General features: G+C 57.0%; 108 protein-coding genes, 2 tRNA genes and 3 pseudogenes (1 of these 113 cut by a window edge). 61 read left to right on the top strand and 52 right to left on the bottom strand.

The genetic code is table 11. The annotated features are described in order from the left end of the window. Both ACOI7D_RS17245 and ACOI7D_RS17240 read right to left on the bottom strand, forming a co-directional pair. Positions 1-955: the 5' portion of a multidrug efflux MFS transporter gene (locus tag ACOI7D_RS17245; protein ID WP_023288571.1), read on the bottom strand. 245 nt of this gene lie to the left of the window's left edge; only the first 955 of its 1,200 coding nucleotides appear in the window; its start codon is at positions 953-955; its stop codon lies off the left edge, out of view. A gap of 169 nt (positions 956-1,124) precedes the next feature. Further along, on the bottom strand, positions 1,125-1,808 hold the full coding sequence (locus tag ACOI7D_RS17240; RefSeq protein WP_048296824.1) for an extensin family protein: 684 nt from the start codon (positions 1,806-1,808) through the stop codon (positions 1,125-1,127). A gap of 99 nt (positions 1,809-1,907) precedes the next feature. Here ACOI7D_RS17240 and ddlA point away from each other — a divergent pair, with 99 nt between their 5' ends. Next, complete coding sequence (ddlA, locus tag ACOI7D_RS17235) at positions 1,908-3,005, top strand: D-alanine--D-alanine ligase (RefSeq protein WP_023288569.1); 1,098 nt, start codon at positions 1,908-1,910, stop codon at positions 3,003-3,005. Between the two features lie 31 nt (positions 3,006-3,036). On the opposite strand, the gene ACOI7D_RS17230 is transcribed toward ddlA, so the two are convergent. Continuing rightward, positions 3,037-3,240, bottom strand: coding sequence for a DUF2754 family protein (locus tag ACOI7D_RS17230; RefSeq protein ID WP_004204881.1), 204 nt, complete (start codon positions 3,238-3,240; stop codon positions 3,037-3,039). Positions 3,241-3,492: 252 nt separating this feature from the next. Here ACOI7D_RS17230 and ACOI7D_RS17225 point away from each other — a divergent pair, with 252 nt between their 5' ends. After that, complete coding sequence (locus ACOI7D_RS17225) at positions 3,493-3,795, top strand: YaiY family protein (protein WP_023288568.1); 303 nt, start codon at positions 3,493-3,495, stop codon at positions 3,793-3,795. Here ACOI7D_RS17225 and ACOI7D_RS17220 read toward each other — a convergent pair. The 3 genes from ACOI7D_RS17220 to ACOI7D_RS17210 all read right to left on the bottom strand — a co-directional run bounded on the left by ACOI7D_RS17220 (position 3,792) and on the right by ACOI7D_RS17210 (position 6,767). Then, positions 3,792-4,898, bottom strand: coding sequence for a DUF1615 domain-containing protein (locus ACOI7D_RS17220; protein ID WP_017898945.1), 1,107 nt, complete (start codon positions 4,896-4,898; stop codon positions 3,792-3,794). The two genes, ACOI7D_RS17225 and ACOI7D_RS17220, sit on opposite strands and share 4 nt — an antisense overlap. A gap of 18 nt (positions 4,899-4,916) precedes the next feature. Next, positions 4,917-6,137 (bottom strand): peptide antibiotic transporter SbmA, encoded by a 1,221-nt coding sequence (gene sbmA / locus ACOI7D_RS17215; RefSeq protein ID WP_032453450.1) that lies wholly within the window; start codon positions 6,135-6,137, stop codon positions 4,917-4,919. A 117-nt stretch (positions 6,138-6,254) separates the two neighbouring features. Next, the gene (locus ACOI7D_RS17210; RefSeq protein ID WP_072096510.1) at positions 6,255-6,767 is read right to left on the bottom strand and encodes an isochorismatase family protein; all 513 of its coding nucleotides are present in this window, start codon (positions 6,765-6,767) and stop codon (positions 6,255-6,257) included. 219 nt (positions 6,768-6,986) lie between these two features. Here ACOI7D_RS17210 and ampH point away from each other — a divergent pair, with 219 nt between their 5' ends. From ampH to ACOI7D_RS17190, 4 genes are all read left to right on the top strand, one after another. Next, positions 6,987-8,147 carry a D-alanyl-D-alanine-carboxypeptidase/endopeptidase AmpH gene (ampH, locus tag ACOI7D_RS17205; RefSeq protein ID WP_044521218.1) on the top strand — a complete coding sequence of 387 codons (1,161 nt, stop codon included), beginning with the start codon at positions 6,987-6,989 and terminating at the stop codon, positions 8,145-8,147. A 106-nt stretch (positions 8,148-8,253) separates the two neighbouring features. After that, on the top strand, positions 8,254-9,228 hold the full coding sequence (gene hemB, locus ACOI7D_RS17200; protein WP_002890201.1) for a porphobilinogen synthase: 975 nt from the start codon (positions 8,254-8,256) through the stop codon (positions 9,226-9,228). A gap of 255 nt (positions 9,229-9,483) precedes the next feature. Then, positions 9,484-9,975 carry an REP-associated tyrosine transposase gene (locus ACOI7D_RS17195; protein WP_420667978.1) on the top strand — a complete coding sequence of 164 codons (492 nt, stop codon included), beginning with the start codon at positions 9,484-9,486 and terminating at the stop codon, positions 9,973-9,975. A gap of 178 nt (positions 9,976-10,153) precedes the next feature. After that, entirely contained in the window at positions 10,154-11,872 is a 1,719-nt protein-coding gene (locus ACOI7D_RS17190) for a lysophospholipid acyltransferase family protein (RefSeq protein ID WP_060591725.1), read from the top strand. A 161-nt stretch (positions 11,873-12,033) separates the two neighbouring features. Here ACOI7D_RS17190 and tauD read toward each other — a convergent pair whose 3' ends face one another. From tauD to ACOI7D_RS17155, 7 genes are all read right to left on the bottom strand, one after another. Continuing rightward, on the bottom strand, positions 12,034-12,885 hold the full coding sequence (gene tauD, locus ACOI7D_RS17185) for a taurine dioxygenase (protein ID WP_023288563.1): 852 nt from the start codon (positions 12,883-12,885) through the stop codon (positions 12,034-12,036). Further along, a complete protein-coding gene (tauC, locus tag ACOI7D_RS17180; RefSeq protein ID WP_032453385.1) occupies positions 12,882-13,709 on the bottom strand; it encodes a taurine ABC transporter permease TauC in 828 nt (275 codons plus the stop codon). Before tauC ends, tauD begins: the two co-directional genes overlap by 4 nt. Next, positions 13,706-14,473, bottom strand: coding sequence for a taurine ABC transporter ATP-binding subunit (tauB, locus tag ACOI7D_RS17175; protein ID WP_023288561.1), 768 nt, complete (start codon positions 14,471-14,473; stop codon positions 13,706-13,708). The genes tauC and tauB overlap by 4 nt, the downstream gene beginning before the upstream one ends. 11 nt (positions 14,474-14,484) lie before the next feature. Next, positions 14,485-15,447, bottom strand: a complete 963-nt coding sequence (gene tauA, locus ACOI7D_RS17170) for a taurine ABC transporter substrate-binding protein (protein WP_004204897.1) — start codon at positions 15,445-15,447, stop codon at positions 14,485-14,487. A gap of 240 nt (positions 15,448-15,687) precedes the next feature. Continuing rightward, entirely contained in the window at positions 15,688-16,620 is a 933-nt protein-coding gene (gene mmuM / locus ACOI7D_RS17165) for a homocysteine S-methyltransferase (RefSeq protein WP_109546617.1), read from the bottom strand. Then, positions 16,607-18,016, bottom strand: coding sequence for an S-methylmethionine permease (gene mmuP, locus ACOI7D_RS17160; protein WP_109546618.1), 1,410 nt, complete (start codon positions 18,014-18,016; stop codon positions 16,607-16,609). Before mmuP ends, mmuM begins: the two co-directional genes overlap by 14 nt. Before the next feature lie 82 nt (positions 18,017-18,098). Next, positions 18,099-18,227 (bottom strand): hypothetical protein, encoded by a 129-nt coding sequence (locus ACOI7D_RS17155; protein WP_072199122.1) that lies wholly within the window; start codon positions 18,225-18,227, stop codon positions 18,099-18,101. Positions 18,228-18,289: 62 nt separating this feature from the next. On the opposite strand from ACOI7D_RS17155, the gene eat reads away from it, so the two are divergent. Genes eat through eutC form a run of 3 tightly spaced genes read left to right on the top strand, consistent with a single transcriptional unit; the run spans position 18,290 to position 21,840 of the window. After that, a complete protein-coding gene (gene eat / locus ACOI7D_RS17150; protein ID WP_032453381.1) occupies positions 18,290-19,669 on the top strand; it encodes an ethanolamine permease in 1,380 nt (459 codons plus the stop codon). Between the two features lie 9 nt (positions 19,670-19,678). Then, the gene (locus tag ACOI7D_RS17145) at positions 19,679-21,067 is read left to right on the top strand and encodes an ethanolamine ammonia-lyase subunit EutB (RefSeq protein ID WP_023288556.1); all 1,389 of its coding nucleotides are present in this window, start codon (positions 19,679-19,681) and stop codon (positions 21,065-21,067) included. Next, positions 21,064-21,840 carry an ethanolamine ammonia-lyase subunit EutC gene (gene eutC, locus ACOI7D_RS17140; RefSeq protein WP_080820532.1) on the top strand — a complete coding sequence of 259 codons (777 nt, stop codon included), beginning with the start codon at positions 21,064-21,066 and terminating at the stop codon, positions 21,838-21,840. Before ACOI7D_RS17145 ends, eutC begins: the two co-directional genes overlap by 4 nt. Positions 21,841-22,279: 439 nt before the next feature. Here the strand turns inward: eutC and ACOI7D_RS17135 are convergent, their stop codons facing one another. Further along, positions 22,280-22,423 carry a hypothetical protein gene (locus tag ACOI7D_RS17135; RefSeq protein WP_032428606.1) on the bottom strand — a complete coding sequence of 48 codons (144 nt, stop codon included), beginning with the start codon at positions 22,421-22,423 and terminating at the stop codon, positions 22,280-22,282. Here ACOI7D_RS17135 and ACOI7D_RS17130 point away from each other — a divergent pair. The 5 genes from ACOI7D_RS17130 to ACOI7D_RS17110 are packed head-to-tail and all read left to right on the top strand — an operon-like array spanning position 22,416 to position 26,947. After that, positions 22,416-23,522, top strand: a complete 1,107-nt coding sequence (locus tag ACOI7D_RS17130) for an ABC transporter substrate-binding protein (protein ID WP_072096492.1) — start codon at positions 22,416-22,418, stop codon at positions 23,520-23,522. The genes ACOI7D_RS17135 and ACOI7D_RS17130 overlap by 8 nt on opposite strands. 19 nt (positions 23,523-23,541) lie before the next feature. Continuing rightward, entirely contained in the window at positions 23,542-24,441 is a 900-nt protein-coding gene (locus ACOI7D_RS17125) for a branched-chain amino acid ABC transporter permease (RefSeq protein WP_002890128.1), read from the top strand. Next, positions 24,441-25,490 (top strand): branched-chain amino acid ABC transporter permease, encoded by a 1,050-nt coding sequence (locus ACOI7D_RS17120; RefSeq protein WP_008805324.1) that lies wholly within the window; start codon positions 24,441-24,443, stop codon positions 25,488-25,490. The genes ACOI7D_RS17125 and ACOI7D_RS17120 overlap by 1 nt, the downstream gene beginning before the upstream one ends. Then, positions 25,477-26,259, top strand: coding sequence for an ABC transporter ATP-binding protein (locus ACOI7D_RS17115; protein WP_023288553.1), 783 nt, complete (start codon positions 25,477-25,479; stop codon positions 26,257-26,259). Before ACOI7D_RS17120 ends, ACOI7D_RS17115 begins: the two co-directional genes overlap by 14 nt. Beyond that, the gene (locus ACOI7D_RS17110) at positions 26,252-26,947 is read left to right on the top strand and encodes an ABC transporter ATP-binding protein (protein WP_004204908.1); all 696 of its coding nucleotides are present in this window, start codon (positions 26,252-26,254) and stop codon (positions 26,945-26,947) included. The genes ACOI7D_RS17115 and ACOI7D_RS17110 overlap by 8 nt, the downstream gene beginning before the upstream one ends. A 116-nt stretch (positions 26,948-27,063) precedes the next feature. Here ACOI7D_RS17110 and ACOI7D_RS17105 read toward each other — a convergent pair whose 3' ends face one another. Next, positions 27,064-27,234 carry a hypothetical protein gene (locus tag ACOI7D_RS17105; RefSeq protein ID WP_002890108.1) on the bottom strand — a complete coding sequence of 57 codons (171 nt, stop codon included), beginning with the start codon at positions 27,232-27,234 and terminating at the stop codon, positions 27,064-27,066. Positions 27,235-27,568: 334 nt separating this feature from the next. Here ACOI7D_RS17105 and ACOI7D_RS17100 point away from each other — a divergent pair, with 334 nt between their 5' ends. The 4 genes from ACOI7D_RS17100 to ACOI7D_RS17085 are packed head-to-tail and all read left to right on the top strand — an operon-like array spanning position 27,569 to position 30,626. Further along, the gene (locus tag ACOI7D_RS17100) at positions 27,569-28,378 is read left to right on the top strand and encodes an ABC transporter substrate-binding protein (protein ID WP_002890106.1); all 810 of its coding nucleotides are present in this window, start codon (positions 27,569-27,571) and stop codon (positions 28,376-28,378) included. 1 nt (position 28,379) lies between these two features. Then, positions 28,380-29,198, top strand: coding sequence for an amino acid ABC transporter ATP-binding protein (locus tag ACOI7D_RS17095; protein WP_023288551.1), 819 nt, complete (start codon positions 28,380-28,382; stop codon positions 29,196-29,198). Continuing rightward, entirely contained in the window at positions 29,195-29,947 is a 753-nt protein-coding gene (locus tag ACOI7D_RS17090; RefSeq protein WP_044521207.1) for an amino acid ABC transporter permease, read from the top strand. Before ACOI7D_RS17095 ends, ACOI7D_RS17090 begins: the two co-directional genes overlap by 4 nt. Next, positions 29,937-30,626: an amino acid ABC transporter permease gene (locus ACOI7D_RS17085; RefSeq protein ID WP_044521205.1), complete on the top strand. Its 690-nt coding sequence runs from the start codon at positions 29,937-29,939 to the stop codon at positions 30,624-30,626. Before ACOI7D_RS17090 ends, ACOI7D_RS17085 begins: the two co-directional genes overlap by 11 nt. Positions 30,627-30,629: 3 nt before the next feature. On the opposite strand, the gene ACOI7D_RS17080 is transcribed toward ACOI7D_RS17085, so the two are convergent. From ACOI7D_RS17080 to ecpR, 6 genes are all read right to left on the bottom strand, one after another. Further along, the gene (locus ACOI7D_RS17080) at positions 30,630-31,340 is read right to left on the bottom strand and encodes a fimbria/pilus periplasmic chaperone (RefSeq protein ID WP_044521203.1); all 711 of its coding nucleotides are present in this window, start codon (positions 31,338-31,340) and stop codon (positions 30,630-30,632) included. After that, on the bottom strand, positions 31,309-32,952 hold the full coding sequence (ecpD, locus tag ACOI7D_RS17075) for a fimbrial adhesin EcpD (protein WP_109546619.1): 1,644 nt from the start codon (positions 32,950-32,952) through the stop codon (positions 31,309-31,311). The genes ACOI7D_RS17080 and ecpD overlap by 32 nt, the downstream gene beginning before the upstream one ends. Continuing rightward, positions 32,942-35,467: a fimbrial biogenesis outer membrane usher protein gene (locus ACOI7D_RS17070; protein ID WP_023288547.1), complete on the bottom strand. Its 2,526-nt coding sequence runs from the start codon at positions 35,465-35,467 to the stop codon at positions 32,942-32,944. The genes ecpD and ACOI7D_RS17070 overlap by 11 nt, the downstream gene beginning before the upstream one ends. Before the next feature lie 25 nt (positions 35,468-35,492). Continuing rightward, positions 35,493-36,161 (bottom strand): hypothetical protein, encoded by a 669-nt coding sequence (locus ACOI7D_RS17065; protein ID WP_109546620.1) that lies wholly within the window; start codon positions 36,159-36,161, stop codon positions 35,493-35,495. 58 nt (positions 36,162-36,219) lie between these two features. Beyond that, positions 36,220-36,807: a common pilus major fimbrillin subunit EcpA gene (gene ecpA, locus ACOI7D_RS17060; protein WP_023288545.1), complete on the bottom strand. Its 588-nt coding sequence runs from the start codon at positions 36,805-36,807 to the stop codon at positions 36,220-36,222. Between the two features lie 73 nt (positions 36,808-36,880). After that, on the bottom strand, positions 36,881-37,423 hold the full coding sequence (gene ecpR / locus ACOI7D_RS17055; RefSeq protein WP_023288544.1) for an ECP biosynthesis operon DNA-binding transcriptional regulator EcpR: 543 nt from the start codon (positions 37,421-37,423) through the stop codon (positions 36,881-36,883). A gap of 901 nt (positions 37,424-38,324) precedes the next feature. Between ecpR and phnC the strand changes: the two genes are divergently transcribed. From phnC to phnE (ACOI7D_RS17035), 4 genes are all read left to right on the top strand, one after another. Next, a complete protein-coding gene (phnC, locus tag ACOI7D_RS17050; protein ID WP_023288543.1) occupies positions 38,325-39,167 on the top strand; it encodes a phosphonate ABC transporter ATP-binding protein in 843 nt (280 codons plus the stop codon). A gap of 22 nt (positions 39,168-39,189) precedes the next feature. After that, a complete protein-coding gene (gene phnD / locus ACOI7D_RS17045; protein ID WP_032428601.1) occupies positions 39,190-40,128 on the top strand; it encodes a phosphonate ABC transporter substrate-binding protein in 939 nt (312 codons plus the stop codon). A 66-nt stretch (positions 40,129-40,194) separates the two neighbouring features. Beyond that, entirely contained in the window at positions 40,195-41,067 is an 873-nt protein-coding gene (gene phnE, locus ACOI7D_RS17040; protein ID WP_023288541.1) for a phosphonate ABC transporter, permease protein PhnE, read from the top strand. After that, on the top strand, positions 41,064-41,948 hold the full coding sequence (gene phnE, locus ACOI7D_RS17035; protein ID WP_109546621.1) for a phosphonate ABC transporter, permease protein PhnE: 885 nt from the start codon (positions 41,064-41,066) through the stop codon (positions 41,946-41,948). Before phnE (ACOI7D_RS17040) ends, phnE (ACOI7D_RS17035) begins: the two co-directional genes overlap by 4 nt. 841 nt (positions 41,949-42,789) lie before the next feature. Here the strand turns inward: phnE (ACOI7D_RS17035) and ACOI7D_RS17030 are convergent. Both ACOI7D_RS17030 and ACOI7D_RS17025 read right to left on the bottom strand, forming a co-directional pair. Continuing rightward, positions 42,790-43,455, bottom strand: coding sequence for an HAD family hydrolase (locus ACOI7D_RS17030; protein ID WP_023288539.1), 666 nt, complete (start codon positions 43,453-43,455; stop codon positions 42,790-42,792). A gap of 95 nt (positions 43,456-43,550) precedes the next feature. After that, positions 43,551-44,420, bottom strand: coding sequence for a DMT family transporter (locus tag ACOI7D_RS17025; RefSeq protein WP_044521175.1), 870 nt, complete (start codon positions 44,418-44,420; stop codon positions 43,551-43,553). A 411-nt stretch (positions 44,421-44,831) separates the two neighbouring features. Here ACOI7D_RS17025 and ACOI7D_RS17020 point away from each other — a divergent pair, with 411 nt between their 5' ends. Then, the gene (locus ACOI7D_RS17020; RefSeq protein WP_032426068.1) at positions 44,832-45,398 is read left to right on the top strand and encodes a C40 family peptidase; all 567 of its coding nucleotides are present in this window, start codon (positions 44,832-44,834) and stop codon (positions 45,396-45,398) included. A gap of 44 nt (positions 45,399-45,442) precedes the next feature. On the opposite strand, the gene phoE is transcribed toward ACOI7D_RS17020, so the two are convergent. After that, positions 45,443-46,495 carry a phosphoporin PhoE gene (gene phoE / locus ACOI7D_RS17015; RefSeq protein WP_023288537.1) on the bottom strand — a complete coding sequence of 351 codons (1,053 nt, stop codon included), beginning with the start codon at positions 46,493-46,495 and terminating at the stop codon, positions 45,443-45,445. A 289-nt stretch (positions 46,496-46,784) separates the two neighbouring features. Here phoE and proB point away from each other — a divergent pair, with 289 nt between their 5' ends. The 3 genes from proB to ACOI7D_RS17000 all read left to right on the top strand — a co-directional run bounded on the left by proB (position 46,785) and on the right by ACOI7D_RS17000 (position 49,338). Beyond that, the gene (gene proB, locus ACOI7D_RS17010; RefSeq protein ID WP_008805306.1) at positions 46,785-47,888 is read left to right on the top strand and encodes a glutamate 5-kinase; all 1,104 of its coding nucleotides are present in this window, start codon (positions 46,785-46,787) and stop codon (positions 47,886-47,888) included. 10 nt (positions 47,889-47,898) lie between these two features. After that, positions 47,899-49,152: a glutamate-5-semialdehyde dehydrogenase gene (proA, locus tag ACOI7D_RS17005; protein ID WP_109546622.1), complete on the top strand. Its 1,254-nt coding sequence runs from the start codon at positions 47,899-47,901 to the stop codon at positions 49,150-49,152. A gap of 113 nt (positions 49,153-49,265) precedes the next feature. Then, positions 49,266-49,338: transfer RNA gene (locus ACOI7D_RS17000), tRNA-Thr, on the top strand. A 775-nt stretch (positions 49,339-50,113) separates the two neighbouring features. Here the strand turns inward: ACOI7D_RS17000 and ACOI7D_RS16995 are convergent. Further along, a complete protein-coding gene (locus ACOI7D_RS16995) occupies positions 50,114-51,259 on the bottom strand; it encodes a TIR domain-containing protein (protein ID WP_109546624.1) in 1,146 nt (381 codons plus the stop codon). A gap of 224 nt (positions 51,260-51,483) precedes the next feature. Beyond that, positions 51,484-51,684, bottom strand: a complete 201-nt coding sequence (locus tag ACOI7D_RS16990; RefSeq protein WP_109546625.1) for a hypothetical protein — start codon at positions 51,682-51,684, stop codon at positions 51,484-51,486. Positions 51,685-51,930: 246 nt separating this feature from the next. Here ACOI7D_RS16990 and ACOI7D_RS16985 point away from each other — a divergent pair, with 246 nt between their 5' ends. The 6 genes and pseudogenes from ACOI7D_RS16985 to ACOI7D_RS16960 form a co-directional block, all read left to right on the top strand. Continuing rightward, complete coding sequence (locus tag ACOI7D_RS16985) at positions 51,931-52,500, top strand: recombinase family protein (RefSeq protein ID WP_102024332.1); 570 nt, start codon at positions 51,931-51,933, stop codon at positions 52,498-52,500. 204 nt (positions 52,501-52,704) lie between these two features. Continuing rightward, positions 52,705-52,870: pseudogene (locus ACOI7D_RS16980) on the top strand (integrase core domain-containing protein); the annotation flags it as partial. Positions 52,871-53,131: 261 nt separating this feature from the next. Next, positions 53,132-53,785, top strand: coding sequence for a hypothetical protein (locus tag ACOI7D_RS16975; RefSeq protein WP_109546626.1), 654 nt, complete (start codon positions 53,132-53,134; stop codon positions 53,783-53,785). 171 nt (positions 53,786-53,956) lie between these two features. Further along, positions 53,957-54,212, top strand: a pseudogene (locus ACOI7D_RS16970) (hypothetical protein). Beyond that, entirely contained in the window at positions 54,209-54,379 is a 171-nt protein-coding gene (locus ACOI7D_RS16965; protein ID WP_226453092.1) for a hypothetical protein, read from the top strand. Before ACOI7D_RS16970 ends, ACOI7D_RS16965 begins: the two are co-directional and overlap by 4 nt. A gap of 422 nt (positions 54,380-54,801) precedes the next feature. After that, positions 54,802-55,340: pseudogene (locus ACOI7D_RS16960) on the top strand (shufflon system plasmid conjugative transfer pilus tip adhesin PilV); the annotation flags it as partial. Between the two features lie 117 nt (positions 55,341-55,457). On the opposite strand, the gene ACOI7D_RS16955 reads toward ACOI7D_RS16960, so the two are convergent. Beyond that, on the bottom strand, positions 55,458-56,744 hold the full coding sequence (locus ACOI7D_RS16955; RefSeq protein WP_109546627.1) for a hypothetical protein: 1,287 nt from the start codon (positions 56,742-56,744) through the stop codon (positions 55,458-55,460). A 645-nt stretch (positions 56,745-57,389) separates the two neighbouring features. Then, positions 57,390-60,155 carry a LuxR C-terminal-related transcriptional regulator gene (locus tag ACOI7D_RS16950; protein WP_109546628.1) on the bottom strand — a complete coding sequence of 922 codons (2,766 nt, stop codon included), beginning with the start codon at positions 60,153-60,155 and terminating at the stop codon, positions 57,390-57,392. A 254-nt stretch (positions 60,156-60,409) separates the two neighbouring features. Between ACOI7D_RS16950 and ACOI7D_RS16945 the strand changes: the two genes are divergently transcribed. From ACOI7D_RS16945 to ACOI7D_RS16890, 12 genes are all read left to right on the top strand, one after another. After that, positions 60,410-61,369 (top strand): thiamine pyrophosphate-dependent dehydrogenase E1 component subunit alpha, encoded by a 960-nt coding sequence (locus ACOI7D_RS16945; protein ID WP_002889884.1) that lies wholly within the window; start codon positions 60,410-60,412, stop codon positions 61,367-61,369. 11 nt (positions 61,370-61,380) lie between these two features. Next, positions 61,381-62,400 (top strand): alpha-ketoacid dehydrogenase subunit beta, encoded by a 1,020-nt coding sequence (locus tag ACOI7D_RS16940; protein ID WP_044521157.1) that lies wholly within the window; start codon positions 61,381-61,383, stop codon positions 62,398-62,400. 3 nt (positions 62,401-62,403) lie between these two features. Then, positions 62,404-63,939: a 2-oxo acid dehydrogenase subunit E2 gene (locus ACOI7D_RS16935; protein WP_101996875.1), complete on the top strand. Its 1,536-nt coding sequence runs from the start codon at positions 62,404-62,406 to the stop codon at positions 63,937-63,939. Next, on the top strand, positions 63,929-65,326 hold the full coding sequence (lpdA, locus tag ACOI7D_RS16930) for a dihydrolipoyl dehydrogenase (RefSeq protein ID WP_109546629.1): 1,398 nt from the start codon (positions 63,929-63,931) through the stop codon (positions 65,324-65,326). Before ACOI7D_RS16935 ends, lpdA begins: the two co-directional genes overlap by 11 nt. A gap of 177 nt (positions 65,327-65,503) precedes the next feature. After that, positions 65,504-65,755: a zinc ribbon domain-containing protein gene (locus ACOI7D_RS16925; RefSeq protein ID WP_023288528.1), complete on the top strand. Its 252-nt coding sequence runs from the start codon at positions 65,504-65,506 to the stop codon at positions 65,753-65,755. 517 nt (positions 65,756-66,272) lie between these two features. Further along, positions 66,273-67,064, top strand: coding sequence for a class I fructose-bisphosphate aldolase (locus ACOI7D_RS16920; RefSeq protein ID WP_002889868.1), 792 nt, complete (start codon positions 66,273-66,275; stop codon positions 67,062-67,064). Between the two features lie 14 nt (positions 67,065-67,078). Beyond that, a complete protein-coding gene (locus ACOI7D_RS16915; protein WP_109546630.1) occupies positions 67,079-67,630 on the top strand; it encodes a glycerol-3-phosphate responsive antiterminator in 552 nt (183 codons plus the stop codon). A 20-nt stretch (positions 67,631-67,650) separates the two neighbouring features. Continuing rightward, the gene (locus ACOI7D_RS16910) at positions 67,651-69,189 is read left to right on the top strand and encodes an FGGY-family carbohydrate kinase (protein WP_109546631.1); all 1,539 of its coding nucleotides are present in this window, start codon (positions 67,651-67,653) and stop codon (positions 69,187-69,189) included. An 11-nt stretch (positions 69,190-69,200) separates the two neighbouring features. Further along, positions 69,201-69,962 (top strand): SDR family NAD(P)-dependent oxidoreductase, encoded by a 762-nt coding sequence (locus ACOI7D_RS16905; RefSeq protein WP_023288524.1) that lies wholly within the window; start codon positions 69,201-69,203, stop codon positions 69,960-69,962. Positions 69,963-69,978: 16 nt separating this feature from the next. Further along, entirely contained in the window at positions 69,979-70,974 is a 996-nt protein-coding gene (locus ACOI7D_RS16900; protein ID WP_109546632.1) for a 2-hydroxyacid dehydrogenase, read from the top strand. Positions 70,975-71,062: 88 nt separating this feature from the next. Then, positions 71,063-72,325, top strand: a complete 1,263-nt coding sequence (locus ACOI7D_RS16895; RefSeq protein ID WP_023288522.1) for a PTS galactitol transporter subunit IIC — start codon at positions 71,063-71,065, stop codon at positions 72,323-72,325. A gap of 216 nt (positions 72,326-72,541) precedes the next feature. Further along, positions 72,542-73,180, top strand: a complete 639-nt coding sequence (locus ACOI7D_RS16890; protein ID WP_109546633.1) for a glutathione S-transferase family protein — start codon at positions 72,542-72,544, stop codon at positions 73,178-73,180. Between the two features lie 40 nt (positions 73,181-73,220). Here ACOI7D_RS16890 and ACOI7D_RS16885 read toward each other — a convergent pair whose 3' ends face one another. Together ACOI7D_RS16885 and ACOI7D_RS16880 are read right to left on the bottom strand one after the other, a co-directional pair. Then, positions 73,221-73,970, bottom strand: coding sequence for an SAM-dependent methyltransferase (locus ACOI7D_RS16885; RefSeq protein WP_032453047.1), 750 nt, complete (start codon positions 73,968-73,970; stop codon positions 73,221-73,223). Positions 73,971-74,027: 57 nt separating this feature from the next. Next, positions 74,028-74,285: a YjhX family toxin gene (locus ACOI7D_RS16880; protein ID WP_032453046.1), complete on the bottom strand. Its 258-nt coding sequence runs from the start codon at positions 74,283-74,285 to the stop codon at positions 74,028-74,030. Positions 74,286-74,751: 466 nt separating this feature from the next. Between ACOI7D_RS16880 and glaH the strand changes: the two genes are divergently transcribed. The 6 genes from glaH (at position 74,752) to csiR (ending at position 82,067) form a co-directional block, all read left to right on the top strand. Beyond that, positions 74,752-75,729: a glutarate dioxygenase GlaH gene (glaH, locus tag ACOI7D_RS16875; protein WP_048334107.1), complete on the top strand. Its 978-nt coding sequence runs from the start codon at positions 74,752-74,754 to the stop codon at positions 75,727-75,729. Between the two features lie 27 nt (positions 75,730-75,756). Beyond that, positions 75,757-77,025: an L-2-hydroxyglutarate oxidase gene (gene lhgO / locus ACOI7D_RS16870; RefSeq protein WP_032453044.1), complete on the top strand. Its 1,269-nt coding sequence runs from the start codon at positions 75,757-75,759 to the stop codon at positions 77,023-77,025. A 23-nt stretch (positions 77,026-77,048) separates the two neighbouring features. Further along, positions 77,049-78,497: an NADP-dependent succinate-semialdehyde dehydrogenase gene (gene gabD / locus ACOI7D_RS16865; RefSeq protein ID WP_023288516.1), complete on the top strand. Its 1,449-nt coding sequence runs from the start codon at positions 77,049-77,051 to the stop codon at positions 78,495-78,497. A 12-nt stretch (positions 78,498-78,509) separates the two neighbouring features. Further along, the gene (gene gabT / locus ACOI7D_RS16860) at positions 78,510-79,793 is read left to right on the top strand and encodes a 4-aminobutyrate--2-oxoglutarate transaminase (protein ID WP_109546634.1); all 1,284 of its coding nucleotides are present in this window, start codon (positions 78,510-78,512) and stop codon (positions 79,791-79,793) included. A gap of 135 nt (positions 79,794-79,928) precedes the next feature. Further along, complete coding sequence (gabP, locus tag ACOI7D_RS16855; protein WP_050533149.1) at positions 79,929-81,329, top strand: GABA permease; 1,401 nt, start codon at positions 79,929-79,931, stop codon at positions 81,327-81,329. A gap of 45 nt (positions 81,330-81,374) precedes the next feature. Then, the gene (gene csiR / locus ACOI7D_RS16850; RefSeq protein ID WP_023288513.1) at positions 81,375-82,067 is read left to right on the top strand and encodes a DNA-binding transcriptional regulator CsiR; all 693 of its coding nucleotides are present in this window, start codon (positions 81,375-81,377) and stop codon (positions 82,065-82,067) included. 96 nt (positions 82,068-82,163) lie between these two features. Here the strand turns inward: csiR and crl are convergent, their stop codons facing one another. From crl to gpt, 3 genes are all read right to left on the bottom strand, one after another. Then, positions 82,164-82,562 carry a sigma factor-binding protein Crl gene (crl, locus tag ACOI7D_RS16845; protein ID WP_060591687.1) on the bottom strand — a complete coding sequence of 133 codons (399 nt, stop codon included), beginning with the start codon at positions 82,560-82,562 and terminating at the stop codon, positions 82,164-82,166. A gap of 57 nt (positions 82,563-82,619) precedes the next feature. Further along, positions 82,620-83,864 (bottom strand): esterase FrsA, encoded by a 1,245-nt coding sequence (gene frsA, locus ACOI7D_RS16840; protein ID WP_023288512.1) that lies wholly within the window; start codon positions 83,862-83,864, stop codon positions 82,620-82,622. 105 nt (positions 83,865-83,969) lie between these two features. Further along, the gene (gene gpt / locus ACOI7D_RS16835; RefSeq protein ID WP_002889733.1) at positions 83,970-84,428 is read right to left on the bottom strand and encodes a xanthine phosphoribosyltransferase; all 459 of its coding nucleotides are present in this window, start codon (positions 84,426-84,428) and stop codon (positions 83,970-83,972) included. A 257-nt stretch (positions 84,429-84,685) separates the two neighbouring features. Here gpt and pepD point away from each other — a divergent pair, with 257 nt between their 5' ends. Beyond that, positions 84,686-86,143 (top strand): cytosol nonspecific dipeptidase, encoded by a 1,458-nt coding sequence (pepD, locus tag ACOI7D_RS16830; protein ID WP_023288511.1) that lies wholly within the window; start codon positions 84,686-84,688, stop codon positions 86,141-86,143. Between the two features lie 45 nt (positions 86,144-86,188). Here pepD and ACOI7D_RS16825 read toward each other — a convergent pair whose 3' ends face one another. Both ACOI7D_RS16825 and dinB read right to left on the bottom strand, forming a co-directional pair. Next, positions 86,189-86,635 (bottom strand): GNAT family N-acetyltransferase, encoded by a 447-nt coding sequence (locus tag ACOI7D_RS16825; protein WP_060591685.1) that lies wholly within the window; start codon positions 86,633-86,635, stop codon positions 86,189-86,191. 2 nt (positions 86,636-86,637) lie between these two features. Next, positions 86,638-87,693, bottom strand: coding sequence for a DNA polymerase IV (gene dinB, locus ACOI7D_RS16820; protein WP_109546635.1), 1,056 nt, complete (start codon positions 87,691-87,693; stop codon positions 86,638-86,640). A gap of 159 nt (positions 87,694-87,852) precedes the next feature. Here dinB and ACOI7D_RS16815 point away from each other — a divergent pair, with 159 nt between their 5' ends. Then, a complete protein-coding gene (locus ACOI7D_RS16815) occupies positions 87,853-88,713 on the top strand; it encodes a glycerophosphodiester phosphodiesterase family protein (RefSeq protein ID WP_109546636.1) in 861 nt (286 codons plus the stop codon). A 262-nt stretch (positions 88,714-88,975) separates the two neighbouring features. On the opposite strand, the gene nqrM is transcribed toward ACOI7D_RS16815, so the two are convergent. From nqrM to ACOI7D_RS16780, 7 genes are read right to left on the bottom strand one after another with little or no spacing between them, the layout of a single operon-like run. Then, the gene (gene nqrM / locus ACOI7D_RS16810) at positions 88,976-89,191 is read right to left on the bottom strand and encodes a (Na+)-NQR maturation NqrM (protein WP_004204638.1); all 216 of its coding nucleotides are present in this window, start codon (positions 89,189-89,191) and stop codon (positions 88,976-88,978) included. A gap of 2 nt (positions 89,192-89,193) precedes the next feature. Then, complete coding sequence (gene nqrF / locus ACOI7D_RS16805) at positions 89,194-90,417, bottom strand: NADH:ubiquinone reductase (Na(+)-transporting) subunit F (protein WP_004204637.1); 1,224 nt, start codon at positions 90,415-90,417, stop codon at positions 89,194-89,196. A gap of 12 nt (positions 90,418-90,429) precedes the next feature. Further along, positions 90,430-91,026 (bottom strand): NADH:ubiquinone reductase (Na(+)-transporting) subunit E, encoded by a 597-nt coding sequence (gene nqrE / locus ACOI7D_RS16800; protein ID WP_004177335.1) that lies wholly within the window; start codon positions 91,024-91,026, stop codon positions 90,430-90,432. Positions 91,027-91,032: 6 nt separating this feature from the next. Continuing rightward, positions 91,033-91,671 (bottom strand): NADH:ubiquinone reductase (Na(+)-transporting) subunit D, encoded by a 639-nt coding sequence (locus tag ACOI7D_RS16795; protein WP_023288507.1) that lies wholly within the window; start codon positions 91,669-91,671, stop codon positions 91,033-91,035. Beyond that, positions 91,664-92,458, bottom strand: a complete 795-nt coding sequence (locus tag ACOI7D_RS16790; RefSeq protein ID WP_032453038.1) for a Na(+)-translocating NADH-quinone reductase subunit C — start codon at positions 92,456-92,458, stop codon at positions 91,664-91,666. Before ACOI7D_RS16790 ends, ACOI7D_RS16795 begins: the two co-directional genes overlap by 8 nt. Then, positions 92,451-93,689, bottom strand: coding sequence for an NADH:ubiquinone reductase (Na(+)-transporting) subunit B (locus tag ACOI7D_RS16785; protein ID WP_023288505.1), 1,239 nt, complete (start codon positions 93,687-93,689; stop codon positions 92,451-92,453). Before ACOI7D_RS16785 ends, ACOI7D_RS16790 begins: the two co-directional genes overlap by 8 nt. 3 nt (positions 93,690-93,692) lie before the next feature. Next, positions 93,693-95,036 carry a Na(+)-translocating NADH-quinone reductase subunit A gene (locus tag ACOI7D_RS16780; RefSeq protein ID WP_032453036.1) on the bottom strand — a complete coding sequence of 448 codons (1,344 nt, stop codon included), beginning with the start codon at positions 95,034-95,036 and terminating at the stop codon, positions 93,693-93,695. 411 nt (positions 95,037-95,447) lie between these two features. On the opposite strand from ACOI7D_RS16780, the gene dpaA reads away from it, so the two are divergent. Then, a complete protein-coding gene (gene dpaA / locus ACOI7D_RS16775) occupies positions 95,448-96,188 on the top strand; it encodes a peptidoglycan meso-diaminopimelic acid protein amidase (protein WP_023288503.1) in 741 nt (246 codons plus the stop codon). On the opposite strand, the gene ACOI7D_RS16770 is transcribed toward dpaA, so the two are convergent. After that, positions 96,159-96,926, bottom strand: coding sequence for a class II glutamine amidotransferase (locus tag ACOI7D_RS16770; RefSeq protein ID WP_004204630.1), 768 nt, complete (start codon positions 96,924-96,926; stop codon positions 96,159-96,161). The genes dpaA and ACOI7D_RS16770 overlap by 30 nt on opposite strands. Positions 96,927-97,000: 74 nt before the next feature. Beyond that, positions 97,001-97,582: a D-sedoheptulose 7-phosphate isomerase gene (gene lpcA / locus ACOI7D_RS16765; protein ID WP_004145825.1), complete on the bottom strand. Its 582-nt coding sequence runs from the start codon at positions 97,580-97,582 to the stop codon at positions 97,001-97,003. A 239-nt stretch (positions 97,583-97,821) separates the two neighbouring features. Between lpcA and fadE the strand changes: the two genes are divergently transcribed. The 3 genes from fadE (at position 97,822) to ACOI7D_RS16750 (ending at position 102,563) form a co-directional block, all read left to right on the top strand. Beyond that, positions 97,822-100,266: an acyl-CoA dehydrogenase FadE gene (gene fadE, locus ACOI7D_RS16760; RefSeq protein WP_109546637.1), complete on the top strand. Its 2,445-nt coding sequence runs from the start codon at positions 97,822-97,824 to the stop codon at positions 100,264-100,266. Positions 100,267-100,444: 178 nt separating this feature from the next. Further along, a complete protein-coding gene (locus tag ACOI7D_RS16755) occupies positions 100,445-101,215 on the top strand; it encodes an amidohydrolase (protein ID WP_109547567.1) in 771 nt (256 codons plus the stop codon). Positions 101,216-101,462: 247 nt separating this feature from the next. Then, positions 101,463-102,563: an AI-2E family transporter gene (locus tag ACOI7D_RS16750; protein WP_109546638.1), complete on the top strand. Its 1,101-nt coding sequence runs from the start codon at positions 101,463-101,465 to the stop codon at positions 102,561-102,563. A gap of 28 nt (positions 102,564-102,591) precedes the next feature. Here ACOI7D_RS16750 and eamB read toward each other — a convergent pair whose 3' ends face one another. Further along, positions 102,592-103,182, bottom strand: coding sequence for a cysteine/O-acetylserine transporter (eamB, locus tag ACOI7D_RS16745; protein WP_109546639.1), 591 nt, complete (start codon positions 103,180-103,182; stop codon positions 102,592-102,594). A 103-nt stretch (positions 103,183-103,285) separates the two neighbouring features. Between eamB and ACOI7D_RS16740 the strand changes: the two genes are divergently transcribed. Further along, a complete protein-coding gene (locus ACOI7D_RS16740) occupies positions 103,286-104,167 on the top strand; it encodes a LysR family transcriptional regulator (RefSeq protein WP_012968890.1) in 882 nt (293 codons plus the stop codon). A 59-nt stretch (positions 104,168-104,226) separates the two neighbouring features. On the opposite strand, the gene ACOI7D_RS16735 is transcribed toward ACOI7D_RS16740, so the two are convergent. After that, positions 104,227-104,303, bottom strand: a tRNA-Asp gene (locus ACOI7D_RS16735). A 133-nt stretch (positions 104,304-104,436) separates the two neighbouring features. Further along, positions 104,437-105,168, bottom strand: a complete 732-nt coding sequence (gene dnaQ / locus ACOI7D_RS16730; RefSeq protein ID WP_004204621.1) for a DNA polymerase III subunit epsilon — start codon at positions 105,166-105,168, stop codon at positions 104,437-104,439. 64 nt (positions 105,169-105,232) lie between these two features. Between dnaQ and rnhA the strand changes: the two genes are divergently transcribed. Continuing rightward, positions 105,233-105,700, top strand: coding sequence for a ribonuclease HI (gene rnhA / locus ACOI7D_RS16725; RefSeq protein ID WP_004204620.1), 468 nt, complete (start codon positions 105,233-105,235; stop codon positions 105,698-105,700). Here rnhA and ACOI7D_RS16720 read toward each other — a convergent pair. Then, a complete protein-coding gene (locus ACOI7D_RS16720) occupies positions 105,697-106,419 on the bottom strand; it encodes a class I SAM-dependent methyltransferase (protein WP_004204619.1) in 723 nt (240 codons plus the stop codon). The two genes, rnhA and ACOI7D_RS16720, sit on opposite strands and share 4 nt — an antisense overlap. 32 nt (positions 106,420-106,451) lie before the next feature. Between ACOI7D_RS16720 and gloB the strand changes: the two genes are divergently transcribed. Continuing rightward, a complete protein-coding gene (gene gloB, locus ACOI7D_RS16715; RefSeq protein ID WP_086076313.1) occupies positions 106,452-107,207 on the top strand; it encodes a hydroxyacylglutathione hydrolase in 756 nt (251 codons plus the stop codon). Positions 107,208-107,278: 71 nt separating this feature from the next. After that, on the top strand, positions 107,279-108,646 hold the full coding sequence (gene mltD / locus ACOI7D_RS16710) for a murein transglycosylase D (RefSeq protein WP_032453033.1): 1,368 nt from the start codon (positions 107,279-107,281) through the stop codon (positions 108,644-108,646). A 59-nt stretch (positions 108,647-108,705) separates the two neighbouring features. Here mltD and ACOI7D_RS16705 read toward each other — a convergent pair whose 3' ends face one another. The 3 genes from ACOI7D_RS16705 to ACOI7D_RS16695 form a co-directional block, all read right to left on the bottom strand. Then, positions 108,706-109,476, bottom strand: coding sequence for a class I SAM-dependent methyltransferase (locus ACOI7D_RS16705; RefSeq protein ID WP_050533133.1), 771 nt, complete (start codon positions 109,474-109,476; stop codon positions 108,706-108,708). 89 nt (positions 109,477-109,565) lie between these two features. Further along, positions 109,566-110,363, bottom strand: a complete 798-nt coding sequence (locus tag ACOI7D_RS16700) for an endonuclease/exonuclease/phosphatase family protein (RefSeq protein WP_072096514.1) — start codon at positions 110,361-110,363, stop codon at positions 109,566-109,568. A 102-nt stretch (positions 110,364-110,465) separates the two neighbouring features. Beyond that, complete coding sequence (locus ACOI7D_RS16695; protein ID WP_023288495.1) at positions 110,466-111,656, bottom strand: MFS transporter; 1,191 nt, start codon at positions 111,654-111,656, stop codon at positions 110,466-110,468. Positions 111,657-111,760: 104 nt separating this feature from the next. Here ACOI7D_RS16695 and yafC point away from each other — a divergent pair, with 104 nt between their 5' ends. Beyond that, complete coding sequence (yafC, locus tag ACOI7D_RS16690; RefSeq protein ID WP_032453031.1) at positions 111,761-112,666, top strand: DNA-binding transcriptional regulator YafC; 906 nt, start codon at positions 111,761-111,763, stop codon at positions 112,664-112,666. A gap of 32 nt (positions 112,667-112,698) precedes the next feature. Here the strand turns inward: yafC and dkgB are convergent, their stop codons facing one another. Continuing rightward, on the bottom strand, positions 112,699-113,502 hold the full coding sequence (gene dkgB / locus ACOI7D_RS16685) for a 2,5-didehydrogluconate reductase DkgB (RefSeq protein ID WP_060591669.1): 804 nt from the start codon (positions 113,500-113,502) through the stop codon (positions 112,699-112,701). Positions 113,503-113,662: the final 160 nt, after the last annotated feature.

The following is a 113,662-nucleotide window of genomic DNA, read 5'->3' as shown; positions in this document are numbered from 1 at the left end:
CATCGGCAAAGCCGAGCAGAAAACGTAGCGTCCCCAGCTGCAGCGGGGTGGTGACAAAGGACATGGCGAAGAACATCACCACCGCGCAACAGAGCGTCGCCAGCAGGATCCGCGAAGTGCCGATGCGGTCGCCAAGCTTACCCAGCCGTGGGGCAGAGATCAGCGCCGACACCCCGGGCACCGCGGCGATCATCCCGGCCAGAAAAGCGATATTGTTGCTGTCCGGCGCCATCGACTTGATAAACAGCGCCAGGATCGGGCCAATTGAGCCGTTGCACAACTGGATCACCAGGGTGGTGAAAAAGAGGCTGATCACCAGCCCCGGATAGGGCAAGGAGGCAAAGACCTGTTTCCCGGTGAGACGATCGGTTTTGCTGACCGGCGGGCGGCCCCCCTCTTTGATCAGAAACAGGGTGACCAGAAAACTGATGGTCAGCAGGATCGCCGTAATAAAAAAGACCATCCGCAGCCCGACGTGGTCCGCCAGGAAACCGCCCAGCAGCGGGCCGCCGATCACCCCGCTGATTTGCGCCGTCGACAGGGTGCTCAGCGCCCAGCCGCTACGCTCGCGCGGCACCTGGGAGGCCACCAGCGCCATGGCGTTGGGGATATAACCGGAGGTTAAGCCCATGATCGCCCGCAGGATAAACAACTGCCAGACGTTGGTGGCGAAGGCCTGAAGTAAAATGGCGATCGCCATTCCCAGCGAGGCGCGCAGCAGCATCAGCTTGCGGCCTTTGCGGTCCGCGAGGCTCCCCCACATCGGCGAGACGATCGCCGAGACCAGAAAGGTGACGCTGAAGGTCAGCCCCGACCACATCGACAGCGCTTCATGCGAGGTGACGCCCAGCTGGGAGACGTAGAGGGGTAAAAAGGGGAGAATTTGACTGATCGCCAGGCCGGTAAAAAAGCACCCAAACCAGACGGAGATGAGATTAACCTTCCAGGATTCCATAACTACGCGTATTCATTAATGATTTGCCAATTATTACCTAGCTTAGCAATTTCATTCCACTGGTGTACTACCATAGATGCGCTGGCGGTGAGTTTGGTGTTTTATGAATGCGCATGAGAGGCGGACGAAGCATTTTCTGGTCATTCAGGCTGCTCACAGGGCTTTATGCTCAAAAGCAGAAGCCCTGCCCGCGCATGCCAAAGTGAAAATGGTTGGCGTGCGCCGCGTTGTACTCCGGCCCCAGCGCGTTGCCGAAGTAAGGGCAGCTGTTGCTCAACAGCGCCGCCAGCCAGGGGTGAGAGCGCTCGCTGCGCCAGCCCTGCAGGATGCTGATGCGTCTGCCGTCCGTCAGGCGGAAGCCGCTGACATCAAGGGCATCCGCCGTCGCGTGTTCACTGCGCCGCGCCTGTTCCCGATGGTAGATATTACGGCAGGCGAAGCTGCCGAGATGATCGATCTGGCGCAGATCGCTAGCCATCAGCTGACGGGTCAGCGGCTTCGCCTGCTGTTCGACGTACAGCGCGCTGCTGAGCGCCAGCGGGCAGCTGGCGAGGAAACTGCTGCTCAGCTGCACCGAGCCAAAATTAGCCACCCGCACCACGTTACGCAGCGGGCAGGCGCCCTCGCTGTCGGCCACCGGCTGGCTGGCGATGAGCCGCCGGCGGTTGGCCTCCGCCAGCAGAGAGGCGCACTGGTCGGCCGTCAGGCTGCGCAACTTGAACGACGTCAGCCAGCCCGGGGGATCGTCAAGGGCCAGCGGCGCCAGCGGATTCAGGTGTGGCGGCAGATAGCGATATCCCACCAGGCCCGCGCCGAGCAGCCCGGCCAGCACCAGCAGCGTCTTTCCTCTCACGCCCGCTCCCGTCAATTGATCAGGTAAATATTATGGCAGGCAGGCGGCGGTTTCACATGGTATGTTATGCCCTTTGATGTAATCTGGATGGAAGTTGAAATGGCAAAGATGAGGGTTGGGATCGTTTTTGGCGGTAAGTCGGCAGAGCATGAAGTGTCGCTGCAGTCAGCGAAGAATATCGTGGAAGCGATTGATAAATCACGCTTCGATGTGGTTCTGTTGGGGATTGATAAACAGGGACTATGGCACATCAACGACGCCGGCAACTACCTGCTCAATGCTCAGGATCCTGCCCGCATCGCCCTGCGCCCTTCAACGGTGACCCTGGCGCAGATCCCGGGCCGTGAAGCGCAGCAGCTGATTAACGCCGAAAGCGGCCAGCCGCTGGCGGCCATCGATGTGATTTTCCCCATCGTCCACGGCACGCTGGGCGAAGATGGCTCCCTGCAGGGGATGCTGCGCATGGCCAATCTGCCTTTCGTCGGATCCGATGTGCTGGGCTCTGCGGCCTGTATGGACAAAGATGTGACCAAACGCCTGCTGCGCGACGCCGGGCTCGCCGTCGCCCCGTTTATCACCCTGACCCGCGCCAACCGCGCGCAGTTCAGCTTTGCCGATGTCGAAGCGAAGCTGGGCCTGCCGCTGTTCGTTAAGCCGGCCAACCAGGGATCGTCGGTTGGCGTCAGCAAAGTTAAAAACGAAGAGCAGTACCATCAGGCGGTGGCCCTGGCCTTTGAATTTGACCATAAAGTGGTGGTAGAGCAAGGCATTCAAGGCCGGGAAATTGAGTGTGCGGTGCTGGGTAACGACCACCCGCAGGCCAGTACCTGCGGCGAAATTGTCCTCAACAGCGAGTTTTACGCTTACGACACCAAATATATCGACGACCAGGGCGCGCAGGTGGTGGTCCCGGCCGCTATCGCCCCGGAGATCAACGACAAGATCCGCGCTATCGCGGTGCAGGCTTACCAGGCCCTGGGCTGCAGCGGCATGGCCCGCGTCGACGTCTTCCTCACCGCCGACAACGAGGTGGTGATCAACGAGATCAACACCCTGCCGGGCTTCACCAACATCAGCATGTATCCGAAGCTGTGGCAGGCCAGCGGCCTCGATTACACCAGTCTGATCACTCGCCTGATTGAGCTGGCGCTGGAGCGCCATGCCGCGGACCGGGCGCTGAAAACCTCCATGAACTAAAACGCGTTTACCCCGCCTGGCAGCGGCGGCCTCAGGCCTCTTCTGCCGGGCGGCGGCGGATCACAAAGCCCGCGATCCAGAAGCTTATCACCCAGGTAACCAGACCGACGGCGTAAGATTGCCAGCCCTGCGTCTCAAACCCCAGCAGCCCCACCACGCCATTTAGAATAAAAATTAACCCCAGCGCCACCGCGTAGTAGTGCCAGTCGCGGCGAATTTTATCAGTGAGCTTCATGCGGCCTCCAACAGCAAAAAACGCATCTTCGCATAGCCGCCCGCGGCAGTCTGTAGCGATATGGAGAATGTTGCTGGATTGCGACGCCGGTCTCCCTTTTCCCTTCCTGTGGCGCGGTTAACACAACGGCGAAAACAGGATTATTCCTGGAGGGCAATTACCAGCAATCTGATACTGGCGACGGCGTCGCACTGCCAGAATACCTGCCATAGAGCTGGAGAAAAAACCAGCAGTACAGAGGTGGGAGGGCCTATGGCTGAATTCAGTTTTTCAAAATCGCTTTTGGGAAATAAAAAAAGAGGGGCGCTGACCGGCAGCCATGTCGCTTACGGACTGTTCGTCCTGATCTGCTGCTGGGCCGGCGCGCAGATGCTCAGCATGCTGATCCACGCTCCGGGAGTCTTTGAGCGCCTGATGCAGGCCCAGGACGCCAGCCGTCCGCAGGTCGACATCAGCCTCGCCGTTGGCACCCTCTTTGGCCTGATCCCTTTTCTGATCGGCTGCTCGTTCATCGGGCTGCTGGCGCTCATTGTGCGCTGGCGTCGGCGCCGTTAACGCCGCGCCATACAGCTTGCCCGCCGCTCATCGACCCGTTTCGCAAACCACGCCGTCGTCAGATTACGGGTGATTTTCGGACTCTCAAGCTGGATCCCCGGCAACATCTCCCGCGGCAGGGTTTTGCCCGCTTTTTTATCCGCGAGGCGGAAAACCTGTTGATAGAGGTCGGTCTTCTCAAACGCCAGGCTGTCGCCCTTTTTCAGCTGGCTATGGATCTCGCTGTCGCTCATCCCCAGCTGGCCCGCCAGGCGGCGCACCGCCAGCTCGGTGCTGCCCGGCTCATCGCTGTCATAGCGGATAAGGTCGCCGTCGAGCGCCAGTTTCACCCCGCTGGCTTTCACCACCGCGTTCTGGAAGGCGGCGTTACGGCTGGCATACCAGCCGGCGTTAAAGTCGGCAAAACGGTACAGCGGCACGCTGTAGCTGGCCGGGTAGTTCAGCAGATGATAGGTGCCAAACCACAGGCCGCCGCGCAGGCTGAAGACCTCCTGGCGCACCGTACCGTTCATTTTCCACGGGTAGCCGGAGGTGTGCTGCTCGGCAAAGGCGATGCTGACCTGCATTGGGCCGCCGGTGTGCACCGGGTTCAGGGAGCCGAACAGCTTCTGCCCCATCGGCACCATCCCGATAAAGTCATCAAAAATAGCGCTCAGCTGCTTTTCCGTCTTCACGTTGTCCAGACGGTCGCTGTAGCTTTTGCCGTTTGGCGAGGTGATCTTCAGCGCGGTATGGACCAGAAACAGCGGAATGTGCATTTTTTCCGCCCGGCGGTCGATCTCCTGCCAGGCGATTTTATTCAGCCCCGGCACCACCGGGTCGGACTGATAATTGGACTCCTGCTGCGCGACCGCCAGCACCGAGCAGACGTTCTCTTCCGTCGGCGCCAGCTTCTGGCTGTCAAAGGCGGTGGCGATGGCTTGCGCCCAGGCCTCCCGATCCTTGACGCTGGCGGGCATTTTCTGCCGCACCACCGACGCCACGTCAACGGGCTTCTCGCCCTCTTTCAACACCGGCGCCTGTTGGCTGGTACAGGCGCTTAGCACCACGGCCGCCAGCAGCGTCAATGAACCGGGTATAATGCGCGATAAACGTGCGGCCATCCTGCTTCCTTGTCTTGATTAACGTAATGTCGGGATCGCTTCCTGCAGCGGTTTGCCGTCCAGTTCGCGCTCAAAGCTGCGCAGACGTTTGTAGATGGACATCAGTTCCACCAGCGTCGTCCACGAGCTGATCAGGTACTGGAACGAACCGCGCACCTGGCCGAAAACATTGGTAATTTGCGTCATCAGCCCGAGGGTAATCGTACCGGCAACGATCGACGGAAACAGCAGGAAAAGGCCGAAAACGTTATCTACCTGCAGATAGAGAATGCGGGCGATATTGAAATACATATAGTGGAAATAGAGACGGAAATAGTTGCGACGCACCGCGCTGAACAGCTCGCGCACCGTCGGCGGCGTGGCGCGGGTTTCATCGTCCTCGCCGTAGACCAGCTCTTTACGATAGGCCGCTTCCACGCGCTGGTTTTTAAACTCCAGACCCGGCAGCTTAATCCCCACCACCGCCAGCAGGCCGGTCCCCATCAGCGACCAGACGATCGCGGCAATCACCAGGCCATACGGCAAGTGACCGACGATGGGCAGGTCGGGAACGTGTTGCGAGAGCGTCACCAGCACCGGCAGGAAGGCGATCAGGGTCATCACCGCGTTGATAAAGCTCACGCCCATATCCTCCAGGGTGGAGGCAAAGCGCATGGTGTCTTCCTGCACACGCTGCGCGGCGCCTTCGATATGGCGCAGATGCTGCCAGTGGGCCATGTAGTGTTCGTTCATCGCCGTGCGCCAGCGGAAGACGTAGTGGCTGACGAAAAAGTTGTTCATCACGCCGATGATCACCGCGATGAGCGCGATGCCGAGAAAGATACCGATCTCATGATAAAACTGGTTGATGCTGACCTTATGCGGGGTGGCCAGCGCGCTCTGGATCAGGTCATAGAACGGCGCATACCAGGCGTTGATCGCCACCCCCACTTCCACCAGAAACCAGGTGACGAAGATGATGAGCGACGTGCCGAGAATCGACCAGTACTGCCAGCGATGCGGGCAGTAGACAAACCAGAACAGCGCAAACACGCCGACGCAAAACAGATAGTAAGCGTAGAACACCAGATAGTTGAGCGACCAGAAACGCGCCGCGCTGATCGCCACATCCTGCGATGCCCCGGTGACCCGCAGCAGCCAGTCGCCGCCGCCCGCCTGCCAAAAGATCACCGCCAGCAGCGACCAGATAAAGGCAGAAATAAAAAACGGCCCCGGTTTGGGGAAAAAAGATTTAAACATCATTGTCTCCTGCTAACTTCTTATCGTTCTGCTATTGCTGTATACGACGCATACGTCGGCCGCCGCGTGAAAGCGTTCTCGCGGGGCAGACGGATGATAAGACCGGATATCAACAGCTTAGTTCTGCTGCCAGGCGTGCAGAATTGTTTCTGTGGGTTTCACCTGTAAAGGATTGCCAGGAACGGTCAGCGTACGCCACACCTCATTGTAGTGGGCGATGAGCGTCGCGGCCTGCGCGGCGGGGCGGTTGGCGGTGGTGTGGGCATCTTCCGCGATAACAATGCCGTATCCGCGGCTGGCGCCGTTTTTAATGGTGGTGTCGAGGCAGTAGTCGGTGGCGCAACCGCAGATGACAAACTGCTGAATGTCGTGTTCCCGCAGCACCTGCTCCAGCGAGGTGTGATAGAAGGCGTCGCAGGCGGTTTTAGTGACATAGAGCGCGCCGGCCGGCTGCTCCAGCTCAGGGAGCAGGGCGAAGCCTTCGCTGCCGGCTTCGAGGCCGCCGGCCTCATCATGTTGAATAAAAATGACCTTATCCGCCGCGCGCACCAGACGATTAATTTGCGCGACGCAGCGCTCGCGCGCCAGACGCGGCGTGGCGAACACGCCATTTTGCATATCCACGACCATCACTACCCGTTGAGCCGCCATTGTTTTCTCCCGCGAACCTTCAGCCAAACGGTCATCATACGCGCCGGCGAAAAAAGCCGATATCCGAAAGCGTAAAAAAGTCTTTTTTACGCACCGTTACCTTTTTCCTGCAGGAATGTCGTGAATCCCGCTTTGTTCTGCGCCACTTCGTAGTATAAATACCCTCTTCTCTTTTATTTATTTAATGGATGATTTCCGTTGAAACGTAGTTTGCTCATTTTTGCTGCGCTGTGCGCGGCGTCGTGGACCTCGGCGCAGGCCGCACAGCCCACCGTTGACCCGGTTTTCGCCTCGGATGTGGTCGATCGTTACGCCAATCATATCTACTACGGCAGCGGCGCCACCGGCATGGCGCTGGTGGTGATCGATGGCAATCAGCGTGTGTTTCGCAGCTTTGGCGAAACCCGCCCCGGGAATAATCAGCACCCGCAGCTCGACTCGGTGATCCGTATCGCCTCCCTCAGCAAACTGATGACCAGCGAGATGCTGGTGAAGCTGCTCGACCAGGGGGTGGTGAAACTCGACGATCCGCTGAGCAAATACGCCCCGCCGGGCGCCCGGGTGCCTGACTGGCAGGGAAAACCGATCACCCTGGTGAATCTCGCGACCCATACCAGCGCCCTGCCGCGCGAACAGCCTGGCGGCGCCGCCCATCGCCCGGTGTTTGTCTGGCCGACCCGCCAGCAGCGCTGGAGCTGGCTCTCTACCGCGACCCTGAAGACCGCGCCGGGCTCGCAGGCGGCCTACTCCAACCTGGCCTTCGATTTGCTGGCGGACGCGCTCTCCACCGCCGCCGGCAAACCTTATCCGCAGCTATTTGAAGAGCAGATCACCCGACCGCTGGGGATGAAGGACACCACCTTTACCCCGTCGCCGGACCAGTGCCAGCGGCTGATGATCCCGGAAAAAGGCGCCAGCCCGTGCAACAACACCCTGGCGGCGATCGGCAGCGGCGGAGTCTACTCGACGCCGGGGGATATGATGCGCTGGATGCAGCAGTTCCTGTCATCCGATTTCTATACCCGCGGCCAGCAGGCCGACCGGATGCAGACGCTGATTTATCAGCGTAACCAGCTGACCCGGGTGATCGGTATGGACGTGCCGGGCCGCGCCGACGCGCTGGGGCTTGGCTGGGTGTATATGAAGCCGAAGAATGGCCATCCGGGGATTATTCAGAAAACCGGCGGCGGCGGCGGGTTTATCACCTATATGGCGATGAATCCGCAGGCTAACGTCGGCGCTTTTGTGGTGGTGACCCGCTCGCCGTTAACCCGCTTCAACAATATGAGCGATGGCATCAACGACCTGGTCAGCGAGCTGAGCGGCGCGCAGCCCAACATGCAGACGGCCAGCCAGTAAGCCCGGGGGAGGTTTCGCCGATGCGACATAACGATCGTTTTGGCGAAACATCCCGCTGCCATTTCAGTTACACTACCGTCTTTCATTTTACAAAATCAGGCAAACCATGACAGATTTAATCACTCGCCCCCGCCGCCTGCGTCAATCCGCTGCGCTGCGCGCCCTGTTTGAAGAGACAACACTGAGTTTGAACGACCTGGTGTTGCCGATCTTTGTTGAAGAAGAAATTGATGATTACAAAGCGATCGAGGCTATGCCCGGCGTGATGCGTATTCCGGAAAAATATCTGGCGCGTGAGATCGAACGCATCGCCAATGCCGGCATTCGCTCGGTGATGACCTTTGGCATTTCTCATCACACCGACGCCACCGGCAGCGATACCTGGAATGAAAATGGTCTGGTGGCGCGTATGTCGCGGATCTGTAAGTCCACGGTGCCGGAGATGATCGTCATGTCCGATACCTGCTTCTGCGAATACACCTCCCACGGCCACTGTGGCGTGCTGTGCGACCACGGGGTGGACAACGACGCCACCCTGGAAAACCTCGGCAAACAGGCCGTTGTCGCCGCCGCCGCCGGCGCGGACTTCATCGCCCCTTCCGCCGCGATGGATGGTCAGGTGCAGGCGATTCGCCGCTCGCTGGACGCTGCCGGCTTCACCAATACGGCGATCATGTCCTACTCGACCAAGTTCGCCTCTTCCTTCTACGGCCCGTTCCGCGAAGCGGCCGGTACCGCGCTGAAGGGCGATCGTAAAACCTATCAGATGAGCCCGATGAACCGCCGGGAAGCCATTCGCGAGTCGCTGCTCGATGAAGCCCAGGGCGCCGACTGCCTGATGGTGAAACCGGCTGGCGCCTACCTGGATATTCTGCGCGATATCCGCGAGCGCAGCGATCTGCCGCTCGGCGCGTATCAGGTCAGCGGGGAGTACGCGATGATCAAATTCGCCGCCCAGGCGGGCGCTATCGATGAAGAGAAAGTGGTTCTGGAAAGCCTTGGCGCGATCAAACGCGCAGGCGCCGACCTGATCTTCAGCTATTTCGCCCTCGACCTGGCCGAGAAAAAAATCCTCCGTTAAGCCTCCCTCTCCCCGGTGGCGCTGCGCTTACCGGGGCTACCAAACCTCATCCCCGGTGCGCTGTATTTATCGCGACCACCACACCGTAGCCCGGATAAGGCGCTTGCGCCGCTATCCGGGGACAGGCGCTAACCAATATCTGTAGCTAAAACTTTGCGCGCCGCTTTCCACCTTCTGCGCCTTCTCCTTGGCGTACCGGATTTCGCCTTCTAACGTGTTAAACCACATCATAAATACCGAATTCCAGGAGATCCTGTGGTGGCTTATCGACGTTATTACATTAAGGGGGGAACCTGGTACTTCACTGTTAACCTTAAAGACCGTAGAAGCATGCACCTAACTGAAAACATAGAATTATTGCGCTACTCTGTCGCTGTTGTTAAACAACATCGCCCCTTTATTATTGATGCCTGGGTGGTGTTGCCTGAACATCTGCATTGCATCTGGACACTACCTCATAATGATGACGATTTTTCTTCACGCTGGAGAGATATCAAAGGCTGTTTTACCAGAACGTTAAAACGACAACCCCTCTGGCAACCGCGCTTCTGGGAGCATGCCATACGCGATGAAGATGATTACCGCCGACACGTTGATTACATCCATATCAATCCACTTAAGCATGGCTGGGTCACCCGGGTGATCGATTGGCCATTTTCAACCTTTCATCGCGATGTCCAGCGCGGGCTATATCCCCCAAATTGGGCTGGCGATAGCTTTGATCTTAGCTGCGGTGAACGCCGATAGCCTCTCCCCGGTGGCGCTGACGCTTACCGGGGCTACAAATCGGCGCCAACTGTAGCCCGGATGAGGCGTTAGCCGCTATCCGGGAAACCTCCCCCGCTGCGAGCGAAACTTCACCCAACTGTAATCTGAACGACATCTCTACCTTCTACTGTCTGGGCAGGACGGAGGAGGAGCCACTATGTTTAGTCTCGACAACGTACTCGATGACCTGTGGCCTCAGGCGAGGCCCGCCCCCTGGCAAAAGAAACTGTTAAAAAAGCTATTTTATGAGGAAGAGTTTCAACAATTTGCCGACCGTCACCGCCACCTGAAGGGGCTTGATACGGTCGAACAGGTGCTGGAATACCTCAATATCCGCTGCGCTATCCCGGCGCACGATCTCGAACAAATCCCCGAATATGGCCCGCTGGTCATTATCGCCAACCACCCCACCGGCACCCTCGACGGCCTGGCGCTCCTGTATGCGGTATCCCGCGTGCGCCGCGATGTCAAAGTGGTCACCAACCGCATGCTCACCCACCTTGAGCCCCTGAGCTCGCTGTTTATCCCGGTGGATAATATTCATGGCCGCACCGCTAAAACGGCGCTGCAGCAGATGGACCAGCAGCTGCAGGCCGGCGGGGTGCTGATCTTCTTCCCCGCGGGGGAAGTCTCCCGCCTCACCCGTCGCGGCATCCGCGATAAAAAATGGCACTCGGGCTTTATTAAGCTGGCGGCAAAATATCGCGCCCCGCTGCTGCCGGCGTGGATTAACGCCCACAACAGCGCCCTGTTTTACGCCAGCACCCTGGTCTCCGACAACCTGCCGCTGCTCCTGCTGATGCAACAGATGTTTCGCCGGCGCAACAGCAGCCTGCCGGTGCGCATCGGCCAGCAGATCCCCTGGTCGAGCTGGTTCGATGCCCAGTCCAGCGCTCGCGAGCTTACCGGCCGTTGCTATCAGCACCTTGAACAGCTGCGCAAAGGGTTGCCGGGGCGGTTTAAAACCGAAAGCGCCATCGCCCGTCCGGAAGACCGGGCGCGGCTTAAACGCGAACTGCACAAGGCCGAATGCCTGGGCCGCACCGCCGACGGCAAAGTGATTTACCTCTGGCAGCGCAACGGCCAGGAGGAGGCGCCGCTGCTGCGCGAGCTGGGACGCCTGCGGGAAATCGCCTTCCGCGCGGTCGGGGAAGGCAGCGGCAAACGGCGGGATATCGACCGGTATGATGACGACTATCTGCATCTGATCCTGTGGGATGAAGAAGATCTGGAAATCGTCGGCGCTTACCGCTTTATGCCGACGGCTATACAGCTGGCAAAGCGCGGCCTGGAGGGGATCTACAGCTCCAGTCTCTTCCACTACGACGGGCGGATGGACGACATCCTGCAGCACGGCATTGAGCTGGGGCGCAGCTTTATCCAGCCGCGCTACTGGGGTCGACGCGGGCTGGACTATCTGTGGTCCGGCATCGGCGCTTATCTGGCGCGCTATCCGCACTATCGCTATCTGTTTGGCCCGGTGTCGATTTCTGGCGGGCTGCCGCCCGCCGCTCGCGATCTGCTGGTGGCGTTCTACCGGCTGTGGTTCCCGGCGACGCATCCGCTGGCGGAGTCGCGTCGCCCTTATCCGGCGTCGCTGCCCGACGTGCTGGCGCAGTTTGGCGGGGAGGATTACAACGACGACCTGGCCCGGCTGAAGTCCCTGCTGGGCAATCTCGGCTGCGCGATCCCGCCGCTGTATAAGCAGTACTCGGAAGTGTGCGAGCCGGGCGGCGTGCAGTTTATCGATTTCGGCAGCGATCCGGATTTCAATAACTGCGTGGATGGTCTGGTGCTGGTGGATCTCACCTACCTGAAGGCGAATCGCTATCAGCGCTATATTGGCGCGCATCTGGGGGCGCAAAAATCGGCATAAACGCTTTTTCCCGGCTTGCGGCGCGTTGCGCCTTAGCCGGGCTACGGTTCACCGTTTCCGACGGTTCGGTCGCCCGGAAAAGCCGCGTCAGGCGCCACCTCCGGGAAGCAGCGGGCAATGCAGCATCCGCTTTTCTCCGCGGCACGCGGCTAATACAAGCCTTACCCCGCCCGGTAATACGGCTTATCGCCAAGGATCGTCGCCCGGTGCATGATCCGCCGCTGCGGCAGATAGTCGGCGTTGGCGTAATGCTGGGTTACCCGGTTATCCCAGATAGCGACATCGTTCGGCTGCCAGCGCCAGCGCACCTGAAACTCCGGTTTGGTGATATGGGCAAACAGGAAGCTCAGCAGCGCCGCGCTCTCTTTCTCGGTCACGTCGACAATCCGCGTGGTAAAGCCTTCGTTAACGAACAGCGCCTGCTTGCCGGTCACCGGGTGGGTACGCACCACCGGGTGCAGCAGCGGCGGATGCTTCGCCACCGCCTCCTGCCAGCGCCGATGCTCGGCTTCCGTGTGGTTGTACTTATACTCCTGGAACGATTTACGGAAATCGTGTTCCGCATGCAGGCCGCTCAGCAGCTGCCGGAAGGGCTCTGATAGCGCTTCCCAGGCGGCGATGCCGCTGGTCCACAGGGTGTCCCCGCCGGTCGTCGGCAACTCTTTCGCCGCCAGAATAGCGCCGGCGGGCGGCGTGTCGATAAAGGTGACATCGGTATGCCAGTTGTCATTATCCGGCGGATTATCGTTGTGGGTATCGAGGACGATAATCTCCTCCACGCCTGGGGCGTGAGGGTAGACCGGATGAATATGCAGGTCGCCAAACCGCAGCGCCAGGTCGCGCTGTTGCGCCGGGGTGATATTTTGCTCGCGCAGGAATACCACCTGATGACGCAGCACCGCGTGATACAGCTGCTCAAACTGGTTGTCGCTCAGCGGACGGGTTAAATCCGCCCCGGTCACCTGCGCGCCAATATACGGCCCCAGCGGGGTAATGCTCAGACGTTCACTCATTGTACTTCTCCATGCCAGGGCGTCAGGCGCCGCTGCAGCGCGCGCAGACCCAGTTCCAGTAAAAAGGCGATAATGGCAATCACCGCGATCCCCGCCAGCACCACATCAGTGGCGAGAAACTCGCCGGCGGACTGCACCATAAATCCTAACCCGCGGGTGGCGGCGATCAGCTCAGCGGCCACCAGCGTTGACCAACCGACGCCAAGACCAATGCGCAGCCCGGTGAGGATCTCCGGCAGCGCGCCGGGCAGGATCACCAGCCACAGCACCTGCGCCCGGCTGGCGCCCAGCGAACGGGCGGCGCGAATCCGCACCTGCTGCGCGCTTTTTACCCCCGCCAGCGCCGACATCGCTACCGGGGCGAAAATCGCCAGGTAGATCAGCAGGATCTTCGACGTTTCACCGATGCCAAACCAGATCACCATCAGCGGTAAGTAGGCCAGCGGCGGCACCGGACGATAAAGCTCGATCAGCGGATCGAGGATCCCGCGCACCGTTGAGTTGAGCCCCATGGCGATCCCCACCGGCACGCCGATCAGCACCGCCGCCAGCAGAGCGATAACGATCCGCGTCAGGCTCGCCGCCAGGTGCTGCCAGAGCGTCGCATCCATAAAGCCCTGCGGCCCGGCGATAGTGATAAGCTTCTGCAGCACCTGGCCCGGCGGCGGCAGAAACAGCGGGCTAATCAGCTGCAGCGCCGCGACCGCCCACCAGACGGCCAGCAACACCGCCAGGGTCGCCACGCTGAGGGTGAGCTGACGGGAGAGCGGCCAGCGCCACTTCAGCGTCAGTTGACGCGGTTTGTCGTTCAGTACCACGCTCATGAGAAAGCCTCCCGTTGGTCAAACACCCGGCTCAGAATGTATTCCCGCTGTTCAATAAACCGCGGGTCGGATTTGATGCTGCGGCAGGGTTCGCCCGCGACAAAGCGGCGGCTGAAATCCAGCGGCAGCCGCTCCACCACCCGCCCCGGCCCCGGCGACAACAGCACCAGCTCGGTCGCCATAAAGATGGCCTCTTCAATGTCATGGGTGATGAGCAGCACCTGTTTGCCGGTCTCATGCCAGAGGGTCAGCAGCAGCGTTTGCATCTGCTCGCGGGTAAAGGCGTCAAGCGCGCCGAAGGGCTCATCCAGCAGCAACAGCTGCGGATTCGCCGCCAGCGCCCGGGCGATGCCCACCCGCTGGCGTTGACCGCCGGACAGCTGCCAGATAAAGCGCTTTTCCGCCCCTTCGAGGCCGACCTTTTTCAGCATCTGCGCCGCCGCTTGCCGCCGCTGCGCTTTATCCACACCCGCCAGCTGCAGCCCCAGCGCCACGTTATCCTGCACATTGCGCCAGGGCAGCAGGCCTTCGTTCTGGAAGACCACGCCGCGCTCTGCGCCCGGCCCGGTCACCCGCTGACCTTCGAGGGTGATGCTGCCGTGCTGATAGGGCACGAATCCGGCAATCAGGTTCAGCAGGGTAGTTTTACCGCAGCCCGAAGGCCCCAGCACCACCAGCAGCTCCCCACTCTCCAGCGTCAGGTTGATATCCGCCAGCGCCGGTTTACCGCCGTAGTCGGCGGAAAGATGCGAGATTTGCAGCATCGCCGCCTCCTTTACTTCACGAAACGGTCAGTAACGTACTGACGATAATCGGTTCCCGCCGCGGGCACTTTGCCCTGCTCTTTCAGAAAGCGCGCGGTATCGACGATGGCCTGATTGACCGGCCCGTTCAGCGCCTGCGCCTGCTCAGCGGCGGTCAGGTAGGTGTTCCCCTTCACCAGCCCCGGGACATCGGCTTCCGGCACGCCGCTCAGGCGCGCCAGCTTGCTGATGTTGTCCGGCTGTTTCAGCCATGCCTCCGGGTTGGCGATGTAGGGCTGCTGGGCGTCGATGGCGCTTTTAGCAAACGCTTTGACGATCTCCGGATGCTGCTCGGCGAAGTCCTTACGGACCACCCAGACGTCGAGGGTCGGTGCGCCCCACTCCCCGACCTGCGCGGAATCGGTCAGCACCTTGCCCTCTTTTTCCAGTTCGTTAACCGCTGGCGCCCAGACGTAAGCCCCGTCGATATCCCCGCGCTGCCAGGCGGCGATAATCGCCGGCGGCTGCAGGTTAATAATCTGCACCTGGCCCGGCTTGATGCCCCAGTGTTTGAGCGCCGACAGCAGGCTGTAGTGGGTGGTGGAGATAAACGGCACGGCGATGCGCTTGCCGATCAGATCTTCCGGTTTGGTGATGCTTTTCTTCACCACCAGCGCTTCGGAGTTGCCGAGCTTTGAAGCGAGCAGGAACACTTCAATCGGCACCTGCTGGCTGGCAGCCACCGCCAGCGGGCTGGAGCCGATATTGCCGATCTGCACATCGCCGGAGGCCAGGGCGCGCACCACGCTGGCGCCGCTGTCAAATTTCCGCCAGTCGACGGTCGCCCCGCTGGTTTTGGCGAAGGTGTTGTCCGCCTGGGCGACTTTCGCCGGCTCAGCGGAGGTTTGATACGCCACGGTCACATTGACCGCCTGCGCCTGGAAGGCGGCGACGGCCAGCGCCGCCAGAAGAGTAATTCGCGATGTGAATGCCATAATGTCTGCTTCCCCTGAGTTGTTATAGGTGCAGTATTTCCGGCATCAGGATGGAGATGAAGTAATTAAAAATTCTGGCTAATAGCGAATCGTTTTTAGAACAAAAGCGGGAAAGGATAGTTGATTTTGCGCGGTGGATTGGCGGCAGAGGGTTGGCGCCGGGTGGCGGCTACGCCTTGCCCGGCCTACAGATCGCGCAAGGTGTAGGCCGGGTAAGCGCAGCGCCACCCGGCACAAAACTCAGCGCTTCGCGTTAAGCTCAGCGATATCCTTCGGCGTGGTGCGGCAGCAGCCGCCGATCAGCCTCGCCCCGGCCGCCAGCCACTGCGGCAGATAACCCGCCAGGCTGGCGCAGGCTTCGCCATGATGGTGCCAGGTCTTGCTCACCGCATCATAATGCTCACCGGAGTTAGGATAGACCACCAGCGGCAGCGCCGTCAGGCTGTGCAGATGCGCCAGCGCCGCGGGCGTATTTTCCAGCGCGATACAGTTGATCCCCACCGCCACCACCTGCGGGTTATCCGCCAGGGCGGCCATCACCTCGCGCAGCGGCGTGCCATCGCTGAGATGTTCGGCGTCGCGCAGCGTGAAGGAGTACCAGGCGCGGGCGCGGGGATACTCCTGCAGCAGGGCTGTCAGGGCCTGGATCTCGGCGAATGACGGCAGGGTTTCACAGGCCAGCAGGTCGGCGCCCGCATCCAGCAGCGCTTCGACGCGCGGGCGGTGGAAGGCCTGGAACTCTGCCGCGCTGCGCTGATAATCGCCGCGATACTCCGAGCCGTCGGCGAGAAAGGCGCCATACGGCCCCACCGAACCGGCGACCAGCAGCGTGCCGGCGTGTGGATTCTCGGCGAGGTACGCCTCGCGCGCTTTGCGCGCCAGCTCGACGCTTTTGCCGATCAGCGCCCGGGACTGCGCATCATCCAGGCCGCGCGCGGCAAAGCCGGCGGGAGTGGCCTGATAGCTGGCGGTGATCGCCACCTGCGCTCCGGCGCGAAAGTAGTCGAGATGCACATCGCGGATCAGCTGCGGATTTTCCAGCAGCACTTTCGCCGACCACAGGCTGTCAGCCAGATCGCAGCCGCGGGCCTCCAGCTCGGTGGCCATGGCGCCGTCCAGCAGCACAAAAGGCTGGGCGGCAAGCAGGGCGGTAAACGGATTAGTCTGCGACATGTTGTGGCTCCTGAGTCATTTTCCGTGAACGAGTAAGATACCAGGCACCATAGCACAGGGCCACAAAGGGGATCCCGCACCACAGCGCAATTCTCTGGCTCGGGTCAAAAGCGAGGCCCACGCAGGCCACCAGGCACAGCACAAAGCCCAGAATCGGCACCACCGGATACCAGGGGGCGCGATACTGCAGATCGCTCAGCGCCTTACCCTGCTGCAGATGGCGGCGGCGGAACATAAAGTGCGAGGCGCAGATGCTCAACCACACCGCCACCACCGCAAAGCCGGAGATCGCCGACAGCGCCACAAACACCGTATCGGGCGCCACCACGCTGGATAACAGCGCCAGCACGCCGCCCAGCATACTCACCGACAGCGCGGTCACCGGCACGCCCCGTTTATTGACTTTGGCAAAGCAGGCCGGCAGCGTCTTCTCGTTCGACAGCGACCAGAGCATCCGCCCGGAAGCGTACAGGCCGGAGTTGGCCGCCGAGAGGATCGCCGTCAGGATCACGAAGTTGAAAATATCCGCCGCGTAAGGGATGCCCACCTTTTCAAACACCAGCACGAAGGGGCTTTTCTCCACCCCCGCCTGTTGCATCGGGATCAGCGCCGCCAGCACAAACACGGTGCCGATAAAGAAAATAATCAGCCGGGCGATGGTGGTGCGGATGGCGACCGGAATGACCTTATGCGGGTTTTCCGTCTCTCCGGCGGCAATGCCGATAAGCTCCGTCCCGGAGAAGGCGAAGTTCACCGCCACCATGGTCATCAGGATCGGCAGGCCGCCGTGCGGGAACCAGCCTTCGGCGGTGATATTGCGCAGGCCCGGCGCCGGGGAGCCATCCTGCATCGGAATGATGCCGAAAATGGCCGCGCCGCCGAGAATAATAAACGCGATGATGGTGATCACTTTCACCAGCGAGAACCAGAACTCGCCTTCGGCGAAGAAGCGGGTCGAAATGATGTTAAGGCCGAAAATCACCGCGCAGAACACCACGCACCAGATCCAGACCGGCACCTGCGGGAACCAGTACTGCATACAGAAGCCGGCGGCGGTGAAGCTCGAACCCAGCGCCACCGTCCACGTCAGCCAGTAGAGCCACGCCACGGTATAGCCCGTCGCCGGGCCAAGGTAGCGCGCCGCGTAAACGTGGAAGGCGCCGGTCTCCGGCATCGCCACCGACAGTTCGCCGAGGCACTGCATCACCAGCCAGACCACCAGGGCGCCAATCAGATACGCCAGCAGCGTTCCGGCCGCGCCGGTGGTGGAGATGATATAGCCGGTATTAAAGAACAGGCCGGTGCCAATCACGCCGCCCAGCGACAGCATGATCAGATGGCGCGTTTTCATGGTGCGCTTCAGTTGCCCACCTTGTTGTTGTGTTGTGCTTTGCATTTTATTTTCTCACGCCAGCCCGCTTGCCCGGGCCATGATGCGTATAAACGTATAGACATCTAAACATCCAAAAGAAGAAGTGTTATACCGTGCCACCGCGGAAAAAGCAAAGCCGCTGCACCAGGTCGCGCGCCGACAGCGTGCAGCCTGCCCCATTTTTGCGCAGCGCCGGTGAGCGCGCCACGGGCTGGCGCCTCATCGCGGCGGACAACGTTCTGGCACTCTCTTTGCAGCCTGTCGTTCAGAACCTTTCTATCTGGCGAGGCAACACGTATGACAGAGCACACCACCACCTTAAAAAGAACGCTCGGCAGTTTTCGTTTATGGGGGATCGCCGTCGGACTGGTGATATCCGGGGAGTACTTCGGCTGGAGCTACGGCTGGTCGCAGGCGGGCACGATGGGGTTTATGGTCGTCGCCCTGGCGGTCGCAGCCATGTACTGCGCCTTTATTTTCAGCTTTACCGAGCTGACCACCGCCATCCCGCACGCTGGCGGCCCTTTCGCCTACGCCTACCGCGCCTTCGGGCCCACCGGCGGCTTTATCGCCGGTTTTGCCACTCTGATTGAATTCGTCTTCGCCCCGCCGGCCATCGCCATGGCCATCGGCGCCTACCTCAACGTGCAGTTTCCGGCGCTGGATCCGAAGTGGGTCGCCTGCGGCGCTTACGTGATCTTTATGACGCTCAATATCCTCGGCGTCGGCATCGCCGCCACCTTCGAGCTGATCGTCACCCTGCTGGCCATCTTCGAGCTGCTGGTGTTTATGGGCGTGGTCGCCCCCGGCTTCTCCTGGAGCCACTTCACCGCCAACGGCTGGGCGGGCGCGGAAAGCTTTAGCGGCCTGGCGCTACCGGGGATGTTCGCCGCCATTCCGTTCGCTATCTGGTTTTTTCTCGCCATTGAGGGGGCTTCCATGGCCGCCGAAGAGGCAAAAGATCCGCAGCGTACCATTCCGCGCGCCCTGGGCGGCGGCATTCTGACGCTGACGGTGCTGGCGATCGGCGTGATGGTCTTCGCCGGCGGCGTCGGCGACTGGCGCGCGCTGTCCAATATCAACGACCCGCTGCCTCAGGCGATGAAGACGGTGGTGGGCAACGGCAGCGGCTGGCTGCATATGCTGGTGTGGCTGGGGCTGTTTGGCCTCGTCGCCTCCTTCCACGGCATCATTATGGGCTACTCGCGGCAGATCTACTCCCTCGCCCGCGCCGGCTATCTGCCCGCCGGGCTGGCCTCCCTCAACCGCCGCACCCGCACCCCGCATCTGGCGATCCTCGCCGGCGGCGTGGTGGGTATCGCCGCGATCTTCTCCGACTCGCTGATCACCATCAGCGGCATGCCGTTGACCGCCTGCATCGTCACCATGTCGGTATTTGGGGCTATTGTTATGTATATCACTTCCATGGCGGCGTTGTTCAAACTGCGCCGTAGCGAGCCGAAGCTGATCCGTCCGTTCCGCGCGCCGCTCTACCCGCTGGCGCCGGCCTTTGCCCTCGGCATGGCGGTGATCTGCCTGGTGGCGATGGTCTGGTATAACCTGCTGCTGGCGCTGATTTTCGCGGCGATGATGCTCGGCGGCTACCTGTGGTTCCGCAAAACCGCAGCGGCCCGTGAACGGGCGCCAGTGGATCCTCAACTGCGCACGGTCTCCTGAGGAGGCGGCATGTATAAAACCACGCTATCGGGCCAGGTATGGCGCTTTGATAGTCTGAAAACGCTGATGGCGAAAGCGTCGCCGGCCCGCTCCGGCGACGCCCTGGCGGGCGTTATCGCCCACTCGGCCGAAGAGCGGATGGCGGCGAAAATGACCCTCGCCGAGGTGCCGCTGACCGACATTCTCGACAACCCGCTTATCCCCTACGAGCAGGACGAAGTGACCCGCCTGATCCTCGACACCCATGATGCGCAGGGCTTTGCCGCCCTGCGTCACCTGACGGTCGGCGATTTCCGCGACTGGCTGCTGGACGATGCCACCGATACCGCCACGCTGCAGCGGGTCGCCCGCGCTATCACCCCGGAGATGGCGGCGGCGGTAAGCAAGCTGATGCGCAATCAGGATCTGATCCTCGCCGCCAGCAAGTGTCAGGTGGTGACGCGCTTTCGCAACACCATCGGCCTGCCCGGCCACCTCAGCGTGCGCCTGCAGCCCAATCATCCCACCGATGACCTGAAAGGCATCGCCGCCAGTATGCTCGACGGACTGCTGTACGGCGCCGGGGATGCGGTGATCGGCATCAACCCGGCCAGCGACAGCTTACCGGTGCTGGCGCAGCTGAACGTGATGCTGGACGATATTATCCAGCGCTTCGCCATTCCCACCCAGTCCTGCATTCTGACCCACGTCACCAATACGCTGCAGCTGATTGAGCGCGGCGCGCCGGTGGATCTGGTGTTTCAGTCGGTGGCGGGAACCGAAGCGGCCAACAGCGGCTTCGGCATCAACCTTGCCATGCTGCAGGAGGCCCGCGAGGCGGCCCTCAGCCTCGGTCGCGGCACCCTCGGCAACAATGTAATGTATTTTGAGACCGGCCAGGGGAGCTGCCTGTCGGCCAACGCCCACCACGGCGTCGACCAGCAGACCTGCGAGGCGCGGGCCTACGCCGTCGCCCGCCACTTTGAACCGCTGCTGGTCAATACGGTGGTCGGCTTTATCGGTCCGGAGTATCTCTACGACGGTAAGCAGATTATTCGCGCCGGGCTGGAGGATCACTTCTGCGGCAAACTGATGGGCCTGCCGATCGGCTGCGACGTCTGCTATACCAACCATGCGGAAGCGGATCAGGATGATATGGACACCCTGCTGACCCTGCTGTGCGCCGCCGGGCTCACCTTCCTGATCGGCGTGCCAGGGGCGGACGATATCATGCTTAATTACCAGAGCACCTCGTTCCATGATGCGCTCTACGCCCGTCGTCTGCTGGGCTTAAAGCATGCCCCGGAGTTCGCCGACTGGCTGGCGAAGATGCAAATTATCGATCCGCACGGCGCGCTGCGGCTCACCGACGCCCGCCATCCGCTGCTGTCCGTTCTGCCGCAAGGAGCCCCCGTATGAACCGTCCCGACGCCTGGAACCCGCTGCGTGAATTTACCGATGCGCGGATCGCCCTGGGCCGCAGCGGCGCCAGCCTGCCGACCCGCGAAGTCCTTAACTTTGGTCTGGCCCACGCCAGAGCGCGGGACGCCATTCATCAGCCGTTCGCCAGCCAGCAGCTGGTGGCGCCGCTGGCGGCGCTCGGCCTCGACACCCTGACGGTGCACAGCGCCGCGCCGGACCGTCATACCTATCTGCGGCGCCCGGATCTCGGGCGGCAGCTTGCCGACGAGAGTCGCGCCGACCTCGCCGCCAGCGGCGTCCGCCCCGCCGACCTGCTGCTGGTGATCGGCGACGGCCTCTCTTCCTGGGCGGTAGAGCGTCAGGCGGTGCCGTTGATCCGCGCCCTGCTGCCCTGGCTGCAGACGCTGGGGATCGGCCTCGCGCCGGTGGTGCTGGCCCATCAGTCGCGGGTGGCGCTGGGGGATGATATTGGCGAAACCCTGAAAGCCCGCGCGGTGGCGATCCTGATTGGCGAACGACCGGGCCTCTCCTCGCCGGACAGCCTCGGCGTCTACCTCACCTGGCAGCCCCATCGGCAGCGGCTGGAGTCAGAGCGCAACTGTATCTCCAATATTCGCCCGGAAGGGCTGAGCCATGACGCCGCCGCCTTTAAACTGGCCTGGCTGCTGGAGCAGGCTTTTTTACGACGGCTTACCGGCGTGCGCCTGAAAGATGAAAGCGATAATCCGGCGCTGCATGGAAAAATAAAACCATTGCCCCCTTTAAAATAATAAGTCACGCGAGCCGAAGAATAGATTTTTAATATTACCTGGCGCACCTGAATATTATATTCGGGTGCGCTGAAATCGCCCGGCGGCGCTTCGCTGGCGCGAGCCTGTGGAAACCGTCCAACCGGTTTACATTGCTTTTTTTCCAGGCCGGATAAGGCGCCAGTCGCTACCTGGGAAAATACGTTCAGCGTATCAAAAGCCGTGTTGTCACCAGCCTTATGCCCTTGCCTGCAGGTAATAAGAATATTGCATGAGTAAAAACGAAACGGACGTTGTAAGGTAATTCAGCGCCTTAAAAATACCCGTCATACTTTAAGTTGCATGTGCGTTGGCTGCGTTCTCTCCCCCCAGTCACTGACTTCTGCAAGCGTCTGGGGACTCGCTCACATGCCGCCTTCATGCGACTCGAATTATTTAGGGTATATATCTCGTTATCTATTCAACATAACAGCCAATAATTCGCCAGATACGCTGGCGAATTATTCCTCAATGTTATGCAGTCATTGATGGTTAAAGATAAATAATCGACCGACGGAGAAATACCAATGAAATCGTTTTCCGGGAAAGCGTCTTTAATGGCCACGCTGGTAGCCGCGCTGGCCGGCGCGAGCAGCGCGCAGGCAGCGGAAATTAAAATCGGGGTGGTATTACCCCTGAGCGGCGCCCTCAGCGGCTATGGTCAGCCGTCGCAGAAAGGGCTGGACATTATTCAGACCATCACCCCGACGTTAAAAAATGGCGATACCATCAAGCTTATCGTTATCGATGATAAAAGCGACAAAGTCGAAGCGGCCAACGCCATGCAGCGGCTGGTCTCCAGCGATAAAGTGGATGCCGTGATCGGGGAAGTCACCTCCTCCAACACCCTGGCGATGACCAAGATCGCCGACGACAGCAAAACGCCGCTGGTCTCCTCCACCGCCACCAACGACCGCGTCACCCGCAACCATCCGTACGTCAGCCGGGTCTGCTTCTCGGACAGCTTCCAGGGGGTGGTCGGGGCCAATCTGGCCTCCCGCGATCTGAAAGCCAAAACCGCCGCCATCGTGTTTGACAGTAGCAACGATTACTCCGTCGGCCTGGCGAAAGCGTTCCGCACCCAGTTCCTGAAAAACGGCGGCACCATTCCCATCGAGGTACAGGCCCCGGGCGGCAGCAAGGACTTTAAAGCCCAGCTGGCGAGCGTCAAGGCGAAGAATGTCGACATGATTTATATGCCGATCTACTACACCGAAGGGGCGCTGATTGCCGTCCAGTCAAAACAGCTGGGGCTCAACAAACCGGTGGTGGGCGGCGACGGTCTGGCCGCAGATCAGGTCTTCTTCGATGTGGGTAAAGACGCGGTCAACGGCTATATGACCACCGATTACTACTCGCCGAACGCCAAAGAGCAGACCCCGGCCGGGGAAACCTTCATCAAAGCCTGGGAAGCCAAATACCAGCAGCCGACCCATACCTGGGGCGCTATGGCGGCGGACGCCTATAACGTTATCGTCAACGCCATGAACCAGTGCAGCGATCCCCACGATCGGGTCTGCGTGAATGAAAAAATCCGCGCCACCAAAGATTTCCAGGGCGTGACCGGCACGCTGACGTTACAGAACGGCGACGCCATTCGCAGCGCGGTCATCAACGAAGTGAAAGATGGCAAGCTGGCGTTTCGTACCGTGGTTAACCCTTAAGTTGTGACGAGGCTACAAAATGGACGGCGCCATTTTTCTCCAGCAAGTGGTCAATGGAATGAGTCTTGGGGGCATGTACGCCCTGATTGCCATCGGTTATACGATGGTTTATGGCGTGCTAAGGCTGATCAACTTCGCCCATGCGGACGTGATGATGGTCGGCGCGTTTAGTACGCTGTTTTTATTTTCTTCGGTTGGGCTACCCTTCGGGGTAGCCGTTTTCCTGACTCTCGGGCTGTGCGGCCTGTTTGGCATGCTGATTGACCGGGTCGCCTATCGTCCGCTGCGCCAGGCCTCGAAAATCTCCATGCTGATCACCGCCATCGGCGTCAGCTTCTTCCTCGAAAACCTGTTTAACGTGCTGTTCGGCGGCAGCTCGCGCTTCTTCTCCGCCCCTGACTTTTTCAACCAGACCCGGGCCTTCGGCAGCGTCATCATTACCAACGTGGCGTGGATTGTGCCGCTGATCACCGTCCTGCTGCTGCTGGCGATCCTCTGGCTGCTGTACCGCACCCGCTATGGAATGGCGATCCGCGCGGTGGCCTTTGACGTCAACACCGTGCGTCTGATGGGCATTGACGCCAACCGGATCATCTCCCTGGTCTTCGCCCTCGGCAGCAGCCTCGCGGCGCTCGGCGGCGTGTTCTACTCCATCAGCTACCCGACGATCGATCCCCTGATGGGCGTGCTTATCGGCCTGAAGGCCTTCGCCGCCGCCGTGCTGGGCGGGATCGGCAGCGTCACCGGCGCGGTGCTGGGCGGCTTTATCCTCGGTTTTACCGAGGTAGTCGCGGTGGCGATCTTCCCCGAACTGGGCGGCTATAAAGACGCTTTCGCCTTCCTGTTCTTGATTCTGGTCCTCTTGTTCCGCCCGGTCGGCATTATGGGCGACGAACGTCTGGAAAGGAGCCGTTTCTGATGCTCAACGCGACGACCACCGCCGGGGCGCAGCTGCGCAACCTGGCCATTATTGTCATCTGTATCGCGCTGCTGGCCGGAATCAACGTGGTTTTCAATGACTACATTGTTCGCGTCATCAGCACCATTTTTATCTTTATGATCCTCGCGGTCAGCTACAACCTGATCAACGGCGTGACCGGCCAGCTGTCGCTGGAGCCGAACGGCTTCGTGGCGGTGGGCGCCTACGTCACCGCCCTGCTGATCCTCTCCAGCGACAGCAAGGTAGACATGTTTGAAATGGCCGCCCCCAGCCCGTGGATCCTCAGCCTGCACGCGGGCTTCCTCCCCGCCCTGCTGATAAGCGGCCTGTGCGCGGCGGCGCTGGCGGTGTGCCTCGCCGTGCCGGTCTTCCGGGTGCGCGGCGACTACCTGGCCATCGTCACCCTCGGCTTCGGGTTTATCATCAAGATCCTCGCCATTAACAACCCGCAAATCACCAACGGCGCCATCGGGCTGAACGATATTCCGCAGCAGCCGCATCTCCTGTTCTGGTGCGGCCTGTTCGCCCTGCTGGCTACCGGCATGATCCTCCAGCTGGTGTGGTCGAAGTATGGCCGGATGATGAAAGCCATTCGCGACGATGAAGATGCGGCGATCGCCATGGGGGTCAACACCTTCCGCATTAAAACCTGCGCCTTCGCCACCAGCGCCTTCTTCGAAGGGATCGGCGGCGGTCTGCTGGCTTCCCTGCTGACCACCATTTCCCCGGGGCTGTTCGACTTTATGCTCACCTTCCAGCTGCTGATTATTATCGTCCTCGGCGGGCTCGGCAGCACCACCGGCGCTCTGCTCGGCACCGTGCTGGTGGTCGGCAGCGGCGAGTGGCTGCGCTTTCTCGACCAGCCGCTGCAGTTCTTCGGTCACGATCTCGGCGCCTATCCGGGCCTGAGAATGGTGGTCTTCTCCCTGCTGCTGCTGATCATCATGCTTTTCGCCCGCGAAGGGCTGCTGGGGAAAAAAGAGATTTGGCAGATGGGAAGAAGGAACAGCAGCTATGGCGGAAAATAAAATCATCCTGCAGGTGCAGGACGTCACCATGCAGTTTGGCGGCCTGCGGGCCATCGACAACGTCAGCTTCCATGTTGATGAAGCGGAGATCTTTGGCCTTATCGGCCCGAACGGCGCGGGCAAAACCACCCTGTTTAACGTCATCACCGCCAACTATAAGCCCACCAGCGGCAGCGTCACCCTCGCGGGCGCCTCGCTGAAGGGGCTAAAGCCCAACCAGGTGGTCAACGCCGGGATCGCCCGCACCTTCCAGAATATCCGTCTGTTTAACTCGATGACGGTGCTGGAGAACGTAATGGTCGGGCTCGACCGGGCCAGCCGCTATTCGCTGCTGGAGGCGGCCCTGCACATTGGCCGCTACTTTCCGGCCGAGCGGGCGGCGAAGGCCAAAGCGATGGCCATTCTGGAAGACATCGGCATCGCCCACTTCGCCCATATGCAGGCCACGAACCTGAGCTATGGCAACCAGCGCAAAGTGGAGATCGCCCGCGCGCTGGCCACCTCGCCGAAGCTGCTGCTGCTCGATGAGCCGGCCGCCGGGATGAACCCAAAGGAGACCGAGGATCTGGCGGAGCTGATCTTCCGCATGCGCCATGACTATCAGCTCAGCGTCCTGTTAATCGAGCACGATATGCCCTTCGTCAACCGCCTGTGCGAACGAGTGATGGTTCTGGAGTATGGTAAGCCATTGTTCAGCGGCCTGATGGCCGAGGCGATCCAGCATCCGGACGTCATTTCCGCTTATCTGGGAGAAGCCAATTATGCTTAACGCCAGAGAACTGAAGGTCTTTTACGGCGTGATCCAGGGACTGAAAGGCGTCGATATCGATGTTTATGACCGGGAGATCGTCACCCTGATCGGCAGCAATGGCGCCGGTAAAACCTCTACCCTCAATGGGATCGTCAACCTGGTGCGCTCCAGCGGGCGCGTCAGCTTCCTCAACGACGATATCTCGCGCAGCCAGACCCACCAGATCGTACGTCGCGGGCTGGCGCTGGTGCCGGAGGGACGCCGGGTCTTTACCAACCTGACTATCGAAGAGAACCTGCGCATGGGCGCTTACAATAATCTCGCCGGCTACACCCGCCTGCGCGATCGTATGTACGCCCTCTTTCCACGGCTCAAGGAGCGGCGCCATCAGATGGCGGGCACCATGAGCGGCGGCGAGCAGCAGATGCTGGCCATCGCCCGGGCGCTGATGAGCGAGCCGGTGTTATTGATGCTGGATGAACCGAGCCTCGGGCTGGCGCCGAAAATTGTCGGCGAGCTGTTCGGCATCATTAAGCAACTGCGCGAAGAGAATATGACGGTGCTGCTGGTGGAGCAGAATGCGACGGCCGCGCTGGCGATCGCCGATCGGGCGTATGTCCTGGAGAATGGCCGGATCACCTTGTCAGGCGCGGCGCGGGAGATGCTGACTAACCCGGAAATTAAGCGGATGTATCTGGGGGGATAAGGGTGGTTAAAACTGCCTGGGCTGCGGCGGCGCCTCCTGCGATGCCGCAACCTCAGGCAGTCTCTTGCTACACAAAGCACACCTCGTTCCAGTAGGCTTCTCGCGTCCTGCGTCGCTCAGTATGTCTTATCATGACGGAACCACCGGGTTTCCACGTTGCCAATGTCCACGCCGTAGAGGCTGGCCACCGGCAGGATCGCCTCCATGACGCGTTGAGTATCTTGCTGTCCGGCTTCACCGTTGGACAAAAAAGCCAGCCAGCCCGTTAACCGTTGCCACAATGCCACTTTCGTTTTCTCCTCTGTCGGGAAGCGAATCGCCTGGGTCTATTTCAACCACAGTTGGCCGGGCGCGGGAAATATTAATTCCGAATTTGCAATCCTGGCTGGCGCATATTACGCCCGGTCCTGTCACCCTCACCCTCTCTCCGGAGGGAAAGAGGGCCGTTCGGCACTCGTGACTGCGCCGGTAAAACGCTACCAGCGCATAAAGAATACCCACAGGTTTGTTAAGTTCTTTTTCGTTATAGATAAGAATTTTTTCTTCTTTGCCGCCGACGGGGAATGTGTGGGAGCGTGATGTCCACAAAACAAAACAAAACAGGGATTCAGGGGAAAAAATATGCGCAACAAAACCACAAAAATCGCACTGGCGCTGGGTATGCTGCTGCTCGCCTCGCAGGCGCAGGCCGACCAGCTGGCTGACATCAAAGCCGCCGGCGTCGTGAAAGTCGCCACCTTTGACGCCAACCCGCCGTTCGGCTCCGTGGACGCCAAAACCCACCATATCGTCGGCTACGACGTCGACTTTGCCCAGGCGCTGGCGAAAGCGCTCGGCGTCAAACTCGAACTGGTGGCCACTAACCCGGCCAACCGTATTCCGCTGCTGCAGTCCGGCAAAGCCGACCTGATCGTCGCCGACATTACCATCACCCCGGAGCGGGCCCAGGTTATTGATTTCTCAACGCCGTATTTCGTCACCGGCCAGCAGTTCCTCGTGCCGGCCGGCTCTCCGGATAAGCTTGATGAGTACAGCAAAGCGCGCATCGGCGCGGTGAAAGGCACCACCGGCGAACAGGCGCTGCACCAGCGTTTCCCGCAGGCTCGCGTCCTCTCCTATGACGATATTCCGCTGGCCCTGACCGCCCTGCGCAACGGCAACGTCCAGGCCATCACCCAGGACAGCACCATCCTTGCCGGTCTGCTGGCGGAAGCGCCGGATAAAGCCAAGTTTAAAATTCTGCCCGACCTGCTCAGCAAAGAAGAGATTGGCGTGGGGGTGAAGAAAGGCGAACCGGCCCTGCTGAAGGCCGTCAACGATGAGCTGGTGAAGCTGGAGAAAACCGGCGAAGCCGCGAAAATTTACGATGTCTGGTTTGGCCCTGCCACTAAAACGCCGCAGCCGCGCGCCTTTACCATAGAAGCGAAATAATATGTTCTCGGGTTTATTCTCCCACTCCGCGGCCCCGGCCGCGGATTTTTCACGTCTGCAGCGCGCCAGCATTACCTTTCGTGAGGTGGCCAAGCGCTACGGCGATCATCAGGTGCTCAACGCCATCAACCTGCAGGTCGATCCCGGCGAAGTGGTGGCGATCCTCGGCCCTTCCGGATCGGGAAAATCGACGCTGATCCGCCTGATCAACCAGCTCGAATCCTTAAGCGGCGGCGAGATCCTGATCGACGGCAAACCCACCAGCCGGCTGAGCGGCAGCGCCTTGCGCCAGCTGCGCAGCCGCGTCGGCTTTGTCTTCCAGCAGTTCAACCTTTACGCCCACCTGACGGCGCAGGAGAACATCACGCTGGCGCTGGAGCGCGTCCACGGCTGGGGAAAAAGCGCGGCACAGGAGCGGGCGCTGGCGCTGCTGCGTCAGGTCGGGCTGGAGGAGAAAGCGCAGCAGATGCCGGCGCAGCTCTCCGGCGGCCAGCAGCAGCGGGTGGCGATCGCCCGCGCCCTGGCCTCCTCGCCGCAGATTATCCTGTTCGATGAGCCCACTTCGGCCCTCGACCCGGAGATGATCGGCGAAGTTTTGCAGGTGATGAAAAACCTCGCCCACAGCGGGATCACCATGCTGGTGGTGACCCACGAGATGCAGTTTGCCCGCGAAATTGCCGACCGGGTGGTGTTTATCGACGGCGGCGACATTCTCGAGGTCGCCCCGCCGGCTGAGTTTTTCGCCCATCCGCAGCATGCCCGCGCGCGGCGTTTTCTGCAGAAGGTGCTGGATCCGCTGCACCAGGAGAGCCTCGAGTGACGCCAATGCTTGACTGGCACGGCGTCCTGAGCGGACAGCCGTTGCAATGGATTATCTCTGGTTTTCTCACCACCGTCTGGGTCAGCGTCGCCGGGATCCTGCTCGCCACTGCGCTGGCGGTTCTGCTGCTGGCCCTGCGCCTCGGCGGCGGCCGCGCGGGGCGCGGGCTGGTGGCCGCGTGGGTCTCGCTGTTTCGCAATACCCCGCTGCTGGTCCAGCTGCTGTTCTGGTACTTTGCCGCCTGGAACCTGCTGCCGCTGGCGGTGAAGAACGTGGTGAACGACGAGCACGCCTGGTCCATTCTGCCGGGCAACGTCTGGTGGCTGACGCCGGAGTTCCTCTGCTCAATGTGGGGGCTGGGGGTCTTTACCTCCGCCTTTCTGGTGGAAGAGATCGCCTCCGGACTGCGCGCCGTCAGCCACGGGCAGCGGGAAGCCGCGCTGTCGCAGGGCTTTACGCCGTGGCAGGAGCTGCGCTTTATCCTTCTGCCGCAGGGGCTGGCCAACGCGTGGCAGCCGATTGTCGGCCAGTATCTCAACCTGATGAAACTCTCATCGCTGGCCAGCGGCATCGGCTTTGCGGAACTGACCTATCAGGTGCGGCAGATTGAGAGCTATAACGCGCACGCCCTGGAGGCTTTTGCCGTCGGCACCGCGCTGTACCTGGCGCTGGGGGTGGCGATGGGCGTGGCGCTAACGCGTCTCGGCCCGGGAAGAAAACTGCAACGGAGCGCCCAACATGAACGCTAATCTGGCGGTGATCGCCGATAACCTTGATTACCTGCTGTGGGGCCGGCTGGCGGAGGGCCAGCCCGGCGGCGTGGCCCTGACCCTGCTGATGGCTATCGGCGCCACGCTGCTGGCGCTGCCGGGAGGCATTGCGCTGGCGGGCCTGGCCTGGCGCTACGGCGGGCTGACGCGGCGTCTGCTGTTTCTGTGGGCGGAAATTATCCGCGGCATCCCGCTGATATTTGTCATCTTCTGGCTGTGGTATCTGCTGCCGATGCTGACCGGCGGCGATCTGCCCGGCGCGGTGACCGTGACCCTGGCGCTGGCGTGGTTTACCGCCGCCTCGGTGATGCACTCGGTGCTGGCCGGGCTGCAGTCGCTGCCGAAAGGTCAGTATGAGGCGGCGCTGACCCAGGGCTTCGCCCCCGGGCAAACGCTGCGCCTGGTGCTGCTCCCGCAGGCGCTGCGCAACGTTCAGCCGTCGCTGGTGGGGATCTTTATCGGCCTGCTGAAGGACACTTCGCTGGCGTTTATCGTCAACGTCCCGGAGCTGACCACCGTGGCCGGCCAGGTCAACAACCGGGTGCAGATCTATCCCCTGGCGATCTTCGTCTTCACCGGCGCGGTGTACTACCTGCTGTGCTGCGGTCTGAGCCTGCTGGCCAGCCGGCGCTTTACCCGCCGCGCGGCCGCCGGGTAAGGCTCACTCCGCGGGGCGGGGCTTCAGCGGGCAGGTATCGCTGATCTTAATAAATTTGTCGTTATAGACCAGATAGTGGTTCCCCGGCTGGCGCAGCGCCGGCTGGCGAACCACGTCACCGGGACGCAGATACCACGCGTCCCCCTCCTCTTCGGTCGAATCGCATCCTGGCTTAATCAGCAGCTTAAACCAGGTATTGCCGGTATTGCTCACCGTCCCGGCCACCTTATCGAAAGACCATTTAAACTGCACCTCGCGCGGGCGCACCACCAGAATGGTATCCATCACCACCACCGGCTCCATGCTGACCTCGCCGCCGGTCGGGCCGCGCCTCGTCAGGTTGCGGGTGGGGATTTCGCGAAACGAGACCCGATAATAGCGCTCGCGATTGTCCCGCGGGCCATGATAGTAAAATTTGAAGTATTCGCTCTCCCCGGCCTGCAGCGCCAGCTGACGGGGGGCGAACAGCAGCTCGCCATCCACCGGCCGGGAGCGCACTTCGCTGCCGCCCGGGCGATCGATGGCGCTGACGGCGATGCGGTATAGCCGCGCGCTTTTATTGTTGTTCACCACCCGTTTGCTGGCGAAATCCGCTTCAGCCGGCAGGGAAAAGGTCAGGTTGCCGACCGAGATAGCCTGCGCCAGCGGAGCCACCAGCAGGCAGCCCACCGTCAGCAGGGCCTTAGTTAATGTTGCGCCACGTCGCCTGGACATGAATCTCTCCTGAAGCGCTGACTTCGCCAAACCAGCCGTTATCGTCTACCGTCCGCAGCGAAATGGCGTTATCCATCGGAATCGAGAATTTCACCGTGGTCTTATCCATCTGCCCCACTTCGCCGGAGATATCGGTCCACGGCGTGGTCAGCCACAGCGCATCGGTCATATCCCGCCAGCTGTCATCGCACCCGGCGTCGTAGGTCTGCGTCGCGCCGCTGCGGGTGATAAAAGAGAGCGTCGCCGGGAACGGCACTTTCGCCGTACCGTCATCGGAGCTAAAGAGACAGTAGGAGCGCCCGCCAATCACCTGCGCCGGTCCGGTCACTTTGATCAGCACTTCGTCGGCGGCCGTTTTACCGCTGGTGGTGACGATGTAGCCGAAATCGAGCGCCGGTTCGCCGCTGCCGACATACCCCTCCCGCGACGGCGCCGAGGTATATTCGTCGGAGATAATGCTGATGCTGAAATCACGAGGCTTGATAATCAGCGTATTGGAGGTGGAAAACTCATACCAGCCTGACTCCGGCGAGGTGGTGTTCTGGAAGCGAAAGTTGAACAGATCCTTGGTATTGATATCGCTGATCCCGAGATTCACCATCTGCTTAAAGAAGTTGCTGGAGAAGAACACATAGATCGCGTCTGAGCTCTTCATCTCGTTGAAGGTGTAGTAATAGGCGGTATTGCTCACCGGCTTCCATGAGCTGCCGTTGAGGCTGAACTGCATATCGTACGCCCCGACGGCCGAGGCCAGCGACGAGTTGGCGATCGCCGGGAAAATATGGATCGAGGTGTTGCTTAACCCATTGGTCTGCAAGGTATAGTTGACCATCTTACAGCTTAATCCTGAGCGGCTGCCGATGGTCTGCGTCCGGCAGTCGGCGTTCCCTTCCCCGAGCGTCGGCACGCCATCGCTGTTGATAAACACCTCCGCCAGCGAGTGGGTGTTTATCAACCACAGGCTCGCGGCTTTGGTGTGGGTGACATTGCGCACATACCAGTTGCCGGAGGCCTGATCCTTACAGCGCGCGCCGCTGCTGGCGTCGTAGTTCACCGAGGTCTGGCAGGCATTGATGGTCATCGTGAAGCTGCCGCCGACCGGCATCTGTTGCAGATACTGATAGAAGGCGTCCGACATCATACCGTGCATCCACTTCGCGCCGCCGCTGGTCACCGTCGCGCCATAGAACCCGCTGGCGTCGGTGGTTTGCGGCAGGATCAGACTGGTGGCCATATCGCACCCGGCGTACCAGTTGATGCAGCGCAGGCCGGTTAAGGGGTGCGAAACCGGCGAGTTTTCCAGCCACATATCAAACTTCCAGTTGGCATTGAGCCCGGTGTTGTAGCCGTTATCGATATAGCCGAGACTCTGCTGATAGATGGTCCCGGAGCCGGTGTATTTTAAGCCGGTCCAGCGGTTGGCGCCGGTCATGCGCGGATCCAGCGCCCCGCCGGGGGTGACGAAAAAGTTGTCGTCGGAGTTGTTTTCCACAAACACAAACTCGCGCGCCGGCGCATCCGACCAGGTGGTCTTCGACACCGCCGCCCTGAGCGCGGCCGCCGGCCAGAGCAGCGCGAGGATCGCCAGGGCGATTAAGGGGTTAACTTTCATTCTCTTCTCCTGTCTGCTGCGCCGCCGCCCACGACGAGAGGCCGCTGCAAACCACATCCCCCACCCAGACGGCGCCGCGCGCCTGGCTGAGCTCCAGCGCCACTTCGCAGGTTTTATTGCCGCCGTAGCTGAAATCGATCGTGGGGTATTTCTTATCCACATCCATGACAAACTCGCCGTTTTCATCGGTGCGGGTACGGCCGATATGGTTGTTAATCCGCGCATTCGCCAGCAGCGTGCCGTCTTCCGCCCGAATACGACCGGAGACGGTGACCATCTGCTTCACCTCAGGCTCAATCACCGCCACGTTGCCGGGATAGAGGGTCAGATGACTCTTGCGCCCGCTGACGATGTCGTAACTGTCGAGCGAGTTTTTGCTGTTTTGCAGCTCCACCTCATAGCGTCCATAGGGTGAGAGCGGCAGATAGTTACGCTTGCCGCTGAGCGGGAAGATCCGCCCGTTGACCCTGGCGCTGATCTGACCGTCATCCTCCAGCCCGGTGTTGAAGATCACCCCGGCGTTGCCGTCGGTTCGTCCGCTGGCGGCGATGTTTTTGCCCTGCCAGCCGACGCTGCCGCTGGCGGTGAGGTTGGTGTTGACGTAGCCGTCCGCCGCGCTGTTAACGTTCAGCGTGCCGCTGGCGTAGCGGGCGTCGAACTGGGCATACGCCCCGCCGCTGAGGGTTTTGTCATCCCCGGTATCGCCGGAGATGGCCCGCGACAGATTGGCGCCGATGGTGCGAATGGTGCCTTCATCAAACTGCTTGCGCGCTGAGAGGTTAGCCATGGTGTAGCCGTTCTGATGGGTCATCCCGGCGCTGAACCAGTTGCCCAGCGGCAGCGACAGATCGAGGGCGATATATTTCCCGGTGTTGGCGCTGCTGTCGCCATTGTTATAGCGCTGGATCCCCGCCCGCAGGCCGAGCGAGCCAAAGGCGCCGCTGTAGACCGTCTGATAGTAATCCGCGGTGTAGTAATGACTGTTGTAGCGACGGTCATCGTTGTAGCTGACGCTGAACGTCCCCAGCTTCGACCACAGCGCGTTGAGGTTGAGGGTGCCGCCGATCGCCCGGTTGTCAGCATCGCTGCGCCGCAACTGATCGCCAATGCGGGTTCTCTCCTGGTTGACCCACACTGAACTAAAGCCCCCCGGCAGCGTGGCGCTGATGCTGCCGACGCTGCTCCACGAGCTGTCGCTGGCCAGCATATTTTGCAGGTTAACGTTGATCGACTCGCCCAGCGGCAGCGTCAGGCGGGTTTCTCCCACCGCCTGGTTGTCGTAGCCATAGCCCGTTGCCGCCCAGCTCAGGGTGCTGAGCGACCCGGAGGCCGAGAGGCCCGCCAGCCAGCTCTCTTTCGCCGGCCGGGTCTTTTTCCCGCTCTCCGACCAGCGATCCATATGAAAACTGCCGCCCCACACCTGCCACGCCAGCGGCGCGCCGGCGCCGCGTCCCCGGCTGAACAGCTTATTGACCCGCTGGGTGCGTTTGCTGACCACCCGCCCGTTGACGATCACCTCGACCTCCACGTCGTAAATACCGTACGGCAGGCCGCGGGTATCCACTTCATGATTCCCCATGGCGAAGTTCTGGACGCTCAGCAACCGGCCGTCACGAGTGAGATGCACCTCGCCCGCCGCCGGCAGAAAGGCGATCACCGGCGTGGCGGACTGGCTGTTGTCGAAGACGGTGGAGCTGGCCTGGTTCCCCCAGGAAAGGCCGTAAATCTTGCCCGCCGAAATAGCGGTCATCGGCCCCAGGGACTGCAGGTTCCAGGTGTCAAGCATCCCGCCGGCAAAGCGGTGGCCGGCGAAATCGCGTTCATACATGGCCTTATATAATTCACTGTCCTGCTGACCGCTGCCGATCCCGTACAGCGAGCCGTCGAGCACCACATGATGCTCACGCAGCGCCGTGACGTTGTTCAGCGACAGATAGCTGGAGGTGTTGCTCCCGCCGTTGCGCATCTGGTTGTTATAGACGCCGAGGTTATAGCTCAGGTTGCTGCTGAGGGCGTTGACGCTCGACTGGCCGATGTCTTCGCTGCGCGAGCGCAGCACGGTGCCCAGCGCCTCGCGCTTGACCACCAGCTGCAGCAGCAGCTGGCGCAGGCTGAGATCCAGCTGCGCGCTGTCGGTCAGCGTGATGGTGAGCGCCTCGCTGAACGGGGCGTTGGCGAGGCCAGTCAGCTGCTGGCGGGTCTGTTCGCTGACGCTGGCGTTACCCTCATTGTCCTCCAGCCGGATCTGCCGAACGCGCAGCTGGCCGCCGTCCAGCCAGATAAAGGCGCTGCCGATCCGCTGATCGTCCCGGGTGTCCTGGCTGCCGGCAAGATGAATATAGAGAGGAACGCTCATGCCGTCCTGCAGCGCCTGGCTGAAGGCCTGCGGAATAATCACCCCGCCAATCTGCTGCGCCCCTGGGGCAGCCGCGCTGGCGTCGGGCTGAACGAACAAAAAAAACATGCCGAAGGCAAGCCGTGTTTTCAGTCCTGGGGAAATCCGTTGTAGAGGCATCGTCGTTATCCATCTGCACAGCTGTCTATTTCACGGGAACAAACTGCTCACCCTGCCAAAGCGCAACCCGTCCTTTTTTATCCGCCGTGTCCACGCGCGTAAAACGGCGTGATTTACCCGGCATCAGGTAGTAGTTCTCTTTACACTCCTTACCTTCGGCGGTCTTCAGGCAAGGGCCGTAGGCGAGGATCCGCAGCGTCGCGTTCCCGGTGTTGGTCAGGGAGCCGTTGGCGTACTGAAAGAGGTAGTTCACCTGCCGGGGCGCCACCACCAGGATGGTGCCGATGCGGGCGGAAGCGGTGGCCACCGCGCTGCGGGTGGCGTTATCGCGCTGGGCATCGCTGAGCGCCTGGTCGAACCAGACAATGCGGTAGTAGCGCTCTTTGTCATCCGCCGGGCCTTTGTAGAAGAAGCGGATCACATCGCTGGCCTGGGCGGGTAACAGCAGGCTGGCGGGAGTGAGCAGCACCTCATCCGGTTTATCCATCGGGATAACTTGTCCGTTATCCAGCGGGGAAGAGAGCCGTTCGAGATGGATATTGATCAGCCGGCCGCTGTCGGTGCTGTTCTTGATCGTTTTGCTCAGCGTGCTGCTGCCGCTGTTCATAAAAGATGAGATATCGCCGACATCCAGCGCCTGCGCCGGCGATACTCCGGCAAGCAGCAGCCCGAGGGCCAGAAGGTGCTTTTTCATAACAATTCCGTCCGTGAAAAAAGCAGGGGGAGCCCCCCCTGCTGGTGCATCAGAAGGATCAGCTGGTCCAGGTGGCGTCGAACTGGACGCTAACGTCGCCGCTCCAGATCCCTTCCGGCAGGGTGCTGTAATCGGTCACGGCGGTGGTGCCGTCAGTGGTGCCGCTGATGATAGAGAAGGTGAAACCATCCTGCGCGGTGGTGCGGCCGCTGGCGTTGTAGCCATTAGCCAGCGCGCTGAGGTTGCCGCCCAGAATGTTGTTGGCGGTATCGATCATCACGGTATCACCGGTTTTTTCCACCGCTGCGCCGTTATAATCCACGCCCACGCTCAGCGTGGAGCCGGAGGTATCCAGCTGGGTTAAGGTGTTGGTGATAAGACGCGAGGTCAGCTTAAAGGCGGTCGCCGTTGCGTCACCCTCAATTGCCACGTCAAACAGACCTTTCTGTGAGTTAAAACCTTTCACGCCTTCGGCATACTGGAACGCCAGGCTGCCGAGCGGGGTGACGACCAGTTTGCTGGTGGTGTCTTTTTTGGCGGTCGCAGACCAGGTCGCTACAGCCTGAGCCGTTACGTCAGCAGCCTGCGCCACACCCATACCGGTAAACGCCGTTACCAGAGCTATTGCCAGAACCTTTTTTTTCATCGCTTTTTCTTCCTGAGTTGAATTAAGGACATGATGTCCCGGTGAACCATTCAAAAATTAACTTGCCTGGGTGTTACTGAACTAATTTGTATATTTTGGAATACAGCTTGGCCTCGGCATTGCGCCGATGGGTATATACTGTCTTCACGCTACAATTTTCAATTCTGGCGATCGATTTCGGCTGCATGCCTTGGGCGGTCATGCGGATAATTTTCATTTCCCGGTCGGTAATTTTATCTTTCTTAATATCTTTACGGAGAAACCTGCCATTAATCACATAGGCCAGCTCTTTTCGAATATCGCGACTCAGGCCAACATATACCACGCCGCGAATATCGCTATTGTAATACCAGTAATTCGCTAAGGCCTCTGACTTTCTGGCCGCAATTAATACGACCTGTTTCCCCTTTACCGCGGATAACCATTCGCTGTCGCGCCTGATAAACTCGTTTAACGAAGCCGTATTGAGATTGATAAACACGAAATCTCTTCTGATTTTCTCTAGCGACAGATAAATTAATTCGTCGATATCTACAATCAGTTCGGATAATCCTTTATAGAAGTAGGAGTCATGGGCAGACCAAATATACTTATCGGAACAGCTTTTATATTCCATATAGTTTTTAACCTCATAGTCCTTGAAGTAATCATTTTTACAACTTCACTGCTTGCCAGGCCTATAAAGTTAACTGGCGTATTCCATTCCTTTAATAAATCGCCATTAAATAAGACACGCATCACCTATCAATATTGGATAAGCGGGGTTAAACTATAATTATTTTCTGCTTGGCGTTGAATTTAAGTTTTTTCCTATAGAGTGTCAACATGCGGAAAGGCAATGAATTTCGCGCCCAGGTCAATATTTACAAAAACTGAAAATATCGTTTTTTTGAGGAAAGAAAAAAGACATTTATTTTCATGAGGTTATTGACAATATTACCGTCGATTCTTATCTGAATTTTATATTACCCAGGATCTTCACCCTATTATGTTAGGAATATTCTTAATGGAGGATAGAATGAAGTTGTCGAATAAACCAAATTTATTAAAAAATAAAGAATATAAATCCAAAAACAAGCAACAACCAGGATGATTCACCAACACATAAGACTCATGAATAGATTAACCTGCCGCACAAAATAGTTATGTATATGTTAATGCCTGCGGAATGTTGAATGCTAAACAAAGGCAGACGCATTATCTATTCGATATAACAGTTCTCATCAGCAAGATTAAGCGAAGATTGACGAGGGTTCCTGCCGTCAAGGGGCGCCTGCCTCCGCGCCCCCGAAAGCATAGCCGCTTTTCGGCGCTTCGCCAGCGTGCCGCGCGCGCGGGTGGACCGGGGGCCGAGGGTGCCGTGATCGGCAACGTTGCCAGCGTGCCGCGCGCGGGTGGATGGACCGCTCACCGCCGCCCTTTCCCGCCTGTTCACGGTTTGTTCGCAATACCGTCATCGAAATTTCACATAAAGACCTATTAATAGTGGCCAGTTAATGACGAACCTGGACACTCTTATGAACAGCTCTCTTGCCGCGGTGGCCGAAACTGATTTCCAGCCGTTCACCGATCTCAATGCCGGCCGGCAGCGGAAGGTCTTAAGCGTGCGTAACCTGAGTAAAGCCTACGAGGCTCAGCACAAGGTGCTGGACGGCATCAGCTTTGATCTGCACGCCGGTGAAATGGTCGGGGTTATTGGCCGCTCCGGCGCCGGTAAATCGACGCTCCTGCATGTTCTCAATGGCACCCACAGCGCCAGCGGCGGCGAAATTCTTAGCTACCCGGAAGTCGGTACCCCGCACGATGTCTCCCGGCTGAAAGGCCGCGCGCTCAACGCCTGGCGCAGCCACTGCGGGATGATCTTTCAGGACTTCTGCCTGGTGCCGCGCCTCGACGTGCTCACCAACGTTCTGCTGGGCCGCCTCAGCCAGACTTCAACCCTGAAATCGCTGTTTAAAATCTTTCCCGCAGCCGACCGGGCGCGCGCCATTGCGCTGCTTGAATGGATGAACATGCTGCCGCACGCGCTGCAGCGGGCGGAGAACCTCTCCGGCGGGCAGATGCAGCGGGTGGCGATCTGCCGGGCGCTGATGCAAAACCCCGGGATCTTGCTCGCCGACGAGCCTGTCGCCTCGCTGGATCCGAAAAACACTCAGCGCATCATGGATGTGCTGCGCGAGATTAGCGAGCAGGGCATCAGCGTGATGGTCAACCTGCATTCGGTGGAGCTGGTCAGGACCTACTGCACCCGGGTTATCGGCGTCGCCAGCGGACAGCTTATTTTTGACGATCACCCCTCCCGGCTGACGCAGGATGTGCTGCAGCAGCTGTACGGCGATGACGTTAGCCAATTGCATTAATTTCACTCACACGGGCAACATAATGAAAAAATATATGACTGGCGCAGTTCGTTTATCCGCAATGGTCGCGGGCATGATGATGGCATGGCAGGCGGCGGCAGCGCAGCCGAAAGAGCTGAATCTGGGCATTCTCGGCGGCCAGAACGCCACCCAGCAAATCGGTGATAACCAGTGCGTGAAGACCTTCCTCGATAAAGAGCTGAACGTGGATACCAAACTGCGTAACTCTTCCGACTATTCCGGGGTGATTCAGGGTCTGCTGGGGGGTAAAGTCGACGTGGTGCTGAGCATGTCCCCCTCCTCTTACGCCTCGGTTTATCTCAATAACCCGAAAGCGGTGGATATCGTCGGCATCGCCGTGGACGACAAAGATCAGTCTCGCGGCTATCACTCGGTGGTGATTGTCAAAGCCGACTCCCCATATAAAACGCTGGACGATTTAAAAGGCAAAGCCTTTGGCTTCGCCGACCCGGATTCCACTTCCGGGTATCTGATCCCTAACCATGCGTTTAAAGAAAAATTTGGCGGCAACGCCGACAACAAATACAACAACACCTTCTCCAGCGTCACCTTCTCCGGTGGCCACGAGCAGGACATCCTCGGCGTGCTGAATGGCCAGTTCGCGGGGGCGGTGACCTGGGCCTCGATGGTTGGCGATTACAACACCGGCTACACCACCGGCGCATTCAACCGCCTGATTCGCATGGATCATCCGGATCTGATGAAGCAGATCCGCATTATCTGGCAATCGCCGCTGATCCCGAACGGCCCGATCCTGGTGAGCAATGCGCTGCCGGCGGACTTTAAGGCGAAGGTCGTGGCGGCGGTGAAAAAACTGGATACTGAGGATCACGCCTGCTTTATCAAAGCGATGGGCGGTACGCAGCACATCGGCCCGGGCAGCGTGGCTGATTTCCAGCAGATTATCGATATGAAACGCGAGCTGGTGAGCGCGCGTTAATCCTGCCTCAACGCCGCCGGCTTGCCCCGAGGTGAGCGGCGGCGCTACGTTGAAGATCCCCGACGCATGAAGACGACCCACATCGAATTTGAACGCTATTACCAGCAGGTACGCTCGCGGCAAAAGCGCGATGCCGTCTGCTGGTCGCTGCTGTTGCTGGCGCTCTATTTTGCCGCCGGCAGCGCCGCGGAATTTAATCTGCTGACTATCTGGCACTCGCTGCCCCACTTCCTGGACTATATGGCAGAGACCATTCCGCCCCTGAGCGCCGGCAACCTGTTCGCCGACGTGCAGACCAAAGGGTCGCTGGCCTGGTGGGGCTATCGCCTGCCGATCCAGCTGCCGCTGATCTGGGAAACCCTGCAGCTGGCGCTGGCCTCAACCCTGGTGGCGGTCGCCATTGCCACGGTTTTCGCGTTTCTCGCCGCCAATAACGCCTGGTCCCCGGCGCCGGTGCGCTTTGCCATTCGCGTGCTGGTGGCGTTTTTGCGCACCATGCCCGAGCTGGCGTGGGCGGTGATCTTTGTGATGGCGTTCGGCATCGGCGCGATCCCGGGCTTTCTGGCGCTCATGCTGCATACCGTCGGCAGTCTGACCAAACTGTTCTACGAGGCGGTGGAAAGCGCGCAAAACAAACCGGTACGCGGCCTGGCGGCCTGCGGCGCATCGCCGCTGCAGAAAATTCGCTTCGCCCTGTGGCCGCAGGTGAAACCGCTGTTTCTCTCCTACGGCTTTATGCGGCTTGAAATCAACTTCCGCTCGTCGACCATTCTCGGGCTGGTGGGCGCGGGCGGCATCGGCCAGGAGCTGATGACCAACATCAAGCTCGACCGCTACGATCAGGTGAGCATCACCCTGCTGCTGATCATTCTGGTGGTGTCGGCGCTGGACATGCTGTCCGGTCGTCTGCGCCTGTGGGTACTGGAGGGTAAGAAATGAGCGTCTGGCACATGCAACCGGATATCGCCGCCAGCCGTCGGCAGCATAAACAGCTCTATCAGGTCCAGGGGCGCTACCTGCGCTACGTCGGGCTGGTGGCGCTGTCCTGCGTGCTCTATTACGTCTGGTTTTTTCTGCAGTTCGGCATCAGCGGCGAACAGCTGACCACCGGCCTGCAGCAGATTGGCCGCTATCTGGCGCGGATGTTCGTCTGGCACGACTTCTGGAACTGGCCGTTCGGCTATTACTTCACGCAAATCGGCATTACCCTGGCTATCGTCTTCGCCGGGACGCTCACCGCCACGGTGCTGGCGCTGCTGCTCTCCTTCTTCGCCGCCCGCAACATCATGCGCGGCATGGTGCTGGGGACCCTCGCCCTGCTGATGCGCCGCCTGTTTGATGTGCTGCGCGGGATCGACATGGCTATCTGGGGGCTGATTTTCGTGCGCGCGGTAGGCCTCGGGCCGCTGGCCGGGGTGCTGGCGATCATCATGCAGGACACCGGTCTGCTGGGACGGCTGTACGCGGAAGGACACGAAGCCGTGGACCGCTCCCCCGGGCGCGGGCTGACCGCCGTGGGCGCGAACGGCCTGCAAAAGCATCGTTTTGGTATTTTTACCCAGTCGTTCCCGACCTTCCTCGCGCTGAGCCTGTACCAGATTGAATCCAACACCCGCTCCGCGGCGGTGCTGGGCTTCGTCGGCGCCGGCGGTATCGGGCTTATCTATGCCGAGAATATGCGCCTGTGGAACTGGGATGTGGTGATGTTTATCACGCTGCTGCTGGTGGCCGTGGTGATGATCATGGACACCCTCTCCGCCTGGCTGCGCCGTCGCTATATCGGCGGCGCCGTAGTGCCGCTGTATCAGGAGGAACGCTAGCGCGCCTTTGTGCCGGGTGGCGGCTGCGCCTTGCCCGGCCTGGAGGATCCTCTCACAGGTTCACACCCCGTAGGCCCGCGCAAGCGCAGCGCCGCCGGGAATAATCAGGCACGGTACCCGTGGTGTTGCCGGGTGGCGGCTGCGCCTTACCCGGCCTACGTTCTTACGACCTGTCGTTAATTTATTCACCATTGTTGCTGAAACTGCCGGTGCTGGCGGCCTCAAAATCGCTGAGACGTTCCCGGAGGGCCGGGGCAGCCCGCATGGATGCGGGCTGAGGGCCGTGTTTTGCATGGACGCTGCCTCGGCCCGACCCGAAGCCTGCAGGGATAAGTCGAAGGTACCGCGTAGCGGCGATTTTGCTGGCCGGAGCCCGGGGGGGTACAGGGAGCGGCGGCGACTGGCCGCCCCCTGTGCGCTCCCTGCGCCATAAGGGACATAACGCAGAAGACTAACCGGGAGCGCAAACTACGCTGAAGCCACAGATAACATAAACAACCACACGGCAGTGCTTCCCCTCTCCAGGAAGCAGTCCGGCTGGCGTTCAGGCCCGCGCAAGCGCAGCGCCGCCGGGCGAGACGTCAGGCGCGGTACCCGTGATGTTGCCGGGTGGCGGCTGCGCCTTACCCGGCCTGGAGGATCCTCTCACAGGCTCACACCCCGTAGGCCCACGCAAGCGCAGCGCCGCCGGGCGAGACGCCAGGCGCAGTACCCGTGATGTTGCCGGGTGGCGGCTGCGCCTTACCCGGCCTACAAGTTCCTCTCACAGGCTCACACCCCGTAGGCCCGCGCAAGCGCAGCGCCGCCGGGCAAGACGCCAGGCGCGGTACCCGTGATGTTGCTATTCCAGCCGCCAGCTCAGCACCGGCCAGCCATATCCGGCACCGGCCGCCTGCAGCTGCGGACAGGGATTGACCAGCCGCACGCGATCCGCATGCAGGCACAGCGGCAGATCGTTAATGGAATCGGTGTAAAAAGTCACCTCGCCGTCATACTGCGGATGCGCCTCGCGCCACTGCGCCAGACGCGCCACCTTTCCCTGCTGATAGCTGGGGATCCCGGCAATCTCCCCGCTGTAGCCGCCGTCGACCATCGCCACGTCAATGCCCAGCGCCTGCTCAATCTCCAGCGCGGCGGCCACCGCCTGCACCAGCAGGCTAACCGAGGCGGAGATAATCAGCATCTGCTCCCCCTCGGCCCGCAGACGCCGAATGAGTTCCCACGCCTGGGGATAGACCCGGGGCAGGATCGCCTCGCGCACGCAGCGGGCCACCAGCGCGTCTACGTCCGATTTCGGTATTCCGGCCAGCGGCGCCTGGATCAGGGCCACATAATCGGCGATATTCATCTCTCCCCGGTCATAATCCGCCATCAGCCGCGCCTCGCGGGCAAGATACCCCTTCTGCGTCGCCAGCCCTTCGCGAACCATAAACTGGCTCCAGATCGTACTGCTATCGCCCTGTATCAGGGTGTTATCGAGATCGAAAATCGTCAGCGTGTTGCCCATGGTACCTTCCCTTACTGGTCAAAATAAGCTGCCGGGAGCATGCGTAAAAAAGATGACAGGAAAATGAACCGGACGCCACCGCGCCCGGCTCGCCGTCAGCCGGCGCGGACCTTGCCGGTGCGGAACACCAGCACGATCCCGCCGACGATCGCCACCATACCGACCATCGCCGCCGCCGGCAGCCGATTGCCCAGCAGCAGATAATCCAGCAGCGCCGTGATCGCTGGCACCAGATAAAAGAGGCTGGTGACATTGACGATATTCCCCGCGCTCAGCAGACGGTACAGCAGCAGCTGGGCGACCACCGAAATCAGCAGCCCGAGAAACAGCACCGGAATAATCAACCCGACGTTAACGGTAAACCGGAAGCCGCTGACCGGGGCGATCAACAGGCACAGCCCCAGACTAACGGCATACTGAAGCGGCAGGACATCCGCCGGCGACTGGCGGCTGCGCTTTTGCCACAGCGCGCCAAAGGTCATCAGCAGCAGAGCCGCCAGCGCAAACAGGATCCCTGTCATCGCCATCGGCGACGCCGCCAGGCTGCGCCACACCAGCAACACCAGCCCCGCCAGGGCAATCAGCAGCCCCAGCAGCCGCCGCCCCTGCAGGCGGCGCTCCACCACGCAAAGCGTGAGGATGGGCTGGATCCCCATGATGGTGGCGATAAGCCCCGGCGTCACGCCGTTGGCCATCGCCTCGAAGTAACAGACCGAATAGCCGCCAATCAGCATCAGGCCGGTGGCCGCTGTCTGCAGGCGAGTGCCCGGCGCGGGCAGCCAGCGCCGACGGACGATGGCCAGCGGCGCCAGCGCGACCAGGGCAATCAGAAAACGAAAGACCAGCAGCGCCATCGGCGAGGCGTTGTCCAGTCCCCAGCGGGTAAAAATGGCCGCGCTGCCCCACAGCAGCACAAAGGTGGCCGTTGTCGCCTGCGAGGCGAGCAGAGAATAGCGAACGTGCATAGCATGCTCCCGAACGTCAAACACAAGGTATCAAGCGTCATACCGGCAGGTAAGCGCCTGGAAAGACGGCGTTAAGCGCCGAAAACAACCCGGTCTGGAGGGGGAGGCGGTGGGCAGAGCGTGGCGAAGCAATAATGAGGCGCAGACGTCATCCACCCCGCGTCGAAAGCGGCGCCGGGTAAAGTCTCGGTGGCGATGGCGTTATGCGTCATGGAATGCCTCGTGAGATGTTGATGACAGAATCCTGGCACAGGCTGTTGCGAAGTGACAACTGCCCTTTATGGCAGATCCATCCCATCGTTGTTTATTTTTAATCGTAAATAAACGTAAAGGCGGCATCAGCTTATTTAGCCGTTCTTTTTAATCGGCTATAAAACAAAGCAGTCTGCTTGCTACTTCGAAAATAACGATATGAAGCCAAAACTGAAGCATGCTCTCTTGTTAATTCCTTTTTTGTTGTTGGCAGGATGCTCCTCCTCACCGAAACAGGCAAAACACACAAAATCTCATGCGGATATGACCATTGACGGCGGATCGGACGATCTGATCCCGGTGGTGGCGGCCCTGCATGACCAGATGCACACCTGGCAGGGAACCCCCTATGAATGGGGCGGGACTGAACAAAGCGGCGTCGACTGCTCGGGTTTCGTCTGGCGCACGCTGAAGGATCGCTTTAACCTGCCGATGGAGCGGATCACCACCCGCGAGCTGTTGCACATGGGCGTGCGGGTCGATAAGCGTGATTTACGTCCCGGCGATCTGGTCTTCTTCCGCACCCGGGCCGGCATGCACGTCGGCTTTTACGATACCGATCATAATTTCCTTCACGCCTCGAGCAGCCAGGGCGTGATGCGCTCTTCGCTGGACAACCCTTACTGGGAGTCGGCGTTCTATCAGGCGCGCCGTTTGCCGAAGGAGTATAACGCGCAGATCACCATGAACAGCGACACCCTGCATCTGGCGAAGAACCGCCGCTAAAAAAAAGCCGCAGCCTGGGCTGCGGCGGGTGGTTCTGAAGTTGATCAGAACTGGTAGGTCATGCCCAGCGCGACGATGTCGTCATCGTTGATGCCGAGTTTGTTATCGCTTTTCAGCTGGTTGATTTTGTAATCCACGAAGGCGTTCATGTTTTTGTTGAAGTAGTAGGTCAGGCCCACGTCAATGTAGTTAACCAGATCTTCGCTCCCCACCCCTTCGATATCCTTCCCTTTCGACAGCACATAGCCGAGGGACGGACGCAGACCGAAGTCGAACTGATACTGCGCCACCGCTTCAAAGTTCTGCGCTTTGTTGGCAAAGCCGCCGCTGATCGGGGTCATCTTGCGGGTTTCAGAGTACATGGTCGCCAGATAGATGTTGTTGGCGTCATATTTCAGGCCGGTCGCCCAGGCTTCCGCTTTCGAACCCTGACCGCGGGCCAGCAGGTTCTGATCGTTGGTACGGTCGGAGCTGGTGTAGGCCGCGCTGACGGCGAAGTCGCTGCCGCCGAAGTCATAGCTTAACGAGGTCCCAACGCCGTCGCCGTTCTGTTTCTTCGCTTCACGACCTTCGTTTTTACCCTGGTACTGCAGGGTCATATCCAGGCCATCCACCAGACCGAAGAAGTCGGTGTTGCGGTAGGTCGCCAGACCGCTGGCGCGCTTGGTCATAAAGTTATCGGTCTGAGCAGAGGAATCGCCGCCGAATTCCGGGAACATATCGGTCCAGGCTTCCACGTCGTACAGGGCGCCAAGGTTACGACCGTAGTCGAAGGAGCCGTAGTTCTTCAGCTTCAGCCCGGCGAACGCCAGACGAGTCTTCTGGCTGGAGTCGCTCTCGGTTTTGTTACCGGAGAATTCAGATTCCCAACGGCCATAGCCGGTCAGGTCTTCGTTAATCTGCGTTTCGCCTTTAATACCGAAACGCACGTAGGTCTGATCGCCATCCTTGCTGTCATAGTCGCTGAAGTAATGCATGGCTTTGATCTTGCCGTACACATCCAGCTTGTTCGCGTTCTTATTATAAACTTCCGCTGCCTGCGTCGCCGTTGAAGCCACAAAGCCCATCATCATTAATGCCAGAGTACTCTTTTTCATTATTCAGTCCTGGTGATTTATTTATACGCGCTATTCAATTGCGGGCGCTCGCCCATCAAAAACAGGAGGTTTTTTAACGCCGGGAGATTAAATATTTATGACAAGGTGGAACTTTTTATAAAAAAGCGTATTTAAATGTATCTGACATATTTTTGTCATACTCCCTCTCCAGAATGCCCGATCCCGCGCAATAAAATGGCGCGCCCGCCGCCCCGGGTGTTGGCAAGCGGGCCGACTCCTGCTACAACATCAGCTCGATATCGATATTCCTTTTGAACGGCAGAGAATCATGAGTGAAAGCCAGACGCTGGTGGTAAAACTGGGCACCAGTGTTTTAACAGGCGGGTCCCGTCGCCTGAACCGCGCCCATATCGTCGAGCTCGTGCGCCAGTGCGCACAGCTGCACGCCATGGGACACCGTATTGTCATCGTGACCTCCGGGGCCATTGCCGCCGGGCGCGAGCACCTTGGTTACCCGGAACTGCCCGCCACCATCGCCTCCAAGCAGCTGCTGGCGGCGGTGGGACAAAGCCGTCTGATCCAGCTGTGGGAACAGCTGTTTTCTATCTATGGCATTCACGTTGGCCAGATGCTGCTGACTCGCGCCGACATGGAAGACAGAGAACGGTTCCTCAACGCCCGCGACACCCTGCGCGCCCTGCTGGATAACAGCATCGTCCCGGTCATTAACGAAAATGACGCCGTCGCCACCGCGGAAATCAAAGTGGGCGATAACGACAATCTCTCCGCGCTGGCCGCGATCCTCGCCGGGGCGGATAAGCTGCTGCTGTTAACCGACCAGCCTGGACTGTTCACCGCCGACCCGCGCAGCAACCCGCAGGCGGAGCTGATTAAAGACGTCTACGGCATCGACGACGCGCTGCGCGCCATCGCCGGCGACAGCGTCTCCGGTCTCGGCACCGGCGGCATGGGCACCAAGCTGCAGGCCGCGGACGTCGCCTGCCGCGCGGGGATTGATACTATTATCGCCGCCGGCAACCGCCCGGACGTCATCGGCCACGCGATGGAAGGTCTGCCGGTAGGCACCTGCTTCCACGCGCAGGAGTCTCCGCTGGAGAACCGTAAGCGCTGGATCTTCGGCGCCCCGCCGGCCGGTGAACTGACCGTCGATGCGGGCGCGACCCAGGCGATCCTCGAACGAGGCAGCTCGCTGCTGCCAAAAGGCATCAAAATCGTCAGCGGCAACTTCTCCCGCGGCGAAGTGATCCGCATCCGCAATAGCGAAGGACGCGATATCGCGCACGGCGTCAGCCGCTACAACAGCGACGCGCTGCGCCTTATCGCCGGCCAGCACTCGCAGCAAATCGATGCCATTCTGGGCTATGAATACGGCCCGGTGGCCGTCCACCGCGATGATATGATCATCCGTTAAGGAGCTGAAAATGCTGGAACAAATGGGCATTGCCGCCAAAGCGGCCTCCTGGCAGCTGGCGTTACTCTCCAGCCGGGAAAAGAACCAGGTACTGGAAAAGATCGCCGATTATCTGGAAGCGCAGACCGACGATATTCTGCGCGCCAACGCGGAAGATTTAGCGGAAGCTCGCGCCAATGGTCTGAGTGAAGCGATGCTCGATCGCCTTGCGCTGACCCCGGCGCGTCTGAGCGGCATCGCCAGCGATGTGCGCCAGGTGTGCAATCTGGCCGACCCGGTCGGCCAGGTGATCGACGGCGGGCTGCTGGACAGCGGTCTGCGTATTGAACGTCGCCGCGTCCCGCTGGGGGTGATTGGCGTGATATATGAAGCGCGTCCCAACGTGACGGTCGACGTCGCCTCCCTGTGTCTGAAAACCGGCAACGCAGCGATCCTGCGCGGCGGGAAAGAGACCTGGCGCACCAACGCCGCCACGGTGAAGGTGATCCAGCAGGCGCTGCAGGAGTGCGGTCTGCCGGCCGCCGCGGTACAGGCTATCGAGAGCCCGGATCGCGCGCTGGTGGGGGAAATGCTGAAGATGGATAAATACATCGATATGCTGATCCCCCGCGGCGGCGCGGGCCTGCACAAGCTGTGCCGCGAGCAGTCAACGATCCCGGTGATCACCGGCGGGATTGGCGTGTGCCATATCTTCGTTGATGAAACCGCCGAGATCGCCCCTGCGCTGAAGATCATTGTCAACGCCAAGACCCAGCGGCCGAGCACCTGCAATACCGTGGAAACGCTGCTGGTACACCGCAACATCGCCGACACCTTCCTGCCGGCGTTAAGCAAGCAGATGGCCGAGAGCGGCGTCACCCTGCACGCCGCCCCCTCCGCCCTGGCCGCGCTGCAAAACGGCCCGGCGAAGGTCGAGCCGGTGAAAGCGGAGCAGTATGACGACGAGTATCTGTCGCTGGATCTGAACGTCAAAGTCGTGGCCGATATGGATGAGGCTATCGCCCATATCCGCGAGCATGGCACCCAGCACTCCGACGCCATCCTGACCCGCACCCTGCGTAACGCCAACCGCTTTATCAATGAAGTGGACTCTTCCGCGGTCTACGTGAACGCCTCCACCCGCTTCACCGACGGCGGCCAGTTCGGCCTCGGCGCGGAGGTGGCAGTTAGCACCCAGAAGCTGCACGCCCGCGGCCCGATGGGACTGGAAGCGTTAACCACCTATAAGTGGATTGGTTTCGGCGACGATACCATTCGTGCGTAAATGAGAACGGGCGATGCAAAAATAGGCAGTTGATTCCACTGGCTATTGACGCATCGCCCGCTAAGTTCTAACCTTTTGCCTCGTGATTCACGCTCGTGAACACCTCTTGCAGGGCCGATATAGCTCAGTTGGTAGAGCAGCGCATTCGTAATGCGAAGGTCGTAGGTTCGACTCCTATTATCGGCACTCACACAACAAAATCCATTAAAAACAACAACTTAAAGAGTGTTTCTCTCTCAAGTTACGATCTTCTTTTAAGGGATTCTATGACCAACAGTTGCCGCTATGGTTAACAGTGGCTATTCAGGGATGTTAGCGCGTAGCGGCCTGTAGTTGTAAAGCTCGAACAGGTACAAAGCGTGAACAGTCTACACGAACCGCTATCAACTCGAAGCTAATGACGCTGCCAACGTCTCTAAACCATCCCGAAACAGATTGATCACACGCATTTAAGCCCGATGCCCCTCACTGAGGGATAAACAGGTTTATGGTGATATTGGTACTTGCACACTACATGCAAGCTCTATCAGCGTTTCAGCCACGCTCCTTCGGGTACACGGTTATCCTGATAAGTTGTGATCGCTCTGACAATCTGATGACGTCGCTACGCTCCGCTTGTTGCTGTATCACCAACGGGGCTTTATGGCTGCTATTGTTTAAACTTAAGAACATACTAGTCGGAGAAAAAAGATGAGCGTTACGTATAAAATCACTTACGAACACAGAGACGGTAACGAAACCAGATCGGAAGAAGTGTTACTTCAATCTGACAACGAACCAACACAAGATGAAATATACGATGCAGTAAGAAGAGATACTGCAAGACTTAGCTCCCCAAAACCAGGTACAACGGCGGTAGCTGGGTTCTCTGTTATTGCTGTAGTGCCAGTCCCCTAACAAGTAAGGGGGGCATAACTCCCCCCTCATATCATTCCTATAAATCCCGTAGCCATTAATGGATTTATACGACCTTAATTAACGAGTAAATACCATCTGGCTTAAGATAATCAATGATATCGAAGAAGGATATGAATAACTCCCACGGACCTAAGGCGTAGCAGTGGATTTCATATGGAGCAAAATGAAAAGTTAATCCTAATTCACTAATGGTGAAAATATCTAGTTTACTATCCGTTATCCCCCTAATTAACCATTCCATATCAGATTCCTCAGTTTTTTCTCCCGTTCTTTCCCAGAATACACGGGGCGCATCCGATATAAGCCTTTCTTTAATTTTGTTAATAGCATCGTACCCTTTTTCATCAATGAAGAGATCATATAATGAAAATTTATAGGAATAATCACCGTCGGTTACTACGAAATTGCTAACATCGAAATGGCTATTCGGGTGAGCTGCGCCTGCACCATACCAATTGACACTATGGAGAATACTTAGGATATGGTTATTACAGTATGCAATGTAATATCCTTCAATATAGTCACTGGTATAAGTGCTTTTATACTCTTCACTCCAACCAAAATTACTTGGCCAAGGTGAAGTTCTGTTATTGAAAACTAAGTGCGTGGCCCGACCTTTGAAATAGTTAGATATGATCTTTGCTGACTGAGGATGAGTTTGGTTAGAAACAATCGGATAGGTTATATCAATTTCATGTCCAGGTATGCTGTTATATTCTTCCTTAAATGTTTCACTTGTGAATGTAAAATTACCGTACGTTACCCCTTTCGCAATTTCAATGTTTTGTTGAGTTGCAGCTAAGGCTAACGATTTTTCTAACAACGCCCAGCCATCTTCACGTTTATAATCGATGTATTGAATTTTTGAAGATATGAATGTTGGGACAGGTGAATCATCAATAAGGATGGGTATAACAAAAATGTCATCAGGTTTGTAATATTTTAATTTATCAATGGCTTCATTCATTTCACGCCTAATATAACCATTTTTTTGACAGCTAATTTTGCTAAGAATAATAATTATAACATTTGCACTGCTAAAGTTTTTTTGAATTTCGTTGTCCCAATTTACACCCGCAGGAATATCCCTTATATCCATCCAAGGACTATAACCATTGTTTTTTAATTTCTCATAAATTGACTCTGTAACCTTTTCATCTTCTTTTGCGTGAGCCAAAAATAATTTCATTCCTGATCTCCATTAGAGAATATTCGATATATTTTAACATCAGTGAGTGCAAAGTTTACATTCATTATATTGCAAGCTGGAGGGCGAGGGTAGCCTTTAAGATGTATTTAAATGATCTAAGTGCTATGTTCGCTTCGAGAGTTTCACCTCCTTCGGATTAACGCGCTCCGTAGCATCACATCAGAAAAAACTGATTATCGGCTGGTATTCCTTCTTCACTCCTCTTAGTCCTCCGTATCGAATGTTTTCGTATAGGGGCAGTGCTGAGCGCTGGTTGTGTAGGTGAACAAGTAGATGTTGTTTTGATACGTGCATAACGTTTTACCGTTCTCCGTCTGTTCTTCTTGCGGGGCCGTCAATGTGATTTTAGTTGCCATAGCCTGACCACTGAGAACTAGTAGACCCAACAAAATCAGCTTTTTCATATCAACCCCCTCCTGCTTGTTCTAGTTCATTTTACCATGTCTCTATGGCCTCTCTGCTTAGTAGAAAAATATCACCATCGCTCAAAATTGCAGCAAAATTGAAATATCTGACTGGTATCAACAAACGAACGTTTGATGATTCTATTCAAGCACATCTCAATTTGGCATCAACAATATAGGGTGTTGATTTTATGATACCGAAGATCAATGATGATACCGTTAATTGATACTAGATGAGGGTTAGATATGAGTCGTACTTTTGCATATTGCCGTGTCTCGACAAACGAGCAGACAACAGAAAACCAAATCATGGCGATTCGTCAGGCTGGTTATGACATCCTTGACAGTCGAGTAGTGTCTGAGACCGTCTCTGGTGGTGTACAGGCCATGCAGCGCAGAGCTTTTGCTAACATGGTTGATCACCAACTTGAGGAAGATGACACGCTGGTTGTTTTAAAACTTGACCGCTTAGGACGCGATAACATCGACGTACAGCAGACCATCACCATGTTAATCGAGAGAGGAATAAAAGTTGTCTCTCTTGATTTGCCTGTGAGAGACCTTTCAAGCGCAGAGGGGAAACTCATGCTACAAATGTTTTCATCTTTTGCTGAGTTCGAAAAGTCGCGCATTATAGAGCGAACTAAAGAAGGTTTAGAGCGTGCCAAACAGGAATGTAAGATATTAGGCCGCCCTGTTGCTACAGAGACACGCCGACGTGTACAGGAAGCCAGGGAGCAGGGATTGAGTCAGTCAAAGGCGGCTCAATCTCTGGGGTTGGGAATAGCTACAATTAAACGTTACTGGAACATCTAGTAAAATACAGTACCTCAATCTGACCTCATCAATTGACCTCGCTACGGCGGTTTTTTTATTGCCCAAAATTTACATGATAAATAATTATCACATGCAACAATTTACTGTTCATTTATACAGTTTTCAAAAGTCAAAATTTTGACTTTTTCTAAAATTTACTTACCACGAAATAGCGAAGAGAAGAGTTTGTTTAGCAATTTAATGGATTTTTATCTATTCAGAACACTGAACGAAGCACGTGAAATTACAGAGCGCTTGCTGGCTGAATATAACAGCGAGCGCCCCCATGAATCCCTGAATAACCTGACGCCGGAAGAATACCGACTGATGGCTGAAACCCCCGGGATTCTCAAAAAGTGCGTGGAACTAAAACGGGTGCGCTTACACTTACCCCGCCGTAAGTTAGGGGTAAGTTAACACAAAGACATAGTAGCATTTATCGGTATATTTCTCTGTTGCACAACTCTCTGGTTACGATGTAAAATTAAGATGGAGACGCGACAGTTGAAATAAAAAACACTAATAAACAAAAATAAGTAACGCAGCGAGCATTAGACAAAAAATTAGTAATGGCTGTTCTGGAGTGTTGTTATATTTACTTTGAACAATATTAATGTAAGGTGATTTTAAAGTGAATTTCTTTAAACGAGATGATGGTATTTTAGACGTAATTACAAAAGCAATTACTGTTGTTAGTTTTATTTTTGGTATCTGGATCTATTTTCACACAATACACCCTGTATTTCAAAAAGAGTCGGAGTTGCAAGATTTAAGGAAAGAGAAAGTAAATATTCAAACTGACAATGAAAGACTGAGCAAGGAAACTGCAAAAATAAAAAATGATTTGCACATTCAAACAGAAAAAATCAAAGATCTAAATGAGAGGGCGGGTAATTTATCATTAGAAATTGAATCTAAAAACTCTGAGTTGGCATCTATAAATGAGAAGTTAGAAATAGCACATAATGAGGCTGTTTTGAGTAAGTTGAATTTGATAATGGATAAAATAATTTCTGCATATTTAATTTCTATTGCACAAGGTAAAAATAAAGAGTTCGATGTCATTGAATATTCTCATGGCTTAATAGAAATTCATGATCGAGCTAGGGAATTAAATATATACGACAAAGAGGCATACTCTTATTTTGTTAAGTATCTGGATGAAAATAAAAGCAGAAAGTTTATAACGGATGAGGAAATATTTTCTTATGCTATCATGATTCCATATGGTTATAAGATGAGTAAGCATCTAGTTAATACTAAAGGAATCGAAAAACATAAATAATGCTCAGCAAAGAACGATAATTTGAATCGATGCTAACATGACTCTAGCCCCCCTTTGGGGGTTATTACTTTTACGGGCTTTTAACTAGGTTTATTTCTTGCCCCCCTTTTGTATTGATAATTATTTTAATTATGTTAATTGAATTATACTTTAAAAGTATTAGGAAGTTTAATATATAAAAATAACGATGAAGCCATTGATTGGGAAGCCAAGCGACTTCTTGATGATGGTATCTATACCGATACAGAACAAGCCTATTTAGAAGCTGAAAAAAAATAGTAATTAATATACGGGAACAAGCAAATCAGCGACAGATTAAACAACAGTTCAAGATAAAAAATCAATCAAGAAAAAAATTGGACAAGGTTATGATTATGCTGATGTCCCGTATGCCAACAAGAGAAAACATTGGGGAGAAGATAAATGACAACAAAAACAATCAAACAACAAATTGCTTCGGCACAGGAATGTCTATACTTCTTGGAAGCTAAAAATAAACAACAAACAGAAAAAGAAAACACACATAAGAAAATTATTTTCTGTGCAGAGGTTACCAAAGTCTTAGAATGTGATATTAGTTATGTAGATAAATAATTAGTCTTTGGGGTTTTGCTTTATATACCCAATCTTCATGAGAGTGATGTTGATGCCTGCAAAGCACAAGGCCAAGCCTATATCGAAAGTGTTTTAAATAAATCCAAGTCATAATCATGTTTCTCACGTCCGAACGGTGAACCGACCTAAAACTCGCTTTTAGGTCGGTGAGCTGTTGAGCAAGCCCTAGAGGGTGCGGTAGCCAATTTGTTATTTATCCATGCATACCGATTCGGAATGTGCCTTATATAAACATAACCATTTATTAGATGCAATAATAAGTCTTTTTGTTATTGACCATTTTTTTATTTTTGCTAATTAATAATTACGTGAAAATAAAAGGACAATGAAAATGGAAACAACAAGCAAAAAAAAGATTTTCCTTATTGGAAATAACATAGGTTTTAGGTATTGGCACTGCAATGGCATTTATAAAGTTTCAGGATATGAAGAACGATCAGGAAACCATTACGGCGAATACCGTAGGATCATAAATAAAGCAGATAGGTGAGGCGACTAACCGCTATATCAGTATTCGTTTTGACATGCTTTCAACTCTAACTCCCAGAAACAGCCAGTGCAGCGATCCGGGACCAAGAACCTGTTCGGCTAATAGTTGTGAAATTACCTATCAGACTCTGGTAAATGAAGGGCTGTTGACTGCAGGGTTTACTGGTGTCGAGATGCAAAAGTCTTCTTGTAAGATCTCGTTAAAACGTACTAGAACAACACCTAACTACGGTATCAATGGACTGGTAGTAACACGTTGCCTTGGACCGAAGGAAGCCGTGTTCGTTATGACTTGTTGGGCTGAGCCATGCAAGCAGCGTGTATCGATCGCGGTATGACGAAATCAGATTCTGTTGCATCTGGCACCGTGGGTCAATGGACGGAAAACCAGATCAACTACGCCGGGATTAACGCAGTGGGGTTGTTGGCCTACCGTGTTGGATATGACAGTCTCCCTTTATAGATATTGTGCTTGCGATGATAGAGAAAAGGGCCTTACAGCCCTTTTTATGAAATTCTCACAATCTCATTTTGTTACTCTATTATATTGCAAATGAAAAATGTTTTATTAACCTTTTTCAAAGGCTATAGGCAGGATGTCAAGCCTTCCTTCTTCACCTAAACATGCCTTAATTGTATCTTTATAATTTTCAAAATCTGAGTTATATAGTGATCTAAGTAAAATTGGAAATTTATTGCTGTTGTATACTTGACTGTTAGATAAAGATCCTTTAAGTAAAGTTCTCAATTGTTCAATGCTATATAATCCTATATGATCTTCAACGACAGGATAAAACTCATTTGCTTCTGCAAAGTCTCTAGATTTTATGTATATGTCAATAAGTTTGTTTAAAATTATTTCATTTGGCAAAAAGAAACGATGAACGATAGACTCTTTTCTTGTTATCCTATTTATCCTATATATACTTTCATCTTTTAAAAATTTAAAATTAATAAACTCGTCTAGCTCGCTTATATTTTCTGATGGAATGTCTTTTATGTAGTTTTTAAATTTTAACTTCAAATCATCTTCTAAAAAAACCCACGAATTAGGGATAAATTTTAGGATCTTTATGTAACTATTTTCTGGCTTTGGTAAATGTCGTGTAATATCAGATATTTTATCATTCAATGTGCTTGAGTATAATTTGTAATGTTGCTCTTGTATAAAGAGTAATACATTTTTTATTTTATTATTATATTTAATGTTTTTTTCATCTTTTAGTGTATTTTTAATCAATACAATAATGACACTTTTAATTAGTGTTTCTCGCGCCCGAAATAATGGTGTTTTATTTAAAGTGGTTTTTATTTCTTCAGGCTTTTCAGGGAAGTAATCGGAATCTATTTCTGATAATATTTTAGATAAAGCTGCTTTTCCTTGTGCTGGTGGATATCGCAGTAGGTACTGGACAGCCACTACTATATGATTACGAACTAACTCACCTGATGGGCTAAAAATATCATTATTATTTAACATTGAGGGATGCGCACACCTGTTTCTATCTTGTTGTATACGCTCTAAATCAATGTATTCTATATGTGATATTATCTCCAACCTCTCTTTAGCTAAAGAAAGAATATCTCTTTCAAACTTTAAAGATGAGCTTATATCGTTCTTCTCTCTTAGATCATCAAATTTATTTATTATTTCTTCTGCAGCTTTATCTCCCGCTATACTTAATTCTCTTGTTTTGTTGATAAGGTCAAAAACGATAGCTATCCATATTGTTACAATTGCAGATCTGAATGCTCCAGTTTTATAGCAAGAAATCGCTTCAACTAAATATTTTTTTGAAATAGGATCTCTGCATAGTATTGCTTGTTCATCTAACTCATAAAGCAAGTTATTCACTATGATACTCCTTACAATTTATTGTGTAATCAAATTAATTTTCTAAAGAACGGTATGTCCAACATGACTTAGCCGCTTACTATTCATTTCACCACCCTATAATAACAATTATTTTTTACAATAAGAAGTGACTTTTTAGTAAAATAAACTGCTATTCACCTTATCCCGACAAGAACATAGAGAATCATTCTATCATTGCCAGTATCAGGGGGGGGGCGAGATGCTTGCCCTTATGGATAAGGATACGTGAGAAGTATCATGTGATTATAAGTTGATTAAAAACACCTTGTCGTTTAGGGCAGAAAAACATATGGGAGCATCATTGGGGGCATGTGTTAGTTGAAACAGAATATTAATTAGTATTATCAATGCAATGCTGGTCATGTATTGCTCCTAGTATCGCACCACATCAATCAAAACGTTAAAGAAAACACTCGCCTAAAGTCTCTCTGGGATGACTTTCCCCTGGCGTCGCCCCCTAACCTCAATGTTCATATCGCTGAGCCAGGGCATCAAAACTGCCATCATTGTTCAAAGATAACCCCCATGTGCTCAGCAGTACCTCAATTATCCATGGCTCATAGTCCCGTGAAGAAAGTGGCTCGTCTTAATAATAATTTGCGCCCAGCCCCCCTGTTCAATCCGTTAATCCAGTAATTTCATCTCCAGCGCCCGGCTCATCGCTTGAGTGCGACTATTCACTTTAAGCTTCGCGTAGATGTTTTTGATGTGCCATTTGACCGTCTCGGCAGAAATAGCGAGGGAGCGGGCGATTTCTTTGTTCATCTGACCTTCAGCGATCAGCTGTAATATCTGCAACTCTCGCTCGCTGAGTTCCCCATGAATATCGGGGCTTCCACTATTTAGCGGTGTTCTGTCTGCAGGCGCGCGCTTGTCTGCCCAGGGACCTTGCACTCCCCCTTCCTCTGTACAAGCCGAAGAGAAATCATTCATACCGATAAGCAAAGGTTGCAAGGTATCGCCAGCGTCAAGAAAGAGGCCCTTGAGATGCTGTTGTTCAGCCAGCTGCAGCACTGGCTGAAATGTCGTGCGCGCAGCGGCAGTTTTGCCGCTGTTCCACAAGGCTAATGACCAGAGCGTACGCAGACGCGCTGCGGTTAACCTGTCCCCCCGGCTTTCCTGATCGGAGACCATCTCAGCCAGTAAAATGCAGGCTTGCGGCGCCTGGCCGCTGGCGAGAAGAAGCCGGCTGCGGCTAAGGGATGCAGACATAACGATGGCGCGTTGGCAGGGATGTTCGGCATCCATTCTGAAGCTGACGGCCATTTGTTCAAGCTGCCGTTGCAGTTGCTCTGCGCCGGTGAAATTGCCGCGCTGCAGTCGCACCCTCACCTGCTCGGCTAACAACATGGCCTGGAGCCGTTGCCAGCCGCGAGACACCGCAAGGCGCTGCGCATGCTCCAGCAATCGCTCGGCCTCATAGGGCATATCGCTATCTAAGGCCTGACGCGCGAGATAGGTATAGCAACGACTCAGCGCGTCGGGTGGACTGAATCGGTCGATGAATTCGAGCCGGTCGGCTAACAGATGCTCGGGCGAGTCACCCCTCTGACATTCATATGCTATCTCCGCCAGCAGCGGCGCCAGCGTCGCGCCACTGGTCGACTGGGTGCCGGTATAACATTCAGCCTGGCGCAACGTTTTCTCTGCGTACCACCCGGCTTTTCCCAGATCGCCCTGACAAAGATGGCACTGGGCAATGATAAACGCGCGATAAACCGAGACAAACAGATTATCTAAAGGACTTTCCGGAGAGGGCATATGCTGTTGAACCTCCAGCGCGTCGTGATAGCGCTGGTTAACAACATGGCAATAGCTGAGAATATTGCATATCAGACCATCTACCCAGGTGTCGCCGCAAGGCACTTCGGCCAGCAACGGCTGAACAATAGCCAGACTCTCCGGGATGTTTTCAGCAAAGGCTTCGCAAATTGCCCGCACAACGCGCAATTTACACCAGGTGCTGCGGGTTAAATCATCACGGTGATGAAGCACCATCTGATCGAGGTTATCAAGCAGCTGCCTCGACTCATCAAAGTGGAAATAATGCGCCAGTGCCCAGGCCAGGTTAATTTGCAGGTCAATGCGCGCAGGATCGGTGCTGGGCGGTAAATGATGCATCCATGAGATCAGGGTAGCGATATCCCCTTCTTCCGCCAGTGACTGAGCGCTTGCGCCGTCCTGCCCGGGGCTATGCACCGGCTTGCCTGCGCTGAGCGCATGGCGTACCGCCTCAGACCACAGTTTCTGTTCGACGAACCAATGACTGGCTAATTCATGTAGCTGTTTGCGATCAATAGCGTTGTTCTGCTGCAGCATGGTCCGAAGATTTTCCTGCAACAGAGGATGGTAGCGGAACCAGTAGCCTTGTTCGTCAAGGGCTGACAAAAAAAGGTTGTGTCGCTCAATCCATGCCAGCATTGCTTGACTGTCATCTCGTCCTGTCACTGCATTGCATAGTTCGGCATTTAACCGACTGAGGAAGGACGTTTTCACCAGGAAATCAAGCACCTCTTCCGGCAGCGGGTCCAGGACCACCTCTTTAAGATAGCGGGCAATGGACCGTGTTCCTCCATGCATATTGCGCAACAGATGCTCGGGATCATGCTGTAATTCTGCGGACAATGAAGCGATCTTCATCCCTGCGATCCAGCCCTCTGTCGCGGACTGTAGCCGCTGTGCATGGTGGTTGCTGAGGGGTAACGCAATCGTGCGGCTAAAATAGTGTTTCGTTTCTTCGAGCGTGAATTGCAGGTCTCGATCATAGATCTCCACCAGTTGGTCCTGGGCCTGCAGCTGGCTCAGCGCAAGATTCGGGTGGAAACGGCTGCCAATGATCAGATGCAAGGCGGCAGGCGCATGCTTGAGTAAATACCCCAGCGCTTCATAGACCCCACGATCGTTAATCACGTGGAAGTCGTCGATAATCAGGTATATGTCATGCGGGCAGTAGTGTAGCTGGTTAATGAGCCCGGCCAGCAGCTGCTCGGAGCTGGAGAGCTTTTGTTCTTCCATATCACGCCAGAAATCGGCGTCCCAGTCAGCATAGAGTGGACGCAATGCTTGCAGCAGGTAAGGAATAAACTGCCATACGTCATCATCATCCTCATCGAGGCTCAGCCAGGCGATACGTTCCCCCTGGGCGACCATCTGCTGATGCCATTGCGCCAACAGCGTGGTTTTGCCAAATCCAGCGCCAGCGCAAACGACACCCAGCCGGCACTGCTGAACGGGATTGAGAAGCTGAAGAAGCCGGGGGCGCTCCAGCAATTGTATCGAGGAGCGAGGCGGGACGAATTTGGTCAGGATTAGCGGCAAGCCTCGCGTCAGCCGCAATGGCCCGGAGACCAGTGATGGTGATTGGCGACTTTCTAAATCCGATGGCTTCATCCGTGGTTATCTACTCGCTTTGTTTTTTTTCAATTGTACGCCAGCCCCCGGGATGACATGGGGCCGCCAAACTTTATAGCTACACAAAATTTAGAAAGTTTGACCTCAAGCATGAAAACCCCCACCTACCCCCCCATGAAGGTGGCTTCGCACTCCCTTTAACCGCTCGTAGATTCATTGCATGGGTGTGGCCAGGGTTATCCGCCCTGTCTGTTGGCCCCGCCTGGGTGACCTTTATTGAGGAGAATTAAATCATGCTCAGCAAACAGGCGTTATTGCAGGCTTACCGCAAGATGCGGGAGATCAGGACCTTTGAAGAGCGGTTGCATCAGGAAAATACCAGCGGTGATATTCCCGGCTTCATTCACCTTTACACCGGTGAGGAGGCCATCGCGGTGGGGGTCTGCGAAAATTTAACGAGCGCAGATTTTATTGGTTCAACACACCGTGGACATGGCCACTGTATTGCTAAAGGGTGCGACATTCACGGCATGATGGCCGAAATATTCGGCAAGGACAGCGGGTTATGTCGCGGTAAGGGTGGGTCGATGCATATTGCCGATCTGTCGAAAGGAATGCTGGGAGCGAACGCTATCGTTGGGGGAGCCCCTCCCCTGGCCATCGGCGCCGCGCTAACGGCAAAGACGCTAAAAACCGGCAACGTCGGTGTCTCTTTTACGGGCGATGGGGGTTCTAATCAGGGCCTGGTCTTTGAAGCCATCAATATGGCCGTCGTGCTCCAGCTTCCGGCCGTCTTTATTTTCGAAAACAACGGTTACGGCGAAGGGACCGGTCATGACTACGCCGTGGGTGGGCGTGATATCGCCCGACGCGCCGCTGGCTTCGGCCTGCCGGCAGTGACCGTTGATGGCACCGATTTCTTTGCCGTTTATGAGGCCACTTCAGAGGCGGTCAAACGTGCGCGAGAAGGCGGTGGCCCAAGCGTCATTGAGGCCAAAGCCTTCCGCTGGCACGGTCATTTTGAAGGGGATCCCGCGCTATACCGCGCGGAAGGTGAAGTGCAACGCCTGCGTGAACAACATGATCCGCTGAAGATTTTCACCGCTAAGGTCAAACAGCATATCACCCAGGAAGAACTGGCGGCGATTGACGAGGAAGTAGAAGCCCTTGTCAACGATGCGGTATTGAAGGCCCGCGCCGCTGCCTATCCGGCTCCGGAAGACCTGCTGACAGACGTTTATGTCTCATACTGAGGGTGATAACTATGGCGATTAAAACCTATCGTGAAGCGGTCAAGGAAGCCCTGGCTCAGGAAATGGAACGCGATGAACGCGTGGTGCTCATCGGTGAAGATTTGCGTGGCGGTCATGGCGGAAATGCGCCCGAAGAGGCGAAGATAGAAGCCTTTGGCGGTGTGCTCGGCGTCACTAAAGGGCTGTGGACGCAGTTCGGCTCCGATCGGGTGATCGACACGCCCATTACCGAGTCGGCCATCATCGGAATGGCGGCCGGCGCCGCAGCGACGGGTCTGCGGCCGGTCGCGGAATTGATGTTCATGGATTTTTTTGGCGTGAGTCACGATGCGCTGTACAACCAGGCGGCTAAGTTCCGCTACATGTTTGGTGGCAAAGCCAGAGCCCCGCTGGTGATGCGAGGGATGATCGGCGCGGGGTTTTCCGCCGCGGCCCAGCATTCACAGTCACCCTATAATATCTTTGCCACCACGCCAGGGCTGAAGGTGGTGGTGCCCTCGACGCCTTATGACGTTAAAGGTCTGTTAATCCAGTCAATTCGCGACGACGACCCGGTGGTTTTCTGCGAGCATAAAATGCTGTACGACCTCAAGGGCGAGGTACCGGACGAGAGCTATACCATCCCGCTAGGTGTAGCCAACTATACCCGCGAAGGAGAAGACGTCACCATCATTGCGTTGTCGGCAATGGTGCATAAAGCCAATCAGGTGGCGGACAAACTGGCCAGAGAGGGGATCTCGGTCGAGGTGGTCGACCCGCGGACCATTTCGCCGCTGGATGAGGAAGGGATTCTGGAATCGGTGGCGTCCACGGGGCGGGTAGTGATTGTCGACGAATCCGCGGCACGCTTCGGTTTTGCTCATGATGTCGCGGCGCTGATCGCGTCCCAGGCATTCCATTTCCTCAAAGCGCCCGTTCTGCTGGTGACGCCGCCACACACGCCGGTCCCGTTCTCCCCTGCTCTCGAAAAACTCTGGATCCCTGGCGTAGAACGTATCGAAGCCGCCGTCCGTCAAGTGCTGGAGGATTAACCTATGAGCGAAATCAAGACGCTTGAAATGCCAAAGTGGGGGCTTTCCATGGAAGAAGGCTTGCTCGCTCGGTGGGCAATCCAGGAGGGTGACAGCTTCACCCCAGGGCAGGAAATCTGTGAGATTGAAACCAGTAAAATCGTCAATGTGCTGGAGGCCCCCTTTGCCGGTACGTTACGTCGGATACTCGCCCGAGAGGGTGAGACGCTTCAGGTAGGCGCCGTGCTGGCCCTGGCGGCTGACGCTTCGGTCAGCGATGCTGACCTGGACGAATTCGCTGCCACTCTGGCTACGGCGAAATCCGCAGCCCCTGGCACGGAGGCTGCCGCGCCGGACGTAGCGGCACAGGCAGGCGCTAAGCCACCTTCCGTTGTTTCGCCGCCATCCAACAGCCCCGAGCCCCCCGTTGGGCAGACCGACATCCCCGTCAGTCTGCAAGGCGTGACCGATGTGACTCAGGTTAATGCCACGCCCCATGCGTTACGACTCTCTGCCCGCTGGGGTGTCGACCTGAAAAAAGTCCGCGGCAGCGGGCGCGGGGATCGTATCTCTGTTTCTGATCTGGAAAGCGCGATCCTTGCCGCCGGCGGTCGCCTGGCCTCTCCGACGCCCCCTGTTCGTCGCAGCAAAGCGCCCCGCTCGCATGCCGATGACAGCCAGGTATCGGCCACCCCGCTGGCGCGCCGTCTGGCCGGCAAGCTGGGTATCAACTTGCATGACTGCCGAAGCAGCGGTTCACGCGGCCGGGTGAGTCGCGATGATGTGCTGGCCGCGGCGTTGTTACTCGACGAGCACCCGCAGACCAGCCCGGTACAGGAGAGTACCCCGGTACCCTATGAAAGCATCCCCATGTCCGGTATGCGCCGGGCTATCGCCTCTCGCCTGCAAACGTCCAAGCAACAGTCTCCCCATTTCCGTTTGAGCGTCGATCTCGATCTGGAAAGACTGTTAGCGCTACGTCAGGAAATTAACCGCGAAGTACCCGGCGTCAAGATTTCGGTTAATGACCTGCTGGTGAAGGCCTGCGCCCTGGCGCTGGTGGCCGTGCCTGACGTCAACATTCAGTTTGATGAAGCGACACAAAGTATCCGCCGCTTTGCGGATGCCGACATTTCAGTGGCCGTTGCGCTGCCTGCCGGGCTAATTACCCCTATTGTTCGCTCGGCGAACCGGAAATCAATTAGCGACATATCGAACGAAATTCACTCGCTGGTGACCAGGGCCAAAGCGGGCACGCTGAAGCCGGAAGAGTTCCAGGGGGGGACCTTTAGCGTGTCAAATCTGGGGATGCTTGGCGTCCGGCAGTTTGACGCCATCATCAATCCACCGCAAAGCGCAATCCTCGCCATTGGCGCCGGCGAAATGCGGGCGGTAGTACGCGACGGGCAAATCGTCGCGCGCCAGCAAATGACGGTATCGCTATCCTGCGATCACCGGGTTATCGATGGCGCGGCAGGTGCGGCTTTTCTCCGGGAACTCAGGCGACTGGCTGAAACCCCAACCTTGATGTTTATCCAGGAGACGAGCTATGCACGATAAATACGATGTGCTGATCATCGGCGGTGGTCCTGGGGGATATGTGGCCGCCATCCGTGCCGGCCAGCTAGGGCTTCGTACCGCATTAGTGGAAAAACAACATCTGGGCGGCATCTGCCTGAACTGGGGATGCATTCCAACCAAGGCGCTGTTGCATGGCGCTGACGTCGCGCACAGTATCACCCATGCCAGTCAGCTGGGCATCAGCGTGGGTGAGGTGAACGTCGATCTGCAGAAACTGGTGCAGTTTAGCCGTACCGTATCGCAACAGCTCACCGGCGGGGTGGCGTACCTGTTGAAGAAAAATGGCGTGCAGGTCATTGATGGCACCGCGCGGCTGCGCGGCAAGGGGCAAATAACGGTCGAGGATGCCCGAGGGGAGACGCGCGATTACCGGGCCGATCACGTGATCCTGGCCACGGGCGCCCGACCACGCGCATTACCAGGCATCGCGCCAGATGGCGAATATATCTGGACCTATTTCGAAGCGCTGCGGCCTAAGCTATTGCCCAGGTCGCTATTAATCATCGGTTCAGGGGCGATTGGCGTCGAGTTCGCCAGCCTTTATAACGATCTGGGCTGTAAAGTGACGCTGGTCGAGCTGGCGTCGCAGATTTTGCCAGTGGAAGATGCCGAGGTGTCTGCAGCAGTGCGTAAGTCATTCGAAAAACGCGGTATTCAGATCCATACCCAGACCCTGGTGACGCAAGTACAGCTCACCGGGACCGGGGTGCGCTGCACCATGAAAAACACCGGCGCCGAATATTCTCAGGACGTCGAACGCGTGCTGCTGGCGGTTGGCGTACAGCCGAATATTGAAGATCTGGGGCTGGAAACGCTGGGCGTCGAGTTAGACCGCGGTTTTATCAAGACGGACACCGCTTGTCGCACTAACGTATTCGGGCTTTATGCCATCGGCGATGTAGCCGGCCCGCCGTGCCTGGCGCACAAGGCCAGCCACGAAGGCGTGATCTGCGTTGAGACACTGGCTGGTGTCGAAGGCGCCCACCCGCTTGATCGCGACTATGTGCCCGGTTGCACGTATGCCCGGCCCCAGGTTGCCAGTCTGGGCCTGACGGAATCGACGGCCCTGGCCAGGGGACGGCCCGTCAGGATCGGTAAGTTCTCCTGGCAGAATAATGGTAAGGCGCTGGCCAGCGGCGAGACAGAGGGTTTTGTGAAGACGATTTTCGATGCTGAAACCGGCGAGTTGCTGGGCGCGCATATGGTTGGCGCACAGGTCACGGAACTGATCCAGGGGTTTGGCATCGCCCGTCACCTGGAGGCCACAGATGAAAGTCTCCTGTCGATGATCTTCGCGCATCCAACACTTTCCGAAGCGATGCATGAATCCATCCTCGCGGCCTGCGATCAACCATTGCATCAATAAGAAATAAGGGAGGCGATAGCTGCGCGATACGGAGTAAGTTGTCCGTTATCCCTCCCGCACGCCCCGGCAGAAGATCCACCAGAACGGTTACGGCAGGATCTATTGATCTGAAACGCTAAACGCCAGGCGTAAATTCTGTATGTTTAGTAGACAACTCAACGACAGGAGGAGCGCTCTATGACACAGCACGAACGGTTTTGCCAGGCCTGCGGAATGCCGATGTCCGCACCCGATGCGCAAGGGGCCAGCGATAAATATTGCGCGTATTGCAGCGACAGCGACGGTAATCTGAAATCCTGGGAAGAGGCCGTATCCGGTCTGGCGGCTTTTCTAGACTCCTGGCAAAAGGTGGGCGTAGCGGAATCACGGAAACGGGCAAAACGTTACCTGACGGCGATGCCTGCCTGGGCGCACAAAGCGGACGAGTAATTTGCCCGGGCGCCGGGAAGAAATCATTCCGGGGGACAGACCGCCATGCCGACAACGATGCTATAACGTTTTTGTACGCCATCCGGACGGGAATAAATGCGCGTTTGTGGATGACGACCTGCAGGCAGGAGCATGCATGGATGGGTTCTTCATGCGGATGAAATAAACGCCTGGCGTTCTCCCCCTTGTCAGGATGCGTTATTGCCTGGTTTTTTAAGGGTTCGGTTTCTGTATTTAACCCAGCACTTTTCACGTCATACAACATATTGATGTGATGAATCTCTCATTTCAACGACACCAACTGGACAGTAAGTTATCGCGTGTGTTAGTTATTTAATCACGCAAGAGAACAGATTTAATTTAAACAAAAGTTAAACCTTTCTCACTTTGCTAAAAAATTGCATTGATAATGCTTTGGATTCCCGAACCATTATCAAAAGGGTATGTGAACAGAAAGCCCTCAGAGACGCGAGTCTCTGAGGGCTTTTTTTTTGTTTTTTATCTCAGGAGTAAATAAATGTCTAAAGAACGTCGTCTCTCAAGAATATTCGCAAAAGATGGTAAATCCGTGACCTTAGCGCTGGATGGCTACTATTTTTCCACGAAAACAAATGGTATTGATAATACGATAAATCAGCTCCCTGCTCTGGTGGAACACGGCCTGGATTGCGCGCTCGTCACGTACGGCATGTTGAAGAATTATCGTGAAGCGCTGAACAGCGTTCCCGTTGTGTTACGCGTCGACAGCACGGTCAGTATCTTTGACAATACCGTTCCCGATACTACCCCCGTTTTTTCCGTCGAAGATGCGCTTAAAGTCGCTGCCGAGGGAGTGGTCTGCATGACCTTCCCTGGCGCCTTCAATGAAGAAAAAACCCACATTATGGCGATGCAACTCGCGCAGGCAGCGGATCGCTGGAACGTACCGCTGATTGTCGAATCGCTCCCGTATGGTTATCCCGTCACCAGCGATGACTCTAACAATCCGGCCATCATCGCTGCATCGGCCCGCGCAGCGGTGGAGCTGGGCGCGGACGTCATCAAAACGCGTTTTACCGGTTCACCAGAGGACCGACTGATCGTTGAAGCTGCTGGCGTGCCGGTGCTTGCCTTAGGGGGGCCAAAAACCGGCATCGATGGTTACTTCAAATTTGTTCAGCACTGTATGCAGATGGGTGCGAAAGGCGTGGCTGTGGGACGAAACATTACCCAGGATCCGCAGCCGGCGAAAGTGGTAGCAGGTCTGAATGCCATCATCCATGAAAACGCAACAGCGGAAGATGCATACAGCCTCTACATGGCTAAATAACATCGGAAATTAATATGATTTCAAATAACACCATCATCCCTTCCATCAGGAAGTATAAATACTTTGAGAAAGCATTATCCTGCCAGTCAGAATATGTGCTGCTATCCGAAGCGAATATCGGCAATCTGCAGTCGCTGATTGGCAAATGCCATCAAAGCGGTAAGAAAGCCCTCGTTCACCTTGAATTACTGGGTGGTTTCAAACCGGATCAGGCGGGGATCAATCTACTGAAAAATTATTACAAGGTTGATGGTGTTATTTCTTCCAATCTCTCCGCGCTACGCTACGCCAAAAAAGAGGGATTGCTGACCGTATATCGGGTTTTACTTATCGATTCGCGATCGCTTGATCAGTCGCTCGATATTGTTAAACACAGTCCACCGGACGCAATTGAAATCTTACCTGCTGAATATGCCTGCCAGTGTCTGGAGTTGATTAGCCGAAATTTGAAAGGCTTTGATGTGGTATTCATCGCCGGAGGCTTTGTTAAGCGCAAATACCTTGTAGATAAAATATTCCATGCCGGATTTAAAGGGATAACCACCAGCGAGCCCGGCTTATGGTAACCAATAAGGAGTCCACGCGAATGAAAGATGAATACGTCATGGGCATCGACAATGGTGGAACCGTCACCAAGGCAGCCATCTATGACCGTAAAGGACAGGTGCTCGCGATCGCCTCAAAATCCACGCAGATGCTGACACCCCGGGAATTCCACACAGAGCGCAGTATCGATGAGCTGTGGGCCGCTAATGTCGAAGTGATTAAAAAAGCGATTGAGCAATCAGGTATCGATGCCAGCCAGATAAAAGGAGTGGCCGTCACCGGTCATGGTAACGGTCTGTATCTGGTTGACGAAGAAGGTCACCCGGTGCGTAACGGCATTATATCCACCGACAGCCGGGCAAAAGAGTACGTTGAGAGATGGCAACGCTCGCCAGAACTCCTTACCGACATTTTGCCAAAAACAATGCAGTCCATCTGGGCCGGACAACCTGTCGCCTTGCTGGCATGGCTGAAGGACTTCGAGCCCGAGACGCTGCAAAAAGCGCGTTATATTTTTATGGTCAAGGACCTGATCCGTTTTTACCTGACCGGAGAGGCTTTTCTTGAGCTGACCGATATCTCAGGCACCAACCTGATCAACGTACGTGACTGCAAGTATGACGATGAACTGCTGGCATGGTGGGGACTTGATGAACTGCGGGACAAATTGCCCCCCATCAAACGCTCAACGGAATGCTGCGGAAAAATCACTGACGATGTCGCCCGTCTGACCGGTTTATGCGCAGGTACGCCGGTTTCTGGCGGGGTGTTTGATATCTCGGCCTCTTCCATTGCCTCGGGGATCAACAGTCTCGATAAGATGGCGATCGTCACCGGCACCTGGAGCATAAACGAATACGTTACCGACCACCCGGTTATTGATAAAGATCTGTTTATGACCTCCATTTATCCCATTGAGGGTAAATGGCTCATCACCGAGGCCAGCCCCACCTCCGCGAGCAACCTGGAGTGGTTTATTAACAACTTTATGGAGAGCGATCGGAAAACCTCCGCCGAGCAAGGATCGTCGGTCTATGACCTGTGCAATAAGCTGGTTTCGTCCACGACGCCGGATGAAAGCCACCTGCTGTTCTTTCCGTTCGTGTTTGGCTCTAACACCATTCCCGACGCCTCGGCCGGCTTTATCGGTGTAAACAGCTTTCATAAAAAAGCCCATTTTCTGCGGGCGATTTATGAGGGCGTGGCCTTTAGCCATCTCTACCACACCGAGCGCTTGCGCAATATTAACCCGAAGTTAAGCCGCACAATTCGTATTGCCGGCGGTGTCACGAACTCCCCGGTCTGGCTACAGATATTCGCCGATATCTTCCAGGCCACGCTGGAAATTGTTGACGTCAAAGAGCACGGGACCCTGGGTACCGCGATGACCGCAGCCGTCATGGTGGGCTGGTTTGCAGAGGTATTTGCTGCCTCAAACGAAATGGTCCATGTCTCACGCACCGTCTCCCCTAATCCGGAAAATCACCGGGTCTACCAGACCAAATACCAGCTTTATAAAAACCTGTTATCAGAAATGCAGTCGCCGTGGAAAAGCTGCAGCAACTACATCGCGCACTAAGTGAGGAAAAAATGGATCTGAATTTAACGAATCGTACGGCCATCGTGACAGGCGGCGCAACCGGCCTGGGGAAAGAGTTTGTTCTTTCTCTCGCCAAAGAAGGCGTCAATATCTGCTTTACCTATATGCGGGAAGAAGAGCATCCCGAACGGCTGATCGAAACGGTGAAGGCCAGCGCGAACGTAGAGATCATCGCGGTTAAAACCGATCTCTCTGACGAACAGAGCCGGGAAAATCTGTTTGCCACCTGTATCGACAGACTGGGCAAAGCCGACATTCTGGTGAATAACGCCGGGATCTGGCTGAGCGGCTACGTCACCGAGATCAGCCCGCAGGACTGGGATCTGGTGATGAATGTCAATCTGAAAGCCATCTTCCATCTCAGCCAGCTATTTGTAAATCACTGCCTGCAGCATGACCGGATGGGCAGCATTCTGAATATTACCTCGCAGGCCGCGTTCCACGGCTCCACGACGGGACATGCGCACTACGCGGCAAGTAAGGCCGGTCTGGTCGCCTTTGCTATCTCTCTGGCGCGGGAAGTCGCCAAACAAAAAATCAATGTGAACAATATCGCCGTCGGGATCATGGATACTGCGATGATCCGTAAGAACATTGAGCAAAACCCTGACTATTACGTCAGTCGTATTCCGGTGGGCCGCGTGGCTCAGCCTCAGGAAATTGCCGACATCGGTGTCTTCATGGTTTCTCCTAAGACCAGCTATATGACGGGAGCAACTCTGGACGTTACCGGCGGTATGTTGATGCGTTAATCGAGGGAGAATCATTATGAAATGTCTGGCAATTGCCGATCTGTTTATCAATGCAGCAATGATGGAATCAGGACTGAAAGCGCTCAGGGATAACGGGATTGAAGTCGAAGTACGCGAGTGGTCACATGACTCCATTGAGAAACTTCAGGAAGATAATCTGCGGGTTGAACAGGAAGGCGCGGAAGCCGTGGCCTTACCGGAAGATCTGCTTCAGGGAGCGGGTGATTTTGACATCCTGATCACTCAGTTTGCCCCCGTCAATACTGCGGTGTTCGATAAACTACCCACGCTGAAATATGTAGGCGTACTCCGCGGTGGCGTGGAAAACGTGAATCTTGAGGTGGCGAACGCCCGGGGCGTTGAGGTGATGAACACCCCTGGGCGTAACGCTCGCAGCGTCGCTGAATTCACGGTCGGCATGATCCTGGCGGAAATGCGCAATATCGCCCGGTCACACGATGCCCTGCGTGATAAATACTGGCGTAAAGACAGCCCGAACCATCAGGCGATCCCGGAGCTTGGCGGAAAAGTCGTGGGGCTGGTTGGCCTCGGCCATATTGCCCAACTGGTCGCGGGATTTCTCAGCGGCTTTGGCACGGAGATTATCTTTTACGATAAGTACGTTGCAGGCCATGAACGTTATGAGAAAGTCGATTCACTGGACGAACTGGTACAACGCGCCGACGTTATCTCGTTACATGCTCGCCTGACGCCGGAAACCGAAAATCTGATTAACGCACACCATTTCGCGCTGATGAAGCGCAGTGCCATCATTGTTAACACGGCACGCTCCGGGTTAATCAATGAAAAAGAGATGATTGATGCGCTCAGATCCGGGCAAATTATGGGCGCCGCGCTTGATACCTTTGATGATGAACCGCTTCCTGACGACAGTGCATTCTATATCCTGAATAACGTGACCATTACGCCGCATATTGCCGGGAGTACCATTGACGCATTCAGTAATTCGCCCAAACGCTTCGCTGAGATCCTTTTAAAGAAACTCAGTTAAATACTAAAAGAACCATTAAAGGTATTAACAGGGCCCAATGGGCACGGGTTAACTCGTGCCCAATTCGCCCGCCTTTTAAGGAATCATTATGGATATTATCAACAGCATTATTAGTCTGGGGGCATCAGTAATGATGCCAGTAATATTCTTTATTATCGCGCTTTGCTTTGGCGTTAAAATCGGTACGGCATTTAAAGCAGGGATGCTGGTCGGCATTGGTTTTGAAGGGGTGGGGCTGGTGATTGGCCTGCTGCTGACAAACCTGGGCCCGGCATCGCAGGCGATGGTTGAGCGTATCGGCCTGCAGTTAACGGTCGTTGATACCGGTTGGCCTACCGCATCGACTATTGGCTGGGGTTCGCCGCTGATGCTGCCCGTCGTGGTGGGCTTTATCGTCATCAACCTGGCCATGCTTCTGTTGAAATTAACCAAAACGGTGAATATCGATATTTTTAATTACTGGATTTTCCTGATCATGGGGTCTGTGGTCTATGCCGGAACGGGAAATTACTGGCTTTCTGTCGGTATTACTTTCGCTATTTTTGTGTTGACGCTATTGGCCGCAGATTTAACGGCGCCGTATTTACAAAAAAACTATAATCTTAAAGGGATATCATTCCCACATCTTACCTGTATAGCTTACGTGCCGTTTGGCATTGCCTGTAATTACATCATTGATAAGATCCCGCTCATCAATAAAATCAATTTTGATCCGGAAAGTATTAATAAAAAGTTCGGCGTTTTTGGCGAGCCTCTTACCCTGGGGTTTGTGCTGGGACTGCTGTTGGCCTTCCTGGCTGGATATGACATTTCCGCTGCCGTTTCACTGGCCATTAAGGTTTCAGCCGCCATGCTGCTGCTGCCGAAAATGATTGAAATTCTGGTGCAGGGATTGTTGATTGTTCGTGATGCCGCTGAAGCAAAACTGAAGGCTAAATTTCCGGGGCGCGATTTTTACATCGGGATGGATACGGCGTTATTGATCGGTGAACCTTCGGTACTGGCGACCGGTCTGCTGTTAATCCCTATGGCTGTGGTGCTGTCTATCATTCTGCCCGGCAACCGCGTACTGCCCTTTGTCGATCTGGCTTCGTTAATGTTCCTGCTGGCAATGGTCACGCCGTTCTGTAAACGAAATATGTTCCGCATGTTCATAACCGGAACCCTGATCGTGACCTGCATCCTGTATGTCGGGACGGACATTTCGCAAGAATATACTCAGGCGGCGGTGAACTCACATATTCCGGTACCGGAAGGGATGGCCGAGATCACCAATATCGTCGGCGGCGCCACGACGCCTGTCGGCTGGCTGGCCGTCAAATTTGGCGAGTTTTTTAGCGCCACACCTTAGTACAAGACCACTTAAGTAAACAGAGGGCAAACTGTTGCCCTCTGTTTCTTCCTCTCATTCTGTGCGCTGAATAGCTGGCTCAGCGACGCCCCTGGTTTGAACATCTGACCAGCGCGTCCGCCCCCTGCGCGGCGAGGTGGCTCATTTCTTTTGTGACCCCTCCCGTTTTCAACTCTACCTGCTATGCTCCTTCTTTCCCTGTTCACAGGAGATCCCATGCTGACTATCTGGGGCCGAAAAACTTCCTCTAACGTGCAGGCGCTGATGTGGTGTGTTGGCGAGCTTGGGCTGGACTATCTCCGCTTCGACGTGGGCCATCGCTATGGCGGTACCGACAGCGAGGCGTTTTATCAGCTCAATCCCAATCGTACGGTGCCAGTGCTGCAGGATGGCGATAATCCGCCGCTGTGGGAAACCGGCGCGATCCTTCGCTATTTAGCCAGCCGCTACACCGACGACGCCTTCTGGCCGGGCGACCTGCTGGCTCGTACTGAGATTGATCGCTGGGCCGAGTGGTCAAAGCAGAATATTGCCCTCGGCTTTACGGCGCCGGTGTTCTGGCGCGTGGTGCGCACGCCCGCCGCCGAGCGGGATCCGCAGGCCATCGCCGCGGCGGTGACGGCCCTGGAGCAAAAGCTGGCGATTGCCGAGGAACGTCTCGCCAGCAGTCGCTATCTGGCGGGCGATACGCTCACCCTGGCCGACATCCAGTTTGGTCATGTGCTGTACCGCTACTTTGCAATCGATATCACCCGTCGTCCCCTCCCCCATCTTGCGGCCTATTATGCACGGCTAACCGCACGGCCCGCCTTTCGCCAACACGTCATGGTCAGCTACGAGGAGCTGAAAGTCTGAAGATGGTCGGTAGCGCCTCCCGACGCTACCGACACGCTGGTTAACGCGCCATCAGGACAAACACGCCCCAGCCGAGATATTCCCGGGTCCAGGTGACGTGGTGCAGCGGCGCGGTGGTCAACTGCTGGCGAACCTCCGGCGCGAAGTCATCGTGCGGATTGGCCTCCAGCCAGCGGCGCATCGTCAGCCATTTCGCCGCTTCATAACGATCCCAGCCCTCCTGGTCCGCCAGCACCATCTCCACTACGTCATAGCCCAGTTCGCCGAAGTGGGCGACCAGCGCCGGCAGCGTCAGGAAGTCGTCGGGAGAGTGCGCGCCGCAGGCAACCGCCTCTTCCGCCGTGGCGGGGCGTTTGCGCCACCATGGCTCGCCGATCAGCAGCATACCGCCTGGGTTAAGGCTCTGCTTCAGCAGCGCAATCGTGCCTGCCACGCCGCCGCCGATCCACGTTGCCCCCACGCAGGCGGCAATATCGCACGGCTGACTGGCGACATACCCGCTGGCATCCTGGTGCAAAAAGGTCACCCGGTCGCTCACCCCGAGCGCCTCTGCCCGGGCGGCCGCCTGCTGGCTGAACAGCAGGCTCATGTCCACCCCGGTGCCGACGATCTGATGATCGCGCGCCCAGCTACAGAGCATCTCTCCGGAGCCGCTGCCGAGGTCAAGAATGGAGGCGCCCGGCGCCATTCGCAGCGCCCGCCCCAGCGTGGCGTACTTTTCCGGGGTAAAGGGGTTATGAATACGGTGTTCGCTTTCACTGATAGTAAAAATGCGAGGGATATCGATCATGGGTTTTTCTCCTTGAGAGCCATACGCCCGGGCAGCGACCCTGCCCGGGTCGCTGTATCAGCGGTTGTCCGCCTGTGCGCGAACGTTGGTCAAACCGGTGGTGTTGATCCGGTACGGCTGGCCATTCACCGACTTAATCAGCTTTTTGGTTTTGAGCTTTTTGAAGACCGCGAGGGTGCAGTCGCTCAGCAACAGCCCTTCCCGGGTGTAGCATTCGACGGCGGTAATGCGGCCGGAGGTATCGCGGACGTGCGCAATACGGCCACCTTTGGCGAGTACGTGTAAGGTCCGTTGTTCCTGACGGGATAAATTCATACTGAAACCTGTTCATTATCATGTGCGAAAACATGCCTACACCCGCAGGTGTGTGCGTAAGGTTTAAGCGCAGCGATAATCAGTCCGGCCTGGGCAGGTCGGGAAGCTGATTATCTGATAATGACATTCTCCAGCATCGAAGCCTCGGTGAGCATTGAAAGGTATTTACCGGCTGAATGTTAACACCTTCATCTGGTAAGGGTATTGCACAGATTAAAAACTGTGATCGGCGTTATGATTTATCCTCAGCCTTCCCGGCATTTTGCCTTTTCCGCCACCCGCTTTGTTCCTCAACGTTAACCACCGCCTTATCCCCCTCGCGTTGTTAAATAATTGTTGTCAGATCACAAAATAGAAACAAAAAGGCCATTCCGTACGCATTTTATAAAAATGTAGATATTTTTAATTTATGGCTACGAAATGAACATCACCCTGACCTTCCATTCCATTGCGAGGAACGATCCTGATGAACGCCCTGACCGCAGTAAAACCGACATCCGCGCCGTTAGCTCAACACTTCCCTGGCTTTACCGTCGCCCCTTCCGCCCAGTCGCCGCGCCTGCTGGAGCTCACCTTTTCCGCCGACACCACCGCCCAGTTTCTGCAGCAGGTCGCGCAGTGGCCGGTGCAGGCGCTGGAGTACAAATCTTTCTTACGCTTCCAGGTGGGCAAGATCCTCGACGATCTGTGCGGCAACCAGCTGCAGCCGCTGCTGATCAAAACGCTGCTCGACCGCGCGGAAGGCGCGCTGCTGATCAACGGCGAAGGGATCGATCACGTTAGCCAGGCCGAGGAGATGGTCAAGCTGGCCACCGCCGTGGCGCACCTGATTGGCCGTTCCAATTTCGACGCCATGAGCGGCCAGTATTACGCCCGTTTCGTGGTGAAAAACGTCGATAACTCCGACAGCTATCTGCGCCAGCCGCACCGGGTGATGGAGCTGCACAACGACGGCACCTACGTCGAAGAGCAAACCGACTATGTGCTGATGATGAAGATCGACGAGCAGAACATGCAGGGCGGCAATTCCCTGCTGCTGCATCTCGACGACTGGGAGCACCTCGACGAATTCTTCCGCGACCCGCTCGCCCGCCGCCCGATGCGCTGGGCCGCGCCGCCGAGCAAAAACGTCAGCAAAGATGTCTTCCACCCGGTATTCGACGTCGACCAGTTAGGTCGCCCGGTGATGCGCTATATCGACCAGTTCGTCCAGCCGAAAGATTTCGAAGAAGGCACCTGGCTGAGCCGCCTCTCCGACGCGCTGGAGACCAGCAAAAACATTCTTTCTGTACCGGTTCCGGTAGGCAAATTTCTGTTGATAAACAACCTGTTCTGGCTGCACGGCCGCGACCGCTTTACGCCGCACCCGGACCTGCGCCGCGAGCTGATGCGCCAGCGCGGCTACTTTGCGTATTCCACGAATCATTACCAGACTCATCAATAAGGGTTTTCAGGCGAAGGAATTGAGCGGATGTATGATTTCGTGATTATCGGCGGCGGCATCATCGGCATGTCGACCGCCATGCAGTTAATTGAGATTTACCCGGACGCCCGCATTGCGCTGCTGGAAAAAGAGGCCGGCCCGGCCTGCCATCAGACCGGCCATAACAGCGGCGTGATCCACGCCGGGGTGTACTACACGCCCGGCAGCCTCAAGGCGCAGTTTTGCCTCGCCGGCAACCGCGCCACCAAAGCCTTTTGCGAGCAGAACGGCATCCGCTACGACGTCTGCGGCAAGATGCTGGTCGCCACCTCGCCGCTGGAGATGGAGCGGATGCGCGCCCTGTGGGATCGCACCGCCGCCAACGGCCTGCAGCGGGAATGGCTGAGCGCCGGGGAGCTGCGCGAGCGCGAACCGAACATCAGCGGACTCGGCGGGATCTTCGTCCCTTCCAGCGGCATCGTCAGCTACCGCGACGTGGCGGCGGCGATGGCGAAGAACTTCGAATCGAAAGGCGGCGCCATCGTCTACAACGCCGAAGTCAGCGCCCTGAAAGAACACGCCAGCGGCGTGGTCGTCCACACCCGCCAGGGCGGCGAGTATGAGGCCTCGACGCTGATTACCTGTTCCGGGCTGATGGCCGATCGACTGGTGAAAATGCTCGGCGTCGATCCCGGGTTTATCATCTGCCCGTTCCGCGGGGAGTATTTCCAGCTCGCTCCGCAGCACAATCAGATCGTCAACCATCTGATCTATCCGATCCCCGATCCGGCGATGCCGTTCCTCGGCGTCCACCTGACCCGCATGATCGACGGCAGCGTCACCGTCGGCCCCAACGCCGTGCTGGCCCTGAAGCGCGAAGGCTATCGCAAGCGCGATATTTCGCTGGCCGATACCCTGGAGATCCTCACCTCGCCCGGCATTCGCCGGGTACTGCAAAACAACCTGCGCTCCGGGCTGGGCGAAATGAAAAATTCGCTGTGCCGAAGCGGCTATCTGCGGCTGGTGCAGAAATACTGCCCGAGCCTGACATTGCGCGATTTGCGCCCGTGGCCGGCCGGCGTGCGGGCGCAGGCGGTATCGCCGCAGGGCAAACTGATCGACGATTTTCTCTTCGTCACCACCGCGCGTTCCATTCACACCTGTAACGCGCCGTCACCCGCGGCGACGTCGGCTATCCCGATCGGCGCGCATATCGTCAGCAAGGTGCAGACCCTGCTGGCCAGCCAGAGCAATCCCGGACGCACGCTGCGTGCGGCACGTAGCGTGGAGACACTACACGCCGCTTTTACCCGTTAACCCCCTGAAGACAGGAAGCGATTATGCAACTCAACGATATGACTCTGTTTCGCCAGCAGGCGCTGATTGATGGCCAGTGGCGCGATGCGCCCAACGGCGACGTGATTGCGGTGACCAACCCCGCCAACGGCGAGCAGCTCGGCAGCGTGCCGAAAATGGGCGCTGACGAAACCCGACAAGCGATCGAAGCCGCTAACCGCGCCCTTCCCGCCTGGCGCGCTCTCACCGCCAAAGAGCGGGCGAATATTCTGCGCCGCTGGTTCGATCTCATGCTGGAGAACCAGGACGATCTCGCCCGTCTGATGACCCTCGAACAGGGGAAACCGCTGGCGGAAGCCAAAGGCGAAATCAGCTACGCCGCCTCCTTTATTGAATGGTTCGCCGAAGAAGGTAAACGCATTTACGGCGACACCATTCCGGGCCACCAGGCCGACAAGCGCCTGCTGGTGATTAAGCAGCCCATCGGCGTCACCGCCGCCATCACCCCGTGGAACTTCCCGGCGGCGATGATCACCCGCAAAGCGGGCCCGGCGCTGGCCGCGGGCTGCACCATGGTCCTGAAACCGGCCAGCCAGACGCCGTTTTCCGCGCTGGCGCTGGCCGAACTGGCGAATCGCGCAGGGATCCCCGCCGGGGTGTTCAACGTCGTCACCGGCTCAGCCGGCGCGGTCGGCGGCGAACTGACCAGCAACCCGCTGGTACGCAAGCTCTCCTTTACCGGCTCGACCGAGATTGGCCGCCAGCTGATGGAGCAGTGCGCGAAAGATATCAAAAAAGTCTCCCTGGAGCTGGGCGGCAACGCGCCGTTTATCGTCTTCGACGATGCCGATCTCGATAAAGCCGTCGAGGGGGCGCTGGCGTCGAAGTTCCGCAACGCCGGGCAAACCTGCGTCTGCGCCAACCGCCTGTACGTCCAGGACGGGGTGTATGACCGTTTCGCCGAGAAGCTGCAGCAGGCGGTGGAAAAACTGCGCATCGGCGACGGCCTGCAGGAGGGCGTCACGACCGGCCCGCTGATCGACGAGAAAGCCGTCGCCAAAGTTGAAGAACACATTGCCGACGCCATCGCCAAAGGCGCAAAGGTGGTCACCGGCGGCAAACCGCACGCCCTGGGCGGCAACTTCTTCCAGCCCACCATCCTGGTCAACGTGCCCGACAGCGCCAAAGTGGCGAAAGAGGAGACCTTCGGCCCGCTGGCCCCGCTGTTCCGCTTTAAAGATGAAGCCGACGTCATTGCCCAGGCCAACGATACCGAGTTCGGTCTCGCCGCCTATTTCTACGCCCGCGATCTGAGCCGTGTGTTCCGCGTCGGCGAAGCGCTGGAGTACGGCATCATCGGCATCAATACCGGAATTATCTCCACCGAAGTCGCTCCGTTCGGCGGCGTTAAGGCCTCCGGCCTCGGCCGCGAAGGGTCGAAGTACGGCATCGAAGACTACTTAGAAATCAAATACATGTGTATTGGCCTTTAACAGGAGTGACGGATGAACAGCAATAAAGCAATGATGGCGCGTCGCAACGACGCGGTCCCGCGCGGCGTCGGCCAGATCCATCCTGTCTTCGCCGAGCGCGCGGAAAACTGCCGGGTGTGGGACGTCGAAGGGCGGGAATATCTCGATTTTGCCGGCGGTATCGCAGTGCTCAATACCGGCCACCTGCATCCGCAGATTGTCGCCGCCGTGGAGGTCCAGCTGAAAAAGCTGTCCCATACCTGCTTCCAGGTGCTGGCCTACGAGCCCTACCTGGCGCTGTGCGAAAAGATGAACCAGAAGGTGCCTGGTGATTTCGCCAAGAAAACCCTGCTGGTGACCACCGGGTCGGAAGCGGTGGAGAACGCAGTGAAGATCGCCCGCGCGGCAACCGGGCGCAGCGGCGCGATCGCCTTCACCGGCGCCTATCACGGCCGCACTCACTACACCCTGTCGCTGACCGGTAAAGTGAATCCATACTCCGCCGGTATGGGCTTAATGCCGGGTCACGTCTATCGCGCCCTCTATCCGTGCGCGCTGCACGGCGTCAGCGATGAAGAGGCGATCGCCAGCATCCATCGCATCTTCAAAAACGATGCCGCGCCGGAAGATATCGCCGCCATCATTATCGAGCCGGTGCAGGGTGAAGGCGGATTCTATGCCGCCTCCCCGGCCTTTATGCAGCGCCTGCGCGCCCTGTGCGACGAGCACGGCATTATGCTCATCGCCGATGAAGTACAGAGCGGCGCGGGCCGCACCGGTACCCTGTTCGCCATGGAGCAGATGGGCGTCGCGGCGGATATCACCACCTTCGCCAAATCCATCGCCGGCGGTTTCCCGCTGGCGGGCGTCACCGGCCGCGCGGAGGTGATGGACGCCATCGCCCCGGGCGGACTGGGCGGCACCTACGCCGGCAACCCCATCGCCTGCGCCGCCGCCCTGGCGGTATTGCAGATTTTCGAGCAGGAGAATCTGCTGGAAAAAGCCAACCAGCTCGGCGATACCCTGCGCCAGGGCCTGCTGGCGATCGCAGAAGATCATCCGGAGATCGGCGACGTGCGCGGTCTGGGAGCGATGATCGCCATTGAGCTGTTTGAAGAGGGCGACCACAGCAGGCCGAACGCCAGGCTGACGGCGGATATTGTCGCCCGGGCGCGCGACAAAGGTCTGATCCTGCTCTCCTGCGGGCCGTACTACAACGTGCTGCGCATCCTGGTGCCGCTGACCATCGAAGAGGCGCAGATCGAGCAGGGGCTGAAGATCATTGCCGACTGCTTTACCGAGGCGAAACAGGCATAGCACACCAGACATGCGGACACGAAGTACGTTAGTAAGGGAATAAAGACGAGACCTGCAAAACAACAATAATACGCGTGCCCCGGCGCGGGAATGTCGGGGCGCTCTCCCAGGTGACACACTTCGAGAGGGTAAATGATGGGGCAACTGTCGCAATCACAGGATTTAGGGGCGGGGCTGAAGTCGCGCCACGTCACGATGTTATCTATCGCCGGGGTGATCGGCGCGAGTTTATTTGTCGGATCCAGCGTCGCCATTGCCGAGGCGGGCCCGGCGGTGCTGCTGGCCTATCTGTTTGCCGGGCTACTGGTGGTGATGATTATGCGTATGCTGGCCGAAATGGCGGTCGCCACGCCGGATACCGGCTCCTTTTCCACCTATGCCGATAAAGCCATCGGCCGCTGGGCGGGGTATACCATCGGCTGGCTGTACTGGTGGTTTTGGGTATTGGTTATTCCGCTGGAAGCCAATATCGCGGCGATTATTTTGCATTCATGGGTGCCGGGCGTCCCGGTGTGGCTGTTCTCTCTGGTCATCACCCTCGCCCTCACCGGCAGTAATCTGCTGAGCGTCAAAAACTACGGCGAATTCGAGTTCTGGCTGGCGCTGTGCAAAGTGGTCGCTATTCTGGCGTTTATCGTACTGGGCGCGGTCGCCATTACCGGCTTTTATCCGTATGCCGAGGTGAGCGGCATTTCGCGTCTGTGGGATCACGGCGGCTTTATGCCCAACGGCTTCGGCGCGGTGCTGAGCGCGATGCTGATCACCATGTTCTCGTTTATGGGCGCGGAGATTGTCACTATTGCCGCCGCCGAATCGGATACCCCGGATAAACATATCGTGCGCGCCACCAACTCGGTGATCTGGCGTATCTCTATTTTTTATCTGTGCTCGATCTTTATCGTCGTCGCCCTCATCCCATGGAATATGCCGGGGCTGAAGAGCATCGGCTCCTACCGCTCGGTGCTCGAGCTGCTGCATATTCCCTATGCCAAGCTGATTATGGACGGCGTGATCCTCCTGTCGGTCACCAGCTGTCTGAACTCGGCGCTGTATACCGCCTCGCGGATGCTCTACTCCCTGAGCCGCCGCGGCGATGCGCCAGCCTTCATGGGGCGGACCAACCGCAGCAAAACGCCGTACGTGGCGGTGCTCCTCTCCACCGGCGCGGCGTTCCTCACCGTGGTGGTGAACTACTACGCGCCTGCCAAGGTGTTTAAATTCCTCATCGACAGCTCCGGCGCCATCGCCCTGCTGGTCTATCTGGTGATTGCCGTTTCGCAACTGCGGATGCGTAAAATCCTTCAGGCGCAAGGCGGCGAGATCCGTCTCAGAATGTGGCTCTATCCGTACCTGACCTGGCTGGTGATCGCCTTTATCACCTTCGTGCTGGTAGTGATGCTGTTCCGTCCGGCGCAGCAGCTGGAGGTGATCTCTACCGGCCTGTTAGCATTGGGAATTATTTGTACGGTACCGATTATGTCGCGCTGGAAAAAGCTGGTATTGTGGCAAAAACTGCCGCTGCAAAATACGCGTTAACCCTGTTCCCGGCCCCCGCCGGGAAGAGTATTCAGGAGTAAGATCATGACCGCCATTTCCCAGGCGACGGCCATTGACGGGTACCGTTGGTTAAAAAACGACATCATCCGCGGGGTCTACCAACCCGATGAGAAGCTGCGGATGAGCCTGTTGACCTCGCGCTATGCCCTGGGGGTCGGTCCGCTGCGCGAGGCGCTTTCGCAGCTGGTGGCCGAGCGGCTGGTGACGGTGGTCAATCAGAAAGGCTATCGGGTGGCGCCCATGTCGGAACAGGAGCTTCTCGATATCTTCGACGCGCGCGCCAACATGGAAGCCATGCTGGTGCGCCTCGCCATCGAGCGCGGCGGCGATGAGTGGGAGGCGGAGCTGCTGGCCCGCGCCCATCTGCTCAACAAGCTGGAGTCGTGCGAGGCAAGTGAGCGCTTACTCGATGAGTGGGACCAGCGCCACCAGGCGTTTCACACCGCCATCGTCGCCGGCTGCGGTTCGCAGTATCTGCTGCAAATGCGCGAGCGGCTCTTCGATCTGGCAGCCCGCTACCGTTTTATCTGGCTGCGCACCACCGTCCTGTCGGTGGAGATGCTGGAAGATAAGCATGTCCAGCATCAGACCCTGGTGGACGCTATTCTGGCGCGCGACGCCGAGCAGGCCAGCGCGCTGATGCGCGAGCACTTACTGACGCCGATCCCGATTATTCAGCAGGCGATGGCCGGCAAGCTGCAGCCGCAGGCAGTGTGAGCCAGGTGGAGGGTGGAGAGTGCGGGTGGGGCGGCAAAACCTTCGTCACGCTCCTCCACGCCGCACGGGCGTGGAGGAATCGTATCTGTAGATCAATCAGGCGCGCAGGCGAACCGGCTCGCTGAAATCGTCGGCCGGTTCCAGCTTCAGATTAAAGGTGGTCAGCAGCGCTGCGGCGCGCTCGTGAAACTCGCGCAGCGTTTTTTCCAGTCTGTCGCTCACTTCCGGGTCGTCAATGTCGACCGCCTGCCATGCCCCTTCTTTATTGAACAGGCCAAACTGGTAGCTATAGGTGAAACGTGACTCTTGTGCTTCCATTTCCATCCACCAGCCCCAGAATTCACGCTTCTCCGGTGCGGGCTTAACGTTGACGCAAACTGCCAGGCAATCGAAAAAGAAACGGTTGTCATGGCACTGCTCTTCGCGAATGTAAGGCCCTAGCGCCGTGAATTTCTTGATCAACTTACTTTTCAGGTGTCCACTCGGTAACGTCATTGCGATCTCCTTTAGTGATGCAACTGTTTTACCAAACCAATAGAATTTAGCAATAAATTAACCAAATCTATGGTTGATCCAGCGGGCGATCTGTCGCAATGCGTGATCAAAATTGCGATACACCGGGTTAAACGGGATCTCCAGCAGTTTGCCATCGGCAGATGACGAGGTGATTAACCGCGACTCCTCTTCGGGGCTGAACGGATCGTCCTTCCAGAAGCCGGAGAGCATCGGCGTCGGGCAACGGCGTCCCAGCAGTCCCTGGGTTTTTAACGAGTAGCGGTTGAGCTCCACGCGCAGCGCTTCATCGGACGCGTCATGCATGCCCAGCCGCGAGGCCAGCACGTCGAGGTACATCTCCGGCACGCGCCCCTGATGCAGAGGATCCACCAGCAGACCGTGGACCACCGGCCCCAGACAGGCTACGGCCTTCAGCCGCTGCGGCTCCAGGTAACCGAGACGCACCGCGATATTGGCGCCAAAACGGAAGCCGAAGGCGGCGACCCGGGTATGGTCGATCCATGGCACATTTTCCAGATGGCGCAGCGCGTGCTGATGCAGCAGGCTGGTGTCCTGATTCAGCGTCCATTTTGACGAGAAGCCGATGGAGGGCATATCAATGGTCAGCATGGCAATGCCGAGCGGTGAGAAGTAGTTCTCATACAGGTTGTAATAATCCGTCTGCAGCGAGTCCAGCCCCCCACACATCAGCACCGTCGGAAACGGCCCCTCGCCTTTCGGCATATGCAAAAAGCCGGTGATCGGCGAACCGCCAGGGATGGTGAACTCCAGCTCGCGCAGGGCGCCAGGCAGCCGCTGGGCGGCCTCTTCATACGCCCGGTTGGCTAAAGCCTGCGCCTGTTCCGCCAGCTCATCGCCTTTAATATGCGGATAAGCGGCAATGCTGTACAGGTTCGAAGCATGCAGCCAGTGGCGGCCGCTCAGCAAAGGATCGGCTTCCTGGCCGGCCTTTTGCTGCCACTGCATCGCCTCTTTCGCCCACTCAAAGATCCAGTTGCCGCCGCGATAGCCGATGACGGTATCGAACAGCTCGGGATCCGTTCGTTCGGCCTCGCTCATCACAATGCGCGCTTGCACATCAAGGATCTCCTGCGGGGTTACGCCGCGCCAGATCCACATTAAGCGATTGATCAGACGGTACCAGTGTTCGACGTGATTGCCGCTCAGCGCTGACTGCATCGCCTGGGGTTTTCCAGCAGAAAACCGGCGCACCAGCGTAGAGGTTTCGGGATGTTTGAAGCGAGGTTTAAACAGCGTTTCGCTGAGGTTAGCCTGTGACATGTGCAGTCTCCGTCGTAGTGCCACTCCGGATATTGTAACCTGCTATAGGATAAAAAAAACCACGCCCGGCAAGCCGGGCGTGGTAAATAGCACTGTCCTGAAGAATTAACGACCTGCGATAGGGGGTACAAACACCACGCCCATATCCCACGGCTGTTCAATCCAGGTATCCTGCGGAATATCAACCACGTAATCATCCACCAGCGGACGGCCTGCCGGTTTGGCGAAAATGGTGACGAAGTGCGCTTTGGGATACATTTCGCGGATCGCCACGGCGGTCCCGCCGGTATCCACCAGATCGTCGATAACGATAAAGCCTTCGCCATCGCCTTCCGCACGTTTCAGCACTTTCAGCTCGCGCTGGTTATCATGGTCGTAGCTGGAGATGCATACGGTATCAACATGACGAATGCCCAGTTCACGCGCCAGTAAGGCTCCCGGTACCAGTCCACCGCGGCTAACGGCAATAATGCCTTTCCATTGCTCAACCGGCAGCAGACGGCTGGCCAGTTTGCGGGCGTGAATCTGCAACATGTCCCAGGTGACGACGTATTTTTCGCTCATGTGAAGTGTCCCAGCCTGTGTAATACGGCTTAAATAATGTTCGAGGGGGAAAATGGTTGCGCGAGATTATAGAGATCTGACGCACTAAAAACCAGTGTTAAGCGGTTTGCGCAACGCTTTTTGCGTTGTTTACACTACCTGCGGCGGTGGAAAGTGGTATTCTCACCCCCATCGCGCAAGCCCGGGCTTGTTGTGTATTTTAACGCTAACCCTCGTCCTGCAACCGCTGTATGCAGGAGTCTGTAAGGAGACTTACCGTGTCTGAACTGTCTCAACTATCCCCGCAGCCGCTTTGGGATATTTTCGCCAAGATTTGCTCCATCCCGCACCCGTCCTATCACGAAGAACAGCTCGCCGAGCACATTATGGGTTGGGCAAAAGAAAAAGGCTTACACGCGGAACGCGACCAGGTTGGCAACATTCTGATTCGTAAAGGCGCGACTGCCGGTATGGAAAACCGTAAGCCGGTAGCGCTGCAGGCGCACCTCGATATGGTGCCGCAGAAAAATAACGACACCGTCCACGACTTCGCCAAAGATCCGATCCAGCCGTACATTGACGGCGAATGGGTGAAAGCGCGCGGCACCACGCTGGGCGCGGACAACGGTATCGGGATGGCGTCCGCACTGGCGGTACTGGCCGACGACAGCGTCGCTCACGGCCCGCTTGAAGTGCTGCTGACCATGACCGAAGAAGCCGGTATGGACGGCGCCTTCGGTCTGCAGGCCAACTGGCTGCAGGCCGATATCCTGATCAACACCGACTCCGAAGAAGAAGGCGAAATCTATATGGGTTGCGCCGGCGGGATCGATTTCACCTCAAACCTGGCGCTGACCCGCGAAGCGATTCCGGCCGGTTTCCAGAGCTTTAAAGTGACCTTAAAAGGGCTGAAGGGCGGCCACTCCGGCGGTGACATCCATCTCGGTCTGGGTAACGCCAACAAGCTGCTGTCGCGCTTCCTTGCCGGTCATGCCGATGAGCTGGATCTGCGTCTGGTCGATTTCAACGGCGGTACGTTGCGCAACGCCATCCCGCGCGAAGCATACGCTACTGTCGCCGTCGCCGCGGATAAAGCCGATGCGCTGAAAGCGCTGGTGAATACTTACCAGGCGCTGCTGCAAAACGAGCTGGCGGCCAAAGAGAAGAACCTGGCGGTGCTCCTGGAAGCGGTAGAGAACGACAAAGCGGCGCTGACTCAGGCCTCCCGCGACGGTTTCATCCGCCTGCTGAACGCCACGCCGAACGGGGTTATCCGCAACTCTGACGTGGCGAAAGGCGTAGTGGAAACTTCGCTGAACGTCGGCGTCGTCACCATGACCGATGACAACGTGCAGATCCACTGCCTGATCCGCTCGCTGATCGACAGCGGCAAAGACTATGTGGTCAGCATGCTGGAATCTCTGGGTAAACTGGCGGGGGCGAAAACCGAAGCCAAAGGCGCTTACCCTGGCTGGCAGCCGGACGCCAACTCGCCGGTGATGCACCTGGTGCGCGAGACTTACCAGCGTCTGTTCAACAAGACGCCGAACATCCAGATCATCCACGCCGGTCTGGAATGCGGCCTGTTCAAAAAACCGTATCCGGAGATGGACATGGTCTCCATCGGGCCAACCATTACCGGTCCGCACTCCCCGGATGAGCAGGTCCATATCGAGAGCGTCGGCCAGTACTGGACGCTGCTGACCGAGCTGCTGAAAGCCATTCCGGCTAAATAAGCCCCACCACCGGCGGCAGCCCGCCGCCGGTTTCTCCCCCTCACCTTAGCGTCCCGCGCTTTCCATCCGGTAGTTAATAAACCACTCCCCGCGCGCCGCCACCCGCTGCTCAGCCACCACCTTAAAGCCATGGGCCGTAAAACAGGGTCTCGCGGTAATGCTGGCGTCCACCGTCAGGATTTGCGCAGGATACTGAGCGCAGAGCGCCTCGATAAGCGCGCCGCCGATACCCTGCCGGCCGTGATCCGGCGAGACAAAGAGCAAATCGATATGCGTCCCGATGGCGGTGATAAAGCCAACCGGTTGACTCTCTATCTCCGCCACCAGCCCGTTTGCATCAGCCAGCTTTTGCCGCCAGCGCGTCTCATCCACCTGCGCCCAGGCCGCAATCTGTGCCGGAGTATAGTCCCGGCTGGCCGTTTCCCGCACCGCGCGCAGGAATATCCGACAGAGCAGTGGTAAATCGTTGTCGCGGTAAGGACGAATGTGCATGGTTAAATCCCTAATAAAAGCTGCCTTTCCAGCTGCGGATCGAGGAGCGTCACGTGGAGCCCAACCAGGCGCACGCCACGTCCGCCGCGGCGCTCATCCCAGGCCTTGTGCGCGGTGGCAATCAGATCCGCTTTGTTCAGCTGCGGCCAGACGTGCTCCTGGGTGGTCAGCTGGAAGTCATTGAATTTCAGTTTAATACCCTGACGGGCGATCAGCAGGTCCGGTTTGACCTTCGCCAGCCGGCGCTCCAGTTCGGGATAGAGATTTTCGATAATCGCTTCGCACTCTGACCATTCATGGATATCTTCCGCTAACGTCCGCTCTACCCCCACTGACTTGCGCTGCCGGTCGTTATGGATTTCCTGCTCATCAATCCCGTGGCTGCGCTCCCACAAAATACGGCCGAATTTACCGAAGCGCTTAAGCAGCATGGCCAGATCGCTGTTCTGTACATCGCCACAGGTACGCAGGCCCATATTTTCCAGCTTCGCCGCCGATACCTTCCCGACGCCGGGTATTTTCGCCAGCGGCAGCGCCCGTACAAACTCAGCCACCTGATGGGGAGCGATAACGAACTGGCCGTTGGGTTTATTCATGTCGGAGGCGATTTTGGCAAGAAACTTTACCGGCGCTACCCCCGCCGAGGCGGTGAGGCGCAGCTCCCGTTCGATGGTTTCGCGGATCTCCTGGGCGATCAGGGTGGCCGACCCGTGACAATGCACGCTGTCGCTGACGTCAAGATAGGCTTCATCCAGCGACAGCGGCTCAATGCGCGAGGTATAGCGGGAGAAAATTTCGCGGATATGGTTCGAGGCTTCTTTGTAGGCATCAAAGCGGCCGGGAAGCAGCGTGAGATGCGGGCACAGCTTGAGCGCCGTCGCCGTCGGCATGGCGCTGCGCACGCCAAACTTACGCGCAGGATAGTTCGCGGTACTAATCACCCCACGCTGTACCCGACTGCCGCCTATCGCGAGAGGTATATCGCGCAACGCCGGGTTGTCGCGCATCTCCACCGCCGCAAAGAAACAGTCCATATCGACATGGATAATTTTACGCATCGTCAGACTCAACACTGTATACCCATACAGCATAGCAAAACTCGCTGCGAATTTTATGCTTTTTTTATTTCATCGCCCAGAAAAGCGGTTAAAACATAAAACTGCAATAAATTATGTTTATTTTCATAAAGTTAACCGATAAATCTGGAAGATATAATCATGAAGAAAATACTTACCGCACTTTGCCTGCTGGCCTCCGCCGGCGCCTGGGCCGCCCCGCAGCTGATTGCCCATCGCGGCGGCACCGGCGATGCGCCAGAAAATACCCTGCCGGCCATTAAGCTGGCGCTGGAGAATAACGCCGAGGCGATCTGGGTCACGGTGCAGTTAAGCCACGACGGCGTGCCGGTGCTCTACCGGTCAAGCGATCTTTCCGCATTAACCAATAGCGAGGGCAACGTTTCCAGTTTGACCGCCGCCGAGCTGGCGAAAGTCGATGCCGGCTGGAAATGGGGTGATGACAGCCACCCCTGGCGCGGCAGGCAGGCCACCATTCCCACGCTGCAAGCCGTTTTGCAGCAATGGCCGCACACGTTCTTCTACATCGACATTAAATCTCCGGATGCCGACCCGACCGTGATGGGCGAGCGCCTGCTTGCGGTGTTAAAAGCTACGCACAGCCTCGATCGCGTGCGGGTCTATTCCACCGAAGACCGCTATATCGCCGCGCTGCCGCCGGCTATTCCCCGCTTCGTCACCCGCAGCGAAACCCGCACCAGACTTGCCAGCATTTCGCTCAGCCATCAGTGCCAGCCTGCCAGCCAGCGCGAAGGCGACCAGTGGTATGGGCTGGAGCTGAAGCGCAAGGTAGAGGTGGTGGAGAAATTCACCCTTGGGGTAGGGGTCTCCCCGGCGACGCTCACCTGGGATAAAGAGGCGATGGATTGCTTCCGCTCGCAGGGTAAAGCGCACATTATCTTCTTCGGCATCAACAGTGCGGAAGATTACCGCACGGCGAAAGAGCTGGGCGCTGACGGCGTGATGGTGGATTCCCCGGCGCAGGCGAAAAGCTGGCAGTAAGGGAGTCAATGGCTAAAAAAGGCCGCGAAAGCGGCCTCACGTTGCTGGCATGTTGTTGCCGGGTGGCGGCTACGCCTTACCCGGCCTACCCTTCCAGGACTGGCTGTTAACTCACCGCCGGGCCTGGGGCAGTTGAAACTACCGGTGCTGGCCGGAGCCCGGAGGCGGCGGCGACTGGCCGCCCCCGGTGCGCTCCCTGCGCCATGAGTGGCATCACGCAAAAGAAATATCGGGAGCGCAATCTGCCCGGAAACCTCACAGATTACAAAATGCGCCGCTGCTGGCGCTGCGCCTCGCGGGCGAGACGTTTCTTACGCGCGTCGCAAGGCTCAGGACAGTCGCAGACTTTCTCCAGTCCCAGCGAGGAGATCCCGCCGCAGCTGCCCTGAATGCTCTTGCGCTTCACCAGGTAGCCCAGCGACATCCCGAGGATCACCAGCGCAAAAATCACAAAGGTTGCGACAAACACCGTCAGCATCGTCAGCCTCCAAAGTCGTCGAGCAGAATATTCTCGTCCTCGACGCCCAGATCCTTCAGCATCTTAATCACTGCGGCATTCATTACCGGCGGCCCGCACATGTAGAACTCGCAGTCTTCCGGCGCCGGATGATCGCGCAGATAGTTCTCGTACAGAACGTTATGGATAAAGCCGGTATGCCCCGTCCAGTTATCTTCCGGCAGCGGATCAGAGAGCGCAACGTGGAAGGTAAAGTTCGGGTTATCCCGCGCCAGCTGTTCAAACTCATCATCGTAGAACATCTCGCGCAGCGAGCGCGCTCCGTACCAGAAGCTGATTTTACGTGTGCTGTGCAGGCGCTTGAGCTGGTCGAAAATATGCGAACGCATCGGCGCCATCCCGGCGCCGCCGCCGATAAACACCATCTCGGCGTCGGTCTCTTTGGCAAAGAACTCGCCGAACGGCCCCGAAATCGTCACCTTATCGCCCGGCTTCAGCGACCAGATATAGGACGACATGATCCCCGGCGGGGCATCCGGCACCTTCGGCGGCGGCGTCGCAATGCGCACGTTGAGCATAATGATGCCCTTCTCTTCCGGATAGTTAGCCATCGAGTAGGCGCGCAGGGTCGGCTCTTTCACCTCAGAGACGTAGCGGAACAGATTGAACTTGTCCCAGTCCGAGCGGTATTCATCCGGGACATCGAAGTCAGCATAGGCCACTTTATGCGGTGGGCATTCGATCTGAATATAGCCCCCGGCGCGGAACGGCACCACCTCCCCCTCGGGGATCCGCAGCTTGAGCTCTTTAATGAAAGTGGCTTTGTTATCATTGGAGATAACTTCGCATTCCCATTTTTTGACGCCGAAGATTTCTTCCGGTAGCTCAATCTTCATGTTTTGCTTCACCGCGACCTGGCAGGCCAGACGGCAGCCGGCTTTGGCTTCGCGTTTGGTAATATGCGAAAGCTCGGTCGGCAGGATATCGCCGCCACCCTCTTTGATAGTCACCCGACACTGGCCGCAGGAGCCGCCGCCGCCGCAGGCGGAGGAGACAAAAATCCCGTTGCTGGACAGCGTGTTCAGCAGCTTATCCCCCGCCGGGGTACGGATCTGCTTATCCGCTTCGTTATTGATCTCAATAACCACGTCGCCCGCGTTCACCAGCTTTGAGCGCGCTGCCAGGATAAGCCCCGACAGCACCAGCACAATCAGCGTGAACATCACGACGCCAAGAATAATTTCCATACTTATTCGCCCTTATAGCTGCACGCCGGAGAAGGACATAAAGCCCAGCGCCATCAACCCGGTAGTGATAAAGGTGATCCCTAACCCGCGCAAACCGGCAGGCACGTTGGCGTACTTCATCTTTTCGCGGATCCCCGCCATCGCCACGATCGCCAGCATCCAGCCGATGCCGGAGCCAAAGCCGTAAACGATGGATTCCGGGAAGTTGTAATCACGCTGCACCATGAACGACACACCGCCGAAAATCGCGCAGTTAACCGCAATCAGCGGCAGGAAGATCCCCAGCGCGTTGTATAGCGCCGGGAAGTACTTATCGAGGATCATCTCGAGGATCTGCACCAGCGCGGCGATCACCCCGATAAAGGTGATGAAGTTCAGGAAGCTGAGGTCTACCCCCTCCACCAGCGCGCCGTCGCGCAGCACCAGGTTATACACCAGGTTGTTGATCGGTACGGCAAGACCCAGCACCACCGTCACCGCAACGCCGAGGCCGAAGGCGGTGGAGACCTTTTTCGACACCGCGAGGAAGGTACACATCCCGAGGAAAAAGGCCAGCGCCATGTTCTCAACAAACACCGCGCGGACAAACAGGCTAATGTAATGAGCCATCATCGATTACTCCTTTTCCTGCTGTTCAGGCTTCCAGCTACGCAGGGCCCAAATCAGTAAACCGATAATGAAGAACGCGCTCGGCGCCAGCAGGAACAGGCCGTTCGGCTGATACCAGCCGCCGTTCTGCACCGTCTCCAGCACCGTGATACCGAACAGCTTGCCGCTGCCGATAAGCTCGCGCAGGAAGCCGACGATAATCAGGATCGCGCCGTAGCCGAGACCGTTGCCGATACCGTCCATAAAGCTGGCCAGCGGCGGCGACTTCATGGCGTAAGCTTCAGCGCGCCCCATCACGATGCAGTTGGTGATGATAAGCCCGACGAATACCGACAGCTGCTTGGAAGTCTCATAGGCGAAAGCCCGCAGTAGCTGATCCACCACGATAACCAGCGAGGCGATGATCGCCATCTGCACGATGATGCGCACGCTGTTGGGAATGTGGTGGCGGATCATCGAGATAAACATGCTGGAGAACGCCGTCACCAGGGTCACCGCAATGGTCATCACGAAGGCGGTTTCCAGCTTAGTGGTGACCGCCAACGCGGAGCAGACGCCCAGTACCTGCAGGGCGATGGGGTTATTGGCGATGAGCGGCCCCACCAGCACGCGCTTCACCTCTTTCATCTCGCTCTGTTCAGCCATTGTTCAGCCCTCCTTCACGCACCTTTTTCAGGAACGGACCAAAGCCCAGTTCACCCATCCAGAAATCAAAGCTGTGCTGTACGCCATTTGACGTCAGCGTGGCGCCCGATAAGCCATCAACCGCATGCAGGTCACCAGCGCGCGCGCCGCCTTTGACCACTCTCAGCGCCGGCATGCCGTTGTCATCCAGCACCTGCTTGCCGACAAACTGCTGGCGCCAGTTCGGGTTCTCCACTTCGCCGCCCAGCCCCGGGGTCTCCCCCTGGTCATAGTAGGTAATGCCTTTCACCGTGCGGCCATCGACGTCCAGCGCCACGAAGGCGTACATCATCGACCACAGGCCATTGCCATAAATGGGCAACACCACCTGCTCAATCTTCTGCTGCGCGTCGCGCACCAGGTAGATTTCCGCCAGATTGCTGCGGCGTTTAATCCCCGCCGGATCCTGGCTGGCATCCAGCGCCATACTCTGCTGCGGATCCTTCAGCGCCTGGGCCTGATTGAATTTTGCCGGGTCTTTCTCCAGCAGCTCGCCTGTCGCCAGATTCACCAGTCGCGGCGAAATGCGCGCCGCGAAGGTGTCGGCGACCGCATCAGCATCCATGCCGGGCTGCATCAGGCCGGACACCGCCAGGATATTACGCTGCTTATCCAACGCCCGCTGCGCCTGCTGGCGGGATTTCAGCCCCACGGCCGAGCCCGCTACCACGATGGAGCAGACCAGACAAAGCACCAGCACCACCAGCAGCGTTTTGCCGATGCTATCGTTACTTTTCTTCTCAGCCACGCGACTTCCTCCGCTTAATATTGGCCTGCACCACCAGGTAATCGAACAGCGGTGCGAAGAGGTTGGCGAAGAGGATCGCCAGCATCATCCCTTCCGGATAAGCCGGGTTCACCACGCGGATCAGCACGCACATCACGCCGATCAGCACGCCGTAACTCCATTTTCCTTTATCGGTAAACGAGGCGGATACCGGGTCCGTCGCCATAAACATCATGCCGAAGGCGAAGCCGCCGAGTACCAGATGCCAGTACCATGGCATAGCGAACATCGGGTTGGTGTCGGAGCCGATAACGTTAAACAGGGTAGCGGTGGCGACCATGCCGATCATCACCCCGGCGACGATGCGCCAGGACGCGACGCGGCCAAAGAGGATGATCGCGCCGCCGATCAGGATCATTAGCGTGGAGACTTCGCCAATCGAGCCCGGAATATTGCCGAGGAAGGCGTCCATCCAGCTCACCGGGATGCCGGTAGCGACGTTAACCAGCGCTTCACCGCCGCCGCTGGCCCACTGGGAGAGCGGCGTAGCGCCGGAAAAACCGTCCGCCGCCGTCCACACCAGGTCGCCGGAGATTTGCGCCGGATAGGCGAAGAACAGGAACGCGCGCCCTGCCAGCGCCGGGTTGAGGAAGTTGCGCCCGGTACCGCCGAAAATCTCTTTAGCGATCACCACCCCGAAGGAGATCCCCAGCGCCGCCTGCCACAGCGGCAGCGTGGGCGGGACGATCAGCGCGAACAGAATCGAGGTGACAAAGAAGCCTTCGTTGATTTCATGCTTGCGCACGATAGCGAACAGCACTTCCCAGAAGCCGCCGACGATAAAGACGGTGATATAGATCGGCAGGAAAAAGACCGCCCCCAGGGTCATCATGCTCAGCCAGCCGGCGTCGGCGCTGAAGCTCACCCCTAACCACTGGGCGACGCTATAGTGCCAGTTGTTGGCGATCGCCTGCTGCAGTTGTTCGGCGCCGTAAAGCTTATGCAGCGCCGGTATGGTCTGCAGCCCGACGTTATACATCCCCCAGAACATCGCCGGAAAGACGGCAAACCACACGAGGATCATCAACCGCTTGAGGTCGATGGCGTCGCGCACATGCGCCGCGCCGCGGGTGACCTGGCCTGGTGTGTAGAAGATGGTCGCCGCCGCTTCATACAGCGGGTAATATTTTTCCAGCTTGCCGCCGTGCGTGAAATGCGGCTCAATTTTTTCAATCAGATGCTTTAAGCCCATCTCTTATCCTTCCTGCTCAATCCGGGTTAATACGCTGCGCAGCGCAGGGCCATATTCATACTTACCGGGGCAGACGTAGGTGCACAGCGCCAGATCTTCTTCATCCAGCTCCAGACAGCCCAGCGCCTGAGCGCTGTCAGTATCCCCGGCCAGCAGATCGCGCAGCAGTATGGTCGGCAGGATATCCAGCGGCATCACCCGCTCGTAGTTGCCGATCGGCACCATCGCCCGCTCGCCGCCGTGGGTATCGGTAGAGAAATGAAAGCGCTTGCGCCTGAAGAAATGGCCCAGCGTGGTGCGGGTAATCGAGAATTTCTCTTTGCCCGGCATCACCCAGCCGAAGAGCTCTTTTTCCCGCCCTTCTTTAACCACGCTCACCTGCAGATGGAAGCGCCCGAGGAAGGCGTGGGGGCCATGGGCGCGGGTGCCGCTGAGCACCGAGCCGGAAATGACCCGGTTTTCCCCCTCCTGCAACTCGCCTGCCAGCAGATCGTCCAGGCTGGCGCCCAGCGTCGTCTTGACCAGTCGCGGCGATATCACCTGCGGGCCGCCGAGCGCGATCACCCGTTCGCAGTAGAGCTCCCCGTCGAGGAAAAGCTTACCAATGGCGATCGCGTCCTGATAATTGAGGTGCCAGACCTGCTTATTCAGGCTCACCGGCTCGAGGAAATGAATATGCGTTCCCGGCAGCCCCGCCGGGTGCGGCCCGCTGAACTGGTTAAAACTGACCTGGCCGACAGGATGACCGCCGAGCTTGCCGCCGCTGGGCTGGCAGACGTGGACTTTCCCGTCGGTCAGACGCGTAAGCACGGTAAGGCCAGCGTCGAAAGCGGCCCGTTCGGCCAGAATAATCGGCTGCGGCTCCGCCGCCAGCGGATTGGTATCCATGGCGTTGACAAAGATGGCGGCCGGCACGCTGCCCGGGAGCGGCGTTTTACTGAATGGCCGTGTGCGCAGCGCGGTCCACTGGCCCGACGCCAGCAGCTGCTGCTGCACGGTGTCGCGCGGCAGTTCAGCCAGCGCGTCCGCGGCGTAACGCGTAAACGCCACCGCGTCATTGCCCTCGATATCAATCACCACCGACTGCAACACGCGCCGTTCACCGCGGTGGATCGCGCTGACGACCCCGCTCGCCGGGGCGGTAAAGCAGACGCCGGGGTTCTTTTTATCTTCGAACAGGATCTGACCTTTTTTGACCCGATCGCCTTCTTTGACCGCCATGGCGGGACGCATGCCGACGTACTCTTCGCCGAGTAGCGCGACGCGCTTCACCGCTGGCGCGGGAGAAATCTGCTGTAATGGCATGCCAGCTATGGGCAAATCCAGCCCTTTTGTGATTTTAATCATATCGTTAGCAGGTATCCGTAACCTCAACCCCGACGCAGGCCGGGGCCAGCTTATTGACAGAATGGCAGAGAAGAAAGGGCGAAACGGCGCCAGATGCGCTCAGGACGGAAGAGAAGCATCCTTTCTTACTCTGGTGATGAACCGGCGCAAGTGTAACATTTCGTGAGCGTCGGCTGTAGCGCGAGAGGCAATAAGTGCTTCTAAAATGCGAGCTATTGCGCAAAGTTCTCACTGTGTTTTCGTCGCTGGCGGGGTATAAAGTGAGGCGGAATTGTAAACGCCGCCACGTCGCCCTTGCGAAAAAATGCCGTGATGCTAATGTGAGCGCTCTAAATCCAGAAAACTCTGATTTCGGGTCTCTCTTGCCGTCCTGGCAATGTGGCTATTTTGTTTTATCAAGGAACAAGCAGTATGCGCAAAATCGCATTATTTATTGCGATGCTTCTGCTGCCGTGCATGTCATTTGCCGGGCTGCTCAGCAGCAACAGCCCGACGACGCCGGTTAGCAAAGAATATAAGCAGCAATTAATGGGTTCACCGGTTTACATTGAGATCTTTAAAGAAGAGCGCATGCTCGACCTTTACGTCAAAATGGGTGAGACCTACCAGCTCCTCGACAGCTATCGGATCTGCAACTACTCCGGAGGCCTGGGCCCGAAACAGCGCCAGGGCGATTTCAAGAGTCCGGAAGGGTTCTATAACGTCACCCGCAGCCAGCTCAAACCCGACAGCCGCTTCTATAAAGCGATCAATATCGGCTTCCCGAACGCCTACGATCGCGCCCATGGTTATGAAGGGAAATACCTGATGATCCACGGCGACTGCGTCTCTGTCGGCTGCTACGCTATGACCGACAGCGGGATCGATGAGATCTTCCAGTTCGTGACCGGCGCCTTAGTCTTCGGTCAGCCAAGCGTGCAGGTGAGTATCTATCCGTTCCGCATGACCAACGCCAATATGGAACGCCACAAATACTCCTACTATGCGGATTTCTGGAAACAGCTGAAGCCTGGCTATGATTATTTCCAGCAAACCCACAAACCGCCGGTCGTATCAGTGACCGACGGCCGCTATGTGGTGAGCAAGCCGCTCAGCCACGAGGTTGTCCAGCCGCAGCTGGCCTCAAACTATACGCTCCCCGAGACAAAATAACGCCCACTCGCCTGGCATGATCTTATGCCAGGTCTCATTGGCCGTCAGCGGCTGCGTGGCGATAACCGTGACCACATCGTTGGGTGTGGTCTCGCGTTGAAAGTCGATCTCCACATCCTGGTCCAGCAGTTTTGCCACGCCGAACGGCGCCCGCCGGGTGATCCAGTGCAGGTTGGTCGAGCAGAACGCCATCACATAGCGTCCGTCCGACAGCAGCATGTTGAACACCCCTTTCTCACGCAGTTCCCCCGCCAGGGTGGCGATATACTTAAATACTCCCAGCATATTGCCCGGCGTACGCGGGTAGCGCTCGGTTAAGCGGTGCAGCAGCCAGCAGAAGGCCTTTTCACTGTCGGTTTCACCTACCGGGTGGAAATTGCCGGTTTTCAGCGATTTATAGCCTTTGAGCTGCCCGTTGTGCGCGTAGGTCCAGTTACGCCCCCACAGCTCGCGGGTGAACGGATGCGTATTCTCCAGGGCCACCATCCCGCGATTGGCCTGGCGGATATGCGCGACGACGGAACAGGACTTAATGGGGTAATCCTGGACCAGTTTCGCGATCGGCGACTGAAAGCTCGGCTGCGGATCTTTGAATGTGCGACAGCCTTTGCCTTCATAGAAGGTGATGCCCCAGCCGTCTTTATGCGGCCCCGTCCCGCCTCCGCGCTGTACCAGCCCGGTAAAGCTAAAACAGATATCTGTTGGCACATTGGCGCTCATCCCGAGCAGTTCGCACATAGATCACCTCACCATCACAAATCACGACGGCGCCGAAGCGAGGCCGCCGTCAACAGTACACACTCACCTGCCTGTTAGCCTTTCGCCATCTCTTTTTCGATCAGCATAATCAGGATATGGATCACTTTGATGTGGATCTCCTGAATGCGGTCGGCGTAGCCAAAGTGCGGCACGCGAATTTCCACATCGGCGCTACCGGCCATTTTACCGCCGTCCTTACCGGTCAGGGTGATCACTTTCATCCCCTGCGCCCGCGCGGCCTCAATGGCCTTGATTACGTTGCCGGAGTTGCCGGAGGTGGAGATGCCGAGCAGCACATCGCCCGCGCGGCCGACGGATTCAACGTAGCGGGAGAAGACATACTCATAGCCAAAATCATTGCTCACGCAGGAGAGATGGCTGACGTCGGAGATCGCAATGGCCGGATATCCCGGGCGGTTTTCGCGATAACGTCCGGTCAGTTCTTCCGCAAAATGCATCGCATCGCAATGGGAACCGCCGTTGCCGCAGGACAGCACTTTACCACCCGCCTTAAAGCTATCCGCCAGCAGGACAGCGGCACGCTGGATAGCATGGATATTGGCTTCGTCCTGCAGAAAGTTAGCCAGCGTTTCCGCGGCTTCGTTCAGTTCGTTACGAATAAGATCCTGGTACATGAGGATAATCCTTCAGTATGAGTGGAATAACCCTGGCAGTGTACCGGATAGCCGCCGAAGCGAGAAGCAGCAGGCTGCGTTATCCCCCGCCCTTTTGATTTTATGTGCCGCTTTTGCATACAACAATGTGAGCAAGGTTGTAATTATTTTGTAAACACATTGCTAAATAAAAAGGCATGCACTACAACCAATACATCACAAGTGGTCAGACCTCCTACAAGCACAGGGAGCATTTCTCTATGATGATTTTGAGTATTGTTGCAACCGTTGTTTTACTCGGTGCGCTCTTCTATCACCGGGTCAGCCTGCTGCTCAGCAGCGTGATCTTGCTCGCCTGGACCGCAGCGCTCGGCGCGGCCGGTCTGTGGAATATCTGGCTGCTGCTGCCGCTGGCGATCATTCTGTTGCCGTTTAACTTTGCGCCTATGCGTAAATCCATGATTTCCGCACCGGCGTTTCGCGCCTTCCGCAAGGTCATGCCGCCGATGTCGCGTACCGAAAAGGAAGCCATCGACGCCGGGACCACCTGGTGGGAGGGGGATCTGTTTCGCGGTAATCCTGACTGGCATAAGCTGCATAACTATCCGCAGCCGCGTCTGACCGCCGAAGAGCAAGCCTTCCTCGACGGCCCGGTGGAAGAAGCCTGCCGGATGGCCAACGACTTCGCCATCACCCACGAAATGGCCGATCTGCCGCCGGAGCTGTGGGCGTATCTGAAAGAACACCGCTTCTTCGCGATGATCATCAAGAAAGAGTATGGCGGGCTTGAATTCTCCGCTTATGCCCAGTCGCGGGTGCTGCAGAAGCTCTCTGGCGTCTCCGGCATTCTGGCGATCACCGTCGGCGTCCCGAACTCACTGGGCCCGGGCGAGCTGCTGCAGCATTACGGTACTGAAGAGCAGAAAAACCATTACCTGCCGCGTCTGGCGCGCGGGCTGGAGATCCCCTGCTTCGCACTCACCAGCCCGGAAGCGGGCTCCGACGCCGGCGCCATCCCGGATACCGGCGTGGTCTGCATGGGCGACTGGCAGGGCCAGCAGGTGCTGGGTATGCGCCTGACATGGAACAAACGCTACATTACGCTGGCGCCTATCGCCACCGTGCTGGGACTGGCCTTTAAACTTTCTGACCCGGATCGTCTGCTGGGCGGGGAAGAAGAGCTGGGCATCACCTGCGCGCTGATCCCGACCTCCACCCCGGGCGTGGAAATTGGCCGTCGCCACTTCCCGCTTAACGTCCCGTTCCAGAACGGCCCAACCCGCGGCAAAGATATCTTCGTGCCGATCGATTACATCATCGGTGGGCCGGGGATGGCCGGTCAGGGCTGGCGCATGCTGGTTGAATGTCTGTCGGTGGGCCGCGGTATTACACTGCCGTCCAACTCCACCGGCGGCCTGAAATCGGTGGCTATGGCGACCGGGGCTTACGCCCATATTCGCCGCCAGTTCAAAATCTCGATCGGTAAAATGGAAGGCATTGAAGAGGCGCTGGCGCGCATTGCCGGTAATGCTTATGTGATGGATGCTGCGGCCTCGCTGATTACCTACGGCATTATGCTCGGCGAGAAACCGGCGGTGCTCTCCGCGATCGTGAAATATCATTGCACCCACCGCGGCCAGCGCTCCATTATCGACGCAATGGATATTACCGGCGGGAAAGGCATTATGCTGGGCAAAGGCAACTTCCTCGCCCGGGCATATCAGGGCGCGCCTATCGCCATCACCGTGGAAGGTGCGAACATTCTGACCCGTAGCATGATGATCTTCGGTCAGGGTGCGATTCGCTGCCATCCGTACGTGCTGGAGGAGATGGCAGCCGCGCAGAACAACGACCTGAACGCCTATGACAAGCTGCTGTTCAAACATATCGGCCATGTCGGCAGTAACAAAGTACGGAGTTTCTGGTTGGGCCTGACCGGCGGACGCACCAGCAGCGCGCCGACCCGCGACGTCACCCGCCGCTACTATCAGCAAATGAACCGTCTGAGCGCTAACCTGGCGCTGCTGTCAGACGTCTCGATGGCGGTGCTGGGGGGCAGTCTCAAGCGTCGCGAACGTATCTCTGCGCGTCTGGGGGATGTGTTAAGCCAGCTGTACCTGGCCTCGGCGGTGCTGAAACGCTATGACGATGAAGGACGCAATGAAGCCGATCTGCCGCTGGTTCACTGGGGGGTGCAGGATGCGCTGCATCAGGCCGAGCAGGCCATCGACGATCTGCTGAAAAACTTCCCCAACCGTCTGGTGGCTGGCGCAATGCGCCTGGTCATCTTCCCGACCGGTCGTCATCATCATGCGCCGTCGGATAAGCTGGACCATAAAGTCGCTAAAATTCTGCAGGTGCCCAGCGCCACCCGCTCCCGCATCGGTCGCGGTCAGTACCTGACGCCGAGCGAGCATAACCCGGTCGGCCTGCTGGAAGAGGCGCTGCTGGAAGTGATGGCGGCCGATCCTATCCACCAGCGTATCTGCAAAGAGTTGGGTAAAAATCTGCCGTTCACCCGTCTCGACGAACTGGCCGCCCATGCCCTGGCGAAAGGCTTAATCAGTCAGGATGAAGCCGCCATTTTGACCCGAGCAGAGCACAGTCGCTTGCGCAGCATTAACGTTGACGACTTTGCGCCAGAGGAGCTGGCAACCCAGCCGGTAAAGCTGCCGGAAAAAGTTCGCAACGTTGAAGCCGCATAATAAAACAACAACCACATCACACGCCGGGCGGGGAATTTTCCCCGCCTTTTTTTCGTCTCTCCTTCCCCCGCCGTTCCTGTTAGTAGCATTTTTTTAACAAAATATTCCGCGGACCGCCGCGAGGCTGATAAGGTGTTACAGTTAACCTAACCCCCTCATGAGAATGGAGTTGACCATTGTGCCTGGCCTGAAAATTACGCTGTTGCAACAACCGCTGGTCTGGATGGACGGCCCTGCTAACCTGCGCCATTTTGATCGCCAACTGGAAGGGATTGTCGGGCGCGATATCATTGTTTTACCTGAGATGTTTACCACCGGCTTTGCGATGGAAGCGGCAAAACAGTCTTTACCCGAGGCCGAGGTGGTGGCGTGGATGCATGCCAGGGCGGCGCAAACCCAGGCGCTGATCGCCGGCAGCGCGGCGCTGCAAACTGAGCGCGGGGCCGTTAACCGCTTCCTGCTGGTCAAGCCTGACGGCACGGTCCATCATTATGATAAACGCCACCTGTTTCGTATGGCGGATGAACACCATCACTATGAGGCCGGAGACAAGCGCGTGGTCTTTGAATGGCGAGGATGGCGGATCCTGCCGCTGGTCTGTTATGACCTGCGCTTTCCGGTATGGTCGCGTAACCTTAACGACTATGATTTGGCGCTGTATGTGGCGAACTGGCCGGCGCCGCGCTCGCTGCACTGGCAGTCGCTGCTGGTCGCCCGCGCGATTGAGAACCAGGCCTACGTCGCCGGCTGTAACCGGGTCGGCACCGACGGCAACGGCCATCATTACCGCGGTGATAGCCGGATTATCAGTCCCCAGGGGGAGATTGTCGCCACCGCCGACCCGCATCAGGCCACTCGTCTTGACGCCGAACTGTCGCTGAGCGCCCTCCAGGAATATCGTGAAAAATTCCCCGCCTGGCGCGATGCCGATCCTTTTACTCTGGATTAATCCCCCTCCGCTTTCTTCCCCCTTCTGCGGGAAAAGAAAGCGGAATTTCCTCTTGCCGCACCCAGCAGAATATTTACAAGGCGCCCTTCATTTCTGTTCTACACTCATTAAACGGCCCACAACCAAACGGGCGGAGATCATTTTCAATTAACTTCTGTGTTGTAAATCATGACTTTTCTGTTGCCAGCTTGTTTTGGTGAACCCGGCTGAGCGTTGGCGTATGCATATTTTATGAGCGTAATAGAAAATGGATAATAATAATCTTCAGTTAATAGAAAAACGGCTGGTCACCCGCTTTCTCGATATGTTTATTCGGTTCGGGCTTATTCTGGCGCTGGCCTCATTCTGTTTTACCGTCTTTTCGCCCTTCGTCAATATGATGCTCTGGGCATTGATTCTGGCCGTGGCGCTCTATCCTTTACATCAATATTTTGCCGGACTTTTCGCCGGTAAACAGGGGCTGGCGTCGGTGGTGCTGGTGCTGTTAGGTATTTTACTGATTATTATCCCCACGGTGCTGATGATCACCTCGCTGGCGGAAAGCGCCAGCGCCATGATAGACAAGATGGGCAGCCAGAGCTTTACCATTCCCCCGCCCTCCTCGCGCATTGCCGCGTTACCGATCATTGGCGAACGGCTTAGCGCCCTGTGGATGAGAGCTTCCGTCGATCTGCCAGGATTGCTCAGTAATTACCGCTCGCAAATCGGCGACATTGCCAAACAGTTTCTCAGCATATTAGCCAGCATGGGCGGCGGGCTGATTGGCTTTATTATTTCGTTTATCGTCTCGGGAATTATGATGGCCTGGGGCGCAGCGGGCGCCATCAGCGCCCAGCGTATTGCCATCCGTATTACCGATGAAAATAAAGGCGTGACCCTCACCCGCCTGTGCACCAGCACCATCCGCGCGGTCGCCCAGGGCGTCATCGGGGTGGCATTGATCCAGGCGCTGCTGGTCGGCGTGATCATGCTGATGGCCAGCATCCCCGCCGTCGGGATCTTCTTTATACTTGCTCTGATCCTCGGCATTGCACAGGTGCCGGTGATCCTGGTGACGGCCCCGGCCATCGCGCTGATGTGGAGTCTCGGCACCCACAGTACCGGAATGGATATCTTCTACACTGTCCTGCTGATCGTCGCCGGTATGGCCGATAACGTCCTCAAACCACTGCTGCTGGGGCGCGGAGTCGATGCGCCAATGCCGGTAGTGCTGCTGGGCGCCCTCGGCGGAATGGCCTCTAACGGCATTCTCGGTATGTTTCTCGGCGCCACCCTGCTGGCCATCGGTTATCGGATCTTCATGACCTGGGTAAATGAAGGGCAACCCGCCCTGGCGCAGGATAAATAACCTCAAGGGAGCGTTACGCTCCCTTAATTCATTCCATAAACATTCGTACCGCGCACCAGACCAACAGCAGCGCCAGCAGCAGATTTAACCCTCTTCCATGGCGTTCGAACACCGGCTGAAACAGCTGACCGGTCAGCGCCCAGCAAAGATTGCCGGCAACGCCTATTACTGATAGCAACAGGCTTATCATCACCAGCCAGAATGGCTCGCGAGTCACCGGCAGAACAAAGGTCGACAGGGCCGTGATGCCGTACAGGATAATTTTTACATTCACAAACTGCAGCCCCAGGCTGGCCCAGAAGCTGACAGGCCGCTCCTCCTGCCCACCGCTGGCCGGGTCGCTGCGGGCAATATGCCAGGCCAGCCACAGGATATACCCCGCGCCGACCCAGCGTAGCAGGGAGGTTATCCCCTCATCCAGGGTAACGAGAGTGAACGTCAGCCCGGCACAAATCAGCATGATGATCACAAACCCCAGGCTCATGCCGGCCAGAACCCGCATGCTCCGTCGAAAGCCGTGCGCGGTGACGCTGCTCAGCGCCAGAATATTATTCGGCCCGGGCGTCAGAGCGGTGATCAGGGTGTAAGTTAAAAAGGCGCTAATCAGGGTAGGTGTCACGTGTTTTCTCCTCTTGACTGGCAGACAGTACCCGAAGCTGATAATTTAAAAAAATGAATGTTTTTTCATTCTGAATTCGAGAATGTCGATATAAAGAGGAAATATGGATCTGCGACGCTTTATCACCTTCAAAACGGTTGTCGAAGAAGGATCCTTTCTGCGCGCCTCGCAGAAACTGTGCTGCACCCAGTCCACCGTAACCTTTCATATCCAGCAGCTTGAGCAGGAGCTTGCCATCCCGCTGTTTGAGAAAATTGGCCGACGAATGTGTCTCACCGCCGCGGGTAAAAATGTCCTGCCGCACGTCTACGATCTGACCAAAGTGATGGCGTCGATTCGCCAGGCGGCGCGCCAGGACGATGAACCCGGCGGCGAACTTCGCGTCGCCACTGGTGAAACCCTGCTGGCGTACAAAATGCCGCCGGTGCTGCAGCGTTTTAAGCAACGCGCCCCGAAGGTCCGCCTGTCACTGCAGTCGCTCAATTGCTACAGCATCCGTGATGCGCTGCTCGCTGACGAAGTCGACCTGGGGGTGTTTTACCGGGTTGGCAACGATGATGCGCTCACCATGATGGAACTTGGCCCGCAGCCGCTGGCGCTGGTCGCGTCAGTCGATCAGGCGCCGGTCGACTTCCTGCGCCCGCGGCAGCATATCCCATTGAGCTTTATCATCAACGAACCCCAGTGCGTGTTCCGGCAGATTTTTGAAAGTACCCTGCGCCAGCGCGGCATTACCATGGAGAACACCATCGAACTGTGGAGTATTGAAAGCATCAAGCAGTGCGTGGCGGGCAATCTGGGGGTGAGTTTTCTGCCGCGCTTTGCGGTAGAGGAGGAACTCAAACGCGGGACGCTGGTCGAGCTGCCGTTCAGCGAGACGCCGCTGACGATCCATGCGCTCTGCGCCCATCACGCCGGGAAAGCAATCAGTCCGGCGATGCGGGTATTCATGCAGTGTATGCAGGAGGAACAAGAGGCGCGCTGAAATTCGGCGACGAAAACGACGAAAGCCTGAATCATTGCTGATTCAGGCTTTCTGAATAGTGGCGGAACGGACGGGACTCGAACCCGCGACCCCCTGCGTGACAGGCAGGTATTCTAACCGACTGAACTACCGCTCCGCGTTGTTGTTCCGTTGGGAACGAGGCGAATATTACGGATTCCCCTCTACCCCGTCAACGCTTTTTCTACCGTTTTGAATCGTTTGCTGCAAAAATCGCCCAACCGCCTACTTTTAATCCATTTTAGTGGTTATCAGGCACGCCACAGGCAGCTTCCGCCTTTCTTTTGTACCAGATCGAGGCGGGATTCATGGTTCACCAGCTCTTCATCAGAGGCATAAACCACCCGTAACTGACTGGCGGCGCGAACGACGCGCTGAATCCCCATCTCGCCTGCCTGCTGCTGGCTTTCGCCTTCCATAGAGAACGCCATCGACGTCTGGCCGCCGGTCATCATCAGATAGACATCGGCAAGGATCTGGGCATCGAGCAGTGCCCCGTGCAGCGTACGCTTGCTGTTGTCTATTTCGTAGCGCGAACATAGCGCATCCAGACTGTTGCGCTTGCCGGGAAACATTTTCCGCGCCAGCGCCAGACTGTCGGTGATTTTACAGAAGGTCTCGGTTTTTCCAATGCCGCGGTTCAGCTTACCGAACTCATAATCCATAAAACCGATATCGAACGAGGCGTTATGGATCACCAGCTCCGCGCCGCGGATGTAATCCATAAATTCATCGGCCACGTCGGCAAAGGTGGGTTTATCCAGCAGGAATTCGTCGGCGATCCCGTGCACGCCGAACGCCTCCGGATCCACCAGCCGATCGGGCTTGAGATAGACGTGGAAATTGTTACCGGTCAGGCGGCGGTTGATCACCTCCACGGCGCCGATCTCAATGATCTTGTGTCCTTCGTAGTGCGCCCCGATCTGGTTCATACCGGTGGTTTCGGTATCGAGAACAATCTGGCGCGTAATTGCAGTGCTCATCGCGGTCATTTATGTCAGACTTATCGTTTACAAATCGATTTCAATTACAGGAAGTCTACCAGAGATGCTCAAACAGGTAGAAATTTTCACCGACGGCTCTTGCCTGGGAAATCCAGGACCCGGCGGTTACGGCGCCATCATGCGCTACCGCCAGCACGAAAAAACCTTTAGCGCCGGCTACCGTCTGACCACCAATAACCGCATGGAACTGATGGCGGCGATCGTCGCCCTCGAAGCGTTAAAAGAGCATTGCGAGGTGGTGCTCAGCACCGACAGCCAGTATGTCCGCCAGGGGATCACCCAGTGGATCCACAACTGGAAAAAGCGCGGCTGGAAAACGGCAGAGAAAAAACCGGTAAAGAATGTCGACCTCTGGCAGAGGCTGGACGCCGCGCTTGGCCAGCATAAGATCAAATGGGAGTGGGTGAAGGGCCACGCCGGCCATCCAGAAAACGAACGCTGCGACGAGCTGGCCCGCGCGGCGGCCTCCCATCCCACTCAGGACGACATCGGCTACCAGCCTGAGAGCTAATTCTGCCCCTTGCGCCACTGCCGGGTGGCGCCGACTGCCGGCCGTAGCTGGGTTTTCGCTTTCCCTGACTTCATCGGATTAAGGGTGAGCGGAATAGTCCGTTTGCGGGCGACAATTAATTGCAAACAGCCCAGCGCTGGCAGATGGGTGCTCAGCAGTTTGCCGCCATGCCGCGACCAGGGTAAAACCTGATAACGCCCATAATGCAGCACTTCAAAGTTGAGCAGCGACAGCCAGTCCAGCTGGCGCATCAACGTAAACATACGGCTGTTGTACGGCGTGCCTTTGCGCAGCACCGGCACCAGTTTACGCAATCCCATCAGGCTCACCGGATTAAACCCGGTCAGGATCATCCAGCCATCATCGATCAGGACGCGATCGGCCTCCCGCAGCAGGCGATGCGGATCGCTGCACCACGGCAGGGTATGCGCCAGCAGGCAGGCGTCGACGGACTTTTCGGCAAAGGGCAAATGCAGCGGGTCGGCCCGGACCTGCATTGGGTTTCCCGCCAGCGAGACATTCACCTGGTGCGAGATGGCGCAAGCTTCGGTATTGATTTCCGCGCTCAGATTGCCAATCTTAAGCAGATGAAAGCCATATAATTTAGCCAGCCATGGCTTCATCTGCTGCTCCAGCGTTTCGCGATAGTATTCGCCCCACGGCATACTGGACCAATGCTCAGGCGCTGTCACTGTATGAGGTATCCTTGCCGGCTTCATTGCCACCTTCCGCTACGCTTTAGAGGTAATTTATGAATCTTATCAGTATTCCCGCGTTTCAGGACAACTACATCTGGGTTCTCACTGAGAATCACGGCCGCTGCATCATCGTTGACCCGGGCGAGGCCGCGCCGGTTCTGGCGGCAATCGAAGAAAACCAGTGGCAGCCCGAGGCCATTTTACTGACCCATCACCATCAGGATCACGTCGGCGGCGTAAAACAATTACGTGAAAAATTCCCCTCTCTGGTGGTTTACGGGCCGGCAGAAACCCAGGATAAGGGGGTTACTCAGGTAGTAGACGATGGCGATCGGCTGTCAATTCTCGGGGTCGATTTTTCCATTTTCTCCACGCCAGGTCACACATTAGGACATATCTGTTACTACAGCGAACCTTATCTGTTTTGCGGCGACACGATGTTCTCCGGCGGCTGCGGAAGGCTGTTCGAAGGCACTGCAGAGCAAATGTATCAATCATTTATGAAGATTAACGCCCTTCCTGAAGAAACCCTTATATGTTGCGCACATGAATATACGTTAGCGAATATGAAGTTTGCGTTGAGTATCCTGCCTGATGATAGGGACATAAACGATTACTATCATAAAGTTAATGAGTTACGTGCAAAAAAACAAAAGACACTACCCGTAATTCTGAAAAACGAGCGGCGTATAAATTTATTTTTACGGGTAAATGATATTGATTTAATTGACAAAATTAACAAAGAAACAAAATTGCAACACTCTGTGGCGCGATTTGCGTGGTTAAGGTCAAAGAAAGACGAATTCTGATATTTAATTCTTGTCATCGGCTAACTTCGCCGTTATCCTTGGTCGTCTTTTAAGCAACTATTGACACACACATGAAGGCACGAGCGATATTATTCGCCTCTGTCCTGCTGGTGGGGTGCCAGGCGTCTAAGCACGATGGCACCGTCGAACAGCGAGCACAGAGCCTTTCTGCGGCTGGTCAAGGGGAAGCAGGCAAGTTCACAAGTCAAGCGCGCTGGTTAGATGATGGAACCTTCTACGCGCAAGACCAGGATCTGTGGACTTCCATAGGCGACGAGCTAAAGATGGGAATACCGGATAACCCCCGGATTCGCGAGCAAAAACAGAAGTACTTAAGAAATAAGAGCTATCTCCACGATGTAACTTTACGGGCAGAGCCGTATATGTACTGGATAGCCGGGCAGGTTAAGAAACGTAACATGCCAATGGAACTGGTATTACTACCCATAGTGGAGAGCGCTTTTGACCCACACGCGACGTCTGGCGCCAATGCCGCAGGCATCTGGCAGATCATTCCGAGCACAGGGCGCAATTATGGTTTAAAACAGACCCGCAGTTACGATGCGCGTCGTGACGTTGTCGCATCGACTACCGCGGCGCTGGACATGATGCAACGTCTGAACAAAATGTTCGACGGCGACTGGTTGTTAACGGTTGCGGCATATAACAGCGGCGAAGGTCGGGTCATGAAGGCAGTGAAAGCGAACCGTTCGCGTGGCAAACCCACCGATTTCTGGTCGCTGTCTCTGCCGCATGAAACGAAAGTCTACGTACCGAAAATGCTGGCATTGAGCGACATCCTCAAAAACAGCAAACGTTACGGCGTGAAGTTGCCTACGGCTGATGAAAGCCGTGCGCTGGCGCGCGTTCGCCTCGACAGTCCGGTTGATATTTCTCAGCTCGCGGATATGGCCGGTATGCCGGTCAGCAAGCTGAAGACCTTCAACGCCGGCGTAAAGGGGTCAACGCTGGGCGCTAGCGGGCCAAAGTACGTCATGGTGCCGCAGAAACACGCAGCCCAGCTGCGTGAATCGCTGGCCTCCGGCGACATTGCCGCCGTACAGCCGACGCAGCTCGCGGATAATACGCCGCTGACCAGCCGAAGCTATAAGGTGCGTTCCGGCGATACCATTTCCGGGATTGCTTCCCGTCTCGGCGTCACGACCCGCGATCTGCAGCAGTGGAATAACCTGCGCGGCTCTGGATTGAAGGTTGGACAGAACCTGGTTATCGGCGCCGGCAGCAGCGCGCAGCGTCTGGCGAATAACAGCGATAGCATCACCTATCGCGTTCGCAAAGGTGATTCGCTGTCGAGCATCGCCAAACGTCATGGCGTTAATATTCGCGACGTCATGCGCTGGAACAGCGATACCGACAATCTGCGGCCTGGCGATCAGCTAACGCTGTTTGTGAAAAACAGCGATCGACCAGAGTCCTGATACGTCAGGGTTCGATAAAAAGGCACCGACTTCCCCCGGTGCCTTTTTTGTTGTCCGTATTAAACCGCTTTATGCGCTTCAAACATGATGGTATCGCTGGTAAAGGAACCATCCTGCTGTAACTCAAAGTAGGCTTTCACCTCCGCCGAGGCGCTCTGCTGGTATAAACGAATCGCCTCCACCAGCGGCTCAGGGGTACGCATCCGCGCCACCCACGAACTGAACTCCAGCGGCAGGCGATCGGTCAACAGCTGATTAATCACCAGCCCCGCCTCCGTCGCCAGCGTCAGCCACTCGCCGCAGGAATAATTACGCACGTGCGAGGTATCGCGCAAGGCTTCCACCGTCTGCAGCCAGACATCACGCACCACATGGCCCGGCGACATCACGTCCATCACGATCATCACCCCACCCGGCTTGAGGACACGTTTCACCTCGCGCAGCGCCTGGCCAACGTCATGCCAGTGATGAGCAGAATAGCGGCTGATAACGATATCAAAGCTGGCATCAGCGAACGGCAGCGTTTCGGCATACCCCTGCTGGGTCACGATATTGCTAAAACCTTTCTCCTTTGCCGCGGCGGCAACGACCTCCAGCATCTGGCTCGATAAATCATAGGCGGTCACCTCGGCAACCTGTCCCGCCGCGGTAAAGCTGGCGTGCCCTGCCCCGCAGCCCATATCCAGCACTTTCGCCTGAGGAAAATCAGCCAGTCGTTCCGCCAGCCGCTGCAGATCGCGACCAGAGGCGTGCACGGCGCTGGTCAGATAGGCGCTGGCCTGGGAGCCGAACTGCTTTTCGACGTTGTCATGGTGAGAGCGTGTTGTCATGTTGTCTTGTCCTTACGGTTTTTTGAGTAATAAAAGGCAGCACCATGCATGCGCAGGCCTGCCCCATGGCAGGCCTGACCAACCTTAAATTAATCAGGCTTGCCGGGACTGAATTCGACTAGTAGCGGGTTGTGGTCGGAGGCGCGGGTTACCAGCACGGAAGCATCGTGCACGCTTAACCCACGGTAGAACACAAAATCGAGCGGGCGACCAAACGCGCGGCGGCGCTGATCGTCCGGGAAACGAACTTCACGCAGCGACATCTCGCGTGCAAAGCGGTACAGGGCGTTCATCCGCGGGCGGCTCCAGGCATTGAAGTCGCCGGCCATGATCACCGGCCCGCTGTGATGGGCGATCTGATCGCCAATCGGCAGCAGCTGTTTGCTGTAGACGTCGACGCCAAGGCTGAAGTTAACGGCATGGATATTGACCACCATTAACAGCCGCGCATCGGGCAGCGGATAGACAGTCACTAATGCTGATTTAGGCAGACGCAAAATAGGTTCACGTTCGCGCAATGGGCAGCAATAGATAGGATGGGCGGAAGCCAGCGTCATCACGCCGGAAGGATGCTGCGGCAGCACCAGCGCAGGCACCTGATCGGCGGCCAGATAGTTGGTGGTCGCGAACCTGACCAGCTCCGGCGTCGTCTGCGCCTCCTGCAACAGGACTAAGTGCGCGTCTTTGCCAAAATTCTTAAGGACCGACTGCCACTCTGCGCGCTGCTGTTTGAAGATATTCCACACCAGCACGCGGATTTTCTCATCGCTGCTTAACGGCGTGCCGGCGGGATAAACCGGACTCACGCCCGCAAACGCCCCCGGAGGCAATATTCTCTCCGCAGGTTGTCCGGCGACATAGCGCATGGCGTAGGTGTTCTTTCGCAATTTGGGCATTAATCCTCGATAACAGAAACCAGCCCGACGACGACTGGTTATTCTGTTATAGGGATTTTCCCATACACTTTCAATGCAAATTGCGAGAAACCCTTAGCCTTCGGGAGAAAGCGCTGCCGAACGGCGTGGCAATTTATCTAAACGTCCGCTCAGGGCCACCAACAGCAAAGCGACCAGCACAATCACCGCGCCAATCCACGGCGTCTGCGCCAGACCGTACCGCTCGACCGTCTGTCCACCGACGATCGACCCCAGCGCGATGCCGACGTTGAAGGCGGCAATATTCAGGCCAGATGCGATGTCGACAGCCCCGGGGGTGTACTGCTCTGCTTTTTGCACCACGTACACCTGCAGGCCCGGCACGTTGCCGAAGGCGAAAACGCCCATCACCAGCACCGTTGCCAGCGCGGCATAGTGAATGCTGGCGGTCAGCTGGAACACCAGCAGCAGCACAACCAGCGCGGCGAAGATAAACTTCAGCGCGGAGACGGCGCCATGCCTATCGGCCAGTTTGCCGCCCCATACGTTGCCAATAGCCACCGAGACGCCATAGCCCAGCAGGATCCAGCTCACGGCTGACGGGCTGAAGCCGGCCAGCTCCTGCATCATCGGCGCAAGGAAGGTAAAGGCGGTAAACACGCCGCCATAGCCCAGCGCGGTAATGGCATAGATCATCAGCAGGCGCGGATGGGTTAAGACTTTCAGCTGATCGCGCAGGCTGGCGCTGGCGCGGCCCGGGATATTATTCGGCACCAGAATCAGACTGCTGATAAGCGCAATCACCCCCAGAATCGATACCGCGAGGAACGTTTCCCGCCAGCCAAAATGCTGACCGATGAAAGTCCCGAATGGCACCCCGGTTACCAGCGCGACCGTCAGGCCGCCGAACATAATGGCGATAGCCGAGGCTGCTTTCTCTTTTGCCACCAGGCTGGTGGCGATTGTCGAGCCAATAGAGAAGAACACGCCGTGTGCCAGACCGGTCAGCAGGCGCGCCAGGATCAGCGTTTCATAGCCCGGGGCCTGCCAGGCCAGCACATTACCCGCCGTAAACAGGACCATCAACGCCAGCAGCAGCTGTTTACGCGGCATACGCCCCGTTAACGCCGTCAGCACCGGAGCGCCGATCGCCACGCCCAGCGCGTAGATAGAAACCAGCAGGCCTGCCGACGGCAGCGAAATAGAGAGTTGTTGGGCAATCGTCGGGACCAGGCCGACAATCACGAATTCAGTGGTGCCAATTGCGAAGGCACCGATGGTTAAGGCAAATAGCGCCAGTGGCATAATTTACTCCGTAGCATCAGGATTAAGATGACACGTAGTATGAAGGGTTGTATAAATAACAAAAACTATCAAAGTATCAATAGAATTTTGCTACAGGTGCAATAATGAGAGCCACATCCGAGGAGATCGCCATCTTTGTGGCGGTAGTGGAAAGCGGGAGTTTCAGCCGGGCGGCCGAACAGCTTGGTCAGGCCAACTCTGCCGTCAGCCGGGCAGTCAAAAAGCTCGAGTCCAAGCTTGGTGTTAGCCTGCTCAATCGGACCACCCGTCAGCTCAGTCTGACAGAGGAAGGCGAGCGCTATTTTCGCCGGATGCAGGTGGTATTGCAGGAGATGGCGGCGGCAGAAAACGACCTGCTGGAAACGCGCACGACGCCGCGGGGCCTGCTGCGGGTGGATGCCGCGACGCCGGTGATGCTGCATTTTCTCATGCCGCTGGTGAAGCCATTTCGCGAGCGTTACCCGGAAATGACGCTGTCGCTCGTGTCGTCAGAAACATTTATTAATCTGATTGAACGAAAAGTGGATGTGGCTATTCGGGCCGGAACCTTAACCGATTCCAGCCTGCGCGCCCGACCGCTGTTCACCAGCTATCGGAAGATCGTCGCCTCGCCAGAGTATGTTTCGCGCTACGGCGTGCCGCAGCATCCGTCAGATCTTAAACAACATCAATGTCTGGGCTTCACTGAACCCGTCTCTCTGAACACCTGGCCGGTATCCTGTTGCGATGGTCAGTTGTTAGAGATTGAGGCGGCGGTATCATCGAACAGTGGGGAAACGCTCAAGCAACTGTGTCTGACCGGGAACGGTATTGCCTGCCTGTCGGATTATATGGTGGATAAAGAGATAGCCAGTGGGGAGTTTGTTGAACTACTGGCCGACAAACGTTTGCCGGTGGAGATGCCCTTCAGCGCGGTGTACTACAGCGATAGAGCCGTCAGCACACGTATCAGGGCGTTTATTGATTTTCTGAGCGAATACGTAAAACAGCTCCCGAAGGAGCTGTCGTAGTACCCTCTGATGGGCATACCGGAAGCAGGAGATTAATCCCACTGCGGCGCCAGACCTTCCGGGCTCACCAGCCGATCGTTGCAATCCAGTGCGGCGATCGCCTGGCGATCGTCATCATCCAGCTTCAGATCCAGCGCTTTCAGGTTGCTGGCCAGGTTCTCACGCTTCGTCGAGGATGGGATCACCGCGTACCCCTCGCCCATCGCCCATGCCAGGATAACCTGCGCCGGAGTCGCATTATGTTTCGCCGCGATACGGGCAATCACCTCATCTTTCAGCGCCTTACCGTAGGCCAGGGTCATGTAGGAGGTGATATGGATACCGTGCTCACGCGCCCAATCGACGACTTTACGGTTTTGCAAATACGGCGAAAGCTCAATCTGATTGGTAGCAATGTTTTCAGCGCCAACGGCGGCAATCGCACGCTCCATCAGTGGAATAGTGAAGTTGGAGATACCGATCTGACGGGTCAGGCCGAGCGCCTTCGCTTCCATCAGAGCAGCCATAAACTCTTCAACAGCCACCGCATCGTTCGGTGACGGCCAGTGGATCAGCGTCAGATCAACATAGTCAGTGCGTAGCTTCTGCAGGCTCTCTTGCAGGCTGGCGATCAGCTTGTCTTTGCTCAGGTTTTCGATCCAGATTTTGGTTGTGATGAACAGCTCATCACGCGGCACGCCGCTCTCAGCGAGAGCCTGACCCACCGCGGCTTCGTTGTCGTAGATTTGCGCGGTGTCGATAGTACGATAGCCCAGCTCCAGCGCGGTTTTTACGGATGCGATAACAACATCATCTTTCAGACGGAAGGTGCCAAGACCAAATGCAGGGATTGCCATGTTTTTCCTCGTTATTTGTTCATTTCGGTTAACGAGTGAAATTATGGCTGATGGTGTGGAGGGGAAAAAGAGCGATTAATGCAGAGGATTTTTGCTGATTTAGCAATAATCGGAAACAGATCAAACAAAAAAGCCCTGAGCAGATGCTCAGGGCTCTTAT

This window comes from Klebsiella sp. C360 (genome assembly GCF_048822415.1).
Taxonomy (GTDB): Bacteria; Pseudomonadota; Gammaproteobacteria; order Enterobacterales; family Enterobacteriaceae; genus Klebsiella; species Klebsiella quasipneumoniae.
The sequence above is the reverse complement of the archived record's forward strand: the minus strand, read 5'-3'. Positions and strand labels throughout refer to the sequence as shown.

Coding starts and splice junctions, on each gene's coding strand:
- phoE (WP_023288537.1), bottom strand. CDS start 46,495: ATGAAAAAGAGTACTCTGGCATTAATGATGATGGGCTTTGTGGCTTCA.
- proA (WP_109546622.1), top strand. CDS start 47,899: ATGCTGGAACAAATGGGCATTGCCGCCAAAGCGGCCTCCTGGCAGCTG.
- ACOI7D_RS17130 (WP_072096492.1), top strand. CDS start 22,416: ATGGCCACGCTGGTAGCCGCGCTGGCCGGCGCGAGCAGCGCGCAGGCA.
- glaH (WP_048334107.1), top strand. CDS start 74,752: ATGAACGCCCTGACCGCAGTAAAACCGACATCCGCGCCGTTAGCTCAA.
- ACOI7D_RS16795 (WP_023288507.1), bottom strand. CDS start 91,671: ATGGCTGAACAGAGCGAGATGAAAGAGGTGAAGCGCGTGCTGGTGGGG.
- eutC (WP_080820532.1), top strand. CDS start 21,064: ATGAACCGTCCCGACGCCTGGAACCCGCTGCGTGAATTTACCGATGCG.
- ACOI7D_RS17225 (WP_023288568.1), top strand. CDS start 3,493: ATGGCTGAATTCAGTTTTTCAAAATCGCTTTTGGGAAATAAAAAAAGA.
- phnD (WP_032428601.1), top strand. CDS start 39,190: ATGAAAAAATATATGACTGGCGCAGTTCGTTTATCCGCAATGGTCGCG.
- dkgB (WP_060591669.1), bottom strand. CDS start 113,502: ATGGCAATCCCTGCATTTGGTCTTGGCACCTTCCGTCTGAAAGATGAT.
- ecpD (WP_109546619.1), bottom strand. CDS start 32,952: ATGAAAGTTAACCCCTTAATCGCCCTGGCGATCCTCGCGCTGCTCTGG.
- ACOI7D_RS16905 (WP_023288524.1), top strand. CDS start 69,201: ATGGATCTGAATTTAACGAATCGTACGGCCATCGTGACAGGCGGCGCA.
- ACOI7D_RS16925 (WP_023288528.1), top strand. CDS start 65,504: ATGACACAGCACGAACGGTTTTGCCAGGCCTGCGGAATGCCGATGTCC.
- ACOI7D_RS16890 (WP_109546633.1), top strand. CDS start 72,542: ATGCTGACTATCTGGGGCCGAAAAACTTCCTCTAACGTGCAGGCGCTG.
- ACOI7D_RS17125 (WP_002890128.1), top strand. CDS start 23,542: ATGGACGGCGCCATTTTTCTCCAGCAAGTGGTCAATGGAATGAGTCTT.
- mmuM (WP_109546617.1), bottom strand. CDS start 16,620: ATGTCGCAGACTAATCCGTTTACCGCCCTGCTTGCCGCCCAGCCTTTT.
- ACOI7D_RS16895 (WP_023288522.1), top strand. CDS start 71,063: ATGGATATTATCAACAGCATTATTAGTCTGGGGGCATCAGTAATGATG.
- nqrM (WP_004204638.1), bottom strand. CDS start 89,191: ATGCTGACGGTGTTTGTCGCAACCTTTGTGATTTTTGCGCTGGTGATC.
- tauC (WP_032453385.1), bottom strand. CDS start 13,709: ATGAGCGTGGTACTGAACGACAAACCGCGTCAACTGACGCTGAAGTGG.
- eat (WP_032453381.1), top strand. CDS start 18,290: ATGACAGAGCACACCACCACCTTAAAAAGAACGCTCGGCAGTTTTCGT.
- ACOI7D_RS17145 (WP_023288556.1), top strand. CDS start 19,679: ATGTATAAAACCACGCTATCGGGCCAGGTATGGCGCTTTGATAGTCTG.
- frsA (WP_023288512.1), bottom strand. CDS start 83,864: ATGTCACAGGCTAACCTCAGCGAAACGCTGTTTAAACCTCGCTTCAAA.
- ACOI7D_RS16935 (WP_101996875.1), top strand. CDS start 62,404: ATGAGCGAAATCAAGACGCTTGAAATGCCAAAGTGGGGGCTTTCCATG.
- ACOI7D_RS17025 (WP_044521175.1), bottom strand. CDS start 44,420: ATGCACGTTCGCTATTCTCTGCTCGCCTCGCAGGCGACAACGGCCACC.
- fadE (WP_109546637.1), top strand. CDS start 97,822: ATGATGATTTTGAGTATTGTTGCAACCGTTGTTTTACTCGGTGCGCTC.
- tauA (WP_004204897.1), bottom strand. CDS start 15,447: ATGGCATTCACATCGCGAATTACTCTTCTGGCGGCGCTGGCCGTCGCC.
- ACOI7D_RS17115 (WP_023288553.1), top strand. CDS start 25,477: ATGGCGGAAAATAAAATCATCCTGCAGGTGCAGGACGTCACCATGCAG.
- proB (WP_008805306.1), top strand. CDS start 46,785: ATGAGTGAAAGCCAGACGCTGGTGGTAAAACTGGGCACCAGTGTTTTA.
- ACOI7D_RS16950 (WP_109546628.1), bottom strand. CDS start 60,155: ATGAAGCCATCGGATTTAGAAAGTCGCCAATCACCATCACTGGTCTCC.
- ACOI7D_RS17020 (WP_032426068.1), top strand. CDS start 44,832: ATGAAGCCAAAACTGAAGCATGCTCTCTTGTTAATTCCTTTTTTGTTG.
- ACOI7D_RS17080 (WP_044521203.1), bottom strand. CDS start 31,340: ATGTCCAGGCGACGTGGCGCAACATTAACTAAGGCCCTGCTGACGGTG.
- ACOI7D_RS16750 (WP_109546638.1), top strand. CDS start 101,463: ATGGATAATAATAATCTTCAGTTAATAGAAAAACGGCTGGTCACCCGC.
- ACOI7D_RS17110 (WP_004204908.1), top strand. CDS start 26,252: ATGCTTAACGCCAGAGAACTGAAGGTCTTTTACGGCGTGATCCAGGGA.
- ACOI7D_RS17030 (WP_023288539.1), bottom strand. CDS start 43,455: ATGGGCAACACGCTGACGATTTTCGATCTCGATAACACCCTGATACAG.
- ACOI7D_RS17220 (WP_017898945.1), bottom strand. CDS start 4,898: ATGGCCGCACGTTTATCGCGCATTATACCCGGTTCATTGACGCTGCTG.
- ACOI7D_RS16815 (WP_109546636.1), top strand. CDS start 87,853: ATGAAGAAAATACTTACCGCACTTTGCCTGCTGGCCTCCGCCGGCGCC.
- ddlA (WP_023288569.1), top strand. CDS start 1,908: ATGGCAAAGATGAGGGTTGGGATCGTTTTTGGCGGTAAGTCGGCAGAG.
- gabT (WP_109546634.1), top strand. CDS start 78,510: ATGAACAGCAATAAAGCAATGATGGCGCGTCGCAACGACGCGGTCCCG.
- ACOI7D_RS17120 (WP_008805324.1), top strand. CDS start 24,441: ATGCTCAACGCGACGACCACCGCCGGGGCGCAGCTGCGCAACCTGGCC.
- ACOI7D_RS16900 (WP_109546632.1), top strand. CDS start 69,979: ATGAAATGTCTGGCAATTGCCGATCTGTTTATCAATGCAGCAATGATG.
- nqrF (WP_004204637.1), bottom strand. CDS start 90,417: ATGGAAATTATTCTTGGCGTCGTGATGTTCACGCTGATTGTGCTGGTG.
- ACOI7D_RS16705 (WP_050533133.1), bottom strand. CDS start 109,476: ATGACAACACGCTCTCACCATGACAACGTCGAAAAGCAGTTCGGCTCC.
- ACOI7D_RS16945 (WP_002889884.1), top strand. CDS start 60,410: ATGCTCAGCAAACAGGCGTTATTGCAGGCTTACCGCAAGATGCGGGAG.
- ACOI7D_RS16780 (WP_032453036.1), bottom strand. CDS start 95,036: ATGATTAAAATCACAAAAGGGCTGGATTTGCCCATAGCTGGCATGCCA.
- csiR (WP_023288513.1), top strand. CDS start 81,375: ATGACCGCCATTTCCCAGGCGACGGCCATTGACGGGTACCGTTGGTTA.
- ACOI7D_RS16990 (WP_109546625.1), bottom strand. CDS start 51,684: ATGAAAAAGCTGATTTTGTTGGGTCTACTAGTTCTCAGTGGTCAGGCT.
- ACOI7D_RS16940 (WP_044521157.1), top strand. CDS start 61,381: ATGGCGATTAAAACCTATCGTGAAGCGGTCAAGGAAGCCCTGGCTCAG.
- ecpA (WP_023288545.1), bottom strand. CDS start 36,807: ATGAAAAAAAAGGTTCTGGCAATAGCTCTGGTAACGGCGTTTACCGGT.
- dpaA (WP_023288503.1), top strand. CDS start 95,448: ATGCGCAAAATCGCATTATTTATTGCGATGCTTCTGCTGCCGTGCATG.
- gloB (WP_086076313.1), top strand. CDS start 106,452: ATGAATCTTATCAGTATTCCCGCGTTTCAGGACAACTACATCTGGGTT.
- crl (WP_060591687.1), bottom strand. CDS start 82,562: ATGACGTTACCGAGTGGACACCTGAAAAGTAAGTTGATCAAGAAATTC.
- ACOI7D_RS16910 (WP_109546631.1), top strand. CDS start 67,651: ATGAAAGATGAATACGTCATGGGCATCGACAATGGTGGAACCGTCACC.
- sbmA (WP_032453450.1), bottom strand. CDS start 6,137: ATGTTTAAATCTTTTTTCCCCAAACCGGGGCCGTTTTTTATTTCTGCC.
- tauD (WP_023288563.1), bottom strand. CDS start 12,885: ATGAGTGAACGTCTGAGCATTACCCCGCTGGGGCCGTATATTGGCGCG.
- gpt (WP_002889733.1), bottom strand. CDS start 84,428: ATGAGCGAAAAATACGTCGTCACCTGGGACATGTTGCAGATTCACGCC.
- phnE (WP_109546621.1), top strand. CDS start 41,064: ATGAGCGTCTGGCACATGCAACCGGATATCGCCGCCAGCCGTCGGCAG.
- ACOI7D_RS17095 (WP_023288551.1), top strand. CDS start 28,380: ATGTTCTCGGGTTTATTCTCCCACTCCGCGGCCCCGGCCGCGGATTTT.
- ACOI7D_RS17230 (WP_004204881.1), bottom strand. CDS start 3,240: ATGAAGCTCACTGATAAAATTCGCCGCGACTGGCACTACTACGCGGTG.
- lhgO (WP_032453044.1), top strand. CDS start 75,757: ATGTATGATTTCGTGATTATCGGCGGCGGCATCATCGGCATGTCGACC.
- phnC (WP_023288543.1), top strand. CDS start 38,325: ATGAACAGCTCTCTTGCCGCGGTGGCCGAAACTGATTTCCAGCCGTTC.
- ACOI7D_RS17085 (WP_044521205.1), top strand. CDS start 29,937: ATGAACGCTAATCTGGCGGTGATCGCCGATAACCTTGATTACCTGCTG.
- ACOI7D_RS16915 (WP_109546630.1), top strand. CDS start 67,079: ATGATTTCAAATAACACCATCATCCCTTCCATCAGGAAGTATAAATAC.
- ACOI7D_RS16995 (WP_109546624.1), bottom strand. CDS start 51,259: ATGAAATTATTTTTGGCTCACGCAAAAGAAGATGAAAAGGTTACAGAG.
- nqrE (WP_004177335.1), bottom strand. CDS start 91,026: ATGGCTCATTACATTAGCCTGTTTGTCCGCGCGGTGTTTGTTGAGAAC.
- ACOI7D_RS17065 (WP_109546620.1), bottom strand. CDS start 36,161: ATGAAAAAGCACCTTCTGGCCCTCGGGCTGCTGCTTGCCGGAGTATCG.
- ACOI7D_RS17190 (WP_060591725.1), top strand. CDS start 10,154: ATGTTTAGTCTCGACAACGTACTCGATGACCTGTGGCCTCAGGCGAGG.
- ACOI7D_RS16695 (WP_023288495.1), bottom strand. CDS start 111,656: ATGCCACTGGCGCTATTTGCCTTAACCATCGGTGCCTTCGCAATTGGC.
- gabP (WP_050533149.1), top strand. CDS start 79,929: ATGGGGCAACTGTCGCAATCACAGGATTTAGGGGCGGGGCTGAAGTCG.
- lpdA (WP_109546629.1), top strand. CDS start 63,929: ATGCACGATAAATACGATGTGCTGATCATCGGCGGTGGTCCTGGGGGA.
- gabD (WP_023288516.1), top strand. CDS start 77,049: ATGCAACTCAACGATATGACTCTGTTTCGCCAGCAGGCGCTGATTGAT.
- ACOI7D_RS16885 (WP_032453047.1), bottom strand. CDS start 73,970: ATGATCGATATCCCTCGCATTTTTACTATCAGTGAAAGCGAACACCGT.
- ACOI7D_RS16880 (WP_032453046.1), bottom strand. CDS start 74,285: ATGAATTTATCCCGTCAGGAACAACGGACCTTACACGTACTCGCCAAA.
- yafC (WP_032453031.1), top strand. CDS start 111,761: ATGAGAGCCACATCCGAGGAGATCGCCATCTTTGTGGCGGTAGTGGAA.
- ACOI7D_RS16740 (WP_012968890.1), top strand. CDS start 103,286: ATGGATCTGCGACGCTTTATCACCTTCAAAACGGTTGTCGAAGAAGGA.
- ACOI7D_RS17070 (WP_023288547.1), bottom strand. CDS start 35,467: ATGCCTCTACAACGGATTTCCCCAGGACTGAAAACACGGCTTGCCTTC.
- dnaQ (WP_004204621.1), bottom strand. CDS start 105,168: ATGAGCACTGCAATTACGCGCCAGATTGTTCTCGATACCGAAACCACC.
- ACOI7D_RS16720 (WP_004204619.1), bottom strand. CDS start 106,419: ATGAAGCCGGCAAGGATACCTCATACAGTGACAGCGCCTGAGCATTGG.
- hemB (WP_002890201.1), top strand. CDS start 8,254: ATGACAGATTTAATCACTCGCCCCCGCCGCCTGCGTCAATCCGCTGCG.
- ACOI7D_RS17210 (WP_072096510.1), bottom strand. CDS start 6,767: ATGGTCGTGGATATGCAAAATGGCGTGTTCGCCACGCCGCGTCTGGCG.
- lpcA (WP_004145825.1), bottom strand. CDS start 97,582: ATGTACCAGGATCTTATTCGTAACGAACTGAACGAAGCCGCGGAAACG.
- ACOI7D_RS16920 (WP_002889868.1), top strand. CDS start 66,273: ATGTCTAAAGAACGTCGTCTCTCAAGAATATTCGCAAAAGATGGTAAA.
- ACOI7D_RS16785 (WP_023288505.1), bottom strand. CDS start 93,689: ATGGGCTTAAAGCATCTGATTGAAAAAATTGAGCCGCATTTCACGCAC.
- dinB (WP_109546635.1), bottom strand. CDS start 87,693: ATGCGTAAAATTATCCATGTCGATATGGACTGTTTCTTTGCGGCGGTG.
- ACOI7D_RS17100 (WP_002890106.1), top strand. CDS start 27,569: ATGCGCAACAAAACCACAAAAATCGCACTGGCGCTGGGTATGCTGCTG.
- ecpR (WP_023288544.1), bottom strand. CDS start 37,423: ATGGAATATAAAAGCTGTTCCGATAAGTATATTTGGTCTGCCCATGAC.
- rnhA (WP_004204620.1), top strand. CDS start 105,233: ATGCTCAAACAGGTAGAAATTTTCACCGACGGCTCTTGCCTGGGAAAT.
- ACOI7D_RS16770 (WP_004204630.1), bottom strand. CDS start 96,926: ATGTGCGAACTGCTCGGGATGAGCGCCAATGTGCCAACAGATATCTGT.
- phnE (WP_023288541.1), top strand. CDS start 40,195: ATGAAGACGACCCACATCGAATTTGAACGCTATTACCAGCAGGTACGC.
- mltD (WP_032453033.1), top strand. CDS start 107,279: ATGAAGGCACGAGCGATATTATTCGCCTCTGTCCTGCTGGTGGGGTGC.
- ACOI7D_RS16825 (WP_060591685.1), bottom strand. CDS start 86,635: ATGCACATTCGTCCTTACCGCGACAACGATTTACCACTGCTCTGTCGG.
- ACOI7D_RS16985 (WP_102024332.1), top strand. CDS start 51,931: ATGAGTCGTACTTTTGCATATTGCCGTGTCTCGACAAACGAGCAGACA.
- ACOI7D_RS16965 (WP_226453092.1), top strand. CDS start 54,209: ATGACAACAAAAACAATCAAACAACAAATTGCTTCGGCACAGGAATGT.
- mmuP (WP_109546618.1), bottom strand. CDS start 18,016: ATGCAAAGCACAACACAACAACAAGGTGGGCAACTGAAGCGCACCATG.
- tauB (WP_023288561.1), bottom strand. CDS start 14,473: ATGCTGCAAATCTCGCATCTTTCCGCCGACTACGGCGGTAAACCGGCG.